Source organism: Lysinibacillus sp. NPDC097162 (assembly GCF_044762185.1).
Taxonomy (GTDB): domain Bacteria; phylum Bacillota; class Bacilli; order Bacillales_A; family Planococcaceae; genus Lysinibacillus.
Genome location: NZ_JBIWDT010000004.1, coordinates 242,291 through 333,743, shown reverse-complemented (window position 1 = coordinate 333,743; position 91,453 = coordinate 242,291). Strand labels below are relative to the sequence as shown.

General features: G+C 37.2%; 89 protein-coding genes, 2 pseudogenes and 1 riboswitch. Of the genes and pseudogenes, 28 read left to right on the top strand and 63 right to left on the bottom strand.

Going from position 1 to position 91,453, the window contains the following annotated elements; all coding sequences use genetic code 11:
* Positions 1 to 286: 286 nt before the first annotated feature.
* On the bottom strand, positions 287 to 1,186 hold the full coding sequence (locus ACIQXW_RS18330; protein WP_402764483.1) for a DMT family transporter: 900 nt from the start codon (positions 1,184 to 1,186) through the stop codon (positions 287 to 289).
* A gap of 132 nt (positions 1,187 to 1,318) precedes the next feature.
* Here ACIQXW_RS18330 and ACIQXW_RS18325 point away from each other — a divergent pair, with 132 nt between their 5' ends.
* Positions 1,319 to 2,041, top strand: coding sequence for an MgtC/SapB family protein (locus ACIQXW_RS18325; protein ID WP_401019661.1), 723 nt, complete (start codon positions 1,319 to 1,321; stop codon positions 2,039 to 2,041).
* A gap of 15 nt (positions 2,042 to 2,056) precedes the next feature.
* On the top strand, positions 2,057 to 3,049 hold the full coding sequence (locus ACIQXW_RS18320) for a cation diffusion facilitator family transporter (RefSeq protein ID WP_401019664.1): 993 nt from the start codon (positions 2,057 to 2,059) through the stop codon (positions 3,047 to 3,049).
* A gap of 51 nt (positions 3,050 to 3,100) precedes the next feature.
* Here the strand turns inward: ACIQXW_RS18320 and ACIQXW_RS18315 are convergent, their stop codons facing one another.
* The 4 genes from ACIQXW_RS18315 to pruA all read right to left on the bottom strand — a co-directional run bounded on the left by ACIQXW_RS18315 (position 3,101) and on the right by pruA (position 9,062).
* Positions 3,101 to 4,264, bottom strand: a complete 1,164-nt coding sequence (locus ACIQXW_RS18315; RefSeq protein ID WP_402764481.1) for an iron-containing alcohol dehydrogenase — start codon at positions 4,262 to 4,264, stop codon at positions 3,101 to 3,103.
* 499 nt (positions 4,265 to 4,763) lie between these two features.
* Positions 4,764 to 6,008 carry a Glu/Leu/Phe/Val family dehydrogenase gene (locus ACIQXW_RS18310; protein ID WP_069509732.1) on the bottom strand — a complete coding sequence of 415 codons (1,245 nt, stop codon included), beginning with the start codon at positions 6,006 to 6,008 and terminating at the stop codon, positions 4,764 to 4,766.
* A gap of 83 nt (positions 6,009 to 6,091) precedes the next feature.
* Entirely contained in the window at positions 6,092 to 7,285 is a 1,194-nt protein-coding gene (locus ACIQXW_RS18305; RefSeq protein WP_340822876.1) for an ornithine--oxo-acid transaminase, read from the bottom strand.
* A gap of 232 nt (positions 7,286 to 7,517) precedes the next feature.
* Positions 7,518 to 9,062: an L-glutamate gamma-semialdehyde dehydrogenase gene (gene pruA / locus ACIQXW_RS18300; RefSeq protein ID WP_340822875.1), complete on the bottom strand. Its 1,545-nt coding sequence runs from the start codon at positions 9,060 to 9,062 to the stop codon at positions 7,518 to 7,520.
* Between the two features lie 148 nt (positions 9,063 to 9,210).
* On the opposite strand from pruA, the gene ACIQXW_RS18295 reads away from it, so the two are divergent.
* Positions 9,211 to 10,518 carry an AAA-type ATPase lid domain-containing protein gene (locus tag ACIQXW_RS18295; RefSeq protein ID WP_340822874.1) on the top strand — a complete coding sequence of 436 codons (1,308 nt, stop codon included), beginning with the start codon at positions 9,211 to 9,213 and terminating at the stop codon, positions 10,516 to 10,518.
* 63 nt (positions 10,519 to 10,581) lie between these two features.
* Here the strand turns inward: ACIQXW_RS18295 and yugI are convergent, their stop codons facing one another.
* The 3 genes from yugI to ACIQXW_RS18280 all read right to left on the bottom strand — a co-directional run bounded on the left by yugI (position 10,582) and on the right by ACIQXW_RS18280 (position 13,244).
* Complete coding sequence (yugI, locus tag ACIQXW_RS18290) at positions 10,582 to 10,959, bottom strand: S1 domain-containing post-transcriptional regulator GSP13 (RefSeq protein WP_340822872.1); 378 nt, start codon at positions 10,957 to 10,959, stop codon at positions 10,582 to 10,584.
* A gap of 88 nt (positions 10,960 to 11,047) precedes the next feature.
* Positions 11,048 to 12,703, bottom strand: a complete 1,656-nt coding sequence (locus tag ACIQXW_RS18285) for a hypothetical protein (RefSeq protein WP_402764476.1) — start codon at positions 12,701 to 12,703, stop codon at positions 11,048 to 11,050.
* The gene (locus ACIQXW_RS18280; protein ID WP_340822868.1) at positions 12,696 to 13,244 is read right to left on the bottom strand and encodes an RNA polymerase sigma factor; all 549 of its coding nucleotides are present in this window, start codon (positions 13,242 to 13,244) and stop codon (positions 12,696 to 12,698) included. The genes ACIQXW_RS18285 and ACIQXW_RS18280 overlap by 8 nt, the downstream gene beginning before the upstream one ends.
* Positions 13,245 to 13,529: 285 nt before the next feature.
* Between ACIQXW_RS18280 and ACIQXW_RS24225 the strand changes: the two are divergent.
* Positions 13,530 to 14,712, top strand: a pseudogene (locus tag ACIQXW_RS24225) (sodium-dependent transporter); the annotation flags it as partial.
* 117 nt (positions 14,713 to 14,829) lie between these two features.
* Here ACIQXW_RS24225 and ACIQXW_RS18265 read toward each other — a convergent pair.
* Positions 14,830 to 15,090, bottom strand: a complete 261-nt coding sequence (locus ACIQXW_RS18265) for a DUF1871 family protein (RefSeq protein ID WP_401012602.1) — start codon at positions 15,088 to 15,090, stop codon at positions 14,830 to 14,832.
* A 73-nt stretch (positions 15,091 to 15,163) separates the two neighbouring features.
* On the opposite strand from ACIQXW_RS18265, the gene ACIQXW_RS18260 reads away from it, so the two are divergent.
* Complete coding sequence (locus ACIQXW_RS18260; protein WP_401019678.1) at positions 15,164 to 16,336, top strand: MalY/PatB family protein; 1,173 nt, start codon at positions 15,164 to 15,166, stop codon at positions 16,334 to 16,336.
* Positions 16,337 to 16,648: 312 nt separating this feature from the next.
* Here the strand turns inward: ACIQXW_RS18260 and ACIQXW_RS18255 are convergent, their stop codons facing one another.
* Positions 16,649 to 16,861 (bottom strand): hypothetical protein, encoded by a 213-nt coding sequence (locus tag ACIQXW_RS18255; RefSeq protein ID WP_173479753.1) that lies wholly within the window; start codon positions 16,859 to 16,861, stop codon positions 16,649 to 16,651.
* Positions 16,862 to 16,885: 24 nt separating this feature from the next.
* Complete coding sequence (locus ACIQXW_RS18250) at positions 16,886 to 17,473, bottom strand: peptidylprolyl isomerase (RefSeq protein ID WP_340822860.1); 588 nt, start codon at positions 17,471 to 17,473, stop codon at positions 16,886 to 16,888.
* 347 nt (positions 17,474 to 17,820) lie between these two features.
* On the opposite strand from ACIQXW_RS18250, the gene ACIQXW_RS18245 reads away from it, so the two are divergent.
* A complete protein-coding gene (locus ACIQXW_RS18245; RefSeq protein WP_402764465.1) occupies positions 17,821 to 19,671 on the top strand; it encodes a transglycosylase domain-containing protein in 1,851 nt (616 codons plus the stop codon).
* A gap of 254 nt (positions 19,672 to 19,925) precedes the next feature.
* On the opposite strand, the gene ACIQXW_RS18240 is transcribed toward ACIQXW_RS18245, so the two are convergent.
* Positions 19,926 to 20,489 carry a DUF5366 family protein gene (locus ACIQXW_RS18240; protein ID WP_340822858.1) on the bottom strand — a complete coding sequence of 188 codons (564 nt, stop codon included), beginning with the start codon at positions 20,487 to 20,489 and terminating at the stop codon, positions 19,926 to 19,928.
* 153 nt (positions 20,490 to 20,642) lie between these two features.
* Between ACIQXW_RS18240 and ACIQXW_RS18235 the strand changes: the two genes are divergently transcribed.
* Genes ACIQXW_RS18235 through mnhG form a run of 7 tightly spaced genes read left to right on the top strand, consistent with a single transcriptional unit; the run spans position 20,643 to position 26,404 of the window.
* Positions 20,643 to 23,060, top strand: a complete 2,418-nt coding sequence (locus ACIQXW_RS18235; protein WP_402764462.1) for a Na+/H+ antiporter subunit A — start codon at positions 20,643 to 20,645, stop codon at positions 23,058 to 23,060.
* A complete protein-coding gene (locus ACIQXW_RS18230; RefSeq protein WP_340822856.1) occupies positions 23,047 to 23,469 on the top strand; it encodes a Na(+)/H(+) antiporter subunit B in 423 nt (140 codons plus the stop codon). Before ACIQXW_RS18235 ends, ACIQXW_RS18230 begins: the two co-directional genes overlap by 14 nt.
* Positions 23,469 to 23,810 (top strand): Na(+)/H(+) antiporter subunit C, encoded by a 342-nt coding sequence (locus tag ACIQXW_RS18225; RefSeq protein WP_024364871.1) that lies wholly within the window; start codon positions 23,469 to 23,471, stop codon positions 23,808 to 23,810. The genes ACIQXW_RS18230 and ACIQXW_RS18225 overlap by 1 nt, the downstream gene beginning before the upstream one ends.
* On the top strand, positions 23,803 to 25,290 hold the full coding sequence (locus ACIQXW_RS18220) for a Na+/H+ antiporter subunit D (RefSeq protein ID WP_402764458.1): 1,488 nt from the start codon (positions 23,803 to 23,805) through the stop codon (positions 25,288 to 25,290). Before ACIQXW_RS18225 ends, ACIQXW_RS18220 begins: the two co-directional genes overlap by 8 nt.
* 4 nt (positions 25,291 to 25,294) lie before the next feature.
* Positions 25,295 to 25,774, top strand: a complete 480-nt coding sequence (locus ACIQXW_RS18215; RefSeq protein ID WP_340822852.1) for a Na+/H+ antiporter subunit E — start codon at positions 25,295 to 25,297, stop codon at positions 25,772 to 25,774.
* Positions 25,771 to 26,052 (top strand): Na(+)/H(+) antiporter subunit F1, encoded by a 282-nt coding sequence (locus tag ACIQXW_RS18210; protein ID WP_139860686.1) that lies wholly within the window; start codon positions 25,771 to 25,773, stop codon positions 26,050 to 26,052. Before ACIQXW_RS18215 ends, ACIQXW_RS18210 begins: the two co-directional genes overlap by 4 nt.
* Positions 26,036 to 26,404 carry a monovalent cation/H(+) antiporter subunit G gene (gene mnhG, locus ACIQXW_RS18205; RefSeq protein ID WP_340822851.1) on the top strand — a complete coding sequence of 123 codons (369 nt, stop codon included), beginning with the start codon at positions 26,036 to 26,038 and terminating at the stop codon, positions 26,402 to 26,404. The genes ACIQXW_RS18210 and mnhG overlap by 17 nt, the downstream gene beginning before the upstream one ends.
* A 232-nt stretch (positions 26,405 to 26,636) precedes the next feature.
* On the opposite strand, the gene cysC is transcribed toward mnhG, so the two are convergent.
* From cysC to ACIQXW_RS18185, 4 genes are read right to left on the bottom strand one after another with little or no spacing between them, the layout of a single operon-like run.
* Entirely contained in the window at positions 26,637 to 27,230 is a 594-nt protein-coding gene (cysC, locus tag ACIQXW_RS18200) for an adenylyl-sulfate kinase (RefSeq protein WP_402764454.1), read from the bottom strand.
* Positions 27,227 to 28,366, bottom strand: coding sequence for a sulfate adenylyltransferase (gene sat, locus ACIQXW_RS18195; RefSeq protein ID WP_402764451.1), 1,140 nt, complete (start codon positions 28,364 to 28,366; stop codon positions 27,227 to 27,229). Before sat ends, cysC begins: the two co-directional genes overlap by 4 nt.
* Positions 28,367 to 28,407: 41 nt before the next feature.
* Positions 28,408 to 29,469 carry a sulfate permease gene (locus ACIQXW_RS18190; RefSeq protein WP_402764504.1) on the bottom strand — a complete coding sequence of 354 codons (1,062 nt, stop codon included), beginning with the start codon at positions 29,467 to 29,469 and terminating at the stop codon, positions 28,408 to 28,410.
* Positions 29,470 to 29,485: 16 nt separating this feature from the next.
* A complete protein-coding gene (locus tag ACIQXW_RS18185; RefSeq protein ID WP_402764448.1) occupies positions 29,486 to 30,187 on the bottom strand; it encodes a phosphoadenylyl-sulfate reductase in 702 nt (233 codons plus the stop codon).
* 531 nt (positions 30,188 to 30,718) lie between these two features.
* Here ACIQXW_RS18185 and ACIQXW_RS18180 point away from each other — a divergent pair.
* From ACIQXW_RS18180 to ACIQXW_RS18165, 4 genes are read left to right on the top strand one after another with little or no spacing between them, the layout of a single operon-like run.
* Entirely contained in the window at positions 30,719 to 31,771 is a 1,053-nt protein-coding gene (locus tag ACIQXW_RS18180; RefSeq protein ID WP_340822843.1) for a sulfate ABC transporter substrate-binding protein, read from the top strand.
* A gap of 11 nt (positions 31,772 to 31,782) precedes the next feature.
* Entirely contained in the window at positions 31,783 to 32,616 is an 834-nt protein-coding gene (gene cysT / locus ACIQXW_RS18175; RefSeq protein WP_401019699.1) for a sulfate ABC transporter permease subunit CysT, read from the top strand.
* A gap of 9 nt (positions 32,617 to 32,625) precedes the next feature.
* Complete coding sequence (cysW, locus tag ACIQXW_RS18170) at positions 32,626 to 33,501, top strand: sulfate ABC transporter permease subunit CysW (RefSeq protein ID WP_340822841.1); 876 nt, start codon at positions 32,626 to 32,628, stop codon at positions 33,499 to 33,501.
* Between the two features lie 15 nt (positions 33,502 to 33,516).
* Positions 33,517 to 34,587 (top strand): sulfate/molybdate ABC transporter ATP-binding protein, encoded by a 1,071-nt coding sequence (locus ACIQXW_RS18165; protein WP_340822840.1) that lies wholly within the window; start codon positions 33,517 to 33,519, stop codon positions 34,585 to 34,587.
* 940 nt (positions 34,588 to 35,527) lie between these two features.
* Here ACIQXW_RS18165 and cysI read toward each other — a convergent pair.
* From cysI to ACIQXW_RS18130, 7 genes are all read right to left on the bottom strand, one after another.
* Positions 35,528 to 37,246: an assimilatory sulfite reductase (NADPH) hemoprotein subunit gene (gene cysI, locus ACIQXW_RS18160; RefSeq protein WP_402764443.1), complete on the bottom strand. Its 1,719-nt coding sequence runs from the start codon at positions 37,244 to 37,246 to the stop codon at positions 35,528 to 35,530.
* Between the two features lie 16 nt (positions 37,247 to 37,262).
* Positions 37,263 to 39,050 (bottom strand): assimilatory sulfite reductase (NADPH) flavoprotein subunit, encoded by a 1,788-nt coding sequence (locus ACIQXW_RS18155; RefSeq protein ID WP_402764440.1) that lies wholly within the window; start codon positions 39,048 to 39,050, stop codon positions 37,263 to 37,265.
* 28 nt (positions 39,051 to 39,078) lie between these two features.
* Positions 39,079 to 39,228: a DUF2292 domain-containing protein gene (locus ACIQXW_RS18150; RefSeq protein WP_402764437.1), complete on the bottom strand. Its 150-nt coding sequence runs from the start codon at positions 39,226 to 39,228 to the stop codon at positions 39,079 to 39,081.
* Complete coding sequence (locus tag ACIQXW_RS18145; RefSeq protein WP_401019708.1) at positions 39,228 to 39,977, bottom strand: sirohydrochlorin chelatase; 750 nt, start codon at positions 39,975 to 39,977, stop codon at positions 39,228 to 39,230. Before ACIQXW_RS18145 ends, ACIQXW_RS18150 begins: the two co-directional genes overlap by 1 nt.
* A gap of 12 nt (positions 39,978 to 39,989) precedes the next feature.
* Positions 39,990 to 40,766, bottom strand: a complete 777-nt coding sequence (gene cobA / locus ACIQXW_RS18140; RefSeq protein WP_401019710.1) for a uroporphyrinogen-III C-methyltransferase — start codon at positions 40,764 to 40,766, stop codon at positions 39,990 to 39,992.
* Between the two features lie 316 nt (positions 40,767 to 41,082).
* Positions 41,083 to 41,289 carry a uroporphyrin-III methyltransferase gene (locus ACIQXW_RS18135; protein WP_401019712.1) on the bottom strand — a complete coding sequence of 69 codons (207 nt, stop codon included), beginning with the start codon at positions 41,287 to 41,289 and terminating at the stop codon, positions 41,083 to 41,085.
* Positions 41,290 to 41,354: 65 nt separating this feature from the next.
* Positions 41,355 to 42,863 (bottom strand): leucyl aminopeptidase, encoded by a 1,509-nt coding sequence (locus ACIQXW_RS18130; protein WP_402764433.1) that lies wholly within the window; start codon positions 42,861 to 42,863, stop codon positions 41,355 to 41,357.
* A 124-nt stretch (positions 42,864 to 42,987) separates the two neighbouring features.
* Between ACIQXW_RS18130 and ACIQXW_RS18125 the strand changes: the two genes are divergently transcribed.
* Positions 42,988 to 43,470 carry a divergent PAP2 family protein gene (locus tag ACIQXW_RS18125; protein ID WP_402764430.1) on the top strand — a complete coding sequence of 161 codons (483 nt, stop codon included), beginning with the start codon at positions 42,988 to 42,990 and terminating at the stop codon, positions 43,468 to 43,470.
* A gap of 63 nt (positions 43,471 to 43,533) precedes the next feature.
* Here the strand turns inward: ACIQXW_RS18125 and ACIQXW_RS18120 are convergent, their stop codons facing one another.
* From ACIQXW_RS18120 to ACIQXW_RS18110, 3 genes are all read right to left on the bottom strand, one after another.
* Positions 43,534 to 43,863, bottom strand: coding sequence for a YuiB family protein (locus tag ACIQXW_RS18120; RefSeq protein ID WP_340822828.1), 330 nt, complete (start codon positions 43,861 to 43,863; stop codon positions 43,534 to 43,536).
* Positions 43,864 to 44,005: 142 nt separating this feature from the next.
* The gene (locus ACIQXW_RS18115) at positions 44,006 to 44,503 is read right to left on the bottom strand and encodes an NUDIX hydrolase (RefSeq protein WP_340822827.1); all 498 of its coding nucleotides are present in this window, start codon (positions 44,501 to 44,503) and stop codon (positions 44,006 to 44,008) included.
* A 356-nt stretch (positions 44,504 to 44,859) separates the two neighbouring features.
* On the bottom strand, positions 44,860 to 45,312 hold the full coding sequence (locus ACIQXW_RS18110; RefSeq protein WP_401012935.1) for a MarR family winged helix-turn-helix transcriptional regulator: 453 nt from the start codon (positions 45,310 to 45,312) through the stop codon (positions 44,860 to 44,862).
* 134 nt (positions 45,313 to 45,446) lie between these two features.
* Between ACIQXW_RS18110 and ACIQXW_RS18105 the strand changes: the two genes are divergently transcribed.
* The 3 genes from ACIQXW_RS18105 (at position 45,447) to ACIQXW_RS18095 (ending at position 47,126) form a co-directional block, all read left to right on the top strand.
* A complete protein-coding gene (locus ACIQXW_RS18105) occupies positions 45,447 to 45,938 on the top strand; it encodes a CarD family transcriptional regulator (RefSeq protein ID WP_340822825.1) in 492 nt (163 codons plus the stop codon).
* Positions 45,939 to 46,218: 280 nt separating this feature from the next.
* The gene (locus ACIQXW_RS18100; protein ID WP_402764425.1) at positions 46,219 to 46,716 is read left to right on the top strand and encodes a GNAT family N-acetyltransferase; all 498 of its coding nucleotides are present in this window, start codon (positions 46,219 to 46,221) and stop codon (positions 46,714 to 46,716) included.
* A 74-nt stretch (positions 46,717 to 46,790) separates the two neighbouring features.
* The gene (locus tag ACIQXW_RS18095) at positions 46,791 to 47,126 is read left to right on the top strand and encodes an NUDIX hydrolase (RefSeq protein WP_402764422.1); all 336 of its coding nucleotides are present in this window, start codon (positions 46,791 to 46,793) and stop codon (positions 47,124 to 47,126) included.
* A gap of 271 nt (positions 47,127 to 47,397) precedes the next feature.
* On the opposite strand, the gene ACIQXW_RS18090 is transcribed toward ACIQXW_RS18095, so the two are convergent.
* The gene (locus ACIQXW_RS18090) at positions 47,398 to 48,483 is read right to left on the bottom strand and encodes an SH3 domain-containing protein (protein WP_401019722.1); all 1,086 of its coding nucleotides are present in this window, start codon (positions 48,481 to 48,483) and stop codon (positions 47,398 to 47,400) included.
* A gap of 446 nt (positions 48,484 to 48,929) precedes the next feature.
* On the bottom strand, positions 48,930 to 49,304 hold the full coding sequence (locus ACIQXW_RS18085) for a HesB/IscA family protein (protein WP_340822822.1): 375 nt from the start codon (positions 49,302 to 49,304) through the stop codon (positions 48,930 to 48,932).
* Positions 49,305 to 49,487: 183 nt separating this feature from the next.
* Here ACIQXW_RS18085 and ACIQXW_RS18080 point away from each other — a divergent pair, with 183 nt between their 5' ends.
* On the top strand, positions 49,488 to 50,180 hold the full coding sequence (locus ACIQXW_RS18080) for a DUF2225 domain-containing protein (protein ID WP_340822821.1): 693 nt from the start codon (positions 49,488 to 49,490) through the stop codon (positions 50,178 to 50,180).
* A 52-nt stretch (positions 50,181 to 50,232) separates the two neighbouring features.
* Here ACIQXW_RS18080 and ACIQXW_RS18075 read toward each other — a convergent pair whose 3' ends face one another.
* Complete coding sequence (locus ACIQXW_RS18075) at positions 50,233 to 50,469, bottom strand: NifU family protein (RefSeq protein ID WP_340822819.1); 237 nt, start codon at positions 50,467 to 50,469, stop codon at positions 50,233 to 50,235.
* A gap of 84 nt (positions 50,470 to 50,553) precedes the next feature.
* On the opposite strand from ACIQXW_RS18075, the gene ACIQXW_RS18070 reads away from it, so the two are divergent.
* Positions 50,554 to 50,889: a YuzD family protein gene (locus tag ACIQXW_RS18070; protein WP_340822818.1), complete on the top strand. Its 336-nt coding sequence runs from the start codon at positions 50,554 to 50,556 to the stop codon at positions 50,887 to 50,889.
* A gap of 89 nt (positions 50,890 to 50,978) precedes the next feature.
* On the opposite strand, the gene ACIQXW_RS18065 is transcribed toward ACIQXW_RS18070, so the two are convergent.
* Positions 50,979 to 52,046 (bottom strand): NAD(P)/FAD-dependent oxidoreductase, encoded by a 1,068-nt coding sequence (locus ACIQXW_RS18065; RefSeq protein WP_340822817.1) that lies wholly within the window; start codon positions 52,044 to 52,046, stop codon positions 50,979 to 50,981.
* Between the two features lie 404 nt (positions 52,047 to 52,450).
* On the opposite strand from ACIQXW_RS18065, the gene ACIQXW_RS18060 reads away from it, so the two are divergent.
* Entirely contained in the window at positions 52,451 to 52,687 is a 237-nt protein-coding gene (locus tag ACIQXW_RS18060) for a YuzB family protein (protein WP_337980526.1), read from the top strand.
* 127 nt (positions 52,688 to 52,814) lie between these two features.
* On the opposite strand, the gene ACIQXW_RS18055 is transcribed toward ACIQXW_RS18060, so the two are convergent.
* Together ACIQXW_RS18055 and ACIQXW_RS18050 are read right to left on the bottom strand one after the other, a co-directional pair.
* Entirely contained in the window at positions 52,815 to 53,567 is a 753-nt protein-coding gene (locus tag ACIQXW_RS18055) for a TIGR01457 family HAD-type hydrolase (RefSeq protein WP_402764415.1), read from the bottom strand.
* Positions 53,564 to 54,016, bottom strand: a complete 453-nt coding sequence (locus ACIQXW_RS18050) for a DUF86 domain-containing protein (RefSeq protein WP_340822813.1) — start codon at positions 54,014 to 54,016, stop codon at positions 53,564 to 53,566. The genes ACIQXW_RS18055 and ACIQXW_RS18050 overlap by 4 nt, the downstream gene beginning before the upstream one ends.
* 88 nt (positions 54,017 to 54,104) lie before the next feature.
* Here ACIQXW_RS18050 and ACIQXW_RS18045 point away from each other — a divergent pair, with 88 nt between their 5' ends.
* Positions 54,105 to 54,371 (top strand): DUF3055 domain-containing protein, encoded by a 267-nt coding sequence (locus ACIQXW_RS18045; RefSeq protein ID WP_340822812.1) that lies wholly within the window; start codon positions 54,105 to 54,107, stop codon positions 54,369 to 54,371.
* A gap of 182 nt (positions 54,372 to 54,553) precedes the next feature.
* Here the strand turns inward: ACIQXW_RS18045 and ACIQXW_RS18040 are convergent, their stop codons facing one another.
* The 15 genes and pseudogenes from ACIQXW_RS18040 to sufC form a co-directional block, all read right to left on the bottom strand.
* The gene (locus tag ACIQXW_RS18040) at positions 54,554 to 54,748 is read right to left on the bottom strand and encodes a hypothetical protein (RefSeq protein ID WP_401019732.1); all 195 of its coding nucleotides are present in this window, start codon (positions 54,746 to 54,748) and stop codon (positions 54,554 to 54,556) included.
* A 48-nt stretch (positions 54,749 to 54,796) separates the two neighbouring features.
* Positions 54,797 to 55,324, bottom strand: coding sequence for a D-glycero-alpha-D-manno-heptose-1,7-bisphosphate 7-phosphatase (locus tag ACIQXW_RS18035; RefSeq protein ID WP_402764501.1), 528 nt, complete (start codon positions 55,322 to 55,324; stop codon positions 54,797 to 54,799).
* A 370-nt stretch (positions 55,325 to 55,694) separates the two neighbouring features.
* Positions 55,695 to 56,506, bottom strand: a pseudogene (locus ACIQXW_RS18030) (undecaprenyl-diphosphate phosphatase).
* Positions 56,507 to 56,660: 154 nt separating this feature from the next.
* A complete protein-coding gene (locus ACIQXW_RS18025) occupies positions 56,661 to 57,014 on the bottom strand; it encodes a YutD family protein (protein WP_402764411.1) in 354 nt (117 codons plus the stop codon).
* A gap of 33 nt (positions 57,015 to 57,047) precedes the next feature.
* Positions 57,048 to 57,971 (bottom strand): lipoyl synthase, encoded by a 924-nt coding sequence (gene lipA, locus ACIQXW_RS18020; RefSeq protein WP_340822807.1) that lies wholly within the window; start codon positions 57,969 to 57,971, stop codon positions 57,048 to 57,050.
* 116 nt (positions 57,972 to 58,087) lie between these two features.
* Positions 58,088 to 58,858, bottom strand: a complete 771-nt coding sequence (yunB, locus tag ACIQXW_RS18015) for a sporulation protein YunB (RefSeq protein WP_340822805.1) — start codon at positions 58,856 to 58,858, stop codon at positions 58,088 to 58,090.
* A gap of 44 nt (positions 58,859 to 58,902) precedes the next feature.
* Complete coding sequence (locus ACIQXW_RS18010) at positions 58,903 to 60,012, bottom strand: HD-GYP domain-containing protein (RefSeq protein ID WP_401019736.1); 1,110 nt, start codon at positions 60,010 to 60,012, stop codon at positions 58,903 to 58,905.
* A gap of 37 nt (positions 60,013 to 60,049) precedes the next feature.
* Positions 60,050 to 61,417, bottom strand: a complete 1,368-nt coding sequence (locus ACIQXW_RS18005) for a bifunctional metallophosphatase/5'-nucleotidase (protein ID WP_340822802.1) — start codon at positions 61,415 to 61,417, stop codon at positions 60,050 to 60,052.
* Between the two features lie 16 nt (positions 61,418 to 61,433).
* A complete protein-coding gene (locus ACIQXW_RS18000) occupies positions 61,434 to 62,255 on the bottom strand; it encodes a sulfite exporter TauE/SafE family protein (protein ID WP_402764405.1) in 822 nt (273 codons plus the stop codon).
* On the bottom strand, positions 62,255 to 63,112 hold the full coding sequence (locus tag ACIQXW_RS17995; protein ID WP_402764403.1) for a DUF72 domain-containing protein: 858 nt from the start codon (positions 63,110 to 63,112) through the stop codon (positions 62,255 to 62,257). The genes ACIQXW_RS18000 and ACIQXW_RS17995 overlap by 1 nt, the downstream gene beginning before the upstream one ends.
* A gap of 116 nt (positions 63,113 to 63,228) precedes the next feature.
* Positions 63,229 to 64,626 (bottom strand): Fe-S cluster assembly protein SufB, encoded by a 1,398-nt coding sequence (gene sufB, locus ACIQXW_RS17990; protein ID WP_340822699.1) that lies wholly within the window; start codon positions 64,624 to 64,626, stop codon positions 63,229 to 63,231.
* Positions 64,627 to 64,650: 24 nt separating this feature from the next.
* Entirely contained in the window at positions 64,651 to 65,079 is a 429-nt protein-coding gene (gene sufU / locus ACIQXW_RS17985; protein WP_340822698.1) for a Fe-S cluster assembly sulfur transfer protein SufU, read from the bottom strand.
* Complete coding sequence (locus tag ACIQXW_RS17980) at positions 65,069 to 66,298, bottom strand: cysteine desulfurase (protein WP_401019744.1); 1,230 nt, start codon at positions 66,296 to 66,298, stop codon at positions 65,069 to 65,071. Before ACIQXW_RS17980 ends, sufU begins: the two co-directional genes overlap by 11 nt.
* Positions 66,298 to 67,605: a Fe-S cluster assembly protein SufD gene (sufD, locus tag ACIQXW_RS17975; RefSeq protein ID WP_340822695.1), complete on the bottom strand. Its 1,308-nt coding sequence runs from the start codon at positions 67,603 to 67,605 to the stop codon at positions 66,298 to 66,300. The genes ACIQXW_RS17980 and sufD overlap by 1 nt, the downstream gene beginning before the upstream one ends.
* Before the next feature lie 18 nt (positions 67,606 to 67,623).
* Positions 67,624 to 68,403: a Fe-S cluster assembly ATPase SufC gene (sufC, locus tag ACIQXW_RS17970; protein WP_401012697.1), complete on the bottom strand. Its 780-nt coding sequence runs from the start codon at positions 68,401 to 68,403 to the stop codon at positions 67,624 to 67,626.
* Between the two features lie 1,027 nt (positions 68,404 to 69,430).
* Between sufC and gltC the strand changes: the two genes are divergently transcribed.
* A complete protein-coding gene (gene gltC / locus ACIQXW_RS17965; protein WP_340822694.1) occupies positions 69,431 to 70,333 on the top strand; it encodes a glutamate biosynthesis transcriptional regulator GltC in 903 nt (300 codons plus the stop codon).
* A gap of 282 nt (positions 70,334 to 70,615) precedes the next feature.
* On the opposite strand, the gene ACIQXW_RS17960 is transcribed toward gltC, so the two are convergent.
* From ACIQXW_RS17960 to ACIQXW_RS17890, 15 genes are all read right to left on the bottom strand, one after another.
* Complete coding sequence (locus tag ACIQXW_RS17960; RefSeq protein ID WP_402764397.1) at positions 70,616 to 72,670, bottom strand: cellulose biosynthesis cyclic di-GMP-binding regulatory protein BcsB; 2,055 nt, start codon at positions 72,668 to 72,670, stop codon at positions 70,616 to 70,618.
* Between the two features lie 11 nt (positions 72,671 to 72,681).
* Positions 72,682 to 73,941, bottom strand: coding sequence for a glycosyltransferase family 2 protein (locus ACIQXW_RS17955; RefSeq protein WP_402764394.1), 1,260 nt, complete (start codon positions 73,939 to 73,941; stop codon positions 72,682 to 72,684).
* Entirely contained in the window at positions 73,934 to 75,373 is a 1,440-nt protein-coding gene (locus tag ACIQXW_RS17950) for a hypothetical protein (RefSeq protein ID WP_402764392.1), read from the bottom strand. Before ACIQXW_RS17950 ends, ACIQXW_RS17955 begins: the two co-directional genes overlap by 8 nt.
* Positions 75,363 to 76,220: a diguanylate cyclase domain-containing protein gene (locus ACIQXW_RS17945; RefSeq protein ID WP_402764389.1), complete on the bottom strand. Its 858-nt coding sequence runs from the start codon at positions 76,218 to 76,220 to the stop codon at positions 75,363 to 75,365. The genes ACIQXW_RS17950 and ACIQXW_RS17945 overlap by 11 nt, the downstream gene beginning before the upstream one ends.
* A complete protein-coding gene (locus ACIQXW_RS17940) occupies positions 76,195 to 77,208 on the bottom strand; it encodes a glycosyl hydrolase family 8 (protein WP_402764386.1) in 1,014 nt (337 codons plus the stop codon). The genes ACIQXW_RS17945 and ACIQXW_RS17940 overlap by 26 nt, the downstream gene beginning before the upstream one ends.
* A 274-nt stretch (positions 77,209 to 77,482) precedes the next feature.
* The gene (locus ACIQXW_RS17935; protein WP_401019759.1) at positions 77,483 to 78,346 is read right to left on the bottom strand and encodes a MetQ/NlpA family ABC transporter substrate-binding protein; all 864 of its coding nucleotides are present in this window, start codon (positions 78,344 to 78,346) and stop codon (positions 77,483 to 77,485) included.
* A gap of 62 nt (positions 78,347 to 78,408) precedes the next feature.
* Positions 78,409 to 79,077: a methionine ABC transporter permease gene (locus ACIQXW_RS17930; protein WP_340822684.1), complete on the bottom strand. Its 669-nt coding sequence runs from the start codon at positions 79,075 to 79,077 to the stop codon at positions 78,409 to 78,411.
* Positions 79,067 to 80,095, bottom strand: coding sequence for a methionine ABC transporter ATP-binding protein (locus tag ACIQXW_RS17925; protein WP_402764499.1), 1,029 nt, complete (start codon positions 80,093 to 80,095; stop codon positions 79,067 to 79,069). Before ACIQXW_RS17925 ends, ACIQXW_RS17930 begins: the two co-directional genes overlap by 11 nt.
* An 84-nt stretch (positions 80,096 to 80,179) precedes the next feature.
* Positions 80,180 to 80,284: riboswitch (SAM riboswitch) on the bottom strand.
* 55 nt (positions 80,285 to 80,339) lie between these two features.
* Positions 80,340 to 80,651 (bottom strand): thioredoxin family protein, encoded by a 312-nt coding sequence (locus ACIQXW_RS17920; RefSeq protein WP_402764382.1) that lies wholly within the window; start codon positions 80,649 to 80,651, stop codon positions 80,340 to 80,342.
* 13 nt (positions 80,652 to 80,664) lie between these two features.
* Positions 80,665 to 81,006, bottom strand: coding sequence for a toprim domain-containing protein (locus ACIQXW_RS17915; protein WP_402764379.1), 342 nt, complete (start codon positions 81,004 to 81,006; stop codon positions 80,665 to 80,667).
* A gap of 259 nt (positions 81,007 to 81,265) precedes the next feature.
* Positions 81,266 to 81,646: a glycine cleavage system protein GcvH gene (gene gcvH / locus ACIQXW_RS17910; RefSeq protein WP_340822679.1), complete on the bottom strand. Its 381-nt coding sequence runs from the start codon at positions 81,644 to 81,646 to the stop codon at positions 81,266 to 81,268.
* 81 nt (positions 81,647 to 81,727) lie between these two features.
* The gene (locus ACIQXW_RS17905; protein WP_340822678.1) at positions 81,728 to 82,081 is read right to left on the bottom strand and encodes an arsenate reductase family protein; all 354 of its coding nucleotides are present in this window, start codon (positions 82,079 to 82,081) and stop codon (positions 81,728 to 81,730) included.
* Positions 82,082 to 82,951: 870 nt separating this feature from the next.
* Positions 82,952 to 84,736 carry an acyl-CoA dehydrogenase family protein gene (locus ACIQXW_RS17900; RefSeq protein WP_340822677.1) on the bottom strand — a complete coding sequence of 595 codons (1,785 nt, stop codon included), beginning with the start codon at positions 84,734 to 84,736 and terminating at the stop codon, positions 82,952 to 82,954.
* 71 nt (positions 84,737 to 84,807) lie between these two features.
* Complete coding sequence (locus ACIQXW_RS17895) at positions 84,808 to 85,980, bottom strand: acetyl-CoA C-acetyltransferase (protein WP_402764374.1); 1,173 nt, start codon at positions 85,978 to 85,980, stop codon at positions 84,808 to 84,810.
* A 44-nt stretch (positions 85,981 to 86,024) separates the two neighbouring features.
* Positions 86,025 to 88,409, bottom strand: coding sequence for a 3-hydroxyacyl-CoA dehydrogenase/enoyl-CoA hydratase family protein (locus ACIQXW_RS17890; RefSeq protein ID WP_402764371.1), 2,385 nt, complete (start codon positions 88,407 to 88,409; stop codon positions 86,025 to 86,027).
* Between the two features lie 460 nt (positions 88,410 to 88,869).
* Between ACIQXW_RS17890 and ACIQXW_RS17885 the strand changes: the two genes are divergently transcribed.
* Positions 88,870 to 89,214, top strand: coding sequence for a thioredoxin family protein (locus ACIQXW_RS17885; protein WP_340826431.1), 345 nt, complete (start codon positions 88,870 to 88,872; stop codon positions 89,212 to 89,214).
* A gap of 300 nt (positions 89,215 to 89,514) precedes the next feature.
* Positions 89,515 to 90,018, top strand: a complete 504-nt coding sequence (locus tag ACIQXW_RS17880; protein ID WP_340822674.1) for a C39 family peptidase — start codon at positions 89,515 to 89,517, stop codon at positions 90,016 to 90,018.
* Here the strand turns inward: ACIQXW_RS17880 and ACIQXW_RS17875 are convergent.
* Entirely contained in the window at positions 90,011 to 90,898 is an 888-nt protein-coding gene (locus ACIQXW_RS17875) for a 5'-3' exonuclease (RefSeq protein ID WP_340822672.1), read from the bottom strand. The two genes, ACIQXW_RS17880 and ACIQXW_RS17875, sit on opposite strands and share 8 nt — an antisense overlap.
* Positions 90,899 to 91,453 lie beyond the last annotated feature (555 nt).

Sequence of the window (91,453 nt, the reverse complement as noted above, 5' to 3'; positions counted from 1 at the left end):
CAAACTCTCCATAAAAGAAATTTGATTAGCTCAAATTGTTTTGCTGGCATCAATTTTGATGTCCAAAATTTTGTTTCGTTCACTAACGAAGTTAGCTAGTAAAAACTATATTGATTACGTTTTGCTTGTTCAGTTTTCAAGGTTCATTTTGTTATCGCTTGTTTTCAGCGACTTTATTAGTCTAACTTGTTTTCAACAAGAAGTCAACAACTTTTTTAAATTGTTATTTTCAAGCCGTCCTTCTTGTTAAGGACAAGTAATAATATATAATATTGCAATATAAAAATCAAGCTTTTTTCATAAAAAACTTTAAAATCTTTTTTTCGTCCACTACAAATAATAGAATCCCTACTATTACAACTAATCCACCGATGATTTGTGTTGCAATTAAATACTCTTTAAAAATAACAAGAGCTAAAACAGCCGCTCCAATTGGCTCGAATAGAATAGCAATTGATATAACATTCGTACTAACATATTTAATGGACCAATTAAATAAAGTATGGCCTAATAAATTTGGGACAATGGCTAATAAAATAAACCATATCCAATCCGTTGAAGAATAAGGACCGAATGATTCTCCTTTAATTAGTACATAGAAAAACAACGTAATCGTACTCACTACGTAAACTATCATTGTATATGTCACAAGTGACAGTCGTTTCCTTACATCCTGGCCAAATAAAAGATAGGTTGTAATAAGTGCACAAGCAATTAGTGCAAGCATATCTCCATAGAAAGCAGATCCACTTAGCTTAAAATCTCCCCAGCTAATTAATACACTTCCTACTATGGCAATTGCCCCTGCCAAAATGGTTTTTAAAGTAATAGCCTCTTTAAAGAAAAAGTATGTACCAACAAACGCAAAAAGTGGTTGAAGAGTCACTAGGACAGTTGAACTTGCAACAGATGTGTAATTTAGTGATTCAAACCACAAAATAAAGTGAAATGCTAAAAATACCCCCGCAATTGAAGAGAAAAGCCAATCCCTGTTAGATAGCTGCTTTAATTCTTTTGTATATTTCATGAAAAATAACGGTGACATGATTATGACAGAAAACAACATACGATAAAAAGCAATAACACCCGACTCCGCATTAGCTAATTTTACAAAAATAGCTGATAAAGATACTGAAATAACGCCAATAAAAATTGGGATATACGGATGAATCTTTGGTTCATTCATTGAAATCGACCTCCAGAAAAAAAGCTTATACATCATAACTTCCATGATGTACAATACAAAAAAGTAATGTACATATAATAATGACAGCTTGCATATCTCTTAGCAATACGAAATATTAATGGAGGGGTGCGTTTGGAAACATTATTGGAGAATATGATTACATATGAAGTTGGCATAAAATTAGTGATTGCAGCCACATTAAGTTTAGTAATCGGAATTGAAAGGGAATTAAAAAAGAAACCTGTTGGATTAAAGACCAGTTTAGTTATTGCTACATTCAGCTGCTTACTTACAATTATCTCGATTGAGACCGCATACTCAACACCTCCGAGATCAGAAATTAATATATCAATGGATCCCCTTCGCCTCGCAGCTCAAATAGTAAGCGGCATCGGATTTCTTGGAGCAGGAGTCATTTTAAGACGCGGTAATGATAGCATTTCGGGTTTAACTACTGCCGCTATGATTTGGGGAGCTGCTGGTATCGGGATTGCTGTTGGTGCAGGCTTCTATATGGATGCTACAATGGCTGTTATTATTATTGTTTTCGGTATCGAAGTATTGTCTCCATTTCTTATGAAAATTGGACCAAAGAGAATTCGTATGCGAGAAGTATCGCTAAAAATTCAAATTGATGATGATGGTAATACAGAATCGTTCCTTCTATTTTTAAAAGACAACAATATTGTGATTGAAAACATTCGTATAAAAGACATTCCTTTAGGCAATAATCAAGTGTTACACGAATTAGATTTCCGTTTATCTTTAATTGTCTCTGATAACTTACTGTCGCTTTATCGTTCATTACGTACCTTACCTTACATTGAAAAAATTGAAATGGAAATTTTAAACTAGCTGGAGGATTCTCTAATGACAGAAATATTGAAACTACTCAAGGAAGGTAATAAGCCTTCATTAATGGCTGCATTTGTAAATGCATTTTTAGGGATTATAAAAGGCATTGCCTTCTTCTTCACAGGTAACGTCGCTATGTTTGCCGAAATGATGCATTCACTAGGAGACGCTGCAAACCAACTATTTGTATATGTTGGTTCAGCGCTATCCAAAAAAGCCCCTACGAAAAAATTCCCTGGAGGCTTTGGTCGAATTGTTAATCTAGTTTGCCTGTTTGCCGTTATTATTGTAGCTATCCTTTCTTACGAGACTATAAAAGAAGGCTGGCATCATTTTATGCATCCTTCAGGTGAATCAAAAGGAATGTTAATAGCACTTGGCGTGTTATTGGTCGGGGTTGTATTAGAAGGAACAGTTCTGGCAAAAGCGGCAGTGGAAGTACTTCACGAAGCAGGGCAAGAAAAAGCTGGTATGATGTCTATTCCAAAAGCATTTGGATTTTTGAATCGTGCAAAACCTGCGACAAAATTAGTCTTTATGGAAGATTTAGTAGCAACAGGTGGTAATGTTTTAGCCTTTGTCGCTATCTTAATTGCACATTTTACAGGTTGGACGAGAATTGAAGGACTTGTATCAATCATTATTGGCTGTATGATGTTTTATGTAGTTGGAAAGGTATTCTTAGATAATGCACGTGGCGTTATTGGTGAAACAGATGAAGAAATGCTCAATCATATTGCTCATCTTGTGATGGATGATCCTAACATTAAAGATATTGTACGCTTAGAGGTTGTAAAAGAAGGCGAATTTTTACACGTTGAATTAGTTGCTGAAGCTGATGCTAATTTATCACTTGCATTTCTAGATGATGTCCGTGATCATTTAACAGAAGTTATTCTAAGTCAAAAAGGTGTCTCCAAAGTAGCCATATTATTTGATGAAGATGATGGAAAAGCAAACTGGGTACACGTCGGCGAGCGACCATCAACCGCCTATAACAAACAATAATAGAAGAAAAGCCAATTGCCTACTTAGGCAATTGGCTTTTTTATCGTATCCCTATAACGCGTTTTGTAAAATTGTACGAACATCATCTTCGTGTAGCTTATTAAAGTTACCAAAAGGTCCATTTTGCATTGCATGCTCAATGATTTGGTCAAATTTCGAATCATCAATATCATAATCAGCTAGACGGCTCGGTGCATCCAATGAAGTCCAAAATGCAGATAAACGATCAATTCCTTCATAGGCAATTTCTTCTGCTGTTTTTCCTGTCGCATCAACACCGAAAACGCGAGTTGCTAAACCGGCAAAACGTTCTGGATTTACTGGCACATTTAGTCGCATCCAATGAGGCTGTAATATTGCTAGGCCACCAGCATGCGGAATATCGTAAATTGCTGATACAGCATGTTCGATATTATGTGATGCCCAATCTCCGCGAGAGCCGATTGATAGGAAACCATTTAAACCAATTGTCCCTGCTAGCAATATTGTTTCACGCAATGAAATATCCTCTAAATCTTTTAGTAATTTAGGTGCTGTCGTCATAACAGTTCGTAAAACACCTTCACACATTTCATCTGTCACTGGCGTATTCGTCGTGTTGTGGAAATATTGCTCGAAAACATGAGACATCATATCGACCATACCGTAAACTGTATGGTTTTTCGGTACTGACACTGTGTAAGCTGGATTTAAAATAGAAAATTTAGGGAACGTAGCAGGACTTCCCCAACCTAACTTTTCTTCAGTTGCCGCATTTGTAATAACAGAGCCTGAATTCATTTCAGAGCCTGTAGCAGCTAATGTTAAAACAGTTCCAAGTGGTAAGGCATCTTGAACTAATACTTTTCGTTTAACAATATCCCATGCGTCGCCATCATATTTAGCACCGGCAACAATTAATTTAGAACAGTCAATGACCGAGCCACCACCAACAGCAAGCACAAGATCAATGCCTTCTTTTTTACAAATATCAATGCCAATTCGCGCTGTTTCTACACGAGGATTAGGCTCTACGCCACTCAATTCAAATATCATTTTATCCGCTTGTTGTAGCTTTTCAATAACAGCATTGTACACGCCGTTACTCTTTATACTTCCCCCACCATAAACTACTAGTACTTTGCTACCATATTGCTCTAACTCTTTCGGTAATTTTTCCAGTGCATCTTCACCAAAGTGTAATTTCACTGGGTTATAAAATGTAAATGAATCCATTGAATTCGCCCCTTTCTAGTTGGATTTTCTCATATCTACAATGAAGAAAGCAAAGATTTAAAACCTAAAAATGCAAAACATAGGAGAATACAAGAGTGTCAACTAATAGCATCAGGCATTTTACCTTGCTGCCTATTATTCAGTTGTTTGGTGAAGAGGACGAAGGGTGGGTGATTAGCACTGGAGGGCGGGTGCCTGGCACTCAAACAATTCACCAGGCTAATCATGCATTTTATGACTATCCAAGTAAACATCCACGTAGACTCCTGCGGGAACAGCACAAGGTGTAAGACGCAATAAACCGCGCAACTGCGAGGATTGTGGCTTACATTTTGCCCGAGGAAAGCGTAGAGGTTTTTTACGTTTTTGGAGCCGACTACTACTACTTAGTGCCAGGCACTCAAACAATTAAGGTTGCCACCTAGAGCATAAATCAACTGCAGTCCATAAAAAAAGACATCCCTAATTAGGAATGTCTTCTTATTTAAATATCTATTGATTAAACCCAGCCACGGAAGCGAGATGCTTCTGCAGTACGGCGTACACCAACCATATATGCTGCTAAGCGCATATTGATATTACGTGTAGTCGCTGTTGTATATACATTATCAAATGCTTCAACCATTTTTTTGTAAAGGCGTTCTTCTACTTCTTCTTCTGTCCAATAATAACCTTGGTTATTTTGTACCCATTCAAAGTAAGAAACTGTAACACCACCAGCAGATGCTAATACGTCTGGTACAAGTAAAATGCCACGCTCTGTTAAAATTTTAGTCGCTTCTGCTGTTGTTGGACCATTTGCTGCTTCAACAACAATGTTTGCTTTAATATTATGCGCATTGTCTGCAGTAATTTGGTTTTCAATTGCAGCTGGAACTAAAATATCACAATCAAGCTCTAAAAGATCTTTATTTGAAATTGTGTTTTCAAATAATGTTGTTACTGTTCCGAAGCTATCACGACGATCTAATAAGTAGTCGATATCTAAACCTTCTGGATCATGAAGTGCACCATATGCATCAGAAATACCAATTACTTTAGCACCTAAATCATTCATGAATTTAGCTAAGAAACTACCTGCGTTACCAAAACCTTGGATTACAACGCGAGCGCCTTTAATGTCGATACCACGTTTTTTCGCAGCTTCTTCGATAACAATTGTTACACCTTGAGCAGTTGCACGGTCGCGACCTTGAGAACCGCCAAGAACAAGTGGCTTACCTGTGATGAAACCTGGAGAGTTGAATTCGTCCATACGACTATATTCATCCATCATCCATGCCATAATTTGTGCATTCGTAAATACGTCTGGAGCAGGAATATCTTTTGTTGGTCCAACAATTTGACTAACCGCACGAACATAACCACGGCTTAGACGTTCGATTTCACCCATAGACATTTGACGTGGGTCACAGATGACACCGCCCTTACCTCCGCCGTATGGTAGATCTACAATTCCACATTTCAATGTCATCCACATTGAAAGCGCTTTAACTTCCTCTTCGGAAACAGCTGGATGGAAACGTACTCCACCTTTAGTTGGTCCTACTGCATCATTATGTTGTGCACGGTAACCAGTAAATACTTTTGTAGTTCCATCATCCATTTTAACTGGAATGCGGACTTGCAGCATACGAAGCGGCTCTTTTAGTAGTTCATACATTGCTTCGTCATAGCCTAGTTTATTAAGAGCTTCTTGAATAACATCTTGAGTTGATGTGAACAGATTTAAGTTTTCAGACATTTTAAATCGCCTCTTTGTTTTTTTTAATGATTGTATATCGGCATCATTGTAACACACTTCTGAATTAAAATGTGAACATTTTGTTAAAGTTTAAATACTTTTTCAATTTGAGCAATAGACCAATCTAAATCTTCTTGAGAAATAACTAATGGTGGTGCAAAACGAATTACAGTATCATGTGTTTCTTTACATAATAAACCTAATTCTTTTAGTTTTTCACAATATGGACGTGCAGCTTCTGTTAGTTCCATACCGATGAATAAACCACGGCCACGAACGTCTTTAATCACTGGGTTGTTAATTTCACGTAATTTACCTTTGAAATATTCACCAAGTTGTTGTGAGCGCTCTGCTAATTTTTCATCTAATAATACTTTAATAGATGCGATAGAAACAGCACATGCTAAAGGATTTCCTCCGAAAGTTGAACCGTGAGAACCTGGATTGAAGACACCTAAAATTTCACGATTAGCAGCAACACAAGAAATTGGGAATACACCGCCACCTAATGCTTTACCTAAGATGTACATATCAGGCTCTACTTCTTCCCAATCACATGCAAACATTTTACCTGTACGAGCTAAACCAGCTTGAATTTCATCCGCAATGAATAAAACATTATTTTCACGGCATAATTCACGTGCAGCTTTTAAGAAGCCTTCTGGTGGAATAACAATACCAGCTTCACCTTGGATTGGCTCAATTAAAAATGCTGCTGTATTTGGAGTAATTGCAGCTTTTAATGCTTCTAAATTACCGTAATCAACAAGTTTAATATTTGGTAACATTGGTCCGAAACCGCGACGGTATTCTTCATCAGATGATAAAGATACAGCTAGCATCGTACGTCCATGGAAGTTTCCGTTACAAGCGATAAGCTCTGCTTTACCTTCTTCTACACCTTTTACATCATAAGCCCAACGACGAGCAGCTTTAAATGCAGTTTCTACTGCTTCTGCGCCTGTATTCATAGGTAAAACCATTTGTTTATTTGTTAATTTTCCTACTAGCTCATACCATTCACCTAAGTTTTCACTGTAAAATGCACGAGAAGTTAAAGTTACTTTATCAGCTTGTTCTTTTAATGCAGCAATAATTTTCGGATGGCGATGCCCCTGATTCACTGCAGAATATGCTGATAACATATCTAAGTATTTGTTTCCTTCTGGATCTTTAACCCAAACACCTTCAGCCTCTGCAATAACGATTGGCAGTGGATGATAGTTTGCAGCACCGTAATTTTGTGTTTGTTCAATAACTTGTTGTGATTTTGACATATAGCATTCTCTCCCTACTAACTAAAATGAAAATCTATAAAGATAGGACGGTTTATAAGATCTGATAAAAGAGCTCTTTAATAGAAACAAAACAAAAAATTGGTCACCTATTAATTAAGCCGCACACCTCGTAGGTTTTACTATCTACGTACGAGGCGTTGCTAGCTTTTTCTTCTTATTTAAACAGCCCATCTATGAACATGTGGTTTTGCGCCACACAAATCAGTAAAAATTAAAGCATTTCTGAAGTTGTTTTTGCTTGCATATGAAGTTGTAGGTAGTCAGGGCCACCAGCTTTTGAGTCAGTACCTGACATGTTGAAGCCACCAAATGGTTGGTAACCAACGATAGCACCTGTACAACCACGGTTGAAGTATAAGTTACCAACATGGAAATCTTCACGAGCTTTTTCTAAGTTCATACGGTTGTTAGTAATAACCGCACCTGTTAAGCCGTATTCTGTGTCGTTTGCAATTTCGATTGCTTCATCGAAATCTTTTGCTTTCGCAATTGCTACAACTGGTCCGAAAATTTCTTCTTTCATAATACGAGCAGAACGATCTACGTCAGCGAATACTGTTGGATTGACGAAGTAACCAACTGAATCATCAGCTGTACCACCTGCTACAAGGCGACCTTCTCCTTTACCAATTTCAATGTATTCAGTAATTTTATTGAATGCTGCTTGGTCAATTACTGTAGCCATGAAGTTGCTGTTGTCAGCTGGGTCACCAACTGTTAACGCATTTGTAAGCTCAGCTACACGGTTAACAACTGTATCGTAAACATCTTCTACGATAACGGCACGAGAACATGCAGAACATTTTTGACCTGAGAAGCCGAAAGCTGATTTTACGATTGATTGTGCCGCAAGCTCTAAATCTGCTTCTTTATCGACAACAATTGTATCTTTACCGCCCATTTCAGCGATAACACGTTTAATCCAAATTTGACCATCGTTATGTGTTGCTGCACGTTGGTTAATACGTAAGCCTACATCACGAGAACCTGTGAAGCTGATGAAGCGTGTTTTCGGATGATCAACTAAGTAATCTCCAACTTCTGCACCTGAACCTGGTACATAGTTCACTGCACCTGCAGGTAATCCCGCTTCTTCTAAAACTTCGATAAATTTATAAGCAACAACTGGTGTTGTTGAAGCTGGTTTTAATAATACTGTGTTCCCTGTTACTAAAGCTGCTACTGTAGTACCAGCCATAATAGCGAATGGGAAGTTCCATGGTGAAATTACAATACCAATACCTAATGGAATATAATCATAACGATTGTATTCGCCTGGACGGCTTTCTACTGGTTGACCGTCTTTAATACGTAACATTTGGCGACCATAGTATTCAAGGAAGTCAATTGCTTCTGCTGTATCAGCATCTGCTTCATTCCATGGCTTACCAGCTTCTTTTGTTAAAAGTGCTGAGAATTCATGTTTACGGCGACGGATAATTGCTGCTGCTTTGAATAGCACGTCAGCACGAATAGCTGGGTCTACTTTTTTCCAAGTTTTAAATGTTTCATCTGCTGCTTGCATAGCTTTTTCAGCTAATTCTCTGCTTGCTTTTGAAACGCGACCAATTACTTCTGTTTTCTTTGCTGGGTTATATGAAACAATTTTATCTTCTGTTGTAATACGTTCTCCACCAATAATTAGTGGATAGTCTTGACCTAAATAGCCTTCAACTTTATTTAATGCCTCTAAATAAGCTTTGTAGTTTGCCTCTTGAGAAAAATCTGTAAATGGTTCGTGTTTGTATGGAATCATACTATATCCTCCTTTTGTGAGCTGTAAAAATTTAGTGTGCAAAAAACATTGACGCAAATTTTTTTTGCGTATAAAATATTCTTACACTTATTATAATGCAAAATTTCGTTGCATATTTCAAGTAAAAAATTTTTGAGGTGCACATTTTATGAAAAATTCTGAACCCTTATTACCTTTTTATGAGTTTATTGCAACTAATGTATCCGTTGGTATACATGCGATTGACGTAACAGGTAAAACAATTATCTATAATTCAAAAATGAAAGAAATTGAAGGATTTCATTTTGATGAATTAGCAGATCGTTCAATTATTGAGTTGTTTTCCTTCCGTCAACATGAAAGTACTTTAATGCGGGTATTACAAACTGGCTTACAAGAAATGAATGTGAAACAAACCTATTGGAATAAAAATGGTCATGAAATTACAACGATTAACGATACATTTCCGCTTTTTAAAAACAATCAACTAATCGGTGCAATTGAATTTGCACGTGATATAACATCTTTAGAAAAACTAGTGTATCAACCTCTCCGTCGATATGGTGAGCCTTTAACATTTGATATGATTACCGCCGTTTCAGAGACGATGAAACAAGTTATCGTAAATGCTAAAAAAGCTGCCGCAGTAAAATTACCTATATTACTCATCGGGGAGTCTGGTACAGGAAAGGATTTAGTTGCAGAAAGTATTCATCATGCTGCTTCAGCTGATACTGAAGCTTTTGTTACACTATTTAGTCGACGTTCAGCGAAATCAGTGCTAGATAAAATGCAAGAGCTTTTACAGGATGACAAAGCATATACATTTTTCTTTGAACGGATTGATTTTTTAAGCCTTCATGTTCAGGAGCAATTACTGGAATTATTACAGTCGCTTCCACAATCAAAATATATGCTGATAGGCAGTGTCGGCAGTGATCCGATTACACTTATAGCGGAGAAAAAGCTTTTAAAATCTTTGTATTATTTCTTTGCAACAATGTCCATCACTATTCCAAATTTAACAGACCGAAAAGAAGATATTTTACCGTTTGTTGATGATTATTTTAGTCGCCATCGTGAGCGATTTGCATCAAACGTAACAGAACTAGCACCTGATGTCCAAGCATTATTCTTACAATATGACTGGCCAGGAAATCTGAAAGAACTCGAACTTTTACTTGATGAAATCGTGTCATTTATGACAACTGAATCAACTGTTACGTTCGATTTACTCCCTGTTCATTTTCGATTTAAGGTGCAGAGCCAAGATACTTCTGAGCGCGAACCTGAATTTTTTATGTTCCAACAGCAAAATGATGTCATGCCTCTTGATGCTTATTTACGGGAAGCCGAATCCTATTATGTGCAAAATGTCTTAAATCTATATGAGGGTAATATAACAAAGGCTGCTGGTGCGCTTGGCATGAGCCGCCAAAACTTGCAGTATCGCATACGGAAGATGAAAAAGGACTAATCTTAATTATGAAAATGTTTATAAAAAAACGAGGATGCCTTCACATGGAAGCATCCTCGTTTTTTAATGTCCTGACTGTTCGATCCAGTCCTGTAGTTTATCTTTTAGGGAATTAAAGCCGTTTGCATCGGATTCATCTACACGATCCTGTAGAGATTTCCGTGGTGGCGCATCTTTTTTTCTTATTGCTGCTGGGCGCTCTTGTAAGGCACGGATCGATAAACTAATTTTTTCGGCCGCTTCATCGATTTCAAGTACCTTCACTTCAACCTCTTGCCCTACTGATAAAAACTCACTGACGTCTTTTACAAAGCCGTACGTAATTTCAGAAATATGCACGAGCCCTTGTGTATCGTCATCAAGTGCTACAAACGCACCGTACGGTTGAATACCTGTAACTTTTCCGGTCAATACGTCTCCTAATTCATATTTTTTTGCCATAACCTTTGCCCACTTTCTATATGTTTGCTACGTATATATCACGTTAAATTATAACATACGTCAATATCTGGAGCAAAAAATCGTCCCACTAATCAATGATCTCTGTTATACGATAATACCCTTCCTCTTGCTTCGAAAACTTTATTAGGAATTGCCTTCCGTACTTATCCTGTTCACTGATTGCAACGCGAGCAGCTACAATTGGATAAATCCCATCGTATTCACCTAGCTGACTAAATATTTCTATATCTTTCATTGTTTGTAACATCAAACTTATATCCAATTCGGAATCTGGCATTAATAAAGTTTTTTGCAAAGACTCATCACCAATGGATATGGCATATAAATAAAGCGCAGCAATATTTATTGGGCGAAGTTGGTTTAATATAGCTATATCGTTATGTTTTTTATATTGCTCATATATTCCTTTAATTTGCTCTATACGAGAGTCATTCATGTCAACAATATTAAAATCACTATCGTTGATATAACCTGCTGTTTCTTCCCGTGTCTGTAAAAGTATTGTCCATATATCATAAGCAGTAAGTTGCGCTAATGTTTCAGAATGATTATTTTGCTGTAATTCCTTAAAGATATTGGCAGCTTTCTTTTTCATAACCTCACCATACTTACCCTTGGCTACTTCCTGTAAAAATGTTATATATTCCTTATCAGGTTGCCCATCTTCCGCTAAGACAGGATATTTTTTAGTACCTAGCAATAATGCCACCCACGTGTTTTTAAAGGTTTCAAGTAATAGTTTGTAATTGGGAGAACCGGCATTGATATCTGCAAGTAACGAACGTTCCATTATTTTAAGCGAATTTGCTGTTTCTTCTCGTGAATAGCGTAAATCGTCGACTAATAATAAATAACCCGTTTTTAAGTATTCGAAATACCCAAAAACATCCGGATGTAATTGATTTATATAAGCTGGCGCAAACTCCCCTTCTACTGGATTCGCTTTAAAATAAAACGAGCCATTTTCATCCTTTTTCAGCTCCATATATTGATTATTTGCCGCTTCAATAATAGCTTTTAAATCAGAAGGATATTGCTTTTTATCCGCATTCTTCAGTAGTGGTTCAAACGGTTCAAGTAGCTTGCTATAAAAATTTTCCAACTCTTCTACAGCAATAACGTATTGGTTATAAACCTCATACGATTCATCAAAAGTTAAATTGTTATATGTTTTTATCGTCTCTATAGCCCTTTTAGGAGTCATTAAATAATATAAAACGTATTCTTCTACATTTTGTGCACTATCACTCTCAATTGATGACGAATGCAAATTATTTGCGATATAAAAATCTAACATTGTATCTGCCGTTTGAATAAATTCAAATGCTTGCAGTTCATCTTTCGAAACTTTTAATTCTCTTCTTATATCCTCTTTTCGACTATTATATTTTTTCGTTATATAGTCGACTGCATCTTTCTCTTCAGCCTCTTTTACAGGAATATTTTGTGGGACTTCAGTTTGGTTATTTTCTTGCTGTTTCATTGTATAGAGCGTCACTAAAAAACCAACTAGTAATACGCTTGCAATACTCGCTAGCCACACTGCTGGCTTTTGCCATTTTGGGAAGGGCTTCTTTTGTGTGGCAATCGTTTGCTTTGCGAGTGCTTCTTTTTCTTCTTCTTCAATTTGCTTCAAAACATCTGCTGGATTTAATTTTTGTTCCATTCGGTCGTATGATTTTTTTAATAATGCCATACGTTTGTCAAATTGTTTGTCATCCATTTTCAACACTCCCATCCTGTGTCAAAGAGACTTTGAGCTTTTCCTTTGCGCGTAAAATTCGCACTTTGACCGCCGACAATGAAATACCAAGTACTTCCGCAATTTCCTCATATTTCAACTCATGAAAGTAAAACAATACAAGTGGATAGCGATATTTTTCATCCAATGCTTGAATGTTATTGTGCAATAATCGATCTTCTTCAAAATTTAATACGTGCTTTTCCGCCGAGGGACTATAATTTTGTGGCTGTGCATTTAACAGCTCCTCTTTCGCCTGCTCCCGTTGCTCCCGACGATAATAATCACGCGTAGCATTGAGCGTGACTTTATAAAGCCATGTAGTAAAACGATCCTGCTTGAATTGATGTAAAAAGCGGTACAGCTTAACAAAAACTTCTTGTGCAACATCCGCCAAATCACTACTATGTACGCCACATTGAAAGGCAAATTTTTCTACTGTTCGCTGATGGATGCGAATTAGTTCGATATAGGCTTCTTTATCACCTTGTTGTGCTCGTTCGATTAATTCGGACTCATTCACTCGTTATCCCTCCTTTTATATGTAACGACCTATTTCCCCTAATTGTTACAATTAACTGAATTGGTGATAGCGCATAGTTTTGTGCTAATAAAACCAATAGAACCGGTCTTCTGCGCTGTTAAGCTAACACTTTAGCACGTAAGTTTTTAATCCCATTTAGAAGTAGCTAGAAAAAAAGTATTTATAATCAATTTTCAGAAATTTGACTTGTGTTATGACGTTTTTACGGTAAAATATAACTTTAGTATAAGGAGGCTTTATTTTCGTGTCATCTAGAGATCAATTCCATATATGGCGGGAACGATTGGTGGAAGTGTATTTATTTTATGTACATTTTTCATCGGCTTACCGGTGTTAATTGCAGATTTTATGATTGACCGTCATGGGCAAAAGGATGCTGTTACATCGTTCAAAGAACAAGCGCCAGGAAAATCATGGTTTTTAATAGGATGGGGCGGCATAATTATTGCTTGTTTAATACTGTCCTTCTATAGTGTAGTTGGCGGTTGGATATTAAGTTCTTTAGGGCGTTCATTGACTTTTCAATTATCAAGTAATGGTAGTGAAGGCAATTACGCTGATTTATTTAGCAATATCATCTCTAGTCCAATTGAAGCTATTCTTGTACAAGGACTATTTTTACTTTTAACAGTTGCTATCGTATCGGGAGGCATTAAAGGTGGGATTGAAAAGGCTAGTACGTGGATGATGCCACTATTATTCATTTTCTTCATTGTGTTAGTTATCCGTTCCTTAACACTTGATGGTGCAATGGACGGCGTAAATGCTAAAACATTTTTAAAAGCACTTGGACAAGCATTCTTCTCTCTAAGTGTCGGTATTGCCGTTATGATTACGTACGCATCATATCTCCCGAAAACTGAAAAGATTGGTAATTCAGCTATCAATGTAGCCTCTATAATAGTATTATTTCGCTACTTGCAGGTTTAGTTATTTTCCGAGCCGTGTTGGTACTAGGCTATACACCTAACCAAGGCCAAAGCTTGTTTTTATTATTTTGCCTGCCGTTTTCGAACAATGGCCACTCGGTGGTCTATTCCTGAAAATTTTCTTTATTCTTATACTGTTACAATTCTATGTTAGAAATAGTAGTAGCTATCGCCACTGGAAACAAGCCCGAAAAGCGTAAAAAATTGCATGGATTGGCGGTATTATTATTTTCGTCTATGGTATTCCGAGTGCCTTATCTTTCGGAATTGTATCGGACGTACAAATTTTAGATCGTTCAATTTTTGATTTTGTAGACTTTTTTACAAATAGTGTCGACGTGCCAATTGGTGCATTACTGATTTCTATTTTTGCAGGCTATTACTATACAAAAGATATTTCCCGAAAAGAGCTTGCTTCCTCAAGTCTTATGTTTAATATTTGGTACTTATTAATTCGCTACGTATCACCAATTGCGATTTTCCTTATTTTTATTCAAGGGATTTTACCATTGTTTTAATAAGAAAATGAGGCTGTCTAAGTATTGAAGACAACCTCACTTTTATAAGGAAAGAGAGCTTACGGCATACATGCTCGCCCCATACGCCCTTTCCAATAGAAAAACATTATATGTCGTTTAAATAATGCATTTGGCTTCAAACTTAATGGCAATTAGTTTGTATGAAATGGCAACACAATCTTCAATTGGAATCCATTGCTCAAACGAGTGCTCGTAAGTTTCTTGAATGACCTTTGCAAGAGCCGATGGGTCATCAATACCTTGTAATGCTGCAACAACATCTGCTGTTTCTGTATCATAATTCTCAGCACCGATGTGGAAAGGGTCCCACTCCGCTAGCAGATGTACGGCTGCTCGATTCATTTTTATATTTTCCAAAATACTCACCTATTATCCTTTAATCTTAATAGGTATGATACCATAGTAAAAAAAAAAGAAAAGAGTGATTTGCTTGTCTATTTTCGATCAAACTTTAAAACGTCGCTATACTAACTCAGTAAAATGGGACGCAATGGAGAAAATTTATGGCCTAAACGATACTACAGAAATATTACCAATGTGGATAGCAGACATGGACTTTGCCCCACCATCAGCTGTTTCAAAGGCACTACAAAAACATGCTGAGGGTGCCATCTTCGGTTATGGCTTTGTATGCGAGGAAGTAAAACAGTCGATAGTGGACTGGCAATATAATCGTTATAATTGGCACATTGAAAAAGATTCCATTTCTTTTAGCCATGGCGTCGTGTCAGCATTAGCAAATATTCTAACAGCAATGACAAATTTAGGAGATAAGGTACTTATTTCAACACCTGTCTATCCGCCATTTTTTAATATCCCAAAAAGTAATGGTCGTGAAGTGATAACTTGTCCGTTAGTAGAACAAGACGGGACATTTGTCTATGATTTTGAGGCATTCGAACAAGCACTTGCCCAAGACATAAAAGCTTACATATTGTGTAACCCTCATAATCCAGGTGGTTATGTATGGGACGAAGCCACACTAAAAGAGATTATTCGTCTTTGTGCTAAGTATGATGTTCTAATTATTTCAGATGAAATCCACGCAGATTTAATGTTAGATGGTGCCAAGCATACGCCGCTTGCAAAAATTGCAGGCGATGAAATCGATCGTGTAATTACGTGTATGGCACCGACAAAAACATTTAATCTTGCAGGTATTCAAGTCTCATATATCATTGCCACTGATAAGAAAAAACGCCTTCAATTAGAGGCTGTCAATATGGCCAGTGGTCAAGGCTCATTAAACAGCTTTGCCCCTATTGCACTGCAAGCAGCTTACACTGAAGGTTTACCATGGCTAGAAGAATTACTTCTTTATATTTCTAATAACATGGATTATGTCATTACAGAGTTAACGCAATTGCCTGGCATACACATTGCTAAGCCTCAAGGCACATACTTACTGTGGATAGATTGTCGTCAATTAGAAATGGATGAAAAAGAGTTAATGAAGCAATTGCTGGAAGTTGGGAAACTTGCATTAGAGCCTGGTTCAAAATATGGCGAAGAAGGCCGTGGCTTCCTACGTATGAACGTGGCCTGCTCATTTGATACTGTAAAAGATGCAGTTGCTCGCTTTAAGCTAGCATTGTCATTGTAAGTGCCTGGCACTCAAACAATTCTGAATTTTTAACAAAGCAAAAATCCACGTAGACTCCTGCGGGAACGCACGCAAAGTAAGACGCAACAAACCGCGCACCCGCGAGGTTTGTGGCTTACACTGTGCCCGAGGAAAGCGCGTGGTTTTTTGCGCTATAAAAAGTGGATTTTTAGTATTCTAGTGCTAGTTACTCAAGTCTTCACTTTGCATACAGGAATGTTTTATGTATTAATCTAAAAAAAACTATAGACAAACCGAAAATTATTCGAGTTTGCCTATAGTCTGAGGCACTCTTACACAGAGTACCTTTACTTATACATTTTGTTGATTATTTGTGCTATTACGTTCAGCTAAAATACGTGTTTCGATTTCCTTAGATTTTAATTCCTGCTTTTTAGAGATTTTACGGAAAATCATAAATACACCTATACATAAAATAAGCATGATTAAAAATTCAAAAGCTGCTGGAATATAAGCTGTTTTATCTTCAGGGAAATATAAAAATTGATACATTAAATGTTCCATATTTTCTACACGTCCTTACAATTATTATTCAAAAACTGTAATTGACTCAATTTTAACATCTTCAAGCGGTTTATCGCGGTTATCTTTTGCTACATCAGCAATTTTATCAACGATATCCATACCCTCTACAACATGACCAAATACAGAGTGTTTATGGTCTAACCATGGTGTACCACCGTTTTGTGCATATGCTTCAATAATTTCTTCTGGGAAACCAGCACCTTGAAGTTGGCGTAGCATATCACTTGGAAGGTGTTTCATTTGTACGATAAAGAATTGAGAACCGTTTGTGTTTGGACCAGCGTTTGCCATTGAAAGTGCACCACGTAGGTTAAATAATTCATCAGAAAACTCATCTTCAAATGAGTTACCCCAAATTGACTCACCGCCCATACCAGTACCAGTTGGGTCACCGCCTTGAATCATGAAATCTTGAATAACGCGGTGGAAAATGATTCCATCGTAATAACCTGATTTTGCATGCCCTAAGAAATTTTCAACTGTTTTTGGTGCTTGTTTTGGAAATAATTTAATTTTTAGCGCACCTAAAGTCGTTTTCATTTCTACTAGTACTTCGCCTTCTTGTACTTCTGTTGTTAATTGTGGAAACATTGGAGTCTCTCCTTTAAATGTAAAATTTCAGTTTCAATGAAAATGATCATCCTAGATCATTCCTGACCTCATATTAGTCTAACATACTTCCTAGCCGTTTTCTCCACCTAAGTATTGACGAATTTTGTAATTTTACAATCGTTCAGCCAATTATATTTTTGAATACGGGGAAACTTCTGTTTGATACCTATGGTAGTATAACCCAAAATGATGATGGAAGAAACGGGCTATCTTTGCTATTTCTTTTTATAGTTTCGTATTGTGTAAATAGGTCTCAACGAGTATTTGGAATACATCCAAAATATGCTATTCTGTTGAAAGACTTATTTTCAAAGTTGGAGGCATTTATGAAAAAAGTTTTTGGTTTTATTATTATTACTCTATGTTTACCTACCATTTGGTGGATTGGTACGAATATACGATCAGAGTTAAATGCAGCCCAAGCCCACGAACAACAAATCGAGGAAACGATTGATGTACCTGAAGTACAGGTTCAGCTTCCAGTCACATTAATAGATCAAGATGGTCAAACCTTTAGCGAAGAATATGTCGAATGGAGGCAGCCTTTAACACTGCAAGAAATTCCACAAATTGCCCAGGAAATTTTTATTGCTAGTGAGGATGCCGACTTTTATGATCATATCGGCTTCGATCTTAGTGCCATTATTCGTGCTGTTGTCGCGAACTCTAATGCCAATGCTACTTCGCAAGGAGGCAGTACCATTACCCAACAGCTTGTTCGAATGCGCTATTTATCTGACGAAAAAACGTACGAACGAAAATTGACGGAATTATTTTATGCCTACGAGCTTGAAAAAAAATACGATAAAGATGCTATTTTAACTATGTATTTAAATGAATCTTATTTTAGCAATCAAGTATATGGTATAGGAAGTGCAGCGAGCTATTATTTCCAAAAATCTATTCAAGATTTATCAATTGCTGAGATAGCTTTTATTTCTGCTATTCCAAACAATCCATCACTTTATAATCCTTTAAAAAATTTTGATGAAACAAAGGCAAGACAGGAACGGCTACTCGATACACTAGCTGCTAGTGGTGCTATTACAAAGGAAGATGCAGCTTCTTATAAAGCAGCACCAGTCATATTAAATGTGAAAAATAAGATGCAAAGCTACCCCATGTATAGCACTTATGTTCTGCAAGAGCTACGCTGGCTTGTAGCTGAGAAAGAAGGCTATACGGATCGACTTCAAAATACGCAAAGTGATGAAGAAAAAAAGTTGATTCAAGCACAACTAGACAATCGTCTCAATACTTTGTTCCAAAATGGTTTAACCATTTATACGGCTCTTGACCCAACTAAACAAAATCATGATGAAGAGCAAATGACGGCTATATTAGGAACTGGCCAATTGCAAGCAGCGGGAGCTGTAATTAATAACACCTCTCGTGAAATCATCAGTCTATATGCCGGTAAAAATTACGAGAAATTTGATTATCATCGGGCTTTTCAAGGACCAAGACAGCCAGGTTCAGCATTTAAGCCACTTGCTGTCTATGCACCTTTTTTTGAAACGACAACAAATACACCAGATTCCATCGTGAATGGTGGTAGTTATTGTGTCGGTTCTTTTTGCCCTCAAAACTATGGGGGATATAAATATGGGGATGTGACTATTCGAACAGCATTCCGTAATAGTTATAATACTTCTGCTCTTCGCCTTTTTAATGCTGTTGGTGTCGAGACGGCATTTAGTTACCTTGATCGCTTCCATTTCCGCTCCATCGTGGCAAAGGATCATACATATGCCGCATCATTGGGTGGATTAACATATGGTGTTACAGCTCTGGAGTTAGCAGATGCCTACACAAGCTTTATTGACGGCTCATATGTCCTTGCACATAGTATTCGTAAGGTGACAGCCAATGACGGCACTGTACTATTTAGCTGGGATACGGAACGTGATCAAATATGGTCACCCAAAACGGTAAAATATATGCGAGAGTTACTTACAGAAGTTGTAACAAATGGTACAGGGCAAGGTGTTTATAATAATAGTAACTATGTTGGTGCTAAAACAGGTACGACAAATGATTACCGCGATTATTGGCTAGCCGGTTTAAATGATCAGTATACAGCTGCTGTTTGGCTTGGCTATGATAAACCTCAACCAATGGAAAAACTAGAAGCATATAAAATTCATCACAAGCTATTTAATGTTTTACTAGAGTAAAGTTTCCTAGCAGAATTCAGAATTGTTTGAGTGACTGGCACTTAGCAAGGACACCTAGCACACTGGCATCTTCTAAAACGTAAAAACCCACTCGCTTTCCGCGGGCACACTGTTAGCCGCAACCGTCGCTATCGTGCGATTTGTTGCGGCTTACTTTGCGTGCGTTCCCGCAGGAGTCTACGTGGGTTTTTACTTAGTTATTAAAAATACATTACTGGCAGTATTCAGAATTGTTTGAGTGACTGGCACTGACTTTATTTTGCAAAAGGTAGACTTGCCAGTACACCGTTATACAATTTTAAAATCACATAAACTAATAACGAAAATAATATTGTCCACATGAAAAGTTCAAATATTAGTAATCCAATCGTGCCACCCATGGACATAAAAAGGCTCATTTTATAAATAAGATAAATGAAATAGATAAAAATCGTTAAAACGAATATACCTGCTAATGCATAAATGGATTGAATAGCAAAGACAGAACACATAGCTCCAATAAATAGAATGACATAGCCTCCACGCGCTTGGCTTACTGCTGCACCTTCATTATCTTTTGAAAAAAATAACATACCTAGTTCATGAATTGTTTCACCAACTAATTTAAGCGCAGAAATTGCCATAAAAAAAATAACCGCAAATACAACTAGCAATAATACACGTAATTCAAAATCCGATAAAAATTCACGCATTCCTGAATAAACACCGATTGCTTGAAATAATTGTAATGCTTCGCCTACTGCATACATGCCGAACGTTAAACTAAACAATAAAATTGTAATTAATGGTAAATAACCATATATGTAAGGGTTCCTCATAAAAATTTTTTTCCTCTGTTTTTTTTGATAACTTCCTATTTATAATATAGCTAAAATTCTCCTGCTATCCAAGCTAAATCCTGTTAGTCCAAATGCATTCCCTACGAAAGTACGTTATAATTATTACACTTACCTGCATAAAGGAGGATTTTTTTGTTACAAGTACTCTATATTTTCATCCCGATGCTTGCTGCAATATTTGTGCCTTTTATATATAAAAGCGTAAAAAATATTCATACAGGCTGGTTTGTTCTGGCAGTACCTGCAACACTCGCCGTTATTTATGCTACTTATATAGCGAGAGTTGCCCAAGGAGAAGTGTTTTATGATGGAATACCTTGGATTCCATCGCTCGATATTTCTTTCGTATCATATTTGGATGGACTTAGCTTACTATTTTCGTTACTCATTACAGGAATTGGCTCACTCGTTGTGCTTTACTCCATTTTTTACTTAGATAAACATAAAGAAAAACTACATAATTTTTATGTTTACTTATTATTGTTTATGACCGCAATGCTCGGTGTTGTACAATCTGATCATTTAATTACTTTGTACTTCTTCTGGGAGTTAACGTCGATTTCATCATTCCTACTTATTGGTTATTGGTACACACGTGATGCTTCTCGCTTCGGTGCACTAAAATCAATGATGATTACAGTCTTCGGCGGCTTAATGATGTTAGGAGGATTTATCCTACTTTATTTAATGGGTGGAACATATTCAATTCGTGAACTTATTGCAATGGCACCAAACTTAGTGCAACATCCATTGTTCACATGGGCACTCGTTTTATTACTCCTAGGGGCATTTACAAAATCTGCACAATTCCCATTCTACATTTGGTTACCTGATGCAATGGAAGCACCGACACCAGTCAGCGCATATTTACACTCTGCAACAATGGTAAAAGCAGGGATTTACTTAGTGGCTCGCTTTACACCAATTTTTGCAGCTTCTGAGCTATGGGTATGGCTTGTTACAGGAGTAGGTCTGTTAACGCTATTCTGGGGGGCGTTCTTTGCCTTAAAGCAAACCGATTTAAAAGGAATTCTAGCGTTTTCTACTGTCAGTCAGCTTGGATTAATTATGTCACTACTAGGCGCTGGGGCAGTTGCATTTCATGTAAACGGTGCAGCTGATTCAGTGTTTAAATATGCGGCATTTGCAGCCATTTTCCACCTTATTAACCACGCAACATTTAAAGGTAGCTTATTTATGATTGCAGGGATTATCGATCATGAAACAGGTACTCGTGATATCCGTAAACTTGGGGGATTAATGAGCATTATGCCTCTTAGCTTTACAGTGGCGGCAATTGGCAGCTTCTCGATGGCAGGATTACCTCCATTTAATGGTTTCCTAAGTAAGGAAATGTTTTTAACTGCTATGTTAGCACTTCAAAATTTCGAATTTTTTGGTTTTGATACATGGGGCGTTCTTTTTCCTATCGTTGCTTGGGTAGCGAGTATTTTTACGTTTATTTATAGTTTCTACTTTGTATTTAGAACATTTACAGGAAAATATAAACCAGAGCTTTACGCTCATAAACCACATGAGGCTCCTATTGGTATGCTAATATCACCGATGATTTTAGCATCATTAGTAGTCGTTATTTTCTTCATTCCTAATATAATTGGGGATACGTTTGTAAAGCCTGCAGTACAAGCCATTCAGCCGTTTTTATATGATGTTCCTAAAGATATCAATATTCACGTGGCAGCCTGGCATGGAGGTCTAACACCGGAGTTAATCATGACTATCGGCATTGTCATTATAGGCGTCTTATTATTTGTTGCTTTACCTAAATGGCAAGGCATCTATAAACTATTCCCGCGTGCTCTTACGCTCAATAATGCCTATGACAAAACAATGCTTGGTTTAGATGTCGGATTAAATCGTGTATCACGTCTTTATATGACTGGTTCTATGCGTCACTATCTACTGTATATGTTTAGTGCTATTGCTGTTATTTCAATTGGGACGTTATTTGCCAAGGATGCCTTTTCAATATCCTTTGAAGGTGCAGCCCCAATTCGATCTTACCAATTAATTTTAATTGTTGTATTAATTATTGGCACAACGATTACTATTTTTGCGAAGTCACGTCTTACAGCAATCATTGGACTTGGCTCTGTCGGATACACTGTTGCATTATTTTTCGTAATTTTTAATGCACCTGATTTAGCTTTAACACAGCTAGTTATTGAAACTATTTCTGTCGCATTATTTTTATTGGCGTTTTACCATCTTCCGAAGCTTGGAAAACGTGAAGAACGCATGCGCTTTCAGTTGAATCGTGCGGTTATTTCAATCGCAGTTGGTGTGATGGTGACGCTTATAGCCTTATCGGCACATTCTCAAAAGCTTGTCCCGACTATCTCAAAATATTACGAAGAAACCGTCTATTCATTAGCAGGTGGCGGGAACATTGTAAATGTTATTTTAGTAGACTATCGTGGCTTTGATACATTATTTGAAATTACAGTGTTAGGTATTGCTGGAATGGCAATTTTAGCAATGATCAAGCTGCGTATGAATAGAAAGGAGAAATCGCATGAAAACAAATGATGTGATAATACAATTTACAGCTAAAATTGTATTCTTCATTATTTTCTTCTTCTCCATTCATATTTTTTTAGCTGGTCATTATACACCAGGTGGAGGCTTTGTAGGAGGACTTTTAACATCGAGTGCCATCGTGCTCTTAGTACTTGCCTTTGATTTAAACACTGTACGCAATGTTTTACCGATCAACTATACGTATTTAACTGCAACGGGCTTATTATTGGCACTTGCAACAGCTGCATTCCCTATGTTTTTAGGGAAACCTTTTTTCACACATTTCTTTGATTATTTCGAACTACCGCTTCTAGGTAAGCAATCCTTACACACTGCAATGCTTTTTGACAGCGGTGTTTACTTGGTTGTTGTTGGCGTTACGATGACCATTATTCAAACGATTGGAGAGGATGAATAATGGAAATAATTATGGCGTTTGTCATTGGCTTTTTGTTTATGGCAGCGGTTTATTTAATATTATCGAAAAGCTTATTACGTATTATTATCGGTACTGGGCTTCTAAGCCACGGTGCACATTTACTCATTTTAACAATGGGTGGACTTACAGGGGAGGCTCCTCCTGTTTTAAAAGAAGGTGCCAAAACGTTTGCTGACCCTTTACCACAAGCTTTAATTTTAACCGCTATTGTTATTAGCTTTGGGGTAACGGCTTTCTTCCTAGTACTTGCATATCGCTCATATCAGGAGCTAGAGACAGATGATATTAGCTTAATGAGAGGAAGTGATGAGGATGAATAACTTCCTTTTACTACCAATCATCATTCCGTTCTTCTTCGGCATGATTTTAATGTTTGGGCAGAAAAATTTAAAATATCAGCGCACGTTTGCTTTACTAGGCATTCTACTTGCTTTCATATCAGCCGTTTCACTTTTATTGAAAGTAAAAAATGACGGTCTGCAGAAAGTTACATTCGGAGATTGGCCCGTACCATATGGTATTACAATGGTTTCGGATATGATGTCTGCACTGTTAGTAACGACAACATTACTCATTGCATTCTTCGTTGTTTGGTACGGCTTTGGTTCTATTACAAAGGAGCGTGAACGCTTTTTCTATTATCCTGGTATTATGTTTATTTTAACAGGTGTGAATGGCGCATTTACGACAGGGGATATTTTTAACTTATTCGTATTCTTTGAAGTATTATTAATGGCGTCCTATTTACTAATTGTACTAGGTGGAGAAAAAGGACAACTTAAAGGCTCCATTAAATATATTTTAATTAATGTCATATCTTCAGCATTGTTTGTAATTACAGTAGCTTTCCTATACTCAGTTGTAGGCACACTGAATATGGCAGACATTGCGGTGAAAATTAGCGAGATTAATCAGCCAGGTATCATAACCGTTATTGCTGTGCTGTTTTTAATGGTATTTGGTTTAAAAGCGGCGATATTCCCGCTTTACTTCTGGCTTCCAACTTCTTATGCAGCTGCACCGATTCCTGTGTTGACACTATTTGGTGCACTTCTAACAAAAGTTGGCGTTTACGCGATTACTCGCACATACACACTATTTTTCGTACATGATTTATCGTATACACATCATTTGCTGATGATACTAGCAATTGGAACGATTATTGCAGGCTGTATCGGGTCACTTGCCTATTTCGATGTCAAACTCATTATTATCTATAACATTGTTATTGCAGTAGGTGTCATTTTATTTGGTGTATCTCAAATGAATGAAGTGGCGTTAAAGGGTGCGATGTTCTACTTAATCCATGACATGCTTATAAAGGCTGCCCTCTTTATGTTGATTGGTATTGTAATCTACATTACAGGCACATCAGATTTACGGAAAATGGGCGGACTTATGAAAAAGTACCCTGTGCTAGGCTGGTTTTATTTAATAGCTGCCTTCGGTTTAGCAGGGATTCCCCCACTTAGTGGTTTTGTTGGAAAGCTGTTAATAGTTCAAGGCGGCTTTGAGGCTGGTAGCATGTGGAGTAGTATCTTTATTTTAGCCTCATCTTTACTTGTGCTACTTTCTGTTATTCGTATTTTCCTTTATGCCTTCTGGGGAGAGGAAAAAGCGACAACGGGTACTGTCGATAAAAAAGTATACACTACCCTTTTTGTGCCAACTGTCGTATTGGTGCTTATTACAGTAGCATACGGTGTTGGTTCAGAGTGGATAACACCATTTATGGATGATGCTGCGAAACTATTAAATGACCCATCTATTTATATAGATGCTGTAATGAAGGAGGATTAGAGCTATGGCATTTCAAATTATTTTAAACTTTGCTCTTGCCTTCGTTTGGATGTTTCTTTCATCTAACTATACAGCAACAGGCTTTATAGTAGGCTTCATTCTCGGTATTATATTGCTCGTGATTATGAGAAGATTCTTTTTTAAACGTCTCTATGTTTTCCGTATATGGGCAATTATTAAACTAACTGTACTCTTCTTTAAGGAGTTAATATTAGCAAATATTCAAGTACTGAAAGTTGTGTTAAAGCCTAAGCTAGATATGCAACCTGCCTTCTTTGCTTACCCTACTGTCCTAAAAGAAGATTGGGAAATTACATTATTATCGAGTCTCATTACTTTAACACCAGGAACCGTTGTCGTTCATGTATCGGACGATGCAAAAACATTGTTTGTCCATGCTATTGATATTAGTGATGTAGACGATGCCATTGCATCCATTCGTGATTCTTTTGAAAAAGCCATTTTGGAGGTGAGTAAATCATGATGACGTTTATTATTGCAGCGATCGTAGTGATTTGCTTATCAATGATCGCCGTGATTTTCCGTATGGTGAAAGGGCCATCCGCGTCCGATCGCGTCGTAGCACTAGATTCCTTAGGAGTGTCACTAATTTCATTAATCGCTTTATTTTCAATTTTAGTGGAAACGAGCTTCTTTTTAGAAATTGTATTATTGTTAGCGATTTTATCGTTCATCGGTACAGTTGCTTTCTCTAAATTCATAGAGAAAGGAGATATCATTAAACGTGACAATTCTCGCTAATACTATAGTTATTCTGTTCATTTCTATCGGGGTACTATTTATCGTCGTAACAGCTATTGGGCTAATTCGATTACCTGATTTGTATACACGGGCACATGCCGCTTCTAAAAGTGCAACACTCGGTGTTATGTGTGTATTGATTGGCGTATTCTTTCACTTTTGGCTTATCGAGGATCATTTTAACCCTCGTATTTTACTCGGTATATTGTTTCTCTTTATTACAGGCCCTGTCGGTGGACATATCATGACCCGTTCATCCTATATAGCAGGTGTTAAACCTTGGAAGGGAACAGTACGTGACGAGCTAGGTCCTGAAATTGATAAAATGAAAAAAGAACAAGGTATCAAATAAGAGGCTGAGACAAAAATAAAAAGTGTTAGATTGACTGCAATCAATCTAACACTTTTTTTATTATGCCGTTGATGTTCGCTACAGGTTGCTTTCCGCAGGTTTACTGGCGATTCACTGGCTTTTACGGGCGATTTCTCTAGTTTTACTGGCGATTCAAAGGCCTTTTCGGGCGATTTCCCCTGTTTTACCGGCGATTCAGGGACTTTTACTGGCGATTTCTCCTGTTCCTGTTTTAAATATAGCCTTTTTCCGTTAAAAACGTCGTTAACTGCTCGATACATTCCTCAATAGAGTAGCGTTCCGTGTCCAAAATAAATTCTGGATGTTCAGGTTCTTCGTATGGCGCACTAATACCTGTAAAATTGGCAATTTCCGCATTGCGTGCTTTTTTATAAAGACCTTTTGGATCACGCTGTTCACATGTTTCTACAGAGCATCTCACATACACTTCTAAAAATTCTCCCTCTTCCACTAGCTTACGAACAACTTGGCGATCTTCTCTATAAGGTGAAATAAATGCCGTTAGCACAATTTGACCGCCTTCCACAAAAAGCTTGGAAACTTCCCCGATACGCCTTATATTTTCCTTACGACTTGCTTCGTCAAAGCCTAAATCATTATTTAACCCATGTCGTACATTATCACCGTCCAGTACGAATGCCTGGTTCCCTCGTTCAAATAGGGCACGGGCAAGGGCATTTGCTACGGATGATTTCCCTGAAGCTGATAGCCCTGTAAACCATAAAATAAAGCTTTGATGTTTATTTTGAGTGCGACGTTCTTCTTTTGTAATGGATGACTCATGCCAAACGATATTGGAACTCATTTTAACACCTCCTCACGCATGCCTTTAATAAGTACATCGACAACCTCTTTACGGCTAAATGTACTTGGAGGAACTTCCCCATTCCGAAGCATTTCCCGCACTTTCGTACCGGATAAAATAACATGTGATGCACTATCATGCGGGCATGTTTTTGTTGTAGCCATACCTTCACATTTAGTGCAATAGAAACTATGTTCAAACTTTAAAGGAACAATACCAAGTTCATCTTCTGTAAATTGTTCAAAGATTTTTTGAGCATCGTATGTTCCATAATAATCACCTACCCCTGCGTGATCACGTCCTACAATAAAATGGGTGCAGCCGTAATTTTTTCGCACAAGTGCATGGAAAATGGCTTCTTTTGGCCCTGCATAACGCATTGCTGCTGGAAAGACACCTAATTGCACACGATTTTGAGGATAGTAATTTTCTAAAAGAACCTTATAGCTCTCCATGCGTATACTTGCCGATACATCATCTGACTTCGTTTCGCCTACTAACGGATTTAAAAATAAGCCATCGATTGTTTCTAATGCCGCCTTTTGGATATATTCATGTGCACGATGAACAGGATTACGTGTTTGGAAGCCCACAATTGTTTGCCATCCCTTTTCCTTAAACAACTGACGTGTCTCCTTTGGATCAAATGAATAAGTAGGGAATTTTTGCTCAAGACGCTTTATTAATGTAATTTTACCTCCGACATATATCGACTGCCGCTCATGGAGCTTTTTCACACCAGGATGTGCTAAATCCTGTGTACCGTAAATGAGTAGTGCCTCTTTTAGTTTATCTGGCTCATATATATCAGTGATATCGATGACACCATAAATTTCGTTGCCATATACTAATTTCGCTTCATCCCCTGGCTGTAATGTTGTTGCGACTTCGTTGTTAACAGGAAGTGTAATAGGAATACTCCATACAATTCCAGAGGCTAACCTTGTATGTTCAACGACAGATTCATAATCACTTTTAGTTAAAAAACCATCAATTGGGCTATATCCACCGATTGCAATTAACTCTAAATCACTTAACGCAATTGCATCCAATTCAATCTCCTTTTTAATATGTACTACCGATTTCTGTGGATTATAGGCTTGCACTAAAGCACCGCCATGTGGTTGTAGCGTCATTTTTATTCCCCCTAATTTAATTCGAATAGTATGTTTTATCATTAAATGCCTTCACCAGCATCGTAAATTGATCGTTCCTCTTCACGCATTGTTCTCATTAAACTAATCGCACCAAGCGTTCCGATTATGACGCTTCCCATTATTACGATGGCATATAAATCTTTCTTCATAAATAACTGAATGAGACTATAAGAAATCGCTAATGAAAAAATAGGTGAAACAAGCCAAATACACATAATTTTTTTGACGATATGTTTATGAAAAATTTGTTTTCCGCTTTTCGCCATTCCTATACCAATGATAGAGGAGGACGTTACTTGCGTTAACGGTACGGGTAATCCAAACAGCGAACTGATTCCAACAAGCAATGCACCTGTACTTGAAATTAGAATGCCCTCAGCTTTCTCAAAACGTACAATTTTTTTCCCATTCGTTTCGAGTACGCGTTTTCCTAATAGCATCGCTCCTATAGCAACAAATGCACCCCCAAGCCAAATGCCATTTGAGACAGTTATCATCCCAGCACCAACAAGTGGGCCAACTGCATTAGCAACATTGTTCATACCTGCTGAGAAGGCTTCAAAAAATCCTGCAAGCACGAGTAGCACTGTTAACAACGGACGGTTTGCTAATAATCCCTTTCCTTGAAATTTATTTAGTACCTTACCAAATACGAGAGCAATGACAAATGCTATTAGCGGAACGATTACCCAAAAGGACATAATGACAAGCAATGATTTAACATATAGCACGCGATAGGCAATTCCTACACCGACTACTGCCCCTACGGTTACTTCACTTGTCGATAATGGAATGCCTAATAGATTGGCAAGAAACAATGAGCTTGTGGCAGAAATTAATATAATCATGACGATTTTCACCGTAATATACTCTTGTGGTATAATTCCTGAGCTTATTGTCTTTACAACTTCCCCACCACCTAGAATCGCGCCTGCAAAAACCCCTACTGCACAAATTAGTAGTGCATGCCAAGCTTTTTTAATTGCCCCCGCTCCGTAGGCTACACCCATTGAAGCGGCTGCTCCACTTGCACCAATATTCATTGCAAAAAATAAACTAATGGCTATTGCAATATATTCCAGCATAATTTAAACGCCCCTATTCATGTAGCCCACATTCAGTTTTAGCAGATCCTTGCCATCTGCCTGCGCGTAGGTCATCCATTGTAAAGGCTGGTTGTGTACAGTGTTCACAGCCAATGCTCGGATAGCCTTGATCGTGTAACGGATTGTAAGTTAAATCATGCTTTGAAACATAACGCCATACATCTTTCCACGACCAATGAATGAGCGGACAAATTTTAATCGACTTAAATTTATCATCACGATTGATAAAATTCGTCTGCTGTCGTGTCGGGGATTGTTCCCTGCGCAAACCTGAAATCCAAGCTGTAGCTCCTGATAATGCCTCATGTAATGGCTTAATTTTTCGAATATCGCAGCACTTATTAGGGTTGGACTTCCATAATTCATCTCCATATTGAGCCTTTTGTTCATCAAGTGTAAGCTTAGGTTTCTGCAAGATTATATTGAGCTGTGGATATTTTTGCTTTACACGTTCAATCGTTTCATATGTTTCTTTAAAATGGACATCTGTGTCTAAAAAAACGATAGTAGCGTTTGGCTTAACCTTTGAGATAAGATCGATTAATACAATTCCCTCTATACCAAAGCTACAGGCATAAACGATATCATCGCCATATTGTGCATAGCTCCATTGTAAAACCTCTAGTGCACCTTTAAAGGATTCATCCACTCCAAAATTAATCGTTGGCTCCTGCCAAGTTGCATACGTTAACATGTAATCCCCCTCGAAACATTTTCAGATATAGCAAAAGGCGTTTTAACAACAGACACAACAATTGCATTGTGCCTTCGTTAAAACGCCTCTAGTTTGACTAGCCAGCTTTTATGGATGATTGTAAACTAGTAATCTTGTACCTCATTTAGCAATCATACTTCTTATTACCAAATATATACTAAATTACACCTAGTAGTCAACTAGGTTTTATAAAAAATCTAAACTTCTTTCAGCAGTATCATTTTATCTCCCATTTGAATGTCACGCTCATCATTTACAAATAATTTTATTCAAATAATTTGTCTTTTGCTACTCACCGTCTGCACATCGGTTAATTGTCTGAAAAAAAAACAGAAATTTTTCATAATTCCTTGTTGACTAATAGGAAATATATGTTTAATGTGGTACTAAGCTAATTAAAAACAAAAAATGCTGATCAGAGGATCTGAAGGCCATCTACTCAAAATGTGTTTGTACACGTTTTTGAGAGATGGTCTTTTGTGTTCTTTTGAGAAAAAGGGGAGATTTTTGATGAAAAAAAGAAAGCATATTTTTCAATCATTTGTACTCTTATCTGGCTTAACTTTAATGTTAACAGGATGTAATAGCACATCCACAGACAACGATACAAGTACGGAAGACACAAAAAAGTCAGTTGAGCTACTAAATGTTTCTTATGATCCAACGCGGGAGCTTTATGATGAATTTAATAAAGACTTTATCGCAAAGTGGAAAGACGAAACAGGTCAAGATGTGAAGATTCATCAATCACATGGTGGCTCTGGTAAACAAGGGCGAGCGGTCATTGATGGTCAAGAAGCCGATGTTGTGACACTAGCACTTGCCTATGATATTGATGAAATCGCCCAAGCTCGCGATCTGCTAAATAAAGACTGGCAAACTGAATTTGAAAATAATTCTACACCCTACACTTCTACAATTGTCTTTTTAGTACGAAAAGGCAATCCAAAAGCTATACAAGACTGGAGTGATTTAACAAAAGACGATGTATCAGTCATCACACCAAACCCAAAAACTTCAGGTGGTGCACGTTGGAATTACTTAGCTGCATGGGGGTTTGCTGCAAAGTTGTATAACAATGACGAGAAGCAAATAAAGGATTTTATGAAGGCGTTGTATAGCAATGTAGAGGTACTTGATTCTGGGGCTCGCGGCGCTACGACGACGTTTGTTGAACGGAAAATAGGTGATGTGTTAATTGCTTGGGAAAATGAAGCTTATTTATCACTCAATGAATTAGGGGAAGATGAATTTGAAATCGTTACACCTTCATTGAGTATTTTAGCAGAGCCTCCTGTTGCAATTGTTGACAAAATTGTAGATAAAAAAGGGACGCGCGAAGTGGCAGAAGCATACTTACAACATTTATATAGCGATATTGGGCAAGAAATTGCTGCAAAAAACTACTATCGACCACGCAATGAAGAAATATTAGCAAAATACCAAGATCAATTTCCAAAGCTTGAGCTCATTTCAATTGATGACTTTGGCGGTTGGGCAGAAGCACAGTCCAAGCATTTTAAAGACGGTGGCACGTTCGATGAAATTTACGTTCCACAATAAGGAGGCATATGATGAGTAGCCTAACATTAAAAAAGAAGCCGGCACGAGTTATTCCCGGCTTCCATCTTTCTCTTGGTTATACAATGCTATACGTTAGTTTGCTTGTGCTCTTGCCTTTAGCAATGATTTTTATTCAGACGATGTCCTTGAGTTGGGCTGAATTCGTGACAATTATAACCGATCCACGTGCAGTTGCCTCCTATAAGCTCAGTTTCGGCACAGCACTAGCTGCTGGTTTACTTAATGTTGTCTTTGGCACCATTATCGCTTGGGTACTCGTGCGTTACCATTTTCCGTTTAAGCGCATCATTGACGGTCTTGTAGATTTACCATTTGCTTTACCTACAGCAGTAGCAGGAATTGCTTTAACATCTCTTTATGCCCCGAATGGTTGGATAGGTCAATTTTTCGATTTTAAAATCGCTTTTACACCACTTGGTATCATTATTGCACTAACCTTTATTGGACTTCCATTTGTAGTGCGCACCGTGCAACCTGTTTTACAAAACATTAGTACTGAAGTCGAAGAAGCCTCAGCAAGTCTTGGAGCAACAAGGCTCCAAACAGTCATAAAAATTATTTTCCCTGAACTAGCACCTGCCATTTTAACAGGCTTTTCGTTAGCCTTTGCACGTGCCCTAGGGGAATATGGATCAGTTGTCTTTATTGCTGGGAATATGCCGATGAAGACGGAAATTACACCATTAATCATTATGACAAAGCTTGAACAATATGACTATGCAGGCGCTACTTCTATTGCTGCCGTCATGCTTATTACATCATTTGTCTTATTGTTCACCATTAATTTAATACAGTGGCTGGCAAATCGTCGCTTTGTACATTAGGAGGTATTTATGGATCAGTCTACGGTAATCGAACCAATTGCTCCTGAATCACACATTGCAACGGCAAAGCCCGCTGCCCTACAGGAGCCTCGTATTGTTCGTTATGTATTAACATTTATTGCGCTTGCTTTTTTAGCATGTTTTATCGTTCTTCCTCTCGTATCAATTTTTATAACAGCCTTTCAAAAAGGAGCAGACGTCTATTTTGACGCAATTACCCATCCAGATGCATTAGCTGCTATAAAATTAACCTTAACAGTAGTGGCAATCGCAGTTCCTTTAAATGCAATCTTCGGCATTATGGCAGCTTGGACACTAACGAAATTTAACTATAAAGGGAAAAATCTATTACTTACAGTGATTGACCTACCTTTTGCTGTGTCACCAGTTATCGCAGGTTTAGTGTTTATATTGCTATTCGGTGCACAAGGTCTGTTTGGGAACTGGCTATTTGCCAACGATATTAAAATTGTTTTTGCTTTGCCGGGCATTGTACTTGCTACTATTTTTGTCACATTGCCCTTTGTAGCAAGAGAGCTCGTGCCATTAATGCAGGCACAAGGGACATCAGAAGAAGAGGCCTCTATTTCTCTCGGGGCTAATGGCTTTAAAACCTTTTGGTATGTCACATTACCCAATATTAAATGGGGATTATTTTATGGTTTGATATTATGTAATGCTCGTGCAATTGGCGAATTCGGAGCTGTTTCTGTCGTATCGGGTCATATTCGTGGTATGACGAATACAATGCCGCTTCATATCGAAATTTTATACAATGAATATCAATTTTCAGCAGCCTTTGCTGTTGCGTCATTGATGAGTGTGCTAGCTATTATTACGCTTATTATAAAAGATATTGTTGCTTGGAAATCAAAATCAGTTTAAAGGGGGTATACTTGCTTGAGTATACAAATACAAAATGTATCAAAGAAATTCGGTTCCTTTCAAGCACTGCAAGATGTATCCATTGATATTCAATCTGGTGAATTGGTAGCACTGCTCGGTCCATCTGGCTCTGGCAAAACGTCTTTACTTCGTGTAATTGCAGGACTCGAAGCCTCCGATGTTGGCGAAATATTATTTGACGGTCAAACGATTACGAATCGTCATCCGAAGGAACGAAACGTAGGCTTTGTTTTCCAACATTATGCGCTTTTTCGCCATATGACTGTTTTTGATAATGTAGCTTATGGCCTGAAAGTACGGCCACGTAAAACAAGACCATCCAAAGCAGAAATAACCGATAAAGTAATGACATTACTACGACTTGTTAAACTAGAAAATTTCTCGGATCGTTATCCAACTCAGCTATCTGGTGGGCAACGTCAACGTGTCGCACTCGCTCGCGCTCTCGCTGTCGAACCTAAAGTACTTTTATTAGATGAACCATTCGGTGCACTTGATGCTAAAGTGCGTAAGGAATTACGGCGGTGGTTGCGAAAGCTACATGATGATTTTCAAATAACGAGTATTTTTGTGACGCATGACCAAGAGGAAGCGCTTGATGTGGCTGATCGAATTGTCGTGATGAACAACGGTAAAATTGAGCAAATTGGCAGTCCAGATGAAGTTTACACCCACCCTAAAAGTCCATTTGTCTATGATTTCTTAGGTAATGTCAACCTCTTCAAAGGGCGTTTACATAACGGAAAGCTGACACATGGAGAATTTGCCATTGATGTGCCAGACACGCATGCTCATACACAGGACGATGCTGTAGGCTACGTTCGCCCACATGATATACAAATTGAAAAAACAGCGGTGTCAGGCACTGTTCCTGCTCAAATAAGCCATATACATTTGCTAGGACCAATTGTACAAATTGAACTACGCCGCCTTGATATTGATGAATTTTTAGAGGCAGAGCTGACAAAAGATCAGTTTACAAATCTTCAACTAAAAGTAGGCGACAATGTATTTGTACGACCAAAGCAATTAAAAGTATTTATTCCAGAAGATTTTTCTATTTAAAAAAAGAAGGCACGGTTAAAATTTAAGAATAAAAATATGTTCGCTAATTTTGCTATTTCACTATGTTAAACTTAGCAATTCTTTCATTTGCAAGAATAATAAATTAGCAACGTGTACTAGTTGTTGGTTGCGAAGGCGGTGACTCCTGCGGGAACACACGCAACGTAAGACGCAACAAGCCGCGCGTTAGCGAGGGTTGTGGCTTACGTGTGTGCCCGCGGAAAGCATCGCCGGAGCGGACAACAACGGCATAGCTTAATAGTGGGTAGATTGTCTAGAATCAGCAATTCTTTCTTTTGCAAAAATAATAAATTAGCAGCGTGTACTAGTTGTTGGCAGCGAAGGCGGTGACTCCTGCGGGAACGCACGCAACGTAAGACGCAACAAACCGCGCGTTAGCGAGGGTTGCGGCTTACGTGTGTGCCCGCGGAAAGCACCGCCGGAGCGGACAACAACGGCATAGCTTAATAGTTGGTAGATTGTCTAGAATCAGCAATTCTTTCTTTTGCAAAAATAATAAATTAGCAGCGTGTACTAGTTGTTGGTAGCGAAGGCGGTGACTCCTGCGGGAACAGCACGCAACGTAAGACGCAACAAGCCGCGCGTTAGCGAGGGTTGCGGCTTACGTGTGTGCCCGCGGAAAGCACTGACGGAGCAGACAACAACGGCATAGCTTAATAGTGGGTAGATTGTCTGGAATCAGCAATTCTTTCTTTTGCAAAAATAATAAATTAGCAGCGTGTACTAGTTGTTGGTAGCGTAGGCGGTGACTCCTGCGGGAACGCACGCAACGTAAGACGCAACAAGCCGCGCGTTAGCGAGGGTTGCGGTTTACGTGTGTGCCCGCGGAAAGCACCGCCGGAGCAGACAACAACGGCATACATAAAAAGTGTTAGATTGATGGCAGTCAATCTAACACTTTTTCTACTTTGCATATATTTTAGTTATGAAATTCTCGTCCATCAAAGACTGCTGACACATAGCCCGCACGAATAACAAAGTCTCCGAAATGCTCACCATCTAAACGGTCCTTTGCAAAATGCAAAAGAATTGGACGTAACTCCGCTAAAATTTCTTCTTCCCCAATATTTTCACGATAAATTTTATTCAAACGATTACCTGTAAAGCTAGCGCCAAGATACATATTGTACTTACCTGGACCTTTGCCGATAAAGCCTATTTCGCCCATTGCTGCACGTGAGCAGCCATTTGGACAACCAGACATACGAATAACAATTTCGGTGTCATGTAATCCAGCTTCATCAATAATCGTATCAATTTTCGTAATGAGTGAAGGTAAATAACGCTCTGCCTCTGCCATTGCTAATCCACAAGTAGGTAACGATACACAAGCAATTGAATTGCGGCGCAGTGCTGAGTAATGCGCGCCATCAGTTAGCTTATACTGTTCAATAAGTGCAGCTATTTGTTTCTTCTTCTGTTGCGATACATTGCTAATCATTAAGTTTTGATTTGGTGTTAAACGAAAATCTCCGCTATGCACTTTGGCAATTTCTCGTAAACCAGTTAACAGTTCATAATCCTCAAAATCTTTAATTCGCCCATTTTGAATAAATAATGTGTAATGCCAGTTGCCATCAGCACCTTTGATCCATCCAAATTCATCACCAGTACGTTCAAATGTAAATGGACGTTCCTCTTGTAGTTCCCATCCTAAACGACGATGTAATTCTGCTTTAAACCAGTCGAGTCCTCGCGCATCAATTGTATATTTAAAACGTGCATTTTTACGAACTGAACGATTACCATAGTCACGCTGAATCGTAATAATTTTCTCCGACGTTTCAAGCAATTTGTCAGGTGTAATAAAGCCAATAATACGAGCAAGCTGTGGATATGTTTCATGGTCACCATGTGACATTCCCATGCCTCCTCCAACAGCTACATTAAAGCCCACTAGCTGGTCTTCTTCAATGATTGCAATTAAACCGATATCTTGGGAATAAACATCGACATCATTGCTTGGTGGAATTGCCATACCGATTTTAAATTTACGCGGTAAATATTGTGCACCGTAAATAGGCTCAATTTCTTCCTCTTGGCTATCTACTACTTTTTCACCATCAAGCCATAGCTCGTGATAGGCACGAGTTCTTGGCAATAAATGCTCACTTAACTTTGCTGACCAATTGTAAATTTCCTCATGTAATGACGATTGGTTCGGATTGACATTACACATCACATTTCGATTCACATCCCCACATGCAGCGAGTGAATCTAACAGAACATCATTAATTTCTTGCATATATTTTTTGACATTCCATTTCAAAATGCCATGTACTTGGAATGCCTGACGTGTCGTTAATTTTAATGAGCCATTGCCATATTTTCTTGCCATGTCATCCATCACAAGCCACTGTGCAGGTGTTGCAGTCCCACCAGGTGTTCTTACTCGCACCATAAACTGATACGCTGGTTCTAGCTTTTGACGCTGTCGTTCATTTCGCAAATCTCTGTCATCCTGTAAGTAACTTCCGTGGAATTTCATTAATCTATTATCATCCTCAGGAATTCCTGAGCTTAATGGATCATTCATAGTCCGTTCAAGTGTCCCACGTAAGTAATTACTATCGCTTTTAATACGTTCTACATCACTAGGTGTCCCAGGTTGTGGAGGTAAAATAATTTTTCCAGTCATCTTTTTCGCTCCTTTACTAATAAACGTCACGTTGGTAGCGTTTTTGCTGTTTCAAATCATTGATATAAGCTTTCGCTTCCTCAGGCGTTTTGTTCCCTTGCTGCTCAATAATGTGACGGATTGTTTGATCAACATCAGCAGCCATCGATTTTTTATCGCCACATACGTAAATAACAGCCCCTTGCTCAAGCCATTCATAAAATGCTTGTGCCTTTTCCTCGATTTTATGTTGGACATATATTTTTTTATCTGTATCACGAGAAAAGGCTATATCCATTTGAGCTAATGTTCCTGAGGCAAGCCAACGCTGCCAATCTGTTTGATAAAGGAAATCCGTCATAAAATGCTGATCGCCAAAAATTAACCAAGATTTTCCCTCTATACCTAATTCCTCTCGCTCCTCTAAAAATGCACGATATGGCGCAACTCCTGTACCAGCGCCAATCATAATAATTGGTGTGTCTGCTTGCTCCGGCAATCTAAAGTTCGGGTTTTTATGAACATAAATCGGCAATGTATCACCAATATTGACGCGCTCTGCAACACTACCGGAACACACCCCAAAACGCACTCGCCCATTCGTTTCATAGCTTACTTTTCCTATTGTTAAATGGACCTCATCACTATTTGCTAATTGGCTACTTGCGATGGAATAAAGTCTAACTGGTATTTTGCGAAGAAGGTCAACAAATTGTTGAGTATCCCAAGTAAATGGAGCAAAATCTTCAGCGATATCTACTAAATCTCGTCCTCTTGCATAGTCCTTCCAAGCTGTAGAACTTTCACATAGCTTTGCAAATTCTTTATGCACCGTAAATGCGCTAATTTTTTGTAAAAGAGGCTTTGATAAAACCGTAATTTCTAACTTTTTCCGAAGCGCATCTTTTAATTGCATTGCCTCATCAGATACAGTTACTTGTGCCTGTGGATTAAACTGTAATGCTTTTATTAATGCATGCACTAATGTTTCATCATTTTCTGGAAGAATACCAATGCTATCTCCAGGCTGAAACTGAAAATTCGCTCCTTCAATTGATAACTCGATATGACGCGTTTCTTTTTCAGAGCCACGACCATTTAAATTGATGTTTTCCAATACTTCAGCATAATACGGATTTTTACGGGAATATGTAGCATCTCCTTCTAATATTTGCGTTTGCTCCGTTTTAATCGCTGTATCTGTATGCTCTAATAATGCCTGTTGAACATCCGTAAACCATTTGGCAGCAGGTTCATCGTAATCAACATCACAGTCTGTTCGTGGAACAATACGTGTTGCGCCTAACTTTTCAAATTGCGCGTCAAAATCCTGACCTGTTTTACAGAAAAATTCATATGAGCTATCGCCTAATGCCAATACGGAAAAGTGCAGATGCTCAAGTTTGGGTGCACGTTTACTGTGTAAAAATTCATAAAATTGAATTGCTTGATCGGGTGGTTCCCCTTCACCATGCGTACTTACTACGAGCAATAGATTCGTTATTTTCTTTAAATTATTCGGCTTAAACTTCGCTAAAGATGTAACTGTTACCTCAACATCATTGGCTTTTAACGCAGCTGCATATTTTTCAGCTAAGCCTTGGCTATTTCCTGTTTGTGAACCATATAACAGTGTTACTGATTTCGTTGTTGGGACAACTGACAATTTTGCTTCTTCTACTACGTTTGTATCAATGGTTGCTAGTAGCGCACTTAAGTAACCATTTAACCAAATTTTTTGTTCTCCTGTTAAATTAGGTAGAAGCTCATTTAAAAGTTTCACCTGCTCCTCATTAAAAGGACTGTTAATTACTTGCAGTTTCAAACTATGCCACCTCACGTATAATTTAAAATTATCTAAGTCGTATTTTTTCTTTCTTTTCAATTTGTACAACGTAAAAATTTTGTACAATTAATGTAATCGAACCATGGTTAACTGTATTTAAAATTTGTCGGACATTATCTAATGCTAGATTGACATTTTCTTCTCTCTTATCTACCATTACGAAAAACACCCTTCCTCCAAATAATTTAGTTGTACTAATTGCACGATACGTTCCACTAATACTTTCCTTACATTATCGTCATAGCCCAAGCTATTACATAAAATCATGTTGTTTTCCTCATATCCTTGCAATTGCTTGGCAATACTTTGACGTAAAATGCCTGTAAACAATAAATACGGCACGATAAATACACGATGATTGAATTGTTGCCTTTGCTTTATCCAACCTTCCAAGCTAGGACCCGCTCCGTATAAAAAGCATGTATCGACTGCTACATAACTATATTTTTCACGTAATCTTAACGCAATTTTAGCTAAATCCTCTTTAACTGCTGGATCACTACTGCCACGACCAATGAGTAATACGCTTGCATTGTTAGCATAAAGCTCTGTTTCTAAAATTCGCGTTTGTAGTGTGTCAATTAATAGCTCATGTACTCCGAGTGGCTCCCCGTATGTAAAGCGTACTGTTGGGTATCGCTTTTTTGCCTTTTCAATCTCCTGAGGGATATCGTGCTTCGCATGCTGGGCAGCTAACAAAAGAATCGGCATAATTGCAATGGCTGTAGCCCCTTGGCGTACGCAATTTTCAATACCTTGTGCAATCGTTGGCTGGGCTAGCTCTAAAAAACAAATTTCCTGAATCGGTAAATCAATGTCCTGTTGCACTCGCTGTAAAAATGCAACTGCTTGCTCTACACCAGCCTTTACCCGACTACCATGTGCCACATATAAAATAGCCTGCATCAAAACACTTCCCTATACTGAAATTTCTTTTAAAGGCATTTTAGGACAAGTTTCCTCAAACCATTGAATTTTTTCCCGTAATGTCACCACTTCACCAATTACAATCATGCTTGGATTTTGAATATTTTCTTGCTGTGCAACATCCACAATATTCGCTAATGTTCCAATGACAGTTTTTTGTTGCTGACATGTTCCCCAATGAATAAGTGCGACAGGCGTTTGCTCGTCACGTCCGTATTTTATTAACTGCTGTTGGATATAAGGTAAATTTCCAACCCCCATATAAATCGCAAGCGTATCTATTCCTTTAGCAAGACTTTCCCATTGAATAGCATCATCTTTTCCCTCTCGCATATGACCTGTGACCATTGCGAAGCTTGAACTTAAATCCCGATGTGTAACAGGAATACCCGCATATGCTGGCGCGGCTATTCCAGAGGTGATCCCAGGTACGATTTCAAATGGAATATGATGTTGTGCAAGCACTTCTGCTTCCTCAGCACCTCTGCCAAAAACGAATGGGTCACCCCCTTTTAACCTTGTGACAATAAAGCCTTGCTGTGCATAGCTTACAAGGGAATGATTAATATGATCCTGAATCATGGCATGTCGATTTGGTAACTTTCCACAAAATATCAACTTGGCACTTTTTTTCGCATACGTTAATAAGTCCTTATTAATCAGTCTGTCGTATAAGATGACATCCGCCTGTTCAATGCAGCGTAATCCTCTTAGCGTAATCAAATCAATATCGCCCGGACCGGCTCCTACAATGTAAACTTTCCCCATGTCATGGCACTCCTTTCTATCGATAAAAAAAGAGACTCATACTATCCATAGGCAAAGCAATGCCTGTGAATAATAAGAGCCTCTAGTTTGCTAGTCAGCTTCCATTTTTAATTCTTAGTAATATAATAAGAATAATAAATAATTTAGTATATTCTGTCAACAGTTGTTTTATTCCTTTTAAAAATGCTAACCGTTTAAACGGAGCAATGAAAGGTAACAATGCAAAAAAAATATGCAAGGAGCGTGTACTCCTTGCATACTTTTTATTTTTGGGTCAAGCCACAAGCTGAACTTTTGTTCGTTCATAGAAATCAAATTAGTATGGTCTAAACCGTGGATATGGTCTACGTGGACCGAAATATGGACCTGGTGGATATGGACGATAGTACGGATAATTCGGGTAGTAGGGATATTGGTTGAATTGTGATCCAAGTAAACTTCCTAAAAAACCACCAAAAAACGGCCCGCCAATTGGCCAAAAGCCTCCTCCAAAGCCTCCAGGATATCCTCCGAAATTTCGCATAGGCTTCCTCCCTTCTTCTCTATCGTATGAAGGGAGATACATATCCCGCGAGTCCTTTGCCTACTCTATTTTTCTTCACCTAAACGTTGCACAAAGTTTGCTAATGTACGCACCATGACACCCGTACCACCTTTTGGTCCTAAATCATGTGCAGCTCCTGTATCCGATGTACCTGCAATATCTAAATGAATCCAAGGTAAATCACCAACAAATTCGCCTACGAAGCCACCACCGAAAATCATATGACCATCGCGACCAGGAGAGTTGTTCAAATCTGCAACATCTGATTTACGAATTCGTTTCTTATCACTTTCTGTTAAAGGCATACGCCATACAAACTCATCTGTCTCTTGTGCTGCTTCCATGAAACTAGCATAGAATTCGTCATCATTAGAAAGTGCACCCGTTTTATCTAGACCAAGTGCTGTAATAACACCGCCTGTTAAAGTAGCAACGTCAATAAGTGCAGTTGCTCCTTGTTGTTTAGCATATGTAGTAGCATCTGCCAATACTAAACGTCCTTCAGCATCAGTATTTAAAATCTCAACCGTTTTACCACTATACGTTGTAATTACATCATCAGGTTTAAAGGCTGTATCAGAAACCATATTATCAGTAGAGCCAATAACTGCAACTACGTTTTTATTAGGGCGTAATTCACCGATAATTTTCATAGCACCGAGCACTGCTGCTGCACCGCCCATATCGCCCTTCATACCAACCATCGAATCTTTAGGTTTTAACGAATAACCACCCGTATCATACGTAACGCCTTTACCCACAAGACCAATTGGATCAGCGAAATCTTCTGTTGCTTTATATTTTAACGTGATTAAACGAGGTTCTTCATATGAACCTTGATTGACACTTAAAATACCGCCCATACCAAGTTCCTCTAGTTGAGCTTTATCTAAAATTTCCACTTCAAAATCATAGTTGATTGCAAGGGACTGTGCATAATTTGCTAAGTCTGTTGCAGTTAAGAGATTTGGTGGTAGATTAATTAAGCTACGTGCCTCGTTAACTGCATCTGCATAAATGATACCGACTTCAAAACTAGCCACAACTTCATCTAAATCCTCAGCAGTAGTCACTAAATTTACTGCTTCAATACGTTTATCTACTTCATTTGAAGTTGTTTTATAATGAGGAATAGAATAATAGCCTAGCGTTGTTCCTTCACCCGCTAAAAACGCAACATCATTTACAGTTATTGCTTCTGTTGTAAATGATTCAAGCCAAATTGAATAGTCTTTTACTTTTAAAGCTTTAAGCTCTTTACCGACTAATCCAAATGCAGCACGTAAGTCACCTTCTGTTAAGTTTTTACGCTCATCTAAGCCTACAAATAAAATACGTTTTAAATTGTCATGTTCCTTCACGAATGGCAATTTCGTAATCGATTTTAGTTCAGTCGATACATCGCCTGCACTAAGCCAAGCATTTAGTGATTCTCCATAAAATGCTGAAAAACTTGCCCAATCTTGCATTTGTTCACGATGTTTTGTAACCCCTACAACTAATACTTCTGTAGAAATCGATTCAAATGTTTTTGCTTCTTTAACAATATGCATAATTATTCCTCCATTCAATATTTCTATTATACCTAACTTTCAAAAAAGCGCGTAATATTTAGCTATTTCTTCTTTTAGAAAATAATGAATGTTATAATAAAAGCAATTATAAGTGAAGGTTGTGATGAATTTGGCGATACTTCAAAATACCCCTCTACTCGTCGCCCTCTTTTCTGTTCTCTTTGCACAGTTTGTAAAAATTCCTATACATTTTTTAATGACAAGACAAATAAAATGGGGCCTATTTACATCCACTGGAGGAATGCCTAGCTCTCACTCTGCTTCTGTTACGGGGTTAACAACATCAATAGCGTATGAAACAGGCTTGGATTCACCTATTTTTGCTATAGCCGCAATGTTTTCGTTCATTGTTATGTATGATGCAAGTGGTGTTCGTTTCCAAGCAGGGCAACACGCAGTTGTATTAAATCAACTTCGCAAAGATTTTCAGACGTTGCTACGTGATATTAAAGATTGGCCACAGATGGATGGGCAGGAAAAAATGGAAGAGTTGAAAACTTTGCTTGGTCATAAGCGTAGTGAGGTGTTTTTCGGAGCATTAACAGGCATCTTTATCGCTATCATAACCTATCAATTCATTCAATAAAAAAAGAGTTGGTTCACATCCACGAACCAGCTCCTTTTATATATCCATTTTGTCTTTTTAACGTTAAAACATCCGATATCCACTTTTTCTTAAATAAATCATAACAATTCCTGCTACAATTGCCCCTGCAAAGCCACCGGATAAAATAGAAATATCTACTACTTGTAACGCTTGCAATTTATCTAACAGCGCTGGGAAGGCTGAACCAGGTTTAAAAATATAATCTAAAAAGCTTACATCATCAACAATAAAGACAACTACAATTGGATATACAACTGCCATTAACCAAGTCATCCGCAGTAACATATTCAATAGAAACCCGATACCAAAAAACATGACGAAAAATAACACAATTGAAATGATTAACTGCACGATTGAAACTGAACCACCCATGTATGTATAACCTCCGTTTTCCTCTCATTAGTTTACATGATTATGAGAGTGCTTTCAATGAACATATCCTTCATTTCGCATGTTCGTCATATTTTAGTAAAAAACCAACTTCTAGTAAAAGCAGCCTGCTATTATCATCATATTATTTTTTAAAAAATAATCGATAGGAGGAGTAACCGAACACGTCACCTGGATTGATGCCATCAATTGCATCTAATTGATGCTGTTCAAATTGATTAGACACCATTTCCTTTAACATAACAGATGTCATTTCATCTTGTGCCAGTTCACTAGGATACAGCCATTTGGCCTCTAATATTTCATTTTCTTGAATAAAGAGCTGTTGTTGTTCATCCTTCATCTTGCAATAAAAAATAGCCATGTTATCACTAATTTCACCACGAATTACACCTGTACGAAAGCCGATTAAGCCCGAAACATAACAATCGATGCCAGTTTCTTCTTTCAATTCTCGAACAACTGCCTCATCAACTGTTTCTCCTGCATTAACAAAACCGGCTGGTAATGACCATCGTCCTTTTAAACCACTATAGGCCTTTTTTACAACGAGCCATTGCCCAATTTCATTGACAGTGCAACCTGCAACGCCTAACCAAACTTTGCCACGATCTTTTTTCATAACCATTCACCTCTATGTCCATATTATAGCTTTTTCATTTCTATTCTTAGAAGCAATAATTTATAAAAAAAGTATGCGTAGATAGGAAAAGTTGAATTCAAAAACTGTAGATGACTACTATTGTTGATTTCCGCTTCAGGCGGCGCATTCTTCGGACACGTTGTAAATAGCAATCCTAGCTAACGCGCGAGATGCTCGCGTCTTACATTTTGTGCTGTTCCCACAGGAGTCACCCCCTATCTCTACAATCGACTGGATAGGTAATAAGATAAAAGGAATCAAGAATAAACTTCTTGATTCCTTTTATCGACAATTCGAAGAATTAAGAAATAGTCATTGTTAAAAACTACTCGTTGTTATGCCTCTAACTGCTCAATACTCCAATTAAGTTGTAATATATTTTTTAATTTCGTTACTGATTCTTCTCCAATTGTGCGAACCAATTGTTGTTCAATTTCCGCTTTGTTACGTTCGTTTTGTTCATAGCAAACTTCGCCGAAATTTGTCATTCGGATCACTTTGTGTTTTTTACTATGCTCAGCATTGCTCACCTCTACCAAGCCTTTTGCTTCTAAACTTTTTATAAATTTGTGAGTAGCCTGACGGGAAAAATCGACAACTTTCGTTACCTCTGAAATAGTAGGTTGGTTTTTATATATTTTACTTAAAATATGCCATTCTGAGTTAGATATATGGATTGTATTATATTTATTCCATTTCTCTTCAGCAAGTCGTCGAAGTATTTCATGACGTTCGCTCAACAAATCAATGACATCTCGATTTTGCAATTCGTCCTTCAACTCGTTCACCTTCATTCCATAATTTCGTAATTACTATACAAAAAAACGACCCAGTCGTCAACTAAGTTGACAAAAGTTCTTTTATTGTTTACAATTAATTTAGTCAACCAAGTTGACAATAATGTTTGATGGAGGGATTATACATGTACAATGTTGGCGATGTAGTCATTTATTCATCACATGGACTTTGTTCAGTTGAAGATATTTGTGAACAAACCTTTAGCGACATTACTAAAACTTACTACGTTTTACAACCACTCAACGATTCAAAATTAACAATTCGTACTCCTATCGATAATGCAAAAAAACAACTTAGAGATATTATTAAAAAAGATGATGCCATTAGAATTTTAAGTTCATTTACGTCTCCCGGTATTGAATGGATTGAACAAAACACACATCGGATGAGATTTCACGTAGAAATTATTAAAACAGGCGATCGACAAAAACAGGCGAACCTTTTAAATACATTGCTACGCAAAAAGTTTGAATATGAAGCAAACGAAAAAAAATTCCCAAATCAAGAAGAAAAATTATTGCACTCTTTACAAGAAATTATATTTTCCGAATTCTCCATTGCACTCGATAAACCTTCAGAAGAAATTTATGAAGATGTATTAGCTAAACTAAGTTAAACATTTCTTAAAGGTACATAAAGAAGCCCACAATTAAGAAGATAATCGAGGCTTCTTTTTTTTCGTACTAATTGTACCTACCTTTTTACCTCAATTAAACTACTTTAACAAACCTTTTATTATTCAAAAACCCTAGAACTACCTCAACTTTAGTTGTAAATATAGCAATAATTCCCCTAATAATTTTCCATATATATACTGAATTATCATTTAAAGTGCTACAATTATATGTAGACAGAAAAATACACATATTAAAATTAGAAAAAAGGCAGGAAAATTTATGGTTGAAGTAAGAAAAGCATTCTCTAGTGAAGCTGAAAAAATAGTAAGTGTAATGACAAATGCCGAAGCATCTGGTTTTATGTTATTTTCTCCGCAAGAAAGAGTAGTGAATCCTGAAAAGTTCGCTAAATTTATTGATGCAACTCATAGTAATGAGAAATCAGGGGTTTTTGTTGCATGTGTAGATGAACGAATAGTAGGTTATTTAATCGTCCAAAATGAAAAGCCGCAACGTATAGCACATCGAGCAAATATTGTAATTGGCGTACATAGTGAAAGTCGTGGTCAAGGCGTCGGTAATGCCCTTTTTACGCATGTAATGGCATGGGCACAGCAAGTAGGATTGCACCGACTAGATTTAACGGTTATCGCATCAAATGAAGTTGCCGTTCATTTATATAAAAAAATGGGCTTTGAAATTGAAGGCGTAAAAAGACACTCTTTATGTATTGATGGTCAATATGTAGATGAGTATTTTATGTCCATATTATTATAATCAGAGTCCATTCTAGACTTTCCTGTAACGCTCAGCCAAGTCAAACACTTCTAATGGAGAAAAGAGATGATTAAATGGAGTATTTCAAATACCTAAGACAATATGTTGGCCATCAACCAATTATTTTGCCAGGTTCGGTTGTCATAATATTAAATGATAAAAATGAGTTATTACTCCAAAAAAGAAATGATGGTACTTGGGGATTACCAGGTGGCTTAATGGATTTAGGAGAGAGTTTTGAAGAAGTAGCCAAGAAGGAAGTTTTCGAAGAAACCGGATTATTAGTCCACAACCTAAAATTACTGAATGTATTCTCAGGATCTGAATACTATTTAAAAGTATCAAATGGTGATGAATTATATTCTATAACAGCTGTTTATTACACAAAGGAATTTAGTGGCGAAATGTAAATCGACTACAATGAATCAGAAAGTCTTCAATTTTTTGCTTATTGTAATTTACCTACAGACTTAACACAAATATATAGAAGTTTTATTAATCCATATATAGATACTATATTTACATAATTCGATAGTGCTTATCCGATACTCAAAATAACTGATTAACTTGCTTTCACTTGAAATCATCAAAAACCCCCTTCTATTTACTAAAGTACATAAATAAAAGAGAGCCATTTTATTTAATATTATTGTTGAAGAAACCGACCACTAAAACGGCATTTCACTTACGATAATATATTAATTTTGCTGTAGTATAAAGATTTTTATCATCCACTGCAATCAAAACTGCGTAACCACTCTTTTCCCAACCTGTATATAAAGCGCTATATTTTTCATAACTAAATTGATAATCATTACCAAATTCAGCTACTCCTTGTCTATGTAGTAGGTCATGTATCGTTGACATTTGATCCCATGTGTGAAAACTATTTTCTTCTGGAAAGAAGTTATAAGTAATATACTCTAATTGCCCACCTAAAAAAATGTAAGTCAACTCTGCATAATAGCCATATTTCATCGTTTCATAGATTAAAAAAGTCTCTCTACCGTCTTGAAGTTTTTGTATAAACTTTGATTTTTCATTTTTCTCTACATCTTTAATAGACAAGTTAAAGTTAATATTATTGAAAGGTACAACTGGTTTCTTTGTAGATAAATACGAATCTACTACGTACCCTTTGACATTATTAGCAGTCACATAAGACCAACCTACTAACGTAGCATGTACAGTTACTTGTGTACCATTACTTAATGAACCTACCGAAGCCCCAGATTGGCTGGCAATATTGCGAACAACAACCCCACTATTTGTATTAACATACTTTGTCGTTGTTTTAGTCTGACCCATAAAATCAGATTTAACATAGCCTACCACATTGCCATACTGCACAAATGACCATCCATCCCCTACCGAACCATAATCTTCAACAACCATATTATACTTCAATGTAGCTAATGTTGAGGCTGATAGAGATGGCATAGATTTTACAACGAGGCCACTTTTAGAATTTGCGATTTTAATAGTTGAAGGTGGAGTACTTAAAAAAGAGGAAGATACATACCCTTTTACTTCACCTGCTTGAATGTGAGACCAACCATTTGATGAAGAAAACTCTATTACGAATTGATCTTTATCTAAATTACCAATGGAATTGGCTGTATCATTCGGCGAATCTCTCACAATCAAGCTGGAGCCACTTACAATCTTCACAGTACGATAGTCAGCTGCTTCTGCTACTTGATGCTGAAAGCTAAATAGGATCAGAAGTACAAAAACTGCAACTAACCATTTCTTAATTATATTCAATCAAATTACCCCCTTTCACATTTTCACCATCATACCATTCAGCCTATATATTGTATATATTTCCATAATATTTATTACTACTGAATCACAAATGTATAAAGATTAATAAAACATAAAATGGTATAATACGGCCCGGTCTAATAGCCACTGACGCTTCGCTTTTGTGCATATAATCAATGTGTCCGGATTTCTTTGTACTTTTTAATAATCTCTTCTTACCTTCCCGGGCATCCTCGGGAAATACACTACAAGATTACTGCTCGTTCCGCCTTGTCTTTTACCAATAGAAGTGCGTTACTTCTTTTCGAAAAAAATCCATACAAAAAAGCCTCCCCAATTTGTGATGTTGTTGCAACATACAAATTAAAAAGGCTTCGTATCTACATTCCTTAATACATCAATTTCTATTTTTTCGCAATCCTACTTCAACAATTGACAACTATTTATTAATCACAAACCTCAGGCGTACCTTCACGTTTTGCAGCTTTAAAGCTTGTGCCACAGCCGCAAGATGCGATGGCATTTGGATTATCGATGGTGAAGCCACCGCCCATAAGCGATTGTTTATAGTCAATTTTTGTTCCCATTAAAATAGGCGCATCTTCGCGGGAAACAAGAATCGTTAAACCATGTTGTACATCTTCAAAATCGTCTTCTTTTTTCTCTTTATCAAAATGCATTCCATACGATAGACCACTACATCCGCCACCATTAACAGCTACGCGTAAAAAAGCACCTTGCTCCTCATTATGCTCCATCATTTCATTAATATGAAAAACTGCTGCCTCAGTCACTTCTATTACTTGTTTTAAACTTGTCATCCCAATCACCTTCCTTCTTACTTATCATATCAATTTTGACTATTGTATGACAAACATTCAGCTTCAAGTAGATTATTAGCAAAAATTCCCGATTTTTTCACTTAATTAGTATTTTTTATTCATGTACAAAACATATGAATTGGTATAATAGTTTTAATTACATCTATGAAAGAGGTATCAATTATGGAGATTTCACCATATTACGAAAAGAAAGTACAATGTCTTAATTGTAAAAAAGAATTTCCTACATTAAAAGTACGCTCTAAATTCATAAAAGTAGATCATACCGAAACTGATTTTCATCCGATTTATGCGGACGATGTTAATGCTCTTTACTACAACGTATTCGTTTGCGAGCATTGTGGCTTCTCCTTTACTGAAGACTTTTCAAAATATTTTGCGCCTGGCGTACAGGATATTATTCAGACACAAATTACAGAAAAATGGGTACATCATGATTTCAAAGGCGAACGTACTATATTCCAAGCGATTCAAGCTTATAAATTAGCCTTTTTATGCGGTACTATTAAAAAGGAAAAATTCGTTGCTACAGCTGGCCTTACTTTACGTCTTGCATGGCTATATCGTGCATTAAAAAATGAAGGGCAAGAGCAACGATTTATGAAAATGTCACGTGATCTTTATATGGAATCTTATTCAAATGAAGATTATAGCTCAACTCAAATGTCAGATGTTCGCATTATGTATATGATTGCCGAATTATCTCGTCGTATCGGTGATATTGAAAATGCGACACGCTTCTTTTCTAAAGTTATTGAGAAACAAAGCAATGGTGGAGAAGCAAAAATTATCGATATGGCGAAGGAACAATGGACTCTTATTCGCGAAGAAAAAGAAAAAGCTCGACATGTGTAAATAAAAAAGTTCTAGCCTGAATTATTCAGCTAGAACTTTTTATACAAAATGATTAGAAAACTTGCTCTACTTCAATGATACCTGGTACTTCTTCTAATAAAGCACGTTCGATACCTGCTTTTAGTGTAATCGTAGAACTAGGGCAACTACCGCATGCACCTAATAAACGTAATTTTACAACACCATCTTCTACGTCTACTAATTCACAGTCTCCACCGTCACGTAGTAAGAATGGGCGTAATTTATCTAATACTTCTTGAACTTGGTCGTTAATCATTGCTTCTGCCATTTGTCTCGACTCCTTTCCTTATAATGATTATAATGTTAGCAACAGAAAAAATCCAATATAGAATCACGGAGGAGAATAAATACTATGGGTCAATCAAAACCAACTATTGAAATTTACGGAACAGCTGTGATTTGTGCTAGCTGTGTCAATGCACCTTCTTCAAAAGATACATATGAATGGCTACAAGCTGCCATTGATCGAAAATATCCAAACCAAGCCTATGATATTCGCTATGTCGATATTGAAGGTCCAATTGAGAATGATCGTGACCAGGATTATGCTACACGTATTCAAGAAGATGAATTTTTCTATCCACTTGTCCTAATCAATGATGAAGTAGTAGGAGAAGGCTATGTCCAATTAAAACCTGTCTTCACTGCACTTGAAAGCCTTGGCTTTACACCAGACGAAACCGTGTAAAAAAAAAATAGGAAAGGGATTGTTCAGAAGTTCTTTGAGCAATCCCTTTTTTATTATATATGAATGCTCAACGACAAAAGAGCAACTTATTAATCGTTTTGATATTTATACATCCACAGTAATCCAGATTTCATTAAACGTGCAATACGACCTGTAACAGTTGTATCAGCTAGGTATGCAAAGCCTTGTTTTTTGCCTAATGAACCCATGAAACCTTTTAATTTAATATCTGGCATTTTTTCTGGTAAATGCTCACCTTTCCAACGCATGCGCAATACTTTGACGATATGCTCTGCCTGTTCTTCCGCTAATTGTGCACTTGGAGAAAAGTCTGAAGATGCACAATCACCTACAACATATACATGCTCATCATCTAAAACATTAAAGTATTGTGTAACAATTGGACGACCTTGGCGATCCTTTTCAACATCCATATCGCGTACGATTTTAACAGGCTGTACCCCTGCAGTCCAAACTATTGCATCTAACGGAATTTCTTCTTCATGATTAAATATTTTACCAGGTTCTACTTTAGTAATATTAGAGTTTGCTATTACATCTACATTATGTTTCGTAAACCAAGCTTTTACATATTTACTAAGCTTCTCAGGGAAGTCTTTTAAAATACGTGAACCTCGGTCAAATAATTTTACTTTTAAATCAGCACGGCTTTCACGTAGTTCACTCGCTAACTCAATACCACTTAAACCAGCTCCCACAATGCCGACAGTTGAGCCTGCTGGTAAGCCACATAACGCTTGGAATGTTGCACGTGATTTTGCCATCGTCTGAATGCTGTAAGTGTACTCTTCTGCACCTGGTACACCATGATATTTATCTTCACAGCCTAGACCAATTACTAAATCATCATATTCAATACGTTGCCCATCTTCTAGAATGACTACTTTTTCTGCACGGTTAATGTCAACGGCCTCACCATATACAGCCGTTAAACGCTCGTGCTCTGGGAAGCTTACACGAATTTCTTTATCTGTCGATGTCCCTGCTGCTAATGCATAAAATTCTGTTTTTAAACTATGGAAAGGTGCTCTATCTACTAAAACGATTTCCGTGTCTAACGGTAAGTTGTTCGGTAAAAGTCGAAGCATGACACGCATATTGCCGTAGCCGCCACCTAAAAGTACTAATTTCCCCATAATAGTCTCCTTTAATGTATCTAATAATAATTGTTCACAAAGTATCCACAAATGAGTATAACCGATTGTGAGAAGTTTCACAATATCATAATGCATTTTTTGTGAAAGATTTCACAATATCGATTACTTCTTTGCGTTTTTTAACAACAATTTATACAAGAACGATTACAGCTCGAGCTTATTGTATCTAGTTTTTTAGGTAACATGCTCGAAAAGTACCGCTTTAAATTTGTGACATTCTCCGTAACTCTTAACATGCTTCATTCCAATAATGACGCCTACGGAATCAAGTGCATAGTTTAGCATTTCTCCCCACTTGAAAACGTGTTGGCTTTTGTTGAATTAAGTTAAAACATTGACGAACGTTTCAAAAGCTAGTAGCATAACAATGGTGAGGTGAACATATGAATCCAATGGTTGAATTTTGTGTAAGTAATTTAGCAAATGGCTCACAGAAAACTTATGAAATACTCGAACGCGATCCAAATATCGACGTTTTGGAATATGGCTGCCTCAGCTACTGTACGAAGTGTTCTGAATCCTTTTATGCGATTGTAAATGGTGATTTAGTTGAAGCTGCTTCTCCTGATGAGCTCACAAAAGCTATATATCAATTTATCGAAGAAAATCCATTATGGTAATATAATTGTTTTTATAACAATCATGTTGAGTCCTATAAAATAAAGTTACACATATGAAAAGGATGTTATACCATTAATCGGTATAACATCCTTTGTTTTTTCATAAAGTCCAGCACAGCTAGTATTTTTAAACGAGCGTTTCTACTAAATAAGTAGGTTGCAATTCTTTTTCAAGCACGGCACTTGTTGGTGTTACGCCTGTGTTGACGTGAATAGTATCACAGCCGAAACGAATACCACACATAATGTCTGTATCGTAGTTATCACCAATCATCACCATCTCATCTTTTGTAAAACGATGCTCTATTGCGATGATGTCGAGCATTGCGGGTGATGGCTTACCGATGTATATCGGCTCGACGCCTGCAACATCCCCTACTAAGCGCGCAAATGACCCATTCCCAGGTAAAAATCCATATTCTGTTGGAAACTTAATATCTTGATTTGTTGCGATAAATATCGCACCATTTTGCACTGCAATCGTTGCCTTTGCTAATGCCATATAATCCAATGTCCGATCTATTCCCATAACAAATACATCTGGCTCGTTGTCTACAGGTTCAATTCCTTCATTTTTTAACGCCAATCTAATACCATCTGAGCCCATCATCGCTACTTTCTTGCCTGAATAATTCAGAGCTACATACTTTGCCGTAACTAAAGCACTTGAATAAATATGATGAAGTGGTGCTTCTACTCCAATAGCTTTTAAAGATTCTTGTAATTGCTCTCTCGTTTTAGAAGAGTTGTTTGTCACGTAAAAGGGTTCAATCCCCTGTTGCTGTAATCTCTGTATAAAAGCAACCGCAGAAGGAATACCTTCCTTACCGCGGTAGACAGTGCCATCTAAATCAAAGCAATAAGCCTTATAAGTTTTCATTGATGATCCTCAGGTAAAAATGCTGATACGGGACCTAACTCATTTGTTAAGTAGCTATTCACAGCTGGTGCAAACTGCTTTAAAGCAGGTAAGCTTGCCGTTAAAACGTTCACAACTTCAGTAATATCTACAGATGTAAATTCACGAACAAGCATTTTACGTAAGCCTACAACAGCCTTTAACGATGCTTCGATGTCAGTTGAAACAACTTTTTCATCGATTAAAATATCAATTATATCCTCATAGCTACCTGGATCACGCATAATAAAGCCGTCAATCATCAAGTTACCTACATCCATCATTGATTCCATCACGTTATGACCGATACGCTCGATTGCTAATTTCGTAATATCACTTTGAAGCCAGTTATCCTCTGCCTCAAAAATAGCTAATAGTTTATCTAAGTACTGTAAGTTTGTTGTGATTTTATTTCGATCTACAAAATACACAAGGAAAGCCCCCATTCAAATCATTTAAAGTTGATACTCTTTTCTCTTCTATAGTACCATATCTATAGGACTGGAAGGAGATTAAAAGATGGAACGTTTTTTCTTATATGATGATGTAGAAGATACAAAAACACGCTTTGTAAGTTTCGCAGGACAAAAACTTCGTTACGATTTAGCCATTTTACAATCTGGACGCTTCTTTGGAAAGGTGCTTGTAATGGATATCCAATTTGGCCGTTTCGCCATTATAGGACCAGACGATATAGAAGAACCTGGCTACCTTGAGCATGTGTACAACCGTTCTGAAGAGGACACAGTGGAATTGCGTGAATACTTACGTGAATTACTTAATTGACACCCGTTTAAAGATTTAAATACAAAAAAAATTCCGCTAATCTATTTCTTCGGGGCATTCCGTAAGTTGTACAATCTGACATTAACAGCCCCGCTGGAATAGAGCGAAATTTTTTTTGTCAAAATCTTATCGACTAACGGATTTTGCTAATTGAATTACCATCTGGGACAATCCATACAACCTTATTGATTTAAGGTTGATGGGTTGTCTTTATTATGTGGTTTGTCTTTATTTTCGTTATCATTTTGTTTTTTTGCTTGTTTGTTTTGCCCAATAACAGCTAAATCATCAACACTAATATCAAATCCATATCCGTATTCTTCACGGTCTAATTGTTTTTTCTTTTGTTTATCGTTCGCCAAAATTTTCACCTCCAATTTATAAATTATCCTTTTTTATGTGATTTATACTTAATACATTATGAGCTAAAATTGTGCATCTTCTATTATCCAGTCTACTGCACTTATTAAATTAGGGAATATTGCATCAGCTAGTGGATCATGTTTACCTAAAAAAACGCCCTTTGTACCAGCTCGTTTCCCTGCTATTATGTCTGTATCTGTATCCCCCACCATATAGGATTTGGTTAAATCAACATCGTATGTTTCAGCAAGATCAACAATTAACTTGCTATTCGGCTTACGACAGTCACAACCAGCTTTTGGTTTATGAGGACAATACACTACTTCATGAATAATAGCGCCTTGTTTCTTTAATTCACTCGCCATATGAACGTGTATTTTTTTAAGTTGACTTTCCTTCATAAAACCTAATCCCACACCCCCTTGATTCGTTACAACAAAAACGTAATCAAAAAACTTATTCAAATTTTTTATCGCTTCCGGTACGCCGGGTAAGAAAAACAGTTGCTGAGGTTTATTTACAAATTTAACCCTTTTGGTCAACACTTCGTTAATAACGCCATCCCTGTCCAAAAATACTGCCCTTTTTATATAAATCACACCTTTATTAATAATCAATTGCGCCTTCGTTAGAAGATATTGTTTCCCATTGTGAGTAAAGCTATGAACACAGACTTTGACTGAAGTTAATTTCTTCATTTTACAAATAATTAACGTAAGAACAAATAGAAAAAGTGCTAGACTGACTGCAATCGATCCAACACCTTCGTATGGACATCATTACTAAATCTAATTGCAATAATACTAACAAATGCGAAAGAAAATAAAGCCTTCACCATCTTTTTCATGGAAAAAATCTCCCTTCGTATTTTTTTCGATTCTATATTATCATAAACTATTAATTCTGTAAATTCTGAATATTAATAGTTCTAAATTATTTAATTTATATAAAAATTAACAATCACATATATAACATAAAGACTAAGATAATAGCCAATATGATTCGGTAAATTGCAAATGGGGTTAATTTAATACGGGAAATAATTTTTAAAAAGAAGCGAATGGATATAAGAGAAAAAGCGAACGAGCTAATAAAACCCGCAGTGTAAAACCCTAAATAATCAAAAGATAAGTATTCCCAATTTTTAACGATTGATACACTACTTGCGCCTATCATAATTGGTACAGCCATGATAAAGGTAAAATCAGCTGCTACTTTATGATTCATTCCAAGTAAAACGCCACCTGAAATCGTCGCTCCTGAACGTGAAAATCCAGGCCAAAGTGATAAACATTGTATAATTCCATCATAAATGCTTGTTTATAAGTAATTTGATCCAAAGAGACAACTTTCGATTTTTCAGGACCAAATTTATCAGCAAAAATCATAAGAACTGCACCAATAATTAGAGCCACTATGACCGTCTCTATTTTAAATAATTTGTCAATAAAATCCTTAAAAGTTAAACCCAATACAGTTGCAGGTAATAAAGCAATTACAACATGGAACAAGTTTAAATGAGACGTTATATTTTTATTAAACCCTAACAGACTTAAAATACGTTTCCAAAAAACAAGAAAAACAGCTAAAATTGAGCCTAATTGAATTACAATTTTAAATGTAATTGCAGCTTTATCTCCTAAAAGTATATTTGTTTGTAGCCACATGTCATCTACAATAATTAAGTGACCAGTTGATGAAACAGGTGCAAACTCTGTCATTCCTTCAATAAAACCTAAGATAGTCGCTTTAATTAGATCAAAAAGTTCCATAGATGTTCCTCTCCTTCTTCAAAAATTATTAAAATGGTAGTTATTTCATTATACATAATAATAATTGCACTCTAAATTAGATGAATGTCTTAAATATTTCAAAACATCTATAAATAAAAAAACCTGATGCAAACTTCACATCAGGTCATTATAGCTATTCTGCTATTTGTTCATTGTCATTTGGTTTTGTCACTTCGGTTGCTTCATTTACTACAACGTCGGGCTGTAAAAGAACTTTACCGCCTTTACGTAAAACAAAATATGCACAGCCAAAATTACAATACTCATATAAGTAATCTTGAAGCGTACTAATTTTCGTATCAAAGGTAGATTTTTGATTTTTATCATCAAAAAAACCTTTTAGACGTAGCTGATTATAGCCCCAGTCGCCTACAATATAATCATATTTGACTAAAATATCTGAGTACCGCTCTTTAAAGGCTTCTTCCTGAAAAGCTTCACGGTAATCTTCAACAATTTCATATTCATATCCTTCTATAATTATCAAAGTGACACCACCTTTCTCGTCAATCTTTTCACATTATACTTCAGCCTGTAGTTGGCGCTCCTTCGTTGCAGCATTCACTTGCTCATCGGCATGATAACTACTGCGTACGAGTGGTCCTGCTTCACAATGCTTGAAGCCTTTTTCCATTGCAATTTTGCGAAGTTTGCCAAATTCAATAGGTGAATAATATTTTTTTACAGATAAATGTTTTTTTGTTGGTTGCAAATATTGACCAATTGTCATAATATCCACGTTATTTGCACGTAAATCGTCCATTACTTCTAAAATTTCTTCATGCGTTTCTCCTAAGCCAATCATTAATGATGACTTTGTCGGAATGTCTGGTTGCATCTCTTTTGCTAAACGAAGAAAATCTAATGAACGTTCATATTTCGCACGTGCACGTACTCTTGGTGTCAAACGGCGTACTGTTTCAATATTATGATTTAAAATATCTGGTTTAGAGTCCATTAAAAGTTGAAGATTTTCCTTCAAACCACCAAGGTCAGAAGGTAATACTTCTACAGACGTAAAAGGACTTTTACGGCGAATAGCGCGTACTGTTTCAGCTAATACTTCTGCACCGCCATCCTTTAAATCATCACGTGCTACCATTGTTATAACAACGTGCTTTAAATTCATAATGGCTACTGAGTCTGCAACACGTTCTGGTTCTGCAAGATCTAACTCATTTGGTAAACCGGTTTTTACTGCGCAGAAACGACAAGCACGTGTACAAACTGATCCTAAAATCATCATTGTTGCAGTACGACGCTCACCCCAGCATTCATGAATATTTGGACAGCGAGCTTCTTCACAAACTGTATGAAGATTTTTTTCACGCATAAGCTTTTTAAGACCTTTATATTCATCGTTCGTGTTTAGTTTAATTTTAAGCCAATCAGGTTTTCTTACATGTTCTTCTTTCTCATGGCTAGTAGGTTTACAGGATGTCATACAAATTCGCCCCTATCAAAGTTATCTTTTGTTGAATATTATCTACCATCACTGTTGTCAATGTATCATATTACACGAACGGCAACAACTAACATTTACTCTCAATTTAAACTTTTCTATTGGTACGGAACTGGGACTTCTATGGATGGTTGTACTGCATCTCCACCATTTGTATAAATGTTTGGTACTGGTCCTCTCGTTAATCCCATCGCTACCGGAATGTCCTGAGATACCGTCGTTGATTTACTAGCAAATGGAACTATTATTTGGACATTAACTTCTATATGAATACCTACTTCTACATAGGCACTATTAATGCCAAATTCCCTTATATCTGATGTAACATTACTATGCACATTACCAATTACATGAAAACGAATTGGTATTTTCGGCCCCAAATTACCGAGTAAAGGAAGATCAGCCGCCTGTGCAAGTGGGACGAAAAAGACAATTCCATCGCCTTCTTGAATTTTATTCATATCATATTCGACATTATCTAAATCAGGTAAATGGGCTAATTCTCCATGCTCTGCTTGCTCTAAATACATTTTTACAAGTTCAAGTGTTTCTGCACGTACTCTATTGATAATTTCAGTATTAAATTTTGTCGTTACAGAGGTGCCAGATGGTACATCTTCGATTATATCATTAACGTCTAATACGTTAGAAGTACGTGAGTTAATGGCTTTACTGACAACATACGACGCTATTTTATTCGTCTGCACTTCGGCATATTCCAAATATGTGGGTTTAAGACGTTCATTTAAAAAATACAGAAAAAATACTATACAAATGATACTCGCAACAATTAATAAGGTTAAACGATTGAGCTGCATTCCTCTTTTATGATTCGTTCGCAATTTCATCCTTTTTCGAGGGAAAAACAAAAAAATCTCCTCCTGTTCTACAACTTATGAACAGGAGGAGCAAATTATACGACTCTCGATGGTACTACATAATCGGTTTCAATACTATCAATTGTTACAGTTGGATAGTCCACTAAATTAATTTCGTATGTCGCTGTGAGTAATTCATTTTGTTCTTCAAAAATTCGAATCCACGGCAAGGAAGAATCCAAATTATTTTGTTTAGAAACAATTCCTCGACGACCGTCTGATAATTTTAAAATCAGTCCATTCGGATAATGTACAACTGATTTTTTCAATGCATTGACAATGCGCGCATCATAAAGTGTACCTGAGCCAGCTTCTACAATGGCTAGCCCTTGTGAAGGAAGCATCTTTTCACGATATACCCGATTTGTAGTCACCGCATCGAATACATCAGCTACACCAATAATTTTAGCAAATGGATGGATTTCAAAATCAACTAAACCACGTGGATAGCCACTTCCATCAATGCGTTCATGATGTTGAAAAGCACAATGTGCAACCAGTAAGGAAATGGAATGTAAATTACGTAATAAATCAAAACCAAAACGCGTGTGCATTTTCATCATTTCAAATTCCTCATGCGTTAAGCGACCTGGTTTTTTGAGTATCTCTTTCGGCACCATAAGCTTTCCAACATCATGCAATAAGGCACCAATACCAATTAAACGAAGATCTTCGGCTGAATGTCCCAATTCTTTTGCAATAGCAATCGAATATAAGGTAACATGAAAAGAATGCTGATATAAGTATTCATCGAATAAATAAGCATCTGTTAAAACCGTTAAAATTTCATTATTACCTGTAACAGCTGAGAGTAGTTCATCGACAATCGTAACAATCGCTTTCGATTGCTGATCAAGTATATAAGAGGCATTAACCGTACTTAAACCATTTATTGATTGAAAAGAATCTTTTATGGTCGAAATGGTTTTGTTTCGGACATCAGCAGGAACCGTTTCCTTCACTTCAATGCCTTCAGAAAGTTTGTCGTCTATATATAAATAATGAGTATTCAACTGTTGAAGTCTTTCAATAATACGTTCATTAATGACAACGTCTTTCTTTAAAAGTGGATGACCTGCCTCATTCCAAATGGTTCTTCCTAATACCATACCTTCTTTTAATACATCGATTGAAATTAATCGCATGACTTCTTCCCCAATCCATTCTTAAAGCTTTGTTTATCTATCGCTTAAAGAAACTTTGCCCATAATCTAACATAATGTTTCGTAAAAAATCAGGTAAAATATATTTTTTCTTTGCATATTTAAAGCTTGGATAAAAATAACCGAACGTAAACAAATCAAGTGTCACTAATTTATAAGTACGATCATTATCTGCCATCTTACCATTTATGAGCAATTGACGATCCTCATTCATAGCAAAGCCATATGTCAGCATCTTACCAAAAATAACGCCCCTAAAACCTAACCCTTTAAGTTCCATATTGGGCCATTCTTCATTTTTCGATTGCTGAAAAATTTCTTTCATTTCCGAAACTGACAATTCAATTGTACATAAATTAATAGGATGTGGAAAAATTTTATGCAAATCAAGCGCTGTTACCGTTCCTTTTGGAAGGCCGTCTAAAAAAATCCCTGCATTAAATAACGCACAGTCCGCACCACTTTTTTCTAATATTGCTTGCGCAAATAGATGTGATAATTGTGAGTAGTGGAACCATTCTTTATTGTACGTCTTTTTGGTTGAAAATACAGGCTTGTCTAATAAGCTTTTACCTTCTTCTTCTAAAGATAGCAGAAACTCTTTTTCATTTTCAACAATTGGCAAGTCCTTATTATGAATTAAAGTATCCTTTTTTTCAACAATTTCCCTCGTTTTTTTATCGTATTCTAGTACGAGGTGTCCCGTATATTGACCAAATTTTCCTCCACCTGTGAGCAAGACACCGTTGATAAACTTACCATTTGGCAACGTATGATGGGTGTGTGAACCAAAAATGACATCGATTCCTGGACATTCCTCCGCTAATAGCTCATCTTCAGTAATTCCTAAATGTGACAGACAAACAACAATATCAACTTCTTTCCGAAGTTGATGAGTTAAACGAATAAGTGAGCTTCGAGCATCATCTATTTGCCAGTTCAATTCCTTATAATAGATTTCGAACATTGCTGTCGCAGCAATAACTGCAATTTTTGTATCGTATTTCGTTGTTAATATAACATAAGGCTTCAACCACGTTGGATTTACCCCATTAAATGCATTAACATTCCCCACTACGACTTCAAATAGCGCGTCATCGTATAAATGAAAGAGCTCTTCATGCGACAATGTAATGCCCTCATTATTGCCTATTGTGACAACATCATAACCGGCGTTGTTTAATAATTGGACATTGCCCTTGCCAATTGTGGCATCTGTATAAATATTGGACCTATCTAAATGATCCCCTACATCAACTAAAAAGCTCGTTTCACCTAAAGCCTCATACTGAGCACGTTGCGTAGTCACATAGTTTTGCATTCGTGGCCAATACTTAAAATGACTATGCAAATCATTTGTGTGAAAAATATGAATTTTTTCCAGCATTCAAGCCACCTCTTCTTTACAATAAGCCCTCTATAATGGAACGAATTCCTAATAATAATAAAATAATTCGTAGTGCTAGGACAAGTGTATCGGATTTAATTTTTTTATTAAGTGCTGCCCCTAATTTAGCCCCGATATAAGCTCCAGGAATAACAGGAATCGTATATAGCCACGGTACATGTCCTAAATAAATATGACTCGCGGAGTTCACAATCGAAGTTAGGAATACCATATACATCGAAGTTGCCACTGCAACATGTGGCGGAAATAAAAACAAAATAATCATTGCAGGCACGATCATTGAGCCGCCACCAATTCCAAATAATCCTGAGGCAAAGCCAACTGCAAAGCAAAATAGTAACGCAAACCAAATTGGATATCCGTAGACATACGTTTTTCCTGCTTCATCGATAAACTGATGTTGTGTACCATTTTTCACAAACCATTGTACAGGTTTCAATTTATCGCGTACAAGTAAAATTATCGATATAACAATTAATAATATCCCAAAATATAAGTTAAATGAGGGTAAATCCAAACCTTTATTTACCCATGCACCTAATATCGTCCCTGGAACACTACCTAAAAAGAATATAAACCCACTTTTATAATCCACTGTTTTGGATTTCATATAGCTTAAAGTGGACGCTAGCCCAGTGAAAATCATCATTACAACCGATAGCCCTACCACTTTTTGCGGTGTAATATCTGGGAGCATCCCGAGGTTTAATCCTACAAATAAAGTTGCAGGTACTAAAATAATTCCTCCACCAAGCCCTACAAGCGAACCAATGAGCCCCGAGGCTAGTGCAATCACTGCTAAAACAATAAACTCCATTATACTTCTCCTTCAAACATATTTAATTGTTTTGGTGCTAGGCCAACATCTCGAATAGCTAGCATCTCTTGAAGCTCCTTCGCATTTTTTGCAGCATGTTGACCAGAATTATTATTAAATAAAACAAATAACTCTTGCACATTAGGCTCTATGCTTTGAAGATGCTGTCCGAGTTGTTGTAGTTCTTCTTTATTATAATCATATAAAAAACGAACTTTGCGCCAGTTTTCTGAATTGCCCGTATTACGCCAGCCATGAATATTGCGCCCATGAATACGGACGAGTGCTTTATTTGCCGTTACTTCAGGATAAAATGGGACAGAACCAATACCTGCTTGCGGTTCATCACAAATTGTATGAATAAATTGATGTTCCTTTAAAAAATCCATTGTTTGCTTAACAACCTTCTCTGCATACCATGTCTGATTCCGAAACTCGATTGCCACATCGAACTCTTTTAATTGTTGCCTAATATACAATAAGTATTGTACATTTTTTGACTGACAATCAAACCATGGCGGAAATTGTGCCAATATTATTGCTAACTTCCCGTGACGTTTAAATTCATTAGCACATTCGATAAAAGCATTGAACATATCATTTTTGGATTCAAAGGGAATTTCCCCTCGCAAATGTCCGGTCATACCTTGGTAAGCCTTTATTACAAAACGAAATGAATCTGGTGTTAGCTCACACCATTTTCGAACATTATCCACTGACGGAATGGCATAAAAAGATGTATCTAATTCTACAGTTAAAAAATGACCTGCGTAATCGAATAATTTGTCCTTTGAGGCAGTCACTCCACTATATAACGAAGGATGATCGCCCCAACCTGTTAACCCAACTCGAATCAAGTGACTCCCTCCTTATGTACATAATGATAGCACACACTTTCTAAGTGCAAATACTTACAAAAATAAAAAGCGACTAAAGCTAAAATAGCTCTAGTCGCATGTACATCAACAAAAAATCAGCCGATAGAACCTTCCATCTCAAACTTGATGAGACGGTTCATTTCTACTGCGTATTCCATTGGTAATTCTTTCGTAAATGGTTCGATAAAGCCCATTACGATCATTTCCGTTGCCTCTTCTTCAGAAATACCACGAGACATTAAGTAGAATAACTGCTCTTCTGATACTTTAGAAACTTTCGCTTCATGCTCTAAAGAAACATTATCATTTAAAATTTCGTTGTATGGAATTGTATCCGAAGTAGATTGGTTATCCATGATTAACGTATCACATTCAATGTTGGCACGTGCACCACTTGCTTTAGGACCGAAACGTACTTGACCCATATATGTTACTTTACCACCTTGTTTAGCAATCGATTTAGAAACGATTGTAGAAGATGTATTAGGTGCCATATGAATCATTTTTGCTCCTGCATGTTGGTGTTGCCCTTTACCAGCTAATGCAATTGATAATGTCATACCACGAGCGCCTTCACCTTTTAGGATACAAGCTGGGTATTTCATCGTTAATTTAGAACCGATATTACCATCAATCCATTCCATCGTACCGTTTGCTTCAACAACTGTACGCTTTGTTACTAAATTGTAAACGTTGTTCGCCCAGTTTTGAATCGTTGTATAACGGCAATAAGCATTTTTTTCAACGATAATCTCTACAACTGCTGAGTGTAAAGAGTTTGTTGTATAAACAGGAGCTGTACATCCTTCAACATAGTGTACATGTGCGCCTTCATCAACGATAATTAGCGTACGTTCGAATTGACCCATATTTTCAGAGTTAATACGGAAGTAAGCTTGTAAAGGTGTTTCAACTTTTACACCTGGTGGCACATAAATAAATGAACCACCTGACCAAACTGCTGAATTTAGTGCAGCAAATTTGTTGTCAGTGTAAGGAATTACTTTACCCCAATACTTTTTGAAAATATCTTCATTTTCACGTAAAGCAGAATCAGTATCTTTAAACACAATACCAAGATCTTCAAGCTCTTGTTTCATATTGTGGTATACTACCTCAGATTCGTACTGAGCTGATACACCTGCAAGATACTTTTGCTCTGCTTCAGGAATACCTAATTTATCAAATGTTGCTTTAATTTCTTCAGGTACTTCATCCCAAGATTTTTGCGTAGCTTCAGATGGTTTTACGTAGTACGTAATTTCATCGAAGTTTAAATCGCCAAGGTCGCCACCCCATTGTGGCATTGGTTTTGTATAGAAAGTTTCAAGCGCTTTTAAGCGGTATTCAAGCATCCACTCAGGCTCTTGCTTCATATTTGAAATTTCACGGACGATTTCTTCAGTTAAACCACGTTTTGAACGGAAAATTGATACGTCCTTGTCATGGAATCCGTATTTGTAATCGCCAATATCCGGCATTTTTTTAGCCATTATTTCTCCTCCGTTCACGAATTATTATTCTTTTACGCCTTTTTCCATTGCTTTCCAAGCCAATGTCGCACATTTAATTCGTGCAGGGAATTGAGAAACACCTTGCAGTGCCTCAACATCCTCAAGGTCGTATTTATCGCTATATTCTTCACCCATCATCATTTTTGAAAAAATTTCAGCAAGCTCTAATGCTTCTTCTACTTTTTTCCCTTTGACAATTTGTGTCATCATTGAAGCAGAAGACATCGAAATAGAACAGCCTTCACCATCAAATTTCGCATCTTCTACAACACCATCATTCACTTTAAGCGTTAAGTGAATGCGGTCGCCACAAGTCGGATTGTTCATATCAATTGTTACAGCATCTGTATCTAAAGATCCTTTATTTCGAGGATTTTTATAATGATCCATGATAACTGAACGGTATAGTTGATCTAAATTATTAAAAGACATCGCCAAAATACTCCTTCGCAGAACGCAACCCGGCAACTAAGCGGTCAATATCTTCCTCCGTGTTATACAGATAAAAGCTTGCGCGCGCTGTCGCTACTTGTTGGAGACATTTCATTAGTGGCTGAGCGCAATGATGTCCTGCACGAACAGCGATACCATTCATGTCCAGAACTGTTGCAACATCATGTGGATGTACATCATCTAAGTTAAACGTAACAAGACCACAACGTTTCATTGGATCGCGCGGACCAAAAATTTTGAGTCCCTCAATTGTTTCAAGTTGATCCATTGCATAGCCTACAAGCTTATGCTCGTGCTGTGCAATATTCTCTAACCCTACTTCCGTTAAGAAATCGATAGCAGCACCTAAACCGATTGCACCTGCAATGATAGGCGTACCACCTTCAAATTTCCACGGTAATTCCTTCCACGTTGAATCTTGTAGTCCAACAAAATCGATCATTTCGCCACCAAATTCAATTGGCTCCATCTTTTCAAGGTGCTCTTTTTTACCATATAGTACACCTATTCCAGTCGGACCGCACATTTTATGACCTGAAAAGCCTAAGAAATCTACATCTAAATCTTGCACATCAATTTTCATATGCGGTGCAGCTTGCGCACCATCTGCTACCATTACGGCACCATTAGCATGTGCAATTTTTGCAATTTCTTTAATCGGATTAATTGTACCGAGAACATTTGATGCCATTGATACTGACACGATTTTCGTTTTCGGTGTAATCGTTGCTCGAACCTTTTCAAGATCAATTGTGCCATCTGCCTCAAGGTCAATGTACTTTAATATTGCATTTTTTTCTTTTGCAAGTTGTTGCCAAGGAATAATGTTGGAGTGATGCTCCATATGTGTGATGACAATTTCATCACCTTGCTCAACATTTGCACGACCATAACTAGAAGCTACTGTATTTAACGCAGTCGTTGTACCACGAGTAAAAATAATTTCTTCTGTTGATTTCGCATTAATGAAATTGCGCACCTTTTCACGAGCACCCTCGTATTTGTCAGTCGCACGATTTCCCAATGTATGCACACCTCGGTGAACATTCGAGTTATCAAATTCATAATAATGCTTAATTGCTTCAATTACTTGAGTAGGCTTTTGAGATGTTGCTGCGCTATCAAGGTAAACAAGTGGATGACCATTTACTTGTTGATTTAATATTGGGAAATAGCTTTTAATGTCTTTATTGATCATTAGCGAACTTTCCTTTCGATAACCTCCGTCAGTTGCTTTTGAACGCCTTCTATAGGTAATTGCTTAACAACTGGCGCAAGGAATCCATGGATAACAAGGCGCTCTGCTTCTGCTTTCGAGATACCACGACTCATTAAGTAATAAAGTTGTAGTGGATCTACTCGTCCTACAGATGCTGCGTGTCCTGCTGTTACATCATCTTCATCAATTAAAAGAATTGGGTTAGCATCGCCACGAGCTTTTTCAGAAAGCATTAACACACGTGATTCTTGTTGTGCATCTGCTTTTGTAGCACCGTGTTCAATATAGCCAATACCGTTGAAAATTGACTGTGCTGCATCTTTCATCACACCGTGTTTTAAGATGTGACCATTTGAGTTTTTACCCCAGTGACGAACTTCTGTTGTGAAGTTTAGTTTTTGCTCTCCGCGACCAACAACAACTGTTTTTGTATCAGCATGTGAACCGTCACCGACAAGGTGTGTAATATTTTCAGAAATTGTATCTGAATCGTTCATTAAACCAAGAGCCCAGTCAACTTTTGCATCACGTGCTAAACGAGCACGACGATTTACATAAGTAGTATAACCTTTAGCTAGTACATCAACCGCACCGTAAATTACTTGTGCATTATCTTGTACAATTACTTCAGAAATAATGTTAGCTTGAGCTTTTGCTTCTTCAACTGTAGAAATATATGTTTCCACATATGTGACAGCTGCATTTGCTTCAGCTACTACTAATACGTGGTTATAAAGTGAAGCTTCTGCATTATCATTTAAGAATACAACTTGTAACGGTTGCTCAATAATGACATTTTTCGGTACGTAAACAAATACGCCACCATTCACAAGTGCTGCGTGAAGTGCTGTTAATTTATGTTCATCAACTTTAACCGCTTCAGTCATGAAGTACTTTTGAACAAGCTCACCGTGATCACGTATAGCTGTTAACATATCTGTAAAAATAACGCCTTTGTCAGCAAGCTCCTGTGATGTTTTAATAAACGCTGGTGTGTTGTTTCGTTGAATATATAAGTTTTCTTGTGCCTCAAGATCAATTAAGCGACGTGCCTCTTCTGGAAGTGCATCAAGTGAAGCAAATTCTTCACTGACAACTGTATGAGTTGGGAAGTTCATGAAGTCCCATTTTGAAATATTTGTTCTATCTGGTTTTGGCATATCTAAACCAGCTGCTTTGTCTAGTGCTGCCGTACGAAGCTCTGCAAACCAAGTTGGTTCACCATTCGCCTCTGAGAACGAGCGCACGTCCTGTAATGTTACAGGCAAGTTAAGTTCCACTGTCATGCTAGTTCGTCCTCCTTCTTATGCTTCTTGTTCTTCTGTTTCTTCTTCGATACCTAGTTCTTTTTTAATCCAGTCATAACCTTCTGCTTCTAAACGGTGCGCTAATTCTTCGCCACCTGATTTTACAACGCGACCTTGCATCATTACGTGAACATGGTCTGGTGTGATGTAGTTAAGTAGACGTTGGTAGTGAGTGATCATTAAGCATCCGAAGCCTTCGCCACGCATTGCATTAATACCTTTAGAAACAACTTTAAGTGCGTCAATATCAAGACCAGAGTCAATTTCATCTAAAATAGCGAAAGTTGGCTTAATCATCATTAATTGAAGAATTTCGTTACGTTTTTTCTCACCGCCAGAGAAACCTTCGTTTAAATAACGTTGTGCCATGTCTTCGTTCATTTCAAGGAATTCCATATTTTTATCTAATTCACGAATGAATTTCATTAATGAAATTTCGTCGCCCTCTTCACGGCGTGCATTAATAGCTGAACGTAAGAAATCAGCGTTTGTTACACCAGCGATTTCTGATGGGTATTGCATAGCTAGGAACAAGCCAGCTTGTGCACGCTCATCAACTTCCATTTCAAGTACGTTTTCACCATCAAGTTCAACTGTACCAGAAGTAACTTCGTATTTTGGGTGTCCCATAATTGCAGAAGCTAGTGTTGATTTACCAGTTCCGTTTGGTCCCATAATTGCATGGATTTCATTTGTATTAATTGTAAGGTTTACGCCTTTTAAAATCTCTTTCCCGTCGATTTCAACGTGAAGATCTTTAATTACTAAAGTTGACATGAAAATACCTCCATAGTGTGTTCTGTGAATGGGCAACCATTCCTTAATTATCATCATTCTAATCTTAACTGAAAATCGTTCTCTATGCAAACCATTTTGACCACTTTCACTTTTCAATGATGAAATCTTGAATTATAAAGACTTTTTAAGCATTTTCAGATTTTTTAGAATCGAAACTGCTAATGAGAATAGACAAAGTCTATTTTCAATGAAATATCCCTAAATGAGAATGGATTTCATCTAGCTACATAGTGGAAACCTCGCATAAAGCGTTAATTGTAGCGGTTTTGTGACAAAAATGCACAAACAACCATATCTATACTATATCCTATTTCATTAGAATGGAATCACTATAAGAAAATAAAATTATAGAGTAATAGTGCTATTAATTACTATCGTTTTAAAAAAGCTATCTTATAATCCCTTCAAATATTCATACACTTTTTACTGTATGTTAAAAATTCACTTTGCTTTCAGCAGAAGTCATCACATAATTTTCATGTCCAATGAAAAGATGCTATGGGCAAAAGCGAAAAAGTGTTAGATTGGTTGCAGTCAATCTAACACTTTTTCATTAAATATGTATAAAGGCTAACTTTTTTTTGCTATAGATAAAATTCAGTAGATAGCACCAAGTTGGTGGAATCGAAGGCGGTTGCTTTCCGCGGGAGGTTACAGCTTTCTCATATGCTGATTATTAAATGCTAAACCTTCTAACATTGCGATTATCAGTAAAATTAGCAGCCAACTGATTCCTTTCTTTATCATAAATCTCCCCCTGACATTGATTACCCAAGACTTAGCTGCCAAATTACAAACAGAATTTGCGTTCAACTGCTTCTTTCGGATTCATTTTTAACAAATATTGGTCATCTACTTTAAATGATTTAAAATGCATTTGAGTTGACTGTAATCGTTTATTCATTTTTTAGCACCATGATATTTTTTCAGTCTTTTTATATCTTAAATATTATATAATTAAAATATAATTAATCGGATTTTTCGATTAGATAGAGGTGAATATCCAGTGGAGTTACGTCAATTACGTTATTTTGTGGAGGTTGCAGAGCGTGAGCATATTTCTGAAGCTGCTGAACACCTTCATGTTGCCCAATCAGCAATAAGTCGTCAAATTGCTAATTTAGAAGACGAATTAGGTACACCACTTTTTGAACGTGTCGGCAGAAATGTAAAATTAACACCGATAGGAAAAACTTTTCTTGAACATACAATCACTGCTTTAAAAGCAATAGATTTTGCAGCCAAGCAGGTTGAGGAATATTTAGATCCTGCAAAAGGAACCATTAAAATTGGTTTTCCTACGAGCTTAGCAAGTTATGTACTGCCAACCGTTATTTCAGCTTTTAAGCGTGAATACCCAGATTTGCAATTTCAATTGCGCCAAGGCTCTTATCGCTTTTTAATTGATGCCGTTAAAAATCGTGAGCTTAACTTAGCATTTTTAGGACCGCTGCCACCAAAGGACGAATCAATTCAATCAAACATCTTATTCACCGAAAATATTGCAGCCCTATTGCCAGCAAACCATCCTTTGGCGAAACGGGAAAGTATTCAGCTAGCAGATTTACGTAATGATCTTTTTGTTCTTTTTCCAGATGGCTATATATTACATAAAGTTGCGATGGATGCCTGCCGTGCTGCCGGCTTTTTACCAAATGTAATATCTGAAGGTGAAGACTTAGATGCATTAAAAGGTTTAGTGGCCGCTGGAATTGGTGTCAGCCTACTACCTGAGAGTTCACTATACGATTCAGCAGCCCGATTCACTATCAAAGTGCCAATTGAATCGCCCACAATACCAAGAACAGTTGGTATTATTTCACCTGTAAATCGAGAAATTGCACCATCTGAAAAAATATTTTTAGACTTCGTAACTAATTTCTTTTCCCGACTTTCTCAGTTTCAATAACACCGTTAAACTAACATGAAAAGACCCAGTGAAATTCACTGGGTCACACATTGTCTTATAACCGGCATCAAGAAGTTCAACTTGATGCCGGTTATTTTGTTGATTGTATTGATGGGATGGCGACTCATGCTCAGGGCGTAAGACACAACAACCGTGTGCATGCGAGGGTTGCAGCTTTCGTTGTGCCCGAAAGAAAACGCCTACCCAGCGAAAATTAATCGCAATTAAATGGAAAAAGACAGTAGACCCAGTAAATTTACCGGGTCTACTGATGCTTAAAATCTACTCTTCTTCATCCTCAACAAGGAGATTTTTTCTTTTTCTACGTAAAATAAAATATAAAATAAGCCCAATTACTAATATCAGTACAGCAAATTCTGCTATAAGTACAAATGAAATAGAATTGTTCTGCTCTGAGGTAGATTTTTCAATGTCTGCTGCACTACTAGCCGCAACTACAAATTTCCCCTCTTTTGTTTCAATCGCAGAGGTTACCTTTTCACTGGTCCCCTTCAATTGGGCTAAAAAGTCCTTTTGATTTGCTGCTTCATCCATCATTTGGATGATTAATAGCGGTTGCTTATCATCCCAAAAACTTTGGGTAATAAATGTATACTGAGCCATTGTTTCTGGAAGAAAACCTTGTTTTAGTAAATCTTCTGCAGATTGAGGTATATTGTTTTTGTTTCCTATGAGCGCTGTGAAATCGGAGGAAGCGCCAGCAAAAATAATTGCACTTCGTTTTAATTCTTCTTCCTTAACGTCTCGTTCTTTCCTCAACATTGTTTGAGCCATTTCACCATTCGTCATTAAGGACTTATACAACAAGAGCATTTGTGTATCGTTTATCACCGTATTATTCGGAACAATAATCAAAGATTGTTCTTGGAAAGCATTTGGAAAATCTCTTAATGTAAATGTTGGTGTTGTATCTTCTTTTGTAATAGATAATGTACTACTACCATCAATATAAAGCCAATAACGCTCATTCGTCGTTTCACAAGGATCCTCTAATTGAAAACCAGTTACTTCAAATTGGATATCTGTCATCGATTGTTTATTTAACACATTTGTTTGAATGGGCACATTCACTTCATATAAATCTGAAGAAGTTGACTCTAGCTTCTGAAGGTCAACTGCATGCGGTACATCATTAACCCATACAATCAATTCTACTTCTCGTTCATTACTTTTACCTTTTTCAGGTAGGAGAGCTGATTTCTTTAAGACTAATCGCATGTTTGCTTCTTTATTAGCTTCAACTTGTGGTAAAGACACATAATAGTGCGGCGTCATCGTTTCTTGACTCGATAATATTTGATGGTCAAAACCTAGCTGTGAAAAGAGAAGTGTTGAATTAGAAGAATTGTTCACTGTTGGTAACTCATCCACCGTTAACGTACTTCCTGCAAATTGACTATACAATTTAGTATCCGTCAATAACGAAATTCGCTCTTGAAGTGCGTTTGGAGTAGCGGCTGACACAAACAAAATAGGTACACTTTGATTGCTTTCCTCATTTTTTAGACTGTGTACACTAAGTGAAAGACCATCTTCATATTGACTATTGGCAGTCTCGAGCATTTTAATCATATAATTTGTACTAAATTCATCTTTTGCTCCTACAACAATAACCGGTCCAGCAACACGTGCAACAGCAGATTCTCTTTTAACATCAACGTCATTCTCACCTTGCTCTGACAAATAAGCAGCAAGTTGATAACTAGCATTCAATGTTTGTTCTGAAGCTTCATCAGGTACTATAAGTGTTGTTCTATAATCTTCATAGCCTACAAACGCTTCAGGATAGTTGCTCAATGTCCATTGTTGTGTACTTTCATTAAATGATGATATAGACGATAAAATATCGATACGTAACCAATTGCCCTCATTGCCCGGTGCTACACATACACCTTCTTTCAAAATACCATAAAAACTAGCTGTTATTTTATGCGTTCCTTTCATTAAGGCACTTTCCGGTAAAGTAACAGTCACAGTTTGCTTCAATAAATCTGAAGTTAATGCAATCGATTTAATTGCGATATCATCCACTTTTACCGTAAAAGAGGATGGCGCTATTAACAGCTCTGACTGCTGTATTTGAAATGAAACAGTTTGTCCCTTCGCCTCTACATCTTGACTGAGCGTGTAATAGAAATCTCTTGAAGAGGAAGGCCCTTGTAATTCAATTGCCTGAGACAACAATGGTTTTTTTGCTAAGCTGTTTGCCTCAATAGCTATTGTTTGTTTTTCTACTGTGATTGGCGCAGCTAGGGCATGCGTAGCTAAGAACGGCAAACTGATTAAGACTGTAAAAATATAAAGTAAGACTCTCATTATTGTTCTCCTTATTTTGTTTTCTTTGCAAAGCGCTCAGTTTTATACCACTGCACTTCTTGGCCAGTAAAAACTCTTTTTATCTCTAAAAATAGCGACCAAATAACTAATACTATCCACATTTGTGAATATGTAAAATACATTAAAATGACATAGAAAAAATTTTTACGATTCATTTCTGTTTTTTCAATGCTTAAGGTAATCATCACTTCACCTAAAAATAACAAGAAAGCCAATACCCATAAAACAATTGCGATATCTCCAACAGTTAGTCCAATATCGTAAAAAAGATTGGTGATAAATAAAATGTTGGATAAAATGACGCCGAAGAAAAATAAAAAGTAAGTAAAAAAGAAATAAAACAAATCAAAAATAATACTTTTTCTTTTCAATGTGAAAAATTGGCTTAAAAACTTTAGCACAACATACTGATTTCCTCTTGCCCAGCGTGTTCGTTGTTTCCACCATACTTTTAACGTCTCTGGTTCTTGTTCCCACGTAATAGCCTTTGGGAAAAAGCGGATATGATAGCCTAAATTATAGACACGAATAGTTAATTCAGTATCTTCCGCTAACGCCTTTACATCCCATCCACCTAATTGTTCTAAAATACTACGGCGAATGGCGAAATTGGTACCTGGAATTGTTGCAATGTTAAACCACTTCCAACGACCACCTTGTGCCATCCACTGAAAACAAATCGTTTCAATATTAATAAATCGTGTTAACCATGTTTCAGTCGCATTTACCACTCGAAATTTCCCCACGGTAGCTGCAGCTTTTGGGTCATTTACAAGCCCCATAACTAAATACCAAATGGCCATACGCTCTGGCATATTATCTGCATCATAGACAATAACAACTTCCCCAGTAGAATCCGCTAAAGCGGCATTTAATGCAGAAGATTTGCCCTTACCTTTATAAGGTTCTACTGTTTCAATTACTCGTATAAATGGATATTTTTCTGTAAACTTTCTTGCAATCTCTCCTGTTCTATCCGATGAATTATCGTTAATGACGATTACTTCCAACTTATCTTTCGGGTAAAACAATCGGGACATTGCCCGTAAAGTTTGCTCAATAACAACTTCTTCATTATGTGCCGGAATAAAGATACTCACTGTTGGAACATCTATCATTTTTTTTGACCATTCATCGATAACCTTTTCATAAGATCGAAAATGCAAATAGCCCCCTTGCATTAAAAACATATGGTATAACAGCATAATCCATATGAGAAACAATGAAATATAAAATAAAATATCAGCCATTACTTTTCCTCTCCTCAAATAATCGCTTACGTAGCGTTATACGTAGTCTCAAAGTATTCATAAAAAATACAATAACAAATAACGATACTATGATTACTAACAGCCATAAAACTACTTCAAATGGCCGCTCATCAAACATCTTTTTTAAGCGATCCAGTTTGGTAAAAGAAAGCTGTATCTTTTGCTCTCCGTTTGCTGATTGCATTATTGATACGTTAGACGTCTGTACAAACTGTTCTGTTTTTCTAAAATCAAGCCATTCTAGCTGTACTTGTTTGTTTAAGAGTTCAACAAGCTCTTGTGCATGATGAGCCCCTAAGTAGCTAGGATATTGAATTCCAATAGTTGAACCTGGCGCTTTATTGATATTACGAATCGACTGCTGTGTGGAATACAGTGGATATACATTCACATCATTTATTGCTGCTATCGTATAAGGATAAATTGTTTGTAAATCTCTTTCGGTTATATAAAAATGATTTTCTTGTTGTCGCAATACTCCACTGAAAAATGCGCTATCATTTAGAATTAAAGTAGGGTAAATTTTTTGCAATACTAAATAATCTAGACTTTTTTCTATGTTAGCTTGTGAAGAAGATAAAATAAAAGCTACCCCCTCCTGCTGTAATTGTTGTAAATATTTCAGCAATGCCTTATTGTCCTGTAAATAATAAATTGCACCATCTACTTCATATAGCGGGCTAATCTGTAAGTTGATAGGAACATTCAATTGCTTTAATTGTTCAACTACTTCCTTTAACTTCAAAACATCCGTTTCCACATTAATGTCTGATAACACGATAAATGCAGGATGAATGTTTGGAGATGATATTTTCAATAGATCACCAAATATCGATGGCCAGTCATATACTAAAGGAGATGTTTGAATCACTTTACCTATATAAGACCAATTGCTATTTTTTTCTTTCACAATAAAAGGGAAGTCTTCATTAAATGAAGATGCCATTTGTATAACTTCAGCATCGTTAGGTGGAGTCATGACCGTCCATTCAATTGGACTCTGCAATTCATGTTCCCCGATTTTTCGAAGCTCGACTTTTTTTCCCTTTTGCCAATGTGAGAATGAGGAAATCTGCTCAATATTCTCCCCTATAGCAACAGCGGGTCCATGGAAATTGTTCATAGCTTGTAATGCTTGGAAAGGTATATGCATCTTATAGGCATTTAAAATGACAATACGTTTATAACCAGCCAATGTATCTTCTTTAATATTTTCCACCGCTATGACATCTACATCTGTATAAGCATTTAGCATTTCACGTAGAATTTGCACATCTTCATCAACTTGTTGATTGCTAGTAACATAAATAAGTGCAATGTCTTTATCATCGGCACTTGCTTGAGAATGCTGAGGCATACTAACTAAATAAAAAAGAACAATGAAGACGAGCAAGCCAAATCTAAAGCGCACTTGTTTTCATCTCTCTTTCCATTTCTGCTAATAAATCATCAAAACTTTGATCCATCTGTGGCGTGTAAGTAAAATAACTTGTTTTGTAGCTTAGTGTCACCCATCGCTTATTTAATAATTGGTGGTTTTTTAAAGCTTGATCCAACTTTTCGTAAATAATATCAATGTATTGATCTGATGTATCGATTAATAAAATGGCAAGATAATTTTCACGATAGCGAAATTTTTTATCTGTTTGTCTAACGGATTGTTGTATTTTTTCCGCCAGTTGCTTCCATAAATATTGTGCTTCTTTGAAACCATATAGCTTTTTAAATTTTTCATAGTTTTCAAGCTTTAGCATAATAAAAACAAAAGAATGTTGATGACGATCCGCTCTTCGCATTTCTTCATTAACAATCACACGCATACGGGATTCATTATCAAAACCAGTCTCTACATCAATGGCTACAAAGTTTTTGACATCCTGCTGTAAGTTTTTCATATATTTTTCTTGTGCTAACAATAATTCATGAATCTTTCCGGCGCATAATACTAGGAGTAGTAAAACAACACCATATGCCAAAAATTGTTGCATTGAAAATGCATTACTTAACAATGCTACAGAACCAGTCATACCGATATACAGTAATGTGGAGCCGCTGATAAAAATAAATAACAAACTACTTATTAGCCCAGTAACCGTACCTCTCCATAGTGTTAGGATTACTATAAGTACTAAAAAGATATATAATAATAAGCTTTCAATATCTTGATGTAGTAAAAAATAAGCAGGTAATTGTAGAAGCAAAATAAGTAAAATTCCATAAAGAAATATAGCTTTATTCCATTTTATTGCTGTTCGCATCGTCGACCTCTCTTTCCGCTAGAAGTGGTAATAAATTATCAAATATATGTGTCGCATTTGTTTGCACGTCTACATACCCCGTATTTGCATTGGCCTTGAGCGATTCCATTTTGCGGAAAAATTCTTCAGCCATCATATCATTATGGATTTCCAACATATAACGAGTTGCCATTGCGTAAACAGCAGGCGATTCGAATGTAACAGCTGGTTCACCTGTTTTAGCATCGTAGCGGCCGTACAATTTATGATCTCTACTATATAAAGACAACAACCAATTGGTAAAGGGCTTCGTTTCTAAACCTAAAGTTGCACTATGGTAAGCAGTATACAATTGATCTATCATATGTAACTCTGTATCATATTCATAGTTTTTTGATACGACATCATAATATTTTGGGAAAAAACCTGCTTGAGCTTTTGGAGCTTTTGCTAAAATAGATAATTGATGCTCTAGTTGTGCTTTAGATAAAACATCATATTGTTGCATCTTTAAAAGTGCAGAAGGCATAATATAACTTAATGTAATAGTGTTAGCCTTTTTATGTGTATGAACATCAACAAAATCTACAAATGTATCTTCTTGCATTCCATACTTTACAATGTTCTTGCCAATGGACTTCCCTAACGTAATATAACGTTCATCATTCCATTTCTCCCCAGCATCAAATAGCGCTCGCATGATTCTATAATCATCAATCAGTGCGTTTACAGTAGCTTGTTTTTTACCGTCAATTCGCCAGACAATAAATTTCTTCTCTAAAAAATAATTATCAATCACTTCAAGCTGCTCATCAAAGCGAGCTTGATCATCTTTTTCTAGTAAATAGGTCAACCATAATCCGACTGATTCAGATAAAAACACATCTTTTTGTTGCGTTAAATCAGTACGTAATAAGTTATCTTCTGTCATTAGTTCTTCAACAACAAACCTCTCAGTTGATGAAATGGGCTTTTTTGTTATTTTTTCTTTTCCTTGTGAGCAGCTCATTAAAACAAACAACAGGCAAAACATGACTAAAATACCACTCCTAAAAAATTTCGTTATAGGATTTCACCTCCGTCAGGACTAAATACCAAATTTTTTCAGTATTATTGGCGAATAATATTATATCAGTAATCATATTAAATGAATCTAAACAAATTCTAAACAATTTTAAAAAAATAAAAGAACTTAATTATTGGATTTCAAACCATTATTTATCTTTCCCCAAAAAAAATAGTACAAACCATTTTCATGGCTTGTACTATAGTGTTAGAAAAATCTATTTTACTGGTACTACTGCGCCTTTCCATTCCTTCAGGATGAAGTCTTGGATTTCTTTAGATTTTAATACTTCTAATAATTTTTTAATTTCTGGCTTATTTTCATCTCCAGCACGTACCGCAATAATATTAACATATGGAGATTCTTTATCTTCTAGCTCAATTGCATCATCAATTGGGTTTAAGCCGTTATCAATTGCATAGTTAGAGTTGATAAGAACAGCATCGCCTTCTTCGTTTTCAAACATTTGAACAAGTAATTCTGGTGCAGTATTTGCATCGAATTTAAAGTCTTTTGGATTATCAACGATATCTTTAATTTCTGCTGCTGTTTTGTCGATACCATCTTTTAATTTAATTAAGCCTTTTGCTTCTAACAATGACAGCATACGGCCATGGTCTGAAACTGAGTTCGATAATAAGATTGTTGCACCTTTAGGAAGGTCTTCAAGAGATTTATATTTTTTAGAGTAAATACCGATTGGCTCGATATGTACGCCGCCAGCATTTACGAAATCATAGCCATTATCTTTAATTTGTTGTTCTAGATAAGGGATATGTTGGAAATAGTTTGCTTCGATTTCACCAGACTCTAAATCTTGGTTAGGTAGTACATAATCTTGGTAAGGTTCGATTTCTAAATCAATACCTTCTTTAGCTAAAATCGGTTTTGCTTGTTCTAAAATAACTGCGTGTGGTGTGTTAGAAGCACCAATTTTTAATGTTACTTTTTCTTCAGTTTTTGCACTGTCGTCTGCTTTATCTCCAGATGTTGAACCTGCTTCGTCTTTGTTACCAGCACCACAAGCTGCTAAAGCTAGTACAAGTACTGATAAAAATAATCCAGCTAATAACTTCTTCATTTGTATACACTCCCTTTATTTGTTCAATCAATATGTTAGCGGTAAAAACCGGGTTAACCTTTTTAACGTTTGTCTGTTTTCGTTGTAATCATATCGCCAATCCATTGAATGATAAATACGACTACTAAGATCAAAATAGTTGCCATTAATGTCACATCTTGGCGATTACGTTGGAAGCCATCTAAAAAGGCTAAGTTTCCTAGGCCGCCAGCACCAATAATTCCAGCCATTGCCGTATACCCAACGAGTGCTACAGCCGTTACGGTAATTCCAGAAATAAGTGCCGGTAATGATTCTGGAATTAGTACTTTCCAAATAATTGTGGACGTTTTAGCCCCCATCGAGCGTGCTGCTTCAATAACGCCTTTATCAATTTCTCGTAATGCAATTAATACCATTCGTGCATAGAATGGTGCAGCACCGATAATAAGTGCTGGTAGAGCTGCATTCGCTCCTCGAATTGTCCCAAGTAAAAACTTCGTAAATGGTATTAGTAAAATAATTAACACGATAAATGGTATCGAACGGAATATATTAACGACCGATCCTGTTAAAAAGTTAACGATTTTATTGGCCCATAATTGGTTTGGACTCGTTAAAAAGAGGATTATGCCAATGGCTAAACCAAGTATAAATGTTACGACTGTTGAAAGAGTGGTCATATAAAGTGTTTCATATGTGGCTGTCCACATTTTTTCCCAGTCGACATTCGGAAAGAGACTAGTTAGCATTTGCAATCACCTCCGTTTGTACTTCAACTGTATTTAAATAATTTAGTGCAGCTGCTACATTTGTATCCGTGCCATCAATTTGCACGATAAGAGTACCGTATGCGCCATTTTTAGTTTGTGAGATATTGCCATGGACAATACTAATCTCCACATCAAACTGTTTTACTAAATGCGATATAACAGGTTGCTCTGTTTTTTCACCAACAAAGACAAGCTTAACAAGGTGTCCCGTTGGATAATTTACTCTAAGCTGTGCAACTGTCTCCTGGGTTTCCTTCGTATCCGTAATTTGAGAAACGAATTTTTTAGTAATCGCCGCTTGTGGTGCTTGGAACACTTGTAATACTTCACCACGCTCCACAATTTCTCCAGCTTCCATTACCGCTACACGATGACAGATTTTGCGGATAACATGCATTTCATGGGTAATTAATACAATCGTTAAACCTAATCGTTCGTTAATGTCGACAAGCAAATCAAGAATTGCATCTGTTGTTTCTGGATCTAGTGCCGATGTAGCTTCATCACATAACAACACTTCAGGATTATTAGCAAGTGCTCGTGCGATACCAACGCGTTGCTTTTGACCGCCTGATAGCTGTGATGGATACGCCTTATCACGTCCTTCTAAACCAACAAGTGCAATCAGTTCTTTCACACGTGCGTGTCGCTCACTCTTAGCTATACCTGCAATTTCAAGTGGAAAAGCGATATTTTCAGCAACAGTTCTTGACCAAAGTAAGTTAAAATGTTGGAAAATCATACTTACTTTTTGTCTAGCATCACGCAACTTTTGGCCCTTAATAGATGAAAATTCTTGATTGTTCACCTTCACCGTACCTGTTGTCGGCTTTTCTAAACCGTTTAATAAACGAATCATCGTACTTTTACCAGCGCCACTATAGCCGATAATGCCAAAAATCTCACCTTTGTTAATCGTAAGATTGACATCTTTAACAGCAGTTAATTCGCCATTTGCGGTTTTGTATTTCTTCGTAATATTTTGAAGCTGTATCATAGCGAATACTCCTTTTCTCATATAGAAAACCCCTTCACTCATAGACAAGTAGAAGGGGTCACGTATTTTATACGCTAAACCGTTCTCTCATCTTTCAAAGAAAAATCTTTGAGTGATTTGGCACCTTTTCACATATGTGATGGTTGCCGGGCTTCATAGGGCACTTCCCTCCGCCGCTCTTTATAAGAGTTCGATATATTTAATAGTTTTTAATATAGTTGTTACTTTACCATGCTAGCAAAGTTCAGTCAATTGGTTTTTTTAACAATTCGTATAAAAACGGTACGGATTGAAATGCATAAACCTTCTCTATAACTTTTCCTCCATCGCTAACGAGTAAACAAGGTACACTTTCAATTTGAAAATCATAAGCTATTTGCTCTAAAAAATTTATATTTGCCTTACCTAATTTCAACTGTGGCAGTAACTGTTCTATGATATCCATCATTTTAAATGCAACTGCACAAGTTCCGCACATCGGTGTATATAAATAAAAGGCAGTTTTTTCACCAGATTTTACAGCCGTTTCCCACTGCTCTTTTGACCATTCTTCCATTTTTCACGCAACCTTACAAAATATATTCATTATGGATGGAAAAATGCGCGCGCAATAAAATCATCGCAAGCACTTTCCTCGGTGTAGTTTCTACTTCTTTATAAGTAGGCATTGTTCGCAAATGCTCCGCCTCAGGATAATGTCTGTCCATTAATGCTCGTAGTTTATCTCCTGATGCATCTGCATCAAAAAATGTATATAGCTCACAGCCCTCATATGGGTCGAGTAATTCTTCTAATTGATGCACACCAATTGTACCATTTGTACAAAGTATTGTAACATCTTCACTCAAAATAGGTTTTATTTGAAGCTTATCCGAACGGCCTTCCACGATTAAACATTTCCCTTCGAACATCACGCCACCCCCATTTAGACAGTTATCTACTACAACAATTCATCGCCATTACCAGATTCCATATGATGCATAGATCTACATGTTAACAATCATTTTCACATGTCGCTTCGCAATTTGGACAACATTTTATGGTGAGTCACTGTACTATCGTTTACTTGCAGAATCAAGCTTTGTACACATCAAATTACCAACTAATACCTCGTGCTATATAATAAAAAACGCCGGTGTGTATGCCGACGTTTTTCTATTATAGGCTTGTTTATTCTGCAATCATTTCTTCGTATTGTTCTGCAGTCATAAGGCTTTCAATCTCTGAAGCATCTGCAGGCTCTACAACGATCATCCATGCTTTTTCATATGGTGATTCGTTTACGAATTCAGGGCTATCTTCTAAATCTGCATTTACTTCAACTACAGTACCTGAAATTGGTGCGTATAATTCAGAAACAGTTTTTACTGATTCTACGCTTCCAAATGGATCATCTGTTTTAATTTCGTCGCCAACTTGTGGAAGCTCAACGAAAACGATATCTCCTAATTCAGATTGTGCGAAATGTGAAATACCGATACGTACTTTACCATCTTCTAATTTTACCCATTCGTGTTCTTCAGAGTAACGTAAGTCTTTAGGTGTGCTCATGCCAAAAACCCCTCCATAAATATGTAATATATTCACTTTCAGTGTGCCATACTTCTTTCATAAAAACAAGGATTAAAGCTGTTATTTCCACGCTTGTTCAAAATCTGATTCCTTAAAACCTAACGTTACTTTTTTTCCATCAGTAACAATTGGTCGCTTAATTAGCATACCGTCAGAAGCAAGTAGTGTGAGCTGTTCATCTTCGGGCATTTCCGCCAGTTTATCCTTCAACCCAAGTTCGCGATATTTCATGCCAGATGTATTGAAAAATTTCTTCAGTGGCTGTCCGCTAGCTTGCCAATAACTCTTTATTTGCTCTTTCGTAGGTGGTTGTTCAACAATGTGTACCTCTTCGTATGAAACGCCATTGTCGTTTAACCACTTCTGTGCTTTTTTACAAGTTGTACATTTAGGGTAATGGATAAATTGAATCATATTTATAGGCTCCTCTACTATCATTTCCTGTAGTATACCATCATAACTAGTATGAGCCAAAACGAAACATTTATTGGCTAGTTACGCAAGATAAATTAGTAATGTCGAATGTGGCTACCGCCATTGATTTTCGCTACGGGCGGAAGGTCTGACCAGCATGGAAATTGTTTTAGTGCCTGCCACTTTAGCATAGATACATCGCATTGTATCGGCTCCTATTTCGTAAAAATCCACTACGCTTTCCGCGGGCACAGTGTAAGCCGCAACCCTCGCTAGCGCGCGGTTTGTTTCGTCTTACATTCTGTGCTGTTCCCGCAGGAGTCTTCGTGGATTTTTACTTAATAAATTATAAAATGCATGGTGAATTGTTTGAGTGCCTGGCACCCTGCATATGACACTTAGCATAGATACATCGCATGCATAGTATCGGCTCCTATTTCGCAAAAAATCCACTAGCTTTCCGCAGGCACAGTGTAAGACGTAACCCTCGCTAGCGCGCGGTTTGTTTCGTCTTACATTCTGTGCTGTTCCCGCAGGAGTCTTCGTGGATTTTTACTTAATAAATTATAAAATGCATGGTGAATTGTTTGAGTGCCTGCCACCCTGCCTATGACACTTAGCTTAGATACATCGCATTGTATCGGCTCCTATTTCGTAAAAAATCCACTACGCTTTCCCTCTGGCACAGTGTAAGAAGTACCCCTCGCTAGCGCGCGGTCTGTTTACAACAATATCTACTAGCAAAATTCAGAATTGTTTGTGTGCCTGGCACCCACATAACAAAAGGCAACAAGAATGATTTTCTCGTTGCCTTTTGTGGACACTCTAATCTTAGCTATCCTATAGCAAGCAGCTAGGTCAAAGTTTATATTATACGATGAATTTTTCTGCTTCTATTAGTTTAACTGAAGCTTCACGCTTTTTAGTAATCAGGTTATAAGGATTGTTACGAGTCAGTTTACGTAATGCAGACAATGTCATACGTGCAGCATCTCCATCTGCTGATGCAAGAATTGTATCCTTTGCCTCTTTCTCGATTTCTGCAAATGCTTCTTGGCAGAAGATTTGTGTGTAAAGTAATTTTTGATGTGATTTTTCTACACCTTCACGCGCAATTGCCTTTTCTGTACGTAAAACCGCAGACTCCATAGCGAATAATTGGTTGGCGATATTGGCAATGTTCACTAATACCTCTTGTTCTTGGTCCAGCTTCGCCCCATAGCGTTGTGCTGCCATACCAGCTGCTAACACAGCAATTTTTTTAGCATTTTTCACAAGGTATTTTTCTTGTGCTAGTGGCTCTGTGCCTACATCTTCAGGCATTAGCATAAGAAGTTCTTGTTGTAAATTTTGTGCGACCTGTAATAATGGCAATTCACCTTTTAACGCTTTTTTCATAAATGTACCTGGTACAATCATGCGGTTAATTTCATTTGTACCTTCGAAAATACGGTTAATTCGAGAATCGCGATAAATTCGCTCCACTTCATATTCTGCCATAAAGCCATAGCCACCATGCAATTGCACCGCTTCATCTGCGATATAATCCAATGTTTCCGAACCAAACACTTTCGCAATCGAACACTCAATTGCATATTCAGCAATTGCATTTGCAATAACTTTCCCTTGCTTTTGTTCTTCAGGGCTTAATTGGCTTAAACGATCTTCAAATAATCCAACCGTACGATAATTTAATGACTCAGACGCATATAATTGAGACGCCATTGTCGATAGTTTTTCTTTCGTTAAGTTGAAATCAGAAAGCTTCGTTTTGAATTGTTGACGTTGGTTTGTATATTGAATGGCTAGCTCTAAAGCACGCTTTGAGCCACCGATTGTTCCTACACCTAATTTATAACGACCAATATTTAAAATGTTAAATGCAATTACGTGTCCACGACCTACTTCACCTAGTAGATTTTCTACAGGTACTTCTGCATCCTCAAGCACTAATGTACGAGTTGAAGAAGATTTGATACCCATTTTCTTTTCTTCTGGGCCTACAGAAACACCATTATAGGCACGTTCCACGATGAATGCTGAGAATTTATCGCCATCGATTTTTGCGTACACAACAAAGACATCAGCAAAACCAGCGTTAGTAATCCATTGTTTTTCACCGTTTAATACATAATGAGTACCTGCAGCATTTAGCTTTGCAGTCGTTTTGGCACCTAAAGCGTCCGAACCTGAACCAGGCTCTGTTAATGCGTAAGCTGCAATTAATTCACCAGAAGCAAGCTTCGGTAAATACTTTTGCTTTTGATCTTCGTTACCGAATAGCACGATAGGTAATGAACCAATCCCTACATGTGCACCATGTGTAATCGAGAAGCCCCCAGCTACTGACATTTTTTCAGCTATTAATGCAGAAGATACTTTATCTAAGCCAAGACCTTCGTATTCTTCTGGTACATCTGCAGCTAATAAACCAAGTTCACCAGCACTTTTCAGTAGACGCACTGAATGCTCGAACTCATGATGCTCTAAGTTTTCAACTACAGGTAATACCTCATTCGCAACATACTCTTCAGTAGTTTTAGCAATCATTTTATGCTCATCTGTAAAATCTTCTGGTGTAAATACGCGGTCCAATGCCACGTCCTCAATGATAAATCCGCCGCCTTTAATGATATCTGTTGTTTTTTCTGTCATGTTAAATTCCTCCTTATTTTTAGGTGCCAGGCACTCATACAATTCGCAATTCTCAAATAATTTCACATAACTTATAAAATCTCAAATACTCCAGCAGCGCCCATACCACCGCCGATACACATTGTAACGACACCATATTTTTTGCCTTGACGTTTCAGCTCGTGAATTAGCTTCAATGTTAAAATTGCACCTGTTGCACCAAGCGGATGTCCTAATGCAATTGCACCGCCATTTATGTTTACTTTCTCTTGGTCAATACCTAAATGACGAACCACTTGTAATGATTGAGATGCAAACGCTTCGTTAATTTCCCACAAATCAATATCTTGAATTGATAAACCTGCAATTTCAAGCGCTTTGGGAACTGCTACGATTGGGCCGATACCCATCACTTCTGGTGGAACTCCGCCAACCGCAAAGCCTAAAAACTTAGCCATCGGTGTCATTCCTTGCTTTTCTGCTTCCTCACGATCCATTACTAGAACTGCAGCTGCACCATCAGAAGTTTGAGAAGCGTTACCTGCTGTAACACTTCCTTTTACATGGAATGCAGGACGGAGTTTAGCTAAGCCTTCAACTGATGTGCCCGGACGAACGCCCTCATCGACACTGAAGGTAAATTTTTTCACCTGTAGTTTATTATTGTTATCCACATAATGTTGTTCCACTTCAATCGGAACAATCTCATCCTTAAATTTACCTTCTTTAATTGCTTTTTCTGCAAGCATATGTGATCGTACAGCAAATGCATCTTGATCTTCACGACTCACATTGTACTGACGTGCTACTTCCTCTGCTGTATGCCCCATCCCCATATAGTATTGTGGTGCAGTTTCAGCTAATGTTGGATTTAAGCGTGGTGTATTTCCTACCATTGGCACCATACTCATCGATTCAACACCGCCAGCAAGAATGGCCTTTGAATGACCAAGCATAATACGTTCAGCTGCATATGCTATTGCCTGTAAACCTGATGAACAAAATCGATTAATTGTCAGTGCAGGTGTAGTATCTGGTAGTCCTGCAAGCGCTCCGATACTACGAGCTACATTCATCCCTTGCTCTGCTTCTGGCATTGCGCAGCCTAAAATTAAGTCATCGACAGGACCTTCATAGCCCGCTCTTTTTAATGTTTCTTTGACAACTGCTGCCCCAAAATCATCCGGTCTTACTGTTGCTAATGAACCTTTTTTCGCTTTTCCAATAGGAGTTCGTGCTCCTGCTACAATTACGGCTTCACGCATCGTCTAAATCCCCCTTTGTTTCATGTGCAAACATTTTAGTCTAGTTAGTTACGAAGTGGTTTTCCTTTTAATAACATGTGTTGCATTCTTTGTTGAGATAGCGGATCTGCAACTAAGCTTAGGAATGCTTCACGCTCTAAGTTTAATAGGTATTGCTCATCTACTAATGTGCCATATGGAACTTTTCCACCTGCAATTACGTACGCTAACTTCTTAGCAATTTTTAAATCATGTTCACTAATGAAACCTGATTCAAACATTCCTTGAGCACCAATTAGTAACGTACCGTAGCCAGATGCACCGACAACAGGAACTTTTGTTGGCACTGGTGGTTGGTAGCCTGCATCATAAAGTGCCAAAGCAGCTTGCTTTGCATCATAAATTTGGTGATCTGCATTGACTGAAATACCATCTGCAAAATCTAGGAAGTTATTATCGCGTGCTTCCTCACCTGACGTTGAAACTTTCGCCATCGCAATTGTTTCGAATACTTTATTAGCAATATTTTGATAGTCTACCTCAACGCCATTTGGTAAACCTTTCAAAAACTTTTGGTAAAGCGCTTTATTACCGCCTCCACCTGGAATTAAACCAACACCTACTTCTACTAAGCCCATATAAGTTTCCATCGTCGCTTGGATATGTGCAGCAGGTAAACATACTTCTGCGCCTCCACCTAATGTCATCGCGAACGGTGCTGCCACAACAGGTTTGTTAGAATATTTTATTTTTTGCATCGCATCTTGGAATGCTTTAATGACAAAGTCTAGTTCGAAAATGTTATCATCCTGTGCTTCTACTAAAATCATTCCTAAGTTAGCACCGACACAGAAGTTTTTACCTTGGTTTCCAATTACCAAGCCTTTATAATTTGCTTCCACTTCATCTACTGCGTAGTTAATCATTTGAATAATATCTAAACCGATGGCATTTGATTGGGAATGGAACTCAAGTAGTGCAATTCCGTCACCTAAATCTATTAAGCTAGCACCTGTATTAGACTTAATAACGCCATGTTTCTTTTTATAGCGCTTTAAGTTAATTTCTTTTTCATTAACAGGAACTTTTACGTATTGTGACCCGTTATAATACGCTACGTCACCTTCAAGTTCTGAATAGAATGAAGTAAAGCCCTTCTCTAACATGTCTTTTACAAATACAGGAACCTCGCGACCTTCCGCTTCCATTTTGGCAACGGATTCTGCAACACCGATGGCATCCCATATTTCAAATGGACCTTGTTGCCAGCCGAAGCCCCATTTCATTGCATTATCTATTGCCACAATATCATCGGCAATTTCACCGTGTAGATGTGCAGAGTAAATTAATGTCGGTGCAAAAATCCCCCATAACAGCTCACCTGTACGATCTTTAGCATACGTTAATGCCTTAACTTTATTAGCTAATCCTCGCGTTTGTTTCGCCATTTCAATTGAAGGTGTTTGTAATTTTTTCACAGGGCTATAAGCTAATGTGTTTGGATCAATTTCTAAAATTTCCTTCCCTTGCTTCTGGAAGAAACCTTGCCCAGACTTAGCACCTAGCCAGCCGTTTGTAACCATTTTTTGCAAAAATTCAGGTACTGCAAATACTTGCTGTTCATCTCCTGACGTTTGGTCATATACGTTTTTTGCCACATGGATAAAAGTATCTAAGCCAACGACATCTAACGTACGGAAAGTAGCAGATTTTGGACGACCGATAAGTGGCCCTGTCACTGAATCTACTTCGCCAACTGAATAGCCGCCTTTCATCATTTCCTGTAAAGTAACGAGCAGACCATATGTGCCTATGCGATTGGCAATGAAGTTCGGAGTATCTTTTGCTAGTACGACCCCTTTGCCAAGAATGTCCTCACCAAATTTTTTCATAAAGTCTACAACTTCCGGTGCAGTTGTTGTTGCAGGGATTACTTCAAGTAATTTTAAATAGCGTGGCGGATTGAAGAAATGCGTCCCTAAAAAATGTTTTTGGAAATCTTCTGAACGCCCTTCCGCCATTGCATTAATACTAATGCCTGATGTATTAGAACTAATAATTGTACCTGCTGTACGTACAGCATCAATTTTTTCATATAAGCTTTGTTTAATTGCTAGATTTTCAACAACAACTTCAATTACCCAATCTACATCTTTTAGTTTGTCTAAATCGTCTTCAAAGTTCCCCACCGTTAGTAGCGATAAATTTTTCTTAGAAGTAAGTGGTGCTGGCTTTTGCTTCACTAACTTTTGAAGAGCACTATTCACAAAGCGATTTCTTACAGCTGGATGCGCTAAAGTTAAACCCTTTGCTTCTTCCTCTTTCGTTAGTTCTTTCGGTGCAATGTCTAATAATAATGTTGGAATACCGATGTTTGCTAAATGTGCTGCAATTCCAGAACCCATTACTCCAGAACCTAGAACAGCCGCTTTTTTAATGTTATAAGTCACAAGCAATTCCCCCTTATTCTCCCATTGAATGAATAGCCATTCATTTTTTGGCCAAAAAAAATCAAAATTTCGCTTTGGCGTTTTTTGCTTCGATTTTGACATTCACGTTGATCTTTTACAATGTATGCTTGCTAGTCGCAAAGTCTTACATTGTCGTAGATTTTTAGCGAAAAGATTTTAACTAATGTCATTTTATAATCTGTGGCAAGCGCCAGAGACTTATCTTCAGTCAGTTGATATGCAACTCAAATCAGCGTGTGAAAAGTCTTCCACTGAATGAAAATAAAACTACTTTTTCTGTTTTTAGTGTAGATTATTTTGTCTAAATTAGCAATCTTTTTTCTTCATTTATTTTTGCAATATACAACTTTTTTTGTTTTTTACGAGCGAAAATAGGACAATAAGTAGAGTCCACATATCCCAAACAGATAACTTTCAGGATGAAGAGAAAATGTGTAAAATGGTTAGCAAGGAGAGTGAATTACTAATGAAAACAATAACTACTGCAGAACAATTTAATGAGCTTATCTCTGGTGAGCAAAAAGTGCTTGTGAAATTTTATGCTGGATGGTGCCCTGATTGCACACGCATGAATATGTTTATCGATCCAATTATTGAAGAGTACAACCAATTTGATTGGTACGAGCTTAACCGCGACGAACTTCCTGAAATCGCAGATAAATACGATGTAATGGGTATTCCAAGCTTATTAATTTTCCAAAACGGTGAAAAATTAGCACACTTACATAGTGCTAACGCTAAAACACCACAGCAAGTTACTGAATTTTTAGCTGCTCAACAATAAATAGATAGTATTAGTTGATTGTAGCAAAGGCGGTGACTCAAGCGGGAACACCACAAAACGTATGACGCAGCAAACTACGCGATCGCGAGGTTTGCTGCCATCGGTGTGTCCATAAAAAGCGTCTGCCGTAGTGAACATCAACTGTCGCAGCAAAAAAGTGTTAGATTGTTTGCAAACAATCTAACACTTTTTCTCTTTTGTCCCAGCTTGATTCATTATTTAAAGAAGGACTCCACGTAATTATGTGTGAAAGCGCCTAAGAATTACATTTAAACCGTTCTTTTTCGAAGGGAGATTTTTATGAAACAGTATTTGCCGATACACGGAATATCACAATACGAAACATCCATTACACCTAAATATCGTAATTCTGCCTGTGGACCAACAACAATCCATGTCATTCTGCACTACTATAATCCGACTGCTCCATCGGTTAACGAACTTTATGAACTACTCGGTGGCACAAAAATAGGCTTGTTTAAATGGCGTTTAATTTATAACCTTCGGAAACTGTTACCGACCTGGGATATACGCAACTGTACGTTAAAAGAGGCGCTGCAGGAAATAGATGCAGGACGCCCCGTTGCGATGCGCTTTGACCGTTATTTTAGCCTGCAATGGTTTGATAAAAAATCTACCTTTGTCTATCATTGGGTACCACTCATTGGCTATGACGTGCAAGACGGTGAGCTATTGTTAATTTTCCATGATAATGGTGGCAAAAATCGCCCCAGCCAAATTCGTACTGCTCTATTTCAAAATAATGAAAAAGTGTTAAGCTTCGTTAAAGTAGCACCTAAATAAGGGAATACAATGAACGTGCCTGCTTTGCAATAAGCGTAAAGCCACGTTCTTCTATCGCTTTAAATGTTTGTTGCTCATAGTTTGGCACTACTAATTGAGCAATCTCTGCTTCTATCGGTACATTCGTTTGAATTGTTGCTAGTTCGTGTGATAACTTCAGCATGTCAAGATTGTCTTTGATTTTCGTACGTTGACCAGGCTTTAATTCCTCCAAGGAAGAAATAACATTGTCAATAGAGCCGTACATTTGAATAAGTGTCAGCGCCTGTTTTGGACCAATCCCTTTAACTCCTGGATAGCCATCACTTGTATCACCCATAAAAGCCTTTACTTGTGCAAATTGAATCGGTTCTATACCATATTCTTCTTTAAAACGAGAATGTGTATAAAGATCATACTCTGTATAACCTTTTTTCGTAAACGCTATTTGCGTTGTAGGCGTCAACAATTGCAATAAATCTTTATCCCCACTAATAACCGTAATATCGGCTTCGTCTTGCCATTTGGTAATCATTGAGCCGATCAAATCATCAGCCTCCATACCAACAACGCCGAAATTTTGCCACCCAATATGTTGAGATAAGTTTTTAGCCATATCAAATTGAGGTAGCATTTCCTCTGGCGGTGCTGGGCGATTAGCCTTATAGCCATCATATAATTCATTTCGGAATGTTTGTGAACCCATATCCCAACAAATAGCTAAATGTGTTGGTTGCATAATAGATTGTGCCGTCAAAACATGGCGGACAAACCCTTGCGCACCATTAGATGGTGTGCCGTCCTCTAAGCGTATAAAATGCCCCATTGCAGCTGAAGCAAAAAAAGAACGAAATAACAATGCCATGCCATCAACAATGAGCAATTTTGGTTTTGTAGTCATGATGAAAAATCCTCTCTAATCCATTATTCTAGCGTTTAGACATTATCTAAAGAATAATAAGCATTTTTCTATTATAGCAAACTATCGACTTAATATAAGTGCCAGGCACTCAAACAATTTACATACCGGTCATGCTTTTTTTCTCTTTACTCACAGAAAAACCCTGGACGTTCTGAGGGAACTGCATAAGTTGAAAAGTGCCAGGCACTCAAACAATTAAGCGGAAAGCGCCTGTCCGTAGCGGAAATCAACATCACTTTTTTTCCTTATTTACAAAATAAAAAAGTGAGATCTTTCTTCCATTGTCCAGTTGATTGGAGCGGAGGGCGGGCGACTCCTGCGGGAACGCACAAAACGTAAGACGCAACAAACCGCGCGTAGCGAGGGTTGCGGCTTACGGTGTACCCGCGGAAAGCGCCTGTCCGTAGCGGAAATCAACGTCATTTTTTCCTTATTTAAAAAATAAAAAAGTGAGATCTTTCTTCCATTGTCCAGTTGATTGGAGCGGAGGGCGGGCGACTCCTGCGGGAACGCACAAAACGTAAGACGCAACAA

Excerpts from the sequence above, each read along its gene's own strand:
- ACIQXW_RS17940 (WP_402764386.1), bottom strand. The coding sequence starts at position 77,208 with ATGAGCTGCTCACAAGGAAAAGAAAAAATAACAAAAAAGCCCATTTCA.
- cysW (WP_340822841.1), top strand. The coding sequence starts at position 32,626 with ATGGATCAGTCTACGGTAATCGAACCAATTGCTCCTGAATCACACATT.
- ACIQXW_RS18150 (WP_402764437.1), bottom strand. The coding sequence starts at position 39,228 with ATGGTAGATAAGAGAGAAGAAAATGTCAATCTAGCATTAGATAATGTC.
- ACIQXW_RS18120 (WP_340822828.1), bottom strand. The coding sequence starts at position 43,863 with ATGGGTGGTTCAGTTTCAATCGTGCAGTTAATCATTTCAATTGTGTTA.
- ACIQXW_RS18105 (WP_340822825.1), top strand. The coding sequence starts at position 45,447 with ATGTACAATGTTGGCGATGTAGTCATTTATTCATCACATGGACTTTGT.
- ACIQXW_RS17925 (WP_402764499.1), bottom strand. The coding sequence starts at position 80,095 with ATGATACAGCTTCAAAATATTACGAAGAAATACAAAACCGCAAATGGC.
- ACIQXW_RS17930 (WP_340822684.1), bottom strand. The coding sequence starts at position 79,077 with ATGCTAACTAGTCTCTTTCCGAATGTCGACTGGGAAAAAATGTGGACA.
- gcvH (WP_340822679.1), bottom strand. The coding sequence starts at position 81,646 with ATGAGCACACCTAAAGACTTACGTTACTCTGAAGAACACGAATGGGTA.
- ACIQXW_RS18005 (WP_340822802.1), bottom strand. The coding sequence starts at position 61,417 with ATGCTGGAAAAAATTCATATTTTTCACACAAATGATTTGCATAGTCAT.
- ACIQXW_RS17875 (WP_340822672.1), bottom strand. The coding sequence starts at position 90,898 with ATGACTACAAAACCAAAATTGCTCATTGTTGATGGCATGGCATTGTTA.
- ACIQXW_RS18215 (WP_340822852.1), top strand. The coding sequence starts at position 25,295 with ATGGCATTTCAAATTATTTTAAACTTTGCTCTTGCCTTCGTTTGGATG.
- ACIQXW_RS18310 (WP_069509732.1), bottom strand. The coding sequence starts at position 6,008 with ATGTCTGAAAACTTAAATCTGTTCACATCAACTCAAGATGTTATTCAA.
- ACIQXW_RS18320 (WP_401019664.1), top strand. The coding sequence starts at position 2,057 with ATGACAGAAATATTGAAACTACTCAAGGAAGGTAATAAGCCTTCATTA.
- ACIQXW_RS18250 (WP_340822860.1), bottom strand. The coding sequence starts at position 17,473 with ATGTTTCCACAATTAACAACAGAAGTACAAGAAGGCGAAGTACTAGTA.
- ACIQXW_RS18330 (WP_402764483.1), bottom strand. The coding sequence starts at position 1,186 with ATGAATGAACCAAAGATTCATCCGTATATCCCAATTTTTATTGGCGTT.
- ACIQXW_RS18245 (WP_402764465.1), top strand. The coding sequence starts at position 17,821 with ATGAAAAAAGTTTTTGGTTTTATTATTATTACTCTATGTTTACCTACC.
- ACIQXW_RS18240 (WP_340822858.1), bottom strand. The coding sequence starts at position 20,489 with ATGAGGAACCCTTACATATATGGTTATTTACCATTAATTACAATTTTA.
- ACIQXW_RS17885 (WP_340826431.1), top strand. The coding sequence starts at position 88,870 with ATGGTTAGCAAGGAGAGTGAATTACTAATGAAAACAATAACTACTGCA.
- ACIQXW_RS18125 (WP_402764430.1), top strand. The coding sequence starts at position 42,988 with ATGAATTTGGCGATACTTCAAAATACCCCTCTACTCGTCGCCCTCTTT.
- ACIQXW_RS18305 (WP_340822876.1), bottom strand. The coding sequence starts at position 7,285 with ATGTCAAAATCACAACAAGTTATTGAACAAACACAAAATTACGGTGCT.
- ACIQXW_RS17895 (WP_402764374.1), bottom strand. The coding sequence starts at position 85,980 with ATGCGTGAAGCCGTAATTGTAGCAGGAGCACGAACTCCTATTGGAAAA.
- ACIQXW_RS18065 (WP_340822817.1), bottom strand. The coding sequence starts at position 52,046 with ATGGGGAAATTAGTACTTTTAGGTGGCGGCTACGGCAATATGCGTGTC.
- ACIQXW_RS17880 (WP_340822674.1), top strand. The coding sequence starts at position 89,515 with ATGAAACAGTATTTGCCGATACACGGAATATCACAATACGAAACATCC.
- ACIQXW_RS18115 (WP_340822827.1), bottom strand. The coding sequence starts at position 44,503 with ATGAAAAAAGATCGTGGCAAAGTTTGGTTAGGCGTTGCAGGTTGCACT.
- ACIQXW_RS18180 (WP_340822843.1), top strand. The coding sequence starts at position 30,719 with ATGAAAAAAAGAAAGCATATTTTTCAATCATTTGTACTCTTATCTGGC.
- ACIQXW_RS18085 (WP_340822822.1), bottom strand. The coding sequence starts at position 49,304 with ATGACAAGTTTAAAACAAGTAATAGAAGTGACTGAGGCAGCAGTTTTT.
- ACIQXW_RS18225 (WP_024364871.1), top strand. The coding sequence starts at position 23,469 with ATGGAAATAATTATGGCGTTTGTCATTGGCTTTTTGTTTATGGCAGCG.
- ACIQXW_RS18185 (WP_402764448.1), bottom strand. The coding sequence starts at position 30,187 with ATGTTAACGTATGCAACTTGGCAGGAGCCAACGATTAATTTTGGAGTG.
- sufC (WP_401012697.1), bottom strand. The coding sequence starts at position 68,403 with ATGTCAACTTTAGTAATTAAAGATCTTCACGTTGAAATCGACGGGAAA.
- ACIQXW_RS18080 (WP_340822821.1), top strand. The coding sequence starts at position 49,488 with ATGGAGATTTCACCATATTACGAAAAGAAAGTACAATGTCTTAATTGT.
- ACIQXW_RS18230 (WP_340822856.1), top strand. The coding sequence starts at position 23,047 with ATGAAAACAAATGATGTGATAATACAATTTACAGCTAAAATTGTATTC.
- ACIQXW_RS17920 (WP_402764382.1), bottom strand. The coding sequence starts at position 80,651 with ATGGAAGAATGGTCAAAAGAGCAGTGGGAAACGGCTGTAAAATCTGGT.
- ACIQXW_RS18315 (WP_402764481.1), bottom strand. The coding sequence starts at position 4,264 with ATGGATTCATTTACATTTTATAACCCAGTGAAATTACACTTTGGTGAA.
- ACIQXW_RS17980 (WP_401019744.1), bottom strand. The coding sequence starts at position 66,298 with ATGATCAATAAAGACATTAAAAGCTATTTCCCAATATTAAATCAACAA.
- ACIQXW_RS18055 (WP_402764415.1), bottom strand. The coding sequence starts at position 53,567 with ATGAAAACTTATAAGGCTTATTGCTTTGATTTAGATGGCACTGTCTAC.
- ACIQXW_RS18045 (WP_340822812.1), top strand. The coding sequence starts at position 54,105 with ATGGAACGTTTTTTCTTATATGATGATGTAGAAGATACAAAAACACGC.
- ACIQXW_RS18130 (WP_402764433.1), bottom strand. The coding sequence starts at position 42,863 with ATGCATATTGTTAAAGAAGCAAAAACATTTGAATCGATTTCTACAGAA.
- ACIQXW_RS18070 (WP_340822818.1), top strand. The coding sequence starts at position 50,554 with ATGGGTCAATCAAAACCAACTATTGAAATTTACGGAACAGCTGTGATT.
- ACIQXW_RS18095 (WP_402764422.1), top strand. The coding sequence starts at position 46,791 with ATGGAGTATTTCAAATACCTAAGACAATATGTTGGCCATCAACCAATT.
- cobA (WP_401019710.1), bottom strand. The coding sequence starts at position 40,766 with ATGGGGAAAGTTTACATTGTAGGAGCCGGTCCGGGCGATATTGATTTG.
- cysT (WP_401019699.1), top strand. The coding sequence starts at position 31,783 with ATGAGTAGCCTAACATTAAAAAAGAAGCCGGCACGAGTTATTCCCGGC.
- sufD (WP_340822695.1), bottom strand. The coding sequence starts at position 67,605 with ATGACAGTGGAACTTAACTTGCCTGTAACATTACAGGACGTGCGCTCG.
- pruA (WP_340822875.1), bottom strand. The coding sequence starts at position 9,062 with ATGATTCCATACAAACACGAACCATTTACAGATTTTTCTCAAGAGGCA.
- sufB (WP_340822699.1), bottom strand. The coding sequence starts at position 64,626 with ATGGCTAAAAAAATGCCGGATATTGGCGATTACAAATACGGATTCCAT.
- ACIQXW_RS18210 (WP_139860686.1), top strand. The coding sequence starts at position 25,771 with ATGATGACGTTTATTATTGCAGCGATCGTAGTGATTTGCTTATCAATG.
- ACIQXW_RS18255 (WP_173479753.1), bottom strand. The coding sequence starts at position 16,861 with ATGGAACATTTAATGTATCAATTTTTATATTTCCCTGAAGATAAAACA.
- ACIQXW_RS17905 (WP_340822678.1), bottom strand. The coding sequence starts at position 82,081 with ATGATTCAATTTATCCATTACCCTAAATGTACAACTTGTAAAAAAGCA.
- ACIQXW_RS18135 (WP_401019712.1), bottom strand. The coding sequence starts at position 41,289 with ATGCGAAATTTCGGAGGATATCCTGGAGGCTTTGGAGGAGGCTTTTGG.
- ACIQXW_RS17915 (WP_402764379.1), bottom strand. The coding sequence starts at position 81,006 with ATGTTCGAAGGGAAATGTTTAATCGTGGAAGGCCGTTCGGATAAGCTT.
- ACIQXW_RS17960 (WP_402764397.1), bottom strand. The coding sequence starts at position 72,670 with ATGAGAGTCTTACTTTATATTTTTACAGTCTTAATCAGTTTGCCGTTC.
- cysI (WP_402764443.1), bottom strand. The coding sequence starts at position 37,246 with ATGACTGGAAAAATTATTTTACCTCCACAACCTGGGACACCTAGTGAT.
- ACIQXW_RS18145 (WP_401019708.1), bottom strand. The coding sequence starts at position 39,977 with ATGCAGGCTATTTTATATGTGGCACATGGTAGTCGGGTAAAGGCTGGT.
- ACIQXW_RS17935 (WP_401019759.1), bottom strand. The coding sequence starts at position 78,346 with ATGAAGAAGTTATTAGCTGGATTATTTTTATCAGTACTTGTACTAGCT.
- sufU (WP_340822698.1), bottom strand. The coding sequence starts at position 65,079 with ATGTCTTTTAATAATTTAGATCAACTATACCGTTCAGTTATCATGGAT.
- ACIQXW_RS18220 (WP_402764458.1), top strand. The coding sequence starts at position 23,803 with ATGAATAACTTCCTTTTACTACCAATCATCATTCCGTTCTTCTTCGGC.
- ACIQXW_RS17900 (WP_340822677.1), bottom strand. The coding sequence starts at position 84,736 with ATGACAGAAAAAACAACAGATATCATTAAAGGCGGCGGATTTATCATT.
- ACIQXW_RS18075 (WP_340822819.1), bottom strand. The coding sequence starts at position 50,469 with ATGGCAGAAGCAATGATTAACGACCAAGTTCAAGAAGTATTAGATAAA.
- ACIQXW_RS17955 (WP_402764394.1), bottom strand. The coding sequence starts at position 73,941 with ATGGCTGATATTTTATTTTATATTTCATTGTTTCTCATATGGATTATG.
- lipA (WP_340822807.1), bottom strand. The coding sequence starts at position 57,971 with ATGACATCCTGTAAACCTACTAGCCATGAGAAAGAAGAACATGTAAGA.
- yugI (WP_340822872.1), bottom strand. The coding sequence starts at position 10,959 with ATGGCAAAAAAATATGAATTAGGAGACGTATTGACCGGAAAAGTTACA.
- cysC (WP_402764454.1), bottom strand. The coding sequence starts at position 27,230 with ATGAGTTCCAATATCGTTTGGCATGAGTCATCCATTACAAAAGAAGAA.
- ACIQXW_RS18010 (WP_401019736.1), bottom strand. The coding sequence starts at position 60,012 with ATGCGATTAATTTCAATCGATGTATTAAAAGAAGGTATGGTATTAGGA.
- ACIQXW_RS18060 (WP_337980526.1), top strand. The coding sequence starts at position 52,451 with ATGAATCCAATGGTTGAATTTTGTGTAAGTAATTTAGCAAATGGCTCA.
- ACIQXW_RS18100 (WP_402764425.1), top strand. The coding sequence starts at position 46,219 with ATGGTTGAAGTAAGAAAAGCATTCTCTAGTGAAGCTGAAAAAATAGTA.
- ACIQXW_RS17945 (WP_402764389.1), bottom strand. The coding sequence starts at position 76,220 with ATGCGAACAGCAATAAAATGGAATAAAGCTATATTTCTTTATGGAATT.
- ACIQXW_RS18295 (WP_340822874.1), top strand. The coding sequence starts at position 9,211 with ATGAAAAATTCTGAACCCTTATTACCTTTTTATGAGTTTATTGCAACT.
- sat (WP_402764451.1), bottom strand. The coding sequence starts at position 28,366 with ATGACGCTACAACCACATGGCGGTGCTTTAGTGCAAGCCTATAATCCA.
- ACIQXW_RS18000 (WP_402764405.1), bottom strand. The coding sequence starts at position 62,255 with ATGGAGTTTATTGTTTTAGCAGTGATTGCACTAGCCTCGGGGCTCATT.
- ACIQXW_RS18285 (WP_402764476.1), bottom strand. The coding sequence starts at position 12,703 with ATGGATGACAAACAATTTGACAAACGTATGGCATTATTAAAAAAATCA.